96 protein-coding genes, 2 pseudogenes and 1 riboswitch (1 of these 99 running past the window's edge) are annotated in these 115343 nt (G+C 56.2%); of the genes and pseudogenes, 47 read left to right on the top strand and 51 right to left on the bottom strand.

All coding sequences use genetic code 11. The features are described 5' to 3' along the window. The 3 genes in view from ACR0MP_RS12610 to ACR0MP_RS12600 are tightly spaced (at most 43 nt apart) and all read left to right on the top strand, a layout consistent with a single transcriptional unit that may run on beyond the window. Positions 1 to 71, top strand: the 3' end of a protein-coding gene (locus ACR0MP_RS12610; RefSeq protein WP_480886582.1) for a PP2C family protein-serine/threonine phosphatase. The gene continues 709 nt to the left of window position 1, outside the view; 71 of the gene's 780 nt are visible here — the last part of the coding sequence; its start codon lies off the left edge, out of view; its stop codon occupies positions 69 to 71. Between the two features lie 22 nt (positions 72 to 93). Then, complete coding sequence (locus tag ACR0MP_RS12605) at positions 94 to 1356, top strand: transporter substrate-binding domain-containing protein (protein ID WP_170736052.1); 1263 nt, start codon at positions 94 to 96, stop codon at positions 1354 to 1356. A 43-nt stretch (positions 1357 to 1399) separates the two neighbouring features. Further along, positions 1400 to 2506 carry a transporter substrate-binding domain-containing protein gene (locus ACR0MP_RS12600; RefSeq protein WP_170393909.1) on the top strand — a complete coding sequence of 369 codons (1107 nt, stop codon included), beginning with the start codon at positions 1400 to 1402 and terminating at the stop codon, positions 2504 to 2506. Positions 2507 to 2890: 384 nt separating this feature from the next. Here ACR0MP_RS12600 and ACR0MP_RS12595 read toward each other — a convergent pair whose 3' ends face one another. The 4 genes from ACR0MP_RS12595 to ACR0MP_RS12580 form a co-directional block, all read right to left on the bottom strand. After that, a complete protein-coding gene (locus ACR0MP_RS12595) occupies positions 2891 to 5104 on the bottom strand; it encodes an NADP-dependent isocitrate dehydrogenase (protein WP_170407323.1) in 2214 nt (737 codons plus the stop codon). A 210-nt stretch (positions 5105 to 5314) separates the two neighbouring features. Continuing rightward, positions 5315 to 6280, bottom strand: coding sequence for a sensor histidine kinase (locus ACR0MP_RS12590; protein ID WP_170422740.1), 966 nt, complete (start codon positions 6278 to 6280; stop codon positions 5315 to 5317). Further along, entirely contained in the window at positions 6268 to 6945 is a 678-nt protein-coding gene (locus tag ACR0MP_RS12585) for a response regulator transcription factor (RefSeq protein ID WP_170393903.1), read from the bottom strand. The genes ACR0MP_RS12590 and ACR0MP_RS12585 overlap by 13 nt, the downstream gene beginning before the upstream one ends. After that, a complete protein-coding gene (locus ACR0MP_RS12580; protein ID WP_480886580.1) occupies positions 6923 to 8389 on the bottom strand; it encodes a DUF4153 domain-containing protein in 1467 nt (488 codons plus the stop codon). Before ACR0MP_RS12580 ends, ACR0MP_RS12585 begins: the two co-directional genes overlap by 23 nt. Positions 8390 to 8555: 166 nt before the next feature. Between ACR0MP_RS12580 and ACR0MP_RS12575 the strand changes: the two genes are divergently transcribed. The 6 genes from ACR0MP_RS12575 (at position 8556) to ACR0MP_RS12550 (ending at position 18097) form a co-directional block, all read left to right on the top strand. After that, positions 8556 to 10862: a Tex family protein gene (locus ACR0MP_RS12575; protein WP_480886578.1), complete on the top strand. Its 2307-nt coding sequence runs from the start codon at positions 8556 to 8558 to the stop codon at positions 10860 to 10862. A gap of 209 nt (positions 10863 to 11071) precedes the next feature. Beyond that, the gene (locus tag ACR0MP_RS12570) at positions 11072 to 12652 is read left to right on the top strand and encodes an ABC transporter substrate-binding protein (protein ID WP_170393897.1); all 1581 of its coding nucleotides are present in this window, start codon (positions 11072 to 11074) and stop codon (positions 12650 to 12652) included. A gap of 149 nt (positions 12653 to 12801) precedes the next feature. Beyond that, on the top strand, positions 12802 to 14367 hold the full coding sequence (locus tag ACR0MP_RS12565) for an ABC transporter substrate-binding protein (RefSeq protein WP_170407338.1): 1566 nt from the start codon (positions 12802 to 12804) through the stop codon (positions 14365 to 14367). Between the two features lie 88 nt (positions 14368 to 14455). Further along, positions 14456 to 15433, top strand: a complete 978-nt coding sequence (locus ACR0MP_RS12560; protein ID WP_170407340.1) for an ABC transporter permease — start codon at positions 14456 to 14458, stop codon at positions 15431 to 15433. After that, a complete protein-coding gene (locus ACR0MP_RS12555) occupies positions 15430 to 16380 on the top strand; it encodes an ABC transporter permease (RefSeq protein ID WP_170407343.1) in 951 nt (316 codons plus the stop codon). Before ACR0MP_RS12560 ends, ACR0MP_RS12555 begins: the two co-directional genes overlap by 4 nt. 4 nt (positions 16381 to 16384) lie before the next feature. Then, complete coding sequence (locus ACR0MP_RS12550) at positions 16385 to 18097, top strand: ABC transporter ATP-binding protein (RefSeq protein ID WP_170736041.1); 1713 nt, start codon at positions 16385 to 16387, stop codon at positions 18095 to 18097. A gap of 31 nt (positions 18098 to 18128) precedes the next feature. On the opposite strand, the gene ACR0MP_RS12545 is transcribed toward ACR0MP_RS12550, so the two are convergent. Together ACR0MP_RS12545 and ACR0MP_RS12540 are read right to left on the bottom strand one after the other, a co-directional pair. Further along, positions 18129 to 18866, bottom strand: coding sequence for a creatininase family protein (locus tag ACR0MP_RS12545; protein WP_170407349.1), 738 nt, complete (start codon positions 18864 to 18866; stop codon positions 18129 to 18131). 45 nt (positions 18867 to 18911) lie between these two features. Then, on the bottom strand, positions 18912 to 19682 hold the full coding sequence (locus tag ACR0MP_RS12540) for a transporter substrate-binding domain-containing protein (RefSeq protein ID WP_170393886.1): 771 nt from the start codon (positions 19680 to 19682) through the stop codon (positions 18912 to 18914). Positions 19683 to 19803: 121 nt separating this feature from the next. On the opposite strand from ACR0MP_RS12540, the gene ACR0MP_RS12535 reads away from it, so the two are divergent. From ACR0MP_RS12535 to ACR0MP_RS12515, 5 genes are all read left to right on the top strand, one after another. Continuing rightward, on the top strand, positions 19804 to 20544 hold the full coding sequence (locus tag ACR0MP_RS12535) for an amino acid ABC transporter ATP-binding protein (protein WP_170407352.1): 741 nt from the start codon (positions 19804 to 19806) through the stop codon (positions 20542 to 20544). A gap of 10 nt (positions 20545 to 20554) precedes the next feature. Next, complete coding sequence (locus tag ACR0MP_RS12530; RefSeq protein WP_170407354.1) at positions 20555 to 21316, top strand: amino acid ABC transporter permease; 762 nt, start codon at positions 20555 to 20557, stop codon at positions 21314 to 21316. Positions 21317 to 21326: 10 nt separating this feature from the next. Continuing rightward, positions 21327 to 21662: a carboxymuconolactone decarboxylase family protein gene (locus tag ACR0MP_RS12525; RefSeq protein ID WP_170407357.1), complete on the top strand. Its 336-nt coding sequence runs from the start codon at positions 21327 to 21329 to the stop codon at positions 21660 to 21662. 41 nt (positions 21663 to 21703) lie between these two features. Next, complete coding sequence (gene phnY, locus ACR0MP_RS12520) at positions 21704 to 23152, top strand: phosphonoacetaldehyde dehydrogenase (protein ID WP_170736034.1); 1449 nt, start codon at positions 21704 to 21706, stop codon at positions 23150 to 23152. A gap of 140 nt (positions 23153 to 23292) precedes the next feature. Continuing rightward, on the top strand, positions 23293 to 24306 hold the full coding sequence (locus tag ACR0MP_RS12515; RefSeq protein WP_170407363.1) for an NAD-dependent epimerase/dehydratase family protein: 1014 nt from the start codon (positions 23293 to 23295) through the stop codon (positions 24304 to 24306). 63 nt (positions 24307 to 24369) lie between these two features. Here ACR0MP_RS12515 and ACR0MP_RS12510 read toward each other — a convergent pair whose 3' ends face one another. Then, positions 24370 to 25452, bottom strand: a complete 1083-nt coding sequence (locus ACR0MP_RS12510; protein ID WP_170407366.1) for a DegT/DnrJ/EryC1/StrS aminotransferase family protein — start codon at positions 25450 to 25452, stop codon at positions 24370 to 24372. A gap of 232 nt (positions 25453 to 25684) precedes the next feature. After that, a complete protein-coding gene (locus ACR0MP_RS12505) occupies positions 25685 to 26638 on the bottom strand; it encodes a Gfo/Idh/MocA family protein (protein WP_170407369.1) in 954 nt (317 codons plus the stop codon). A 163-nt stretch (positions 26639 to 26801) separates the two neighbouring features. Here ACR0MP_RS12505 and ACR0MP_RS12500 point away from each other — a divergent pair, with 163 nt between their 5' ends. Next, a complete protein-coding gene (locus ACR0MP_RS12500) occupies positions 26802 to 28304 on the top strand; it encodes a glycosyltransferase (protein WP_170407372.1) in 1503 nt (500 codons plus the stop codon). On the opposite strand, the gene wecB is transcribed toward ACR0MP_RS12500, so the two are convergent. Continuing rightward, the gene (wecB, locus tag ACR0MP_RS12495; RefSeq protein WP_170407375.1) at positions 28301 to 29374 is read right to left on the bottom strand and encodes a non-hydrolyzing UDP-N-acetylglucosamine 2-epimerase; all 1074 of its coding nucleotides are present in this window, start codon (positions 29372 to 29374) and stop codon (positions 28301 to 28303) included. The genes ACR0MP_RS12500 and wecB overlap by 4 nt on opposite strands. A gap of 226 nt (positions 29375 to 29600) precedes the next feature. Between wecB and ACR0MP_RS12490 the strand changes: the two are divergent. From ACR0MP_RS12490 to ACR0MP_RS12470, 5 genes and pseudogenes are all read left to right on the top strand, one after another. Further along, positions 29601 to 29952, top strand: a pseudogene (locus tag ACR0MP_RS12490) (transposase); the annotation flags it as partial. 248 nt (positions 29953 to 30200) lie between these two features. Continuing rightward, complete coding sequence (locus tag ACR0MP_RS12485) at positions 30201 to 32297, top strand: hydantoinase/oxoprolinase family protein (protein WP_480886575.1); 2097 nt, start codon at positions 30201 to 30203, stop codon at positions 32295 to 32297. Next, the gene (locus ACR0MP_RS12480) at positions 32297 to 33949 is read left to right on the top strand and encodes a hydantoinase B/oxoprolinase family protein (RefSeq protein ID WP_170407381.1); all 1653 of its coding nucleotides are present in this window, start codon (positions 32297 to 32299) and stop codon (positions 33947 to 33949) included. The genes ACR0MP_RS12485 and ACR0MP_RS12480 overlap by 1 nt, the downstream gene beginning before the upstream one ends. Continuing rightward, positions 33946 to 35013, top strand: coding sequence for an aminotransferase class I/II-fold pyridoxal phosphate-dependent enzyme (locus ACR0MP_RS12475; RefSeq protein ID WP_170407384.1), 1068 nt, complete (start codon positions 33946 to 33948; stop codon positions 35011 to 35013). The genes ACR0MP_RS12480 and ACR0MP_RS12475 overlap by 4 nt, the downstream gene beginning before the upstream one ends. After that, complete coding sequence (locus ACR0MP_RS12470) at positions 35010 to 35750, top strand: aspartate racemase/maleate isomerase family protein (protein WP_170407387.1); 741 nt, start codon at positions 35010 to 35012, stop codon at positions 35748 to 35750. The genes ACR0MP_RS12475 and ACR0MP_RS12470 overlap by 4 nt, the downstream gene beginning before the upstream one ends. Before the next feature lie 42 nt (positions 35751 to 35792). Here the strand turns inward: ACR0MP_RS12470 and ACR0MP_RS12465 are convergent, their stop codons facing one another. From ACR0MP_RS12465 to ACR0MP_RS12435, 7 genes are read right to left on the bottom strand one after another with little or no spacing between them, the layout of a single operon-like run. Next, positions 35793 to 37331, bottom strand: coding sequence for a trimethylamine methyltransferase family protein (locus tag ACR0MP_RS12465; RefSeq protein ID WP_170736027.1), 1539 nt, complete (start codon positions 37329 to 37331; stop codon positions 35793 to 35795). Between the two features lie 4 nt (positions 37332 to 37335). After that, the gene (locus ACR0MP_RS12460) at positions 37336 to 38301 is read right to left on the bottom strand and encodes a D-2-hydroxyacid dehydrogenase (protein WP_480886572.1); all 966 of its coding nucleotides are present in this window, start codon (positions 38299 to 38301) and stop codon (positions 37336 to 37338) included. Beyond that, complete coding sequence (locus tag ACR0MP_RS12455; protein ID WP_223118562.1) at positions 38298 to 38849, bottom strand: aminomethyltransferase family protein; 552 nt, start codon at positions 38847 to 38849, stop codon at positions 38298 to 38300. The genes ACR0MP_RS12460 and ACR0MP_RS12455 overlap by 4 nt, the downstream gene beginning before the upstream one ends. Then, positions 38849 to 41686, bottom strand: a complete 2838-nt coding sequence (locus ACR0MP_RS12450; RefSeq protein WP_480886570.1) for a 2Fe-2S iron-sulfur cluster-binding protein — start codon at positions 41684 to 41686, stop codon at positions 38849 to 38851. The genes ACR0MP_RS12455 and ACR0MP_RS12450 overlap by 1 nt, the downstream gene beginning before the upstream one ends. After that, positions 41686 to 41949 (bottom strand): sarcosine oxidase subunit delta, encoded by a 264-nt coding sequence (locus ACR0MP_RS12445; protein WP_170407402.1) that lies wholly within the window; start codon positions 41947 to 41949, stop codon positions 41686 to 41688. The genes ACR0MP_RS12450 and ACR0MP_RS12445 overlap by 1 nt, the downstream gene beginning before the upstream one ends. Before the next feature lies 1 nt (position 41950). Then, the gene (locus ACR0MP_RS12440) at positions 41951 to 43192 is read right to left on the bottom strand and encodes an FAD-dependent oxidoreductase (RefSeq protein WP_480886568.1); all 1242 of its coding nucleotides are present in this window, start codon (positions 43190 to 43192) and stop codon (positions 41951 to 41953) included. 16 nt (positions 43193 to 43208) lie between these two features. Further along, positions 43209 to 44564, bottom strand: a complete 1356-nt coding sequence (locus tag ACR0MP_RS12435; RefSeq protein ID WP_480886566.1) for an MmgE/PrpD family protein — start codon at positions 44562 to 44564, stop codon at positions 43209 to 43211. Positions 44565 to 44767: 203 nt separating this feature from the next. Here ACR0MP_RS12435 and ACR0MP_RS12430 point away from each other — a divergent pair, with 203 nt between their 5' ends. After that, complete coding sequence (locus ACR0MP_RS12430) at positions 44768 to 45655, top strand: LysR substrate-binding domain-containing protein (protein ID WP_170394131.1); 888 nt, start codon at positions 44768 to 44770, stop codon at positions 45653 to 45655. Between the two features lie 16 nt (positions 45656 to 45671). On the opposite strand, the gene ACR0MP_RS12425 is transcribed toward ACR0MP_RS12430, so the two are convergent. From ACR0MP_RS12425 to ACR0MP_RS12400, 6 genes and pseudogenes are all read right to left on the bottom strand, one after another. Beyond that, complete coding sequence (locus ACR0MP_RS12425) at positions 45672 to 48116, bottom strand: GcvT family protein (RefSeq protein ID WP_480886564.1); 2445 nt, start codon at positions 48114 to 48116, stop codon at positions 45672 to 45674. Between the two features lie 21 nt (positions 48117 to 48137). Continuing rightward, on the bottom strand, positions 48138 to 49388 hold the full coding sequence (locus ACR0MP_RS12420) for an aminotransferase class V-fold PLP-dependent enzyme (RefSeq protein WP_170736318.1): 1251 nt from the start codon (positions 49386 to 49388) through the stop codon (positions 48138 to 48140). Positions 49389 to 50227: 839 nt separating this feature from the next. Further along, complete coding sequence (locus ACR0MP_RS12415) at positions 50228 to 51172, bottom strand: ABC transporter substrate-binding protein (RefSeq protein ID WP_170407420.1); 945 nt, start codon at positions 51170 to 51172, stop codon at positions 50228 to 50230. A gap of 47 nt (positions 51173 to 51219) precedes the next feature. Beyond that, positions 51220 to 52227 (bottom strand): ABC transporter permease, encoded by a 1008-nt coding sequence (locus tag ACR0MP_RS12410; RefSeq protein ID WP_170394139.1) that lies wholly within the window; start codon positions 52225 to 52227, stop codon positions 51220 to 51222. Next, positions 52224 to 53732 (bottom strand): annotated as a pseudogene (locus tag ACR0MP_RS12405) (sugar ABC transporter ATP-binding protein). The gene ACR0MP_RS12410 and the pseudogene ACR0MP_RS12405 overlap by 4 nt, the downstream one beginning before the upstream one ends. Before the next feature lie 59 nt (positions 53733 to 53791). Further along, complete coding sequence (locus ACR0MP_RS12400; RefSeq protein ID WP_170407422.1) at positions 53792 to 55345, bottom strand: altronate dehydratase family protein; 1554 nt, start codon at positions 55343 to 55345, stop codon at positions 53792 to 53794. Positions 55346 to 55429: 84 nt separating this feature from the next. Between ACR0MP_RS12400 and ACR0MP_RS12395 the strand changes: the two genes are divergently transcribed. Genes ACR0MP_RS12395 through ACR0MP_RS12360 form a run of 8 tightly spaced genes read left to right on the top strand, consistent with a single transcriptional unit; the run spans position 55430 to position 62714 of the window. Further along, positions 55430 to 56167 carry a GntR family transcriptional regulator gene (locus tag ACR0MP_RS12395; protein ID WP_170407425.1) on the top strand — a complete coding sequence of 246 codons (738 nt, stop codon included), beginning with the start codon at positions 55430 to 55432 and terminating at the stop codon, positions 56165 to 56167. Beyond that, on the top strand, positions 56164 to 57216 hold the full coding sequence (locus ACR0MP_RS12390; protein ID WP_480886561.1) for an aldo/keto reductase: 1053 nt from the start codon (positions 56164 to 56166) through the stop codon (positions 57214 to 57216). Before ACR0MP_RS12395 ends, ACR0MP_RS12390 begins: the two co-directional genes overlap by 4 nt. Beyond that, on the top strand, positions 57206 to 57634 hold the full coding sequence (locus ACR0MP_RS12385; RefSeq protein WP_170407431.1) for an RbsD/FucU domain-containing protein: 429 nt from the start codon (positions 57206 to 57208) through the stop codon (positions 57632 to 57634). The genes ACR0MP_RS12390 and ACR0MP_RS12385 overlap by 11 nt, the downstream gene beginning before the upstream one ends. Continuing rightward, positions 57631 to 58461 carry an amidohydrolase family protein gene (locus ACR0MP_RS12380; protein WP_170407434.1) on the top strand — a complete coding sequence of 277 codons (831 nt, stop codon included), beginning with the start codon at positions 57631 to 57633 and terminating at the stop codon, positions 58459 to 58461. The genes ACR0MP_RS12385 and ACR0MP_RS12380 overlap by 4 nt, the downstream gene beginning before the upstream one ends. 1 nt (position 58462) lies before the next feature. After that, positions 58463 to 59575: a fumarylacetoacetate hydrolase family protein gene (locus ACR0MP_RS12375; protein ID WP_170407437.1), complete on the top strand. Its 1113-nt coding sequence runs from the start codon at positions 58463 to 58465 to the stop codon at positions 59573 to 59575. 12 nt (positions 59576 to 59587) lie between these two features. Continuing rightward, the gene (locus ACR0MP_RS12370) at positions 59588 to 61090 is read left to right on the top strand and encodes an aldehyde dehydrogenase (NADP(+)) (RefSeq protein ID WP_170407440.1); all 1503 of its coding nucleotides are present in this window, start codon (positions 59588 to 59590) and stop codon (positions 61088 to 61090) included. Between the two features lie 8 nt (positions 61091 to 61098). Next, the gene (locus tag ACR0MP_RS12365) at positions 61099 to 61854 is read left to right on the top strand and encodes an SDR family oxidoreductase (protein ID WP_170407443.1); all 756 of its coding nucleotides are present in this window, start codon (positions 61099 to 61101) and stop codon (positions 61852 to 61854) included. 17 nt (positions 61855 to 61871) lie between these two features. Next, on the top strand, positions 61872 to 62714 hold the full coding sequence (locus ACR0MP_RS12360; protein WP_170407446.1) for a fumarylacetoacetate hydrolase family protein: 843 nt from the start codon (positions 61872 to 61874) through the stop codon (positions 62712 to 62714). An 880-nt stretch (positions 62715 to 63594) separates the two neighbouring features. Here the strand turns inward: ACR0MP_RS12360 and ACR0MP_RS12355 are convergent. Both ACR0MP_RS12355 and ACR0MP_RS12350 read right to left on the bottom strand, forming a co-directional pair. After that, positions 63595 to 64701, bottom strand: a complete 1107-nt coding sequence (locus ACR0MP_RS12355; protein ID WP_170407449.1) for a ParB N-terminal domain-containing protein — start codon at positions 64699 to 64701, stop codon at positions 63595 to 63597. Further along, a complete protein-coding gene (locus ACR0MP_RS12350) occupies positions 64698 to 66005 on the bottom strand; it encodes an AAA family ATPase (protein ID WP_480886559.1) in 1308 nt (435 codons plus the stop codon). The genes ACR0MP_RS12355 and ACR0MP_RS12350 overlap by 4 nt, the downstream gene beginning before the upstream one ends. A gap of 470 nt (positions 66006 to 66475) precedes the next feature. On the opposite strand from ACR0MP_RS12350, the gene ACR0MP_RS12345 reads away from it, so the two are divergent. The 3 genes from ACR0MP_RS12345 to ACR0MP_RS12335 all read left to right on the top strand — a co-directional run bounded on the left by ACR0MP_RS12345 (position 66476) and on the right by ACR0MP_RS12335 (position 69964). Continuing rightward, positions 66476 to 67159: a DnaA N-terminal domain-containing protein gene (locus tag ACR0MP_RS12345; protein ID WP_170407454.1), complete on the top strand. Its 684-nt coding sequence runs from the start codon at positions 66476 to 66478 to the stop codon at positions 67157 to 67159. Positions 67160 to 67296: 137 nt separating this feature from the next. Beyond that, a complete protein-coding gene (locus ACR0MP_RS12340) occupies positions 67297 to 69045 on the top strand; it encodes an ABC transporter ATP-binding protein (RefSeq protein ID WP_480886556.1) in 1749 nt (582 codons plus the stop codon). After that, positions 69035 to 69964 (top strand): glycosyltransferase, encoded by a 930-nt coding sequence (locus ACR0MP_RS12335; protein ID WP_170407459.1) that lies wholly within the window; start codon positions 69035 to 69037, stop codon positions 69962 to 69964. Before ACR0MP_RS12340 ends, ACR0MP_RS12335 begins: the two co-directional genes overlap by 11 nt. Before the next feature lie 258 nt (positions 69965 to 70222). On the opposite strand, the gene ACR0MP_RS12330 is transcribed toward ACR0MP_RS12335, so the two are convergent. The 13 genes from ACR0MP_RS12330 to ACR0MP_RS12270 all read right to left on the bottom strand — a co-directional run bounded on the left by ACR0MP_RS12330 (position 70223) and on the right by ACR0MP_RS12270 (position 80631). Then, positions 70223 to 70966 carry an ABC transporter permease gene (locus ACR0MP_RS12330; protein WP_170407462.1) on the bottom strand — a complete coding sequence of 248 codons (744 nt, stop codon included), beginning with the start codon at positions 70964 to 70966 and terminating at the stop codon, positions 70223 to 70225. Then, positions 70963 to 71616 carry a TenA family protein gene (locus tag ACR0MP_RS12325; protein WP_170407465.1) on the bottom strand — a complete coding sequence of 218 codons (654 nt, stop codon included), beginning with the start codon at positions 71614 to 71616 and terminating at the stop codon, positions 70963 to 70965. The genes ACR0MP_RS12330 and ACR0MP_RS12325 overlap by 4 nt, the downstream gene beginning before the upstream one ends. After that, positions 71613 to 72338 (bottom strand): ABC transporter ATP-binding protein, encoded by a 726-nt coding sequence (locus ACR0MP_RS12320; RefSeq protein ID WP_480886552.1) that lies wholly within the window; start codon positions 72336 to 72338, stop codon positions 71613 to 71615. The genes ACR0MP_RS12325 and ACR0MP_RS12320 overlap by 4 nt, the downstream gene beginning before the upstream one ends. Further along, the gene (tenA, locus tag ACR0MP_RS12315) at positions 72335 to 73006 is read right to left on the bottom strand and encodes a thiaminase II (RefSeq protein ID WP_170407472.1); all 672 of its coding nucleotides are present in this window, start codon (positions 73004 to 73006) and stop codon (positions 72335 to 72337) included. Before tenA ends, ACR0MP_RS12320 begins: the two co-directional genes overlap by 4 nt. Beyond that, positions 73003 to 73911 (bottom strand): ABC transporter substrate-binding protein, encoded by a 909-nt coding sequence (locus ACR0MP_RS12310; RefSeq protein ID WP_480886679.1) that lies wholly within the window; start codon positions 73909 to 73911, stop codon positions 73003 to 73005. Before ACR0MP_RS12310 ends, tenA begins: the two co-directional genes overlap by 4 nt. A 42-nt stretch (positions 73912 to 73953) precedes the next feature. Continuing rightward, entirely contained in the window at positions 73954 to 74922 is a 969-nt protein-coding gene (locus ACR0MP_RS12305) for a HesA/MoeB/ThiF family protein (protein ID WP_170407477.1), read from the bottom strand. Next, the gene (locus ACR0MP_RS12300; RefSeq protein WP_480886551.1) at positions 74919 to 75515 is read right to left on the bottom strand and encodes a thiamine phosphate synthase; all 597 of its coding nucleotides are present in this window, start codon (positions 75513 to 75515) and stop codon (positions 74919 to 74921) included. Before ACR0MP_RS12300 ends, ACR0MP_RS12305 begins: the two co-directional genes overlap by 4 nt. After that, positions 75512 to 76282 (bottom strand): thiazole synthase, encoded by a 771-nt coding sequence (locus tag ACR0MP_RS12295; protein ID WP_170407484.1) that lies wholly within the window; start codon positions 76280 to 76282, stop codon positions 75512 to 75514. The genes ACR0MP_RS12300 and ACR0MP_RS12295 overlap by 4 nt, the downstream gene beginning before the upstream one ends. Before the next feature lies 1 nt (position 76283). Beyond that, positions 76284 to 76481: a sulfur carrier protein ThiS gene (gene thiS, locus ACR0MP_RS12290; protein ID WP_170407488.1), complete on the bottom strand. Its 198-nt coding sequence runs from the start codon at positions 76479 to 76481 to the stop codon at positions 76284 to 76286. Next, on the bottom strand, positions 76478 to 77506 hold the full coding sequence (locus tag ACR0MP_RS12285; protein ID WP_170407491.1) for an FAD-dependent oxidoreductase: 1029 nt from the start codon (positions 77504 to 77506) through the stop codon (positions 76478 to 76480). The genes thiS and ACR0MP_RS12285 overlap by 4 nt, the downstream gene beginning before the upstream one ends. Next, a complete protein-coding gene (gene thiD / locus ACR0MP_RS12280; protein WP_480886549.1) occupies positions 77503 to 78291 on the bottom strand; it encodes a bifunctional hydroxymethylpyrimidine kinase/phosphomethylpyrimidine kinase in 789 nt (262 codons plus the stop codon). The genes ACR0MP_RS12285 and thiD overlap by 4 nt, the downstream gene beginning before the upstream one ends. A 79-nt stretch (positions 78292 to 78370) precedes the next feature. Continuing rightward, positions 78371 to 78471: riboswitch (TPP riboswitch) on the bottom strand. Positions 78472 to 78867: 396 nt separating this feature from the next. After that, positions 78868 to 79563, bottom strand: a complete 696-nt coding sequence (locus ACR0MP_RS12275; protein WP_170509380.1) for an FkbM family methyltransferase — start codon at positions 79561 to 79563, stop codon at positions 78868 to 78870. A 72-nt stretch (positions 79564 to 79635) separates the two neighbouring features. Then, positions 79636 to 80631: a glycosyltransferase family 2 protein gene (locus tag ACR0MP_RS12270; RefSeq protein ID WP_480886548.1), complete on the bottom strand. Its 996-nt coding sequence runs from the start codon at positions 80629 to 80631 to the stop codon at positions 79636 to 79638. Positions 80632 to 81105: 474 nt separating this feature from the next. Between ACR0MP_RS12270 and ACR0MP_RS12265 the strand changes: the two genes are divergently transcribed. From ACR0MP_RS12265 to ACR0MP_RS12255, 3 genes are all read left to right on the top strand, one after another. Then, complete coding sequence (locus ACR0MP_RS12265; RefSeq protein WP_170407505.1) at positions 81106 to 81978, top strand: hypothetical protein; 873 nt, start codon at positions 81106 to 81108, stop codon at positions 81976 to 81978. Between the two features lie 522 nt (positions 81979 to 82500). Then, positions 82501 to 83631 carry a glycosyltransferase family 61 protein gene (locus tag ACR0MP_RS12260; protein ID WP_170407509.1) on the top strand — a complete coding sequence of 377 codons (1131 nt, stop codon included), beginning with the start codon at positions 82501 to 82503 and terminating at the stop codon, positions 83629 to 83631. Between the two features lie 92 nt (positions 83632 to 83723). Continuing rightward, positions 83724 to 85241, top strand: coding sequence for a glycosyltransferase family 2 protein (locus ACR0MP_RS12255; RefSeq protein ID WP_480886546.1), 1518 nt, complete (start codon positions 83724 to 83726; stop codon positions 85239 to 85241). A 119-nt stretch (positions 85242 to 85360) separates the two neighbouring features. On the opposite strand, the gene ACR0MP_RS12250 is transcribed toward ACR0MP_RS12255, so the two are convergent. The 4 genes from ACR0MP_RS12250 to ACR0MP_RS12235 are packed head-to-tail and all read right to left on the bottom strand — an operon-like array spanning position 85361 to position 89585. Beyond that, positions 85361 to 86143, bottom strand: coding sequence for an arginine deiminase family protein (locus ACR0MP_RS12250; protein WP_170407515.1), 783 nt, complete (start codon positions 86141 to 86143; stop codon positions 85361 to 85363). 3 nt (positions 86144 to 86146) lie between these two features. Then, a complete protein-coding gene (locus ACR0MP_RS12245) occupies positions 86147 to 87751 on the bottom strand; it encodes a 5-guanidino-2-oxopentanoate decarboxylase (protein WP_170735996.1) in 1605 nt (534 codons plus the stop codon). Beyond that, positions 87748 to 88932, bottom strand: coding sequence for a pyridoxal phosphate-dependent aminotransferase (locus ACR0MP_RS12240; protein ID WP_480886544.1), 1185 nt, complete (start codon positions 88930 to 88932; stop codon positions 87748 to 87750). Before ACR0MP_RS12240 ends, ACR0MP_RS12245 begins: the two co-directional genes overlap by 4 nt. Beyond that, positions 88929 to 89585, bottom strand: coding sequence for a TetR/AcrR family transcriptional regulator (locus ACR0MP_RS12235; protein WP_480886542.1), 657 nt, complete (start codon positions 89583 to 89585; stop codon positions 88929 to 88931). Before ACR0MP_RS12235 ends, ACR0MP_RS12240 begins: the two co-directional genes overlap by 4 nt. 77 nt (positions 89586 to 89662) lie before the next feature. On the opposite strand from ACR0MP_RS12235, the gene ACR0MP_RS12230 reads away from it, so the two are divergent. The 4 genes from ACR0MP_RS12230 to ACR0MP_RS12215 are packed head-to-tail and all read left to right on the top strand — an operon-like array spanning position 89663 to position 92822. After that, on the top strand, positions 89663 to 90460 hold the full coding sequence (locus ACR0MP_RS12230; RefSeq protein WP_170407522.1) for an ATP-binding cassette domain-containing protein: 798 nt from the start codon (positions 89663 to 89665) through the stop codon (positions 90458 to 90460). A 41-nt stretch (positions 90461 to 90501) separates the two neighbouring features. After that, complete coding sequence (locus ACR0MP_RS12225; protein ID WP_170394204.1) at positions 90502 to 91266, top strand: transporter substrate-binding domain-containing protein; 765 nt, start codon at positions 90502 to 90504, stop codon at positions 91264 to 91266. A gap of 9 nt (positions 91267 to 91275) precedes the next feature. After that, positions 91276 to 92028: an ABC transporter permease gene (locus ACR0MP_RS12220; protein WP_170407525.1), complete on the top strand. Its 753-nt coding sequence runs from the start codon at positions 91276 to 91278 to the stop codon at positions 92026 to 92028. Beyond that, positions 92025 to 92822: an ABC transporter permease gene (locus ACR0MP_RS12215; protein WP_170407528.1), complete on the top strand. Its 798-nt coding sequence runs from the start codon at positions 92025 to 92027 to the stop codon at positions 92820 to 92822. Before ACR0MP_RS12220 ends, ACR0MP_RS12215 begins: the two co-directional genes overlap by 4 nt. 182 nt (positions 92823 to 93004) lie before the next feature. Here ACR0MP_RS12215 and ACR0MP_RS12210 read toward each other — a convergent pair whose 3' ends face one another. The 5 genes from ACR0MP_RS12210 to ACR0MP_RS12190 form a co-directional block, all read right to left on the bottom strand. Continuing rightward, positions 93005 to 93991, bottom strand: coding sequence for a zinc-dependent alcohol dehydrogenase family protein (locus tag ACR0MP_RS12210; RefSeq protein WP_170596291.1), 987 nt, complete (start codon positions 93989 to 93991; stop codon positions 93005 to 93007). An 82-nt stretch (positions 93992 to 94073) separates the two neighbouring features. After that, the gene (locus ACR0MP_RS12205; RefSeq protein WP_170394211.1) at positions 94074 to 94919 is read right to left on the bottom strand and encodes an enoyl-CoA hydratase/isomerase family protein; all 846 of its coding nucleotides are present in this window, start codon (positions 94917 to 94919) and stop codon (positions 94074 to 94076) included. Between the two features lie 91 nt (positions 94920 to 95010). Continuing rightward, positions 95011 to 95799 carry an SDR family NAD(P)-dependent oxidoreductase gene (locus ACR0MP_RS12200; RefSeq protein WP_480886539.1) on the bottom strand — a complete coding sequence of 263 codons (789 nt, stop codon included), beginning with the start codon at positions 95797 to 95799 and terminating at the stop codon, positions 95011 to 95013. 12 nt (positions 95800 to 95811) lie between these two features. Further along, entirely contained in the window at positions 95812 to 96777 is a 966-nt protein-coding gene (locus tag ACR0MP_RS12195; protein WP_170407535.1) for a TIGR03571 family LLM class oxidoreductase, read from the bottom strand. A gap of 13 nt (positions 96778 to 96790) precedes the next feature. Continuing rightward, a complete protein-coding gene (locus tag ACR0MP_RS12190) occupies positions 96791 to 97567 on the bottom strand; it encodes a CmcJ/NvfI family oxidoreductase (RefSeq protein ID WP_170407536.1) in 777 nt (258 codons plus the stop codon). Positions 97568 to 97674: 107 nt separating this feature from the next. Here ACR0MP_RS12190 and ACR0MP_RS12185 point away from each other — a divergent pair, with 107 nt between their 5' ends. Then, entirely contained in the window at positions 97675 to 98586 is a 912-nt protein-coding gene (locus ACR0MP_RS12185) for a LysR family transcriptional regulator (RefSeq protein ID WP_480886536.1), read from the top strand. Between the two features lie 287 nt (positions 98587 to 98873). Here ACR0MP_RS12185 and ACR0MP_RS12180 read toward each other — a convergent pair whose 3' ends face one another. Beyond that, on the bottom strand, positions 98874 to 99758 hold the full coding sequence (locus tag ACR0MP_RS12180; protein ID WP_170407541.1) for a LysR family transcriptional regulator: 885 nt from the start codon (positions 99756 to 99758) through the stop codon (positions 98874 to 98876). Between the two features lie 95 nt (positions 99759 to 99853). Here ACR0MP_RS12180 and acdA point away from each other — a divergent pair, with 95 nt between their 5' ends. Both acdA and ACR0MP_RS12170 read left to right on the top strand, forming a co-directional pair. Next, a complete protein-coding gene (acdA, locus tag ACR0MP_RS12175) occupies positions 99854 to 101071 on the top strand; it encodes a 3-sulfinopropanoyl-CoA desulfinase (RefSeq protein WP_170407544.1) in 1218 nt (405 codons plus the stop codon). Between the two features lie 341 nt (positions 101072 to 101412). Further along, positions 101413 to 101766, top strand: a complete 354-nt coding sequence (locus ACR0MP_RS12170) for a hypothetical protein (RefSeq protein ID WP_170394225.1) — start codon at positions 101413 to 101415, stop codon at positions 101764 to 101766. 565 nt (positions 101767 to 102331) lie between these two features. Here the strand turns inward: ACR0MP_RS12170 and ACR0MP_RS12165 are convergent. Next, entirely contained in the window at positions 102332 to 104029 is a 1698-nt protein-coding gene (locus ACR0MP_RS12165) for a tetratricopeptide repeat protein (protein WP_480886534.1), read from the bottom strand. Positions 104030 to 104322: 293 nt separating this feature from the next. On the opposite strand from ACR0MP_RS12165, the gene ACR0MP_RS12160 reads away from it, so the two are divergent. The 5 genes from ACR0MP_RS12160 to nadC all read left to right on the top strand — a co-directional run bounded on the left by ACR0MP_RS12160 (position 104323) and on the right by nadC (position 111581). Then, the gene (locus ACR0MP_RS12160) at positions 104323 to 106386 is read left to right on the top strand and encodes an alkyl/aryl-sulfatase (RefSeq protein WP_480893767.1); all 2064 of its coding nucleotides are present in this window, start codon (positions 104323 to 104325) and stop codon (positions 106384 to 106386) included. Positions 106387 to 107251: 865 nt separating this feature from the next. Then, positions 107252 to 108133 (top strand): NrtR DNA-binding winged helix domain-containing protein, encoded by an 882-nt coding sequence (locus tag ACR0MP_RS12155; protein WP_170423009.1) that lies wholly within the window; start codon positions 107252 to 107254, stop codon positions 108131 to 108133. A 77-nt stretch (positions 108134 to 108210) separates the two neighbouring features. Continuing rightward, a complete protein-coding gene (nadA, locus tag ACR0MP_RS12150) occupies positions 108211 to 109182 on the top strand; it encodes a quinolinate synthase NadA (RefSeq protein WP_480614259.1) in 972 nt (323 codons plus the stop codon). Next, positions 109179 to 110717 (top strand): L-aspartate oxidase, encoded by a 1539-nt coding sequence (locus ACR0MP_RS12145; RefSeq protein ID WP_480886530.1) that lies wholly within the window; start codon positions 109179 to 109181, stop codon positions 110715 to 110717. Before nadA ends, ACR0MP_RS12145 begins: the two co-directional genes overlap by 4 nt. A gap of 3 nt (positions 110718 to 110720) precedes the next feature. Then, a complete protein-coding gene (nadC, locus tag ACR0MP_RS12140) occupies positions 110721 to 111581 on the top strand; it encodes a carboxylating nicotinate-nucleotide diphosphorylase (RefSeq protein WP_480893765.1) in 861 nt (286 codons plus the stop codon). Positions 111582 to 111870: 289 nt separating this feature from the next. Here the strand turns inward: nadC and ACR0MP_RS12135 are convergent, their stop codons facing one another. From ACR0MP_RS12135 to ACR0MP_RS12125, 3 genes are all read right to left on the bottom strand, one after another. After that, positions 111871 to 112530: a sulfotransferase gene (locus ACR0MP_RS12135; RefSeq protein ID WP_170407560.1), complete on the bottom strand. Its 660-nt coding sequence runs from the start codon at positions 112528 to 112530 to the stop codon at positions 111871 to 111873. 12 nt (positions 112531 to 112542) lie between these two features. Further along, positions 112543 to 113601, bottom strand: a complete 1059-nt coding sequence (locus ACR0MP_RS12130; RefSeq protein ID WP_170647057.1) for a glycosyltransferase family 2 protein — start codon at positions 113599 to 113601, stop codon at positions 112543 to 112545. A 214-nt stretch (positions 113602 to 113815) separates the two neighbouring features. Next, positions 113816 to 114901, bottom strand: a complete 1086-nt coding sequence (locus tag ACR0MP_RS12125; protein WP_170407566.1) for a hypothetical protein — start codon at positions 114899 to 114901, stop codon at positions 113816 to 113818. Between the last annotated feature and the right edge of the window lie 442 nt (positions 114902 to 115343).

Raw genomic sequence — 115343 nt, 5'->3', positions numbered from 1 at the left:
CACTGCATGCAAAGGCAGACCCGGATCAGGACAACATTTCAATCGCCGTGGTCAAACCGGCACAGACTTAGACAGGCAGTGAAACAGGACAAAATGCGAAACCATCTTATCATATCCACCCTCGCTCTTGCTGCTGCAACAGGTGCAGCATCGGCGCAAGAGGCGTGTTCAACTTATGAAATCCAGCCCGGTGACAGCTTGCGGGAACTGGCAATTGCCGTCTACGCGACGGAAGATTACCGGGTCATCTATGATGCGAACCGGGATACGATCGGGTCGAACCCCAATATCATTCGCGTCGGTGATCTCCTGACTTTCCCTTGTCTTGAAGATATCGGGCGCGCGGCGCAACTGCCGGATACCGAAGCTGGCCGCATGGCTGCCGAAATGGCCTCGGAACTGGTCAAAGCTGCCGAGGAACGGGCTGAAAAAGCCATTGCCGAGGCCGAAGCCCGCGTGGCCGCTGCAGAGGCCGAAGCTAAAAAGACCAGCGAAGAAGCCGTAATCGCGGCCAAGGCTGCGGCCAAGAAAGAGATCGAAGCAGCGCGTGCGGAAGGTGCCGCATTGATCCGCAACGCGGATGGTGGCGAAAGCCCTGAAATTCGTGACCGTCAGATTTTGTTGATCACGGGTGGTAACTACGCCCCGTTTACGGATGAAGCGCTGCCAAATCGTGGGCTTTACACCAACCTGGTTGAAACCGCGATGCTGCGGGCCGCGCCCGAGCAGTCCTACAAGATTCAGTTCGTTAATGACTGGTCGTCGCATCTGGACCTATTGATGCCGACTCTCGCCTTTGACGCCACATTCCCTTGGTCGCGGCCGAACTGTGAACAAGCCGCTACGTTGTCGGAAAATGATCGTTCACGGTGCGAAACCTATAATTTCTCAAACCCATTCTACGAGGTCGTTGATACGTTCTTCGCAAAAAGCGGTTCGGGTTACGAAGAGACTCTGACTTATGCAGATTTCGCGGGCACAACGATTTGTAGGCCGGAAGGTTGGTCACTGTCGCATATGGATGCAGTTGGTCTTTACGAGCCTGCAATCACTTTGATGCGCCCCGTTTCACCCGATGATTGTTTTCGCGCAGTTATGGATGGCACAGCCGATATTGTCGCGATCGAAGCGCATCTGGCGGTCGAAGCAATCGGGCGTCTGGGCTACGAACATCAGATCATCGAAAACCCCAACCTAGCGGCAATCAAGTCGCTTAACGTCATGACCCACAAAGATAATCCGGATGGGGAAGCGATCCTTGAGACGCTCAACCAGGGTCTGGCGATCATGCAGCAATCAGGCGAGTGGCGCGACATCGTATCTACCGCACTGCGCTATCAAATGGAAAATGGCTAAGGCCTTGATTGGCCCAACGAAACAAAGTCTGGAGGAAGTGGACATGTTTAACAAGAAATTGAAGAAAGCAGTACTGTCGGCATCAGCCTTCACCGCCCTGAGCGCAGGTGCAGCCGCCGCTCAAGAAGCCTGCTCCAACTATACGGTTCAGGATGGTGATACATTGGCGACCATCGCCATTGCCGCCTACGGCACCTCAAACTATCAGCCGATCTTTAACGCTAACCGCAACGCAATCACCAATCCCGGTTCGCTAACCCCCGGTCTGGTACTGGCGCTGCCCTGTGAGGATGGCAGCCTGCCCAACGGTCAGAGCGCGCAAGAACTGATCGCGGCAGAAGAACAACGTGCTGCAAGCGTCAAGCGCTCGAATGTCTACGCGCCTCCGATCAAGATGGTCGCTGGCAACGGTTGGGAACCGTTCACTACTGAAGATCTGAGCGGCGGTGGCATCATGACCCGTCTGGCGACGACAAGCCTTCAGCGTGCTGGTAACAGCCGCGATTTCTCGGTCAGCTTTGTAGATGACTGGAGTTCGCATCTGGACACACTGTTGCCACTGGGTGCGTTTGATATTTCGATCGCGTGGACTGTACCGGATTGTACCAACCGCTCATATGAGTGGTCTGCAGAGACCGAAGCCCGGTGTACCCAATTTGTCGCTTCTGTTCCGGTATATGACATTGTCGGAGGTTTCTTCACTTTGCCTGAAAGCGAATACGCAAAGGCGACAGATTTCTCCGACCTTGAGGGCTCGACCGTTTGCCGCATGGCAGGCTGGAGCATGGTGGTGCTGGAAGAACAAGGGCTGAACCGCGAGAACACAACCGTGGTCCAACCCAATTCGGCTCGCGAATGTCTCGATGCCGTATTGACCGGTACGGCAGACGTGGCTGCATTCGAAGTCGATCTGTTTGCCTCGACAATGAAAGACATGGGTTTGACCTCGGCGGATATTGTTGAGAACCCGTATGTCTCGACACTGTCTTCGATGAGCTTCCTTGCACACCGCACCAATCCATTCGCGCGCGAGTACATCGCGATGATGAACAAGGGTTTGATCGAGATGCGCGAATCCGGCGAATGGTACGCGATTATTTCCGACACGCTGCGCGAACAAAATGAAAAGCTGAACGCAGCATCAAACTAATCCCTCGGTCGTTATGACCTTTCTTAGGGGCCGGTCTTCGGACTGGCCCTTTTTTTGTCGGTGGGTCAGAATCTTCAATGATAACGGCAAAGCCAACTGACTAGGCCTCAGACGTGGCGCAGTCAGCATTTGGTCTTATTTGCACATACATAATGATTATTTTTATCCTTAATCGCTCATAAAAGGCGGCCGTCTACGGGAATCCCCGAATATTCAGCGTGAACGATAAGCGTAGGATGAATTCAACTGCACCGGTGAGGCGTAAGCCCCGCCACTCACTCAGAAAGAGGCTGGCTATGGGGGCTGGCCTTTTTCTTTTTCAGGGCACGAAAAAACCGGCCCTCTTCGGACCGGTTTCTCTTTAGGCGTTTATACAACCCTGGCTTATCCGATGATCGCATTCAGGGTTGCACTTGGCCGCATCACCGCAGCCGCTTTGGCCGGATCAGTGTGGTAGTATCCACCCAGATCGGCGGGTGCGCCCTGCGCTGCCGCCAACTCGGACAAAATCTGTTCTTCTTTGTCCGCCAACTCTTTCGCGAGCGGTGCAAACTCGGCGGCAAGTCCAGCATCATCGGATTGCCCCGCCAAAGCTTCGGCCCAGTAACGAGCGAACCAGTAGTGGCTATCGCGGTTATCCGGCTGGCCGACTTTGCGGCTGGGTGACTTGTTGTTATCCAAAATTCCCTGCGTGGCAGCCTCGGCAGCGGCGCCCAGGACGCCCGCTTTGGCGTTGCCCTTGCTGTCAGCGAGGAAGTTCAGGGATTCTCCGAGCGCACAGAATTCACCCATGGAGTCCCAGCGCAAGTGGTTTTCTTCAACCAGTTGCTGAACATGTTTCGGCGCCGAACCACCTGCACCGGTTTCGAACAGACCGCCACCATTCATCAGTTTAACGATTGATAGCATCTTGGCCGACGTCCCCAGTTCGAGTATCGGGAACAAGTCGGTCAGATAATCCCGCAATACGTTACCGGTGATGGCGATGCTGTCCTTGCCCGCCGTGATAGTTTCCAGCGACTGGCGGGTTGCTTCACGCGGGGCCATAGTCAAGAACTTGTCGGCCACGCCTGCAGCTTCAAGCGCTGGTTTGACATACTTGATCAGCTCGGCGTCATGTGCGCGGTTGGCATCCAGCCAAAAGATCGCCTCGGACCCGGTCAGGCGCTGACGGTCCATCGCCAGCTGGATCCAGTTCTCGATCGGGGCCTTCTTGACGGTGCAGGCGCGCCAGATGTCGCCCTTTTCGACGTCATGGGAATGCAGCGTTTCGCCATTGGCCAGAACGATACGGATTGTACCATCTGCGGGCGCTTCAAACGTCGTCGGGTGCGAGCCGTACTCCTCGGCCTTCTGCGCCATCAATCCAACGTTGGCGACGGCTCCTGCGGTAGCTGGGTTCAGTGCACCATTGGCTTTGAAGAAGTTGATGGCCTCATCATACACCGGTGCATAGCAACGGTCAGGGATCACACAGTTGGTATCGCCCTTGGCGCCGGTTTCGTCCCAACCCTTGCCGCCAGCACGGATCACTGCGGGCATCGAGGCGTCGATGATAACATCAGACGGGACATGCAGGTTGGTGATGCCACGGTCCGAGTCCACCATATACATCGACGGACGATCCCCTTTGATCGCATTGATTGCGGCGACGATGTCTGCGTTGCCCTGAACCCGCTCAAGCAGGTCCCCCAGACCCGAGTTCGGGTTTACACCCAGTGCGTCCAGCTCTGCACCGAATTTTTCGAACACGGGGGCAAGCCACGCCTTGACTGCATAGCCGAAGATAATCGGGTCACTGACCTTCATCATCGTCGCCTTCATGTGCAGCGAGAACATGGTGCCGTCTTTCTTGGTGTCCTCAATGGCTTCGGTCAGGAACGACGACAGCGCCTTGACCGACATGAATGTTGCGTCGGCCACAGTTCCTTCGGCCAGTGGCCAAGCGTCTTTCAGAACCGTAACGCTGCCATCTTTGCCCACAAACTCAATCTTGGCATCGCCGGCTTGCGCCGCAGTGATCGTTGCCGATTTCTCATTGGCGTAAAAATCATTGCCCGGCATCGAAGACACTTTGGTCTTGCTGTCCGCGCTCCACTCTCCCATCGAATGAGGGTTCTTCTGGGCATAGTTCTTCACAGCGCGCGCTGCGCGGCGATCGCTGTTGCCTTCGCGCAGGACCGGGTTCACGGCCGAACCCTTGATGGCGTCATAACGCGCACGGATCGCTTTTTCGTCGTCCGTCGAAGGCTCTTCGGGGTAGTTCGGAATGTCATAACCCTGTGATTGCAGCTCTTCGATGGCAGCCACCAGCTGGGGCACCGACGCCGAGATGTTGGGCAGTTTAATGACATTTGCGTCCGGTGTTTTCACCAGCTCACCTAAAGCAGCCAGATCATCAGTAATACGCTGTTCGTCTGTCAGCTTTTCGGGGAAGGTCGCGATAATACGCCCGGCCAGCGAAATGTCTTTGGTTCCGACGCTGACACCGGCTGCTGACGCAAATTTGCGGATAATGGGCAGGAACGAGGCGCTCGCCAGCTCGGGCGCTTCGTCTACAATGGTATACAATACGTCGAAGTTCGATTTTTCTGCCATATTCCCTTACCTTTTTTAAGCCTTTCAGGGGCGTGCGATCCAAGAGCATGTGCCGCCGTGACATAGGCACCAATCCCAAAGGGGACATGACGGCCCCACGGGTGACTCTGATTTGACAGGGCCTCCCTTAAATGAGGATTGGCTTGGGATCAATCGTATTGAGCGGCGCAAATTGACACGGGTCGAATTAGTTTGGGCTATTGAGTGATATCACACACCCGGAAACACCAACTCAAATCGCGCACCGGTCTTGGAAGGCACCAGCAAAATCCGCCCGCCATGTGCCCCCAACAGGTTTGTAACGATGGTCAGGCCCATCCCGGTCCCTCCCTTCTCGCGCGCGGTTGTAAAGAATGGGTTGAAGATGCGGTCCCGATTACCGTCGGATATGCCGGAACCATCGTCTTGGACAACCAATCGACCGAGTTCTGCGTGCAGGACCACCTGCCTTGCCCCGTGACGGCGTGCATTGTCCAAAAGATGTTGCAGGGCAATTTTCAGGCCAGAGGCTGCAAGGTTCAATGCCTGATCGCCGCCTTCTATGCTGATGTCCAATTCGGGAAACGAAGCGCGTAACTGATCGGCAAGATCGTTCAGGCTTGCCTCCCCATGATGTTCCGGCACTCGTGCCTGTGCAACCGTGTTAAGAGCGCTGAGCTGCGTTTGCATCTGATCGCTTGCGCCCAATATCTGTTGCAGCAATGCGTGATCCTGGTCCGAGAGCGTTTCGGCCTCGGCCAACAACTCTCCTGCCGCACGGATCGCGGTGACAGGGGTTTTCAACTCATGCGTGACATGATCTGCAAAGACGCGGATCGAAGCTTCGCGCCGTTGCAGTGTATCCGCCATGCTCAGAACCGAACCGGCGAGGCGCGACAGTTCTTGTGTGCCGTAGTGATCGGGCGGCTCGGCGCGTTGCCCTTGTTCAATGGCCCCTGAATAGGTCGCCAGCGACGTTATGGGGCGGAGCAGAAGCCGAACCATAAGGTATCCGACCACTCCGGTCGCACATCCGATCACGATCGCCAGCAAGCCCGCAGCGTTTCGAAACCCGATCTCAGGTCCAAGATACCGCAGCGCGATCAGACCCAGCAGAGACAGGGCGAGCGTACCCGCGAGACCTCCGCCAAGAACAAAACCCAGCGAAGGGCGCCATTTGCGTCTCAGCCCGGCCATGCACCCATCCGCAATCCGATCCCATGCACGGTTTCGATGGCACCGGCCCAGCCCTGATCCCCCAACTTGCGTCGTAAGTTCCGCAAATGACTATCCAGTGTCCTATCCGAGACCGGACTGCCTGCGCCATAAATCGCATCAACCAATTGTGGTCGCGAGACGATGGCGGCGGGCGTTTGCATCAGGCGACGCAAAATCGACAGCTCGGTTGCGGTTAAGGCAAGCGCATTGCCGTCGACCCGAACCAAATGCGCCGACACATCCATTTCAACCGGGCCATGCCGCAGGAGAAGCTCTGCAGCACCCGGTTTGCTGCGTTTCAGGATGGCTTTGATCCGTGCAACCAACTCACGGGGGCTGAAAGGTTTGGTCACGTAATCATCCGCTCCCAACTCGAGGCCCAATATGCGATCAATCTCGTCATCACGCGCGGTCAGGAACAAGATTGGTACGTCCGAGCGTGCCCGCAAGCGGCGACAAACCTCAAGCCCATCGATCTCAGGCAGGCCGACATCCAGCACGACAAGATCAGGCGCTTCCCGCATCGCGTGGGTTAGAGCCATTTGGCCATCGCGGGCGGTAACCGTTTGGTAGCCCGCGCGCTCAAGCGTGATCGAGACCAGCTCTCGCAGGCGTGGATCATCATCCACGACGAGGATTTTCATCTACCTTCTCCGGCATGGGTTCGACGGCCAGATTACGGATCACCCGATCTGCGCGAAAGCCCCAATTCCTCCAATTGTCGACGACCGGAGGGGTTACGCAATTGCGTACCCGTTTGTCCTTCAGCAACTCTGCCGCCGCCATCTCATTGAGCTGACATGCGTAGTAGGCATCAAACCGTATCGGATTTTCCAGATTCCAACGGGCGATTAAGGCTGAAAAATTCACGAAGCAGCATGCATAGAGCACGCCAATCCCCAGGATCGCAGATCGCAGCAATAACCAACGGTTCGATTTACCCAGCAAAATTTGCCAACCGGTCAGACACAAGCCCACAGCAACCAGCGCCATCCATATTGCCGCATGAACACGCAAATAGGTCAGCCCGTAGAAATCAACGTAAAGCGACAGGCGCATCAGCGATGAGATCACCAGCAGTACATTCTGCGCCAGCCACAGCATCATCCATCTTGTCAGCCCCTGCCGCTCGTTCAGATAGGGTCGCGCGGCCAAGGCAAATGCGCCCGCCAGCAAAGCTGTGACCAAGAGTGGGTATGCCCCGCGATGAGCATATTCAGCATAGGTCATCCCCTCGGGCAACTTGGCATTGCCCCAGAGAAAGACCATGTCCATCCCAGTTTGCACCGCCAGCAGCAAGTTGAACACCATTAGCGCATTGGCAACGGATTGGGCATTCAAGCCAAAGGCAGGCAATGGGCGCTTGCGTCCGGGGCCAAATCGGGGGGCAAGCAAGTCAGGCCGCAGGGTGACCGCAAGAAAGGGCCAGATCGTGATTGCCGCCCCGATCCAGAATAGCAGTCGGTCGAACCGCAGATCAAATCGCCAAATCCGATCGATCCAATCAGACAAGACCGGATTGGCCGCAACCATCAGCGAAGCAAAGATCAGTGCGCCTCCGATCGGGAAACTCCAGTTGCGCAGTGTACGAAGGGCAACCCCGTCAACGCGGGAAACCGAATGACCTTTCTGAACCGCCACTATCCCGTGTCTGAGCGCCAATATTGGAAACAGAGACAGAAACCGGCGAACCGAAGCGACCTCATGATTGCCCAGCACGGCCCAACACAGCGCAATGGTCGATCCACCCAGCAAGAAAGCTACGGACAGGGCTTGAACATATTCCACCACCGGAAGAATGCTAAGCAGCAAAAGAAGGGCTGGCCCGACAAGTCCACCACGGCGGCGCAGTAAGGCAAACACGACAGCGGAAAACGCCAACGTAAAGAGTGCGATTGAAAGGCCAGGAGAATGGTCGAAAAACAGAAAATCGGCGAGCGCAACCAGAAACACCAAACCCAAAAAAGCGTGGAGATTGCCGGGTTCCGCTAAGCCATCGGCTCGGTTTGTGCCTCGATCAGGGGTGTCCAGCCACCAACTATCTTGTAAAACTGATGCCGGTACACCGCGCACGATGAACTGTCCCATTTAACTGCTCCTTGTTTGTGTTGGTTCTGTCTGGCCTAGCCAGGTGCAGATCACCGCGTAAGGGTCGTGCATTTTTTGTGCAGAGGTGCTTTTCGCAGCGCAGCCTCTTCCCCTTGTGCGTGCCGGTGGCTAAGACGATCTTCCAACCGCAAGTCAGGAGGCCCCTTTGGACCGTATCGCCCGCACCATCGCCACCGAGATTAACGCCCGCGCGGAACAGGTTGGGGCCGCGGTCAGGTTGTTGGATGAAGGTGCGACCGTGCCCTTTGTCGCCCGTTATCGGAAGGAAGTGACCGGCGGGCTGGATGATACCCAATTGCGCACCCTTTCTGAGCGACTGAATTATCTGCGTGAGCTTGAGGCCCGGCGCGAGGCGATTCTGTCCTCGATCAAGGATCAGGGGAAACTGACGGACGATCTGGTGAAATCGATCGCCCAAGCCGAAATCAAGGCGCAGTTGGAAGACATTTATCTGCCGTACAAGCCCAAACGCCGGACCAAGGCGATGATTGCCCGCGAGAATGGTCTGCAGCCGCTGGCCGATGCGATTCTGTCGGACCGGTTGGCTGAACCAGAAGGGCTGGCTGAAGGGTATCTGATTGAGGCTGTCCCCACGACCAAAGACGCGCTGAATGGTGCACGGGACATCATCACAGAGCGGCTTACCGAAAACGCTGCTTTGCTGGGAGAGCTCCGAAACTTCATGCAACGTGAGGCGTTGCTGAGCGCAAAGGTCGTCGAGGGCAAGGAACAGGAAGGTGCCAAGTTCAGCGATTACTTTGATCATTCCGAGCTTTGGTCGAAAACCCCGTCACATCGAGCGCTGGCAATGTTGCGCGCCTCGAAGGAAGGGATCGTAACGCTAGACATTGCTCCCGAACCCGAAGCGGGCGCCGCGCGGGCCGAGGCCATGGTTGCGGCTCATCTGAACACGCGCGGTGATACTCCTGGTGACAAGTGGCTACGCCAGGTCGCGGGCTGGACATGGCGGGTCAAGCTGTCGCTGTCGATGATGGTCGAGCTGATGGCCGACCTGCGCAGCCGCGCACAAGACGAGGCAATTCAAGTGTTTTCGCGCAACCTAAAGGATCTGCTATTCGCTGCTCCGGCGGGGGCACGTCCGACGCTTGGGTTGGATCCCGGTATTCGCACCGGGGTTAAAGCCGCCGTGGTGGATGCAACCGGCAAGGTGGTTGCAACGGATACGCTATATCCGTTTCAGCCCAAGAATGATCTGCGTGGTGCACAAGCGGCAATCCTGAACCTTATCGCTACACATAAAATCGAGCTTATAGCCATCGGCAACGGCACAGCCAGCCGCGAGACTGAGCGTTTGGTGGCCGATACGCTGTCGCTTCTGCCCAAGACCGTCAAAGCGCCCACCAAGGTCGTCGTTTCCGAGGCTGGAGCCTCGGTCTACTCGGCATCCGAGCTTGCCGCGCGCGAATTTCCCGACCTCGACGTCTCGCTACGTGGAGCGGTCTCGATTGCCCGCCGGCTACAAGATCCCTTGGCTGAACTGGTCAAGATTGAACCCAAGAGCATCGGCGTCGGTCAGTATCAGCACGATGTTGATCAGCACCGCTTGTCACAGTCACTGGAGTCGGTGATCGAAGATGTGGTGAACGCTGTGGGCGTGGATCTGAATACAGCTTCAGCCCCCTTGCTTTCGCACGTCTCGGGTCTGGGACCGGGATTGGCCGAGGCGATCGTCACGCACCGAGATATTCATGGTGCCTTTGCGTCTCGCAAGGATTTGCTAAAGGTGGCGCGTCTTGGTCCACGCGCCTTCGAGCAGTGTGCAGGTTTCCTGCGAATTCGCGACGGTTCAGAGCCTCTGGACGCCTCCTCGGTTCACCCCGAGGCTTACGATGTCGCCCGTCGGGTAGTGGCAGCATGTGGGCGCGACATTCGCCAAATCATGGGGCATGAAGGCGCGCTGAAAGACCTGCGCGCCGAGCAGTTTTTGAGTGACACCTTCGGCTTGCCAACGGTTCGCGACATTTTCACCGAATTGGAGAAGCCCGGCCGAGACCCGCGACCCAGTTTCAAAACGGCGTCGTTTACGGACGGGGTTGAGGAAATCACGGACCTGAAGCCCGGCATGGTGCTGGAGGGTACCGTCACCAACGTCGCCGCCTTCGGCGCGTTTGTCGACATTGGCGTGCATCAGGACGGGTTGGTTCATGTCAGCCAACTGGCCGATCGGTTCGTGAAGGACCCGCATGAGGTGGTCAAAACCGGGCAAGTTGTCAAAGTGACGGTGGTCGAAGTCGACGTTCCACGTAAGCGCATTGGGCTGTCCATGCGCAAGGACGGTGGTGCTTCGGCACGCGAGGGCAATGCACTCCGTGGCAAGGGCAAACCGGCACGAACACCCAAGCCAGGGGAACAGCGGCGCAGCCATGGGGGTCAGAGCACCCAGAACGGGGCCTTTGGTGACGCTCTTAGAGACGCCTTCAATAAACGTTAGGCGGCAACCCTGTCATAGGGCTAAATACGAGGCGTGTTTCTGCATGACCTACATTCACCTAAGCCCCGGCAGACAGAAAGAAAAGCAGGGCGCTAACATTCGGGTGTTGCAACTCGGACCATGATCTGGATGATGCTGGCCCATGATGGCCGAAAAATTCGGCCAACCGTATGAAAATGCGGCCACAACAAAAAATGGGGAGACGACTTATGTCATTCAAAACTCTGATGCTTGCCGCCAGTGCAACGGCGATGATCGCGGCGGGCGCTTCGGCGGAGACGCTGCGATGGGCCCGTGCAGGTGATGCGCTGACGCTGGACCCGCATGCGCAAAACGAAGGCCCGACCTCGGCCATGGCGCACCAGATCATGGAAACGCTGGTGATGCGTGATCACTCAGGCGCACTGGTTCCATCGCTGGCGACCGAATGGGCACCATCGGAAGAAAATCCGAATGTCTGGGTGTTCAAACTGCGCGAGGGCGTTACCTTCCACGACGGTGCCGAGTTCGACAGCGAGGATGTCGTGTTTTCGCTGAACCGCGCGATGACGCCGGATTCGGATTACAAAGAACTGCTGGCGTCTGTGAAAGAGGTGCGTGCGCCCGACAAGTTCACGATCGAGATCGAAACTGACGGCCCGAACCCGATCATGCCCAACAATCTGACCAACATGTTCATGATGGACAAAGGTTGGGCCGAGGCAAACAACGCCGTCAAGGTTCAGGACTATGAGGGCGGCGAAGACACGTTTGCGGCCAAGAACGCCAATGGCACCGGCCCCTACAAGCTGGTCAGCCGCGAGCCCGACGTGAAAACCGTCCTGGCCGCCTATGACGGCTATTGGGGCAAGGATGAGTTCCCGCTGCAGGTGACCGAGATCATCTATACGCCGATCCAGAACGCCGCGACCCGTGTTGCCGCGCTGCTGTCGGGTGAGGTTGATTTTATTCAGGACGTGCCCGTACAGGACCTCGAGCGTGTAGCCGGAACCGATGGTCTGGACGTACGCACCGCGCCGCAGAACCGGGTAATTTTCTTTGGCATGAACATGGGCGACGCTGATCTGACCTCGGACAATGTGGATGGTAAGAACCCGCTGGCTGATGTCCGCGTTCGACAGGCGATGTCAAAAGCGATCAATCGTGATGCGATCAAACAGGTCGTGATGCGTGGTCAGTCTGCTCCTGCTGGTATGATCTCACCTCCGTTTGTGAATGGTTGGGATGCAGATATGGATGCGTCCTCGTCAACCGATATCGAAGGGGCCAAGGCGTTGATGGCCGAAGCAGGCTATCCTGATGGATTCTCGCTGACCCTGAACTGCCCGAATGACCGCTACATCAATGATGAGGCGATCTGTCAGGCAGCGGTTGGAATGCTGGCCCAGATCGGCGTCACAGTTAACTTGGACGCCAAACCGAAAGCCCAGCACTTCCCGTTGATCAACAACCTAGAAACAGATTTCTACATGCTGGGCTGGGGTGTTCCGACTTATGACTCGGAGTACATCTTCAACTTCCTCGTCCATTCGAAGGGCGAAAAGTACGGCTCGTGGAATGGCACACGCTACTCCAACCCGGATCTGGATGCCAAAATCGTGGCCCTTGCCTCTGAAACTGATCTACCCGCACGTGATCAGCAGATCGGTGATATCTGGCAGGTTGTTCAGGATGAACAGCTCTATATCCCGATCCACCATCAGGTGCTGAACTGGGGCATGAAATCGGGCGTGGGCACCATCGTCGAGCCGGAAGATTCACCGAAGATCAAATACTTTGAGATGAACTAAACTATCCTCTGTGATGGTATGCAGGGCGCGGAAACGCGCCCTGTTCTTGTTTGCGCCGTCGGTAACGGACCTGTGATCTCGGCGCAGGAACGGCTTTACGTGGCAGCGAAAAAGCTGGATTGTTTCAGCGCTAACAGGGAGATTTCGCCATGATCCTCAGAAACAGTGCAATCGGCCTGACCATGTTGCTTGCAAGCACCGCGCAGGCGGCCGAATTCAAGTGGGCCTCGACCACCGATCCGCAGACGATGGACCCTCACGCGGTCAACTCGGCCCCAGTTCTCGGGTTCCTGAACAACGTCTACGAAGGGCTGGTCCGCCGCGGTAAGGATATGAGCGTTGAGCCCGCGTTGGCTGTCAGTTGGGAGCCAATCGGCGACGGCGAAGGATGGCGGTTCAATCTGCGTCAGGGCGTGACCTTTCACGACGGAAGCAGCTTTGACGCGCAAGATGTGCTGTTCAGCTACCAACGCGCCTCGGGTGAGGCGGCGGACACGCGCAGTTGGTTCGCTCCTGTCAGTGACGTCATTGTAGTTGATGACTACACCGTTGATATCATGACCACAGCACCTAACCCGCTGTTTCCGTCATCGATTGCCAACTGGATGATCATGGATCAAGACTGGACTGAGGCCAACGACGCCGTGGTCCCCGACAAAGAAACCGGAAACTACGCCACCATCAACGCCAACGGCACCGGCGCGTTCAAGGTGACCGAGCGCGAGCCGGGTCTTAAGACCGTGTTGGAACCTTATGAAGGCTGGTGGGGGGATGTTGAACACAACATCACCCGTGCAGAATTTAATCCGATCCAAAATCCTGCCACGGCCGTAGCGGCGCTGCTATCGGGCGATGTGGACATGATCAACCCGGTCCCCATTCAGGACGTCGCACGGCTGCAGCAGAACGCAGAGGTCGATGTCATCCAGGGCATTGAGGCGCGCGTAATCATGCTGGGCTTCGACCACGAGGCTGACACGCTGAAATACACAGACGATGCGGGCAAACCCAACCCGTTCCGTGACGCGCGCGTGCGGCAGGCAGTTGCGCAAGCGGTGAATGTCGACGCCATTCTGGCCACGATCATGCGCGGAAATGCCGAGCCCGCATCGCAGCTCGTCAGCCCAGCCATGAGCGGGTTCTCCGAAGCCAACGCCGGACGCCCCGCGTTTGATGTGGAATCGGCAAAGGCGCTGCTGGCCGAGGCCGGATATGCAGATGGTTTCTCATTTGGCCTGAAATGCCCCAATGACCGCTACCTTAATGACGAGGCCGTCTGTCAGGCCGTCGTTGGTATGCTGGCTCAGATCGGGATCACCGCCGAGCTGGACGCGATGCCAGTGCGGAACTATTGGCCGGAACTGCGCGAAGATAATTACGACATGTACCTGCTGGGCTGGAGCCCCGGTACGTTCGACGCCGAGCATCCGGTCCGGTTCCTTGTCGCAACCCCCAACGAAGAGAAAAAGCTGGGTAGCTGGAACTTCGGCGGCTTCTCGAATGCACGTGTCGATGAGCTGTTGCCGATGATCCAGTCAGAACTGGATGAGGCCAAGCGTCAGGCGATGCTGGACGAGGTTACCCAAATCTATCAGGACGAACACGTTTATGTGCCGATGTATGTCCAGCCGTTGGTTTGGGGCACGCGCAGCAATGTCGAGGTCACGCAGCGTCCGGACAACTTCTTCCTGCTGCGTTGGGTGAATGTGAATTGATCGGCGGCAACGTCGCGTTGGGTTGACAGCACTCTCTTGACCATCTGGTCAAGGTCGGCCTAGAGAGACCGATCTACGAGGGAAACATATGCTCGCATATATCGTCAGACGGATGTTCCAGTCCGTCATAGTGCTGTTGGTCGTGGGGTTGGTCGCCTTTTCGATGTTCCGATTTGTTGGCGACCCGATCGACAACATGCTGGGGCAAGAGCGCACGCAGGCCGACATTGACCGCCTACGGACCGAACTTGGGTTGGACCAACCCTTTGTTGTGCAATACGCCAAGTTCCTGCAAGGCGCTGTTCAGGGCAATTTCGGTGTGTCTTATCGCCAGGGGCGACCGGTCTCGACCATCCTGGTGGAACGCGCCCCGGCGACGTTGGAATTGGCCTTTGTGTCCGGCTTTCTTGCGATCACGATGGGCATTGCCCTCGGTGTCTTTACTGCAATCCGACGACAAGGGATCGCTGCCAATGTGATCATGACTGTTTCCTTGATCGGGGTTTCGCTGCCGACGTTCCTTATAGGTATCCTGCTGATCTATGTTTTCTCGGTTGAACTTGACCTACTGCCCAGTTTCGGGAGGGGCGAGACCGTTATGATTGGCAGTTGGTCCACCGGGTTTCTGACGACCTCGGGGCTCAAGGCGTTGATATTGCCTGCAATCACGCTGGGCCTCTATCAAATGACACTGATCATGCGGCTTGTCCGGTCCGAGATGCTGGAGGTTCTGCGCGCTGACTATGTCCGCTTTGCCCGCGCCCGAGGGCTGTCGGACCGGGTGATCAATTTCCGCCACGCGCTGAAGAACACTCTTGTGCCGGTGATCACCATCACGGGCCTTCAGCTGGGGTCGATCATCGCTTTTGCCATCATCACCGAAACGGTGTTCCAATGGCCGGGCGTCGGCTTGCTGTTCATCAACGCGATCCAGTTCGTGGATATCCCCGTTATGGCTGCCTATCTGATGCTGATCTCAGTGATGTTCGTGACAATCAACCTGATTGTCGACCTTCTGTACTATGCCATTGACCCGCGCCTGCGTGTCGACGCGAGGGCCACATGACCGAAACGATGGAAACCCCGAAAGTCGCGCCTAAATCGCGTATGGCTAAATTCTGGGACAGCGATTTCGCCTGGTCTTTCCGGCACTCTCCGGTAGCCATGATCGCATCTTTGGTCGTGGTCATTCTGGTGCTGGCGGCGATCTTTGCCCCGCTGATCGCGCCATATAACCCGTTCGATCCAGCAACACTGAACCTGATGAACGGGTTCACACCGCCAGGTACGCCCAATGCGTTCACGCAAGAGACCTTTTTGCTAGGCACGGATGACCAAGGGCGCGATGTGTTCTCGACCATCCTCTACGGGTTGCGCATTTCATTGTTCGTAGGTGCCTCTGCTGTGCTTCTTGCCTTGATCATCGGCGTGATCCTCGGTCTGATCGCTGCGTATTTCGGAGGTTGGATCGAGACGCTGATCATGCGTATCGCAGACGTGCAACTGACGTTCCCGGCCATTTTGGTCGCAATGCTGATCTTTGGGATTGCCAAAGGAATCACTCCGCCGGAATACCGCGATGAGATGGCAATCTATGTTCTGATCATCGCGATTGCGTTGTCGGACTGGGTGCAGTTCGCACGCGTCGTCCGTGGTGCTGCTCTGGTCGAGAAAAACAAAGAATATGTACAAGCCGCGCGCCTGATCGGGCGTGGATCGTTCCCGATCATGTTCCGTCACATCCTACCCAATGTCCTCAGCCCTGTTCTTGTTATTGCGACCATCTCGCTGGCGCTTGCGATCATTGCTGAGGCCACATTGAGTTTTCTGGGTGTGGGCGCTCCCCCGACCCAGCCGTCGCTGGGGACACTAATCCGGATCGGGCAGGGTTTCCTGTTCTCGGGCGAATGGTGGATTTTGTTCTTCCCGGCCTGCACGCTTCTGGCCCTTGCCCTGTCGGTCAACCTGTTGGGCGACTGGTTGCGCGACGCGCTGAACCCAAAACTGCGGTGATTTCATGAGCCTTCTGACCATCCAAGACCTCACCGTCGAATTCCCGACCCGCCGCCAGCTGTTTACCGCAGTGGACCACGCCAGCCTTTCTGTAGAACCCGGCGAAATCCACGGACTTGTGGGCGAATCCGGGGCAGGTAAATCCACCATCGGCGCTGCCGTGATGGGCCTTCTGGAACGCCCAGGTCGCATTGCCAGCGGCCAGATTAAGCTGGGCGGCGATAAGATCAGCGGCATCGATGCCGAGGCGATGCGCGGGCTACGCGGCAAGAAGATCTCGATGATCTTTCAAGACCCGCTTACGTCGCTGAACCCGCTATTTACAGTGCGCGAACAACTGGTCGAGACGATCCAGGCCCATCTGGGTGGATCCGAGGCCGAAGCAAGCAAGCGCGCCCGTGATTTGATTGATCGCGTTGGCATCCCAGACCCGGATACTCGGCTGGATCAGTACCCGCACCAGTTCTCGGGCGGCATGCGGCAACGCGTGGTGATTGCTCTGGCACTTTGCACCGAACCGGATGTGATCATCGCCGATGAACCCACGACGGCTTTGGATGTTTCCGTTCAGGCCCAGATTCTGGACCTGATCAAGGAACTGGCACAAGAGCGTCAGGTGGGTGTCATCCTGATCACCCATGATATGGGCGTGATCGCCGATACAACTGACCGCGTGACCGTGATGTATGCGGGCAAGGTGGTTGAAAGCGGCACCACGGCACAGGTGATGGGCCAGCCGCAACACGAATACACCAAGTCCCTGATCGCCGCGGTACCACGCCCGACGCTGAAACTGCATCGTTTCCCTCAGATCAGCTATGGCGGGCGTGAAACGCGTTTCGCGATCGAGGATATGGCACGCCACTGGCCCAAGGTGGATAACGACGCCAGCAAACCGATCTTTGAAATCCGCAACCTGACGAAGAAATTCCTGCAAAAGCGTGGATTACTGCCTTGGGATCGTACCTACTTCACCGCTGTCGACAACGTCAGCTTTGACATTCGTTCAGGTGAGGTCTTTGGGGTTGTCGGTGAGTCCGGATCGGGCAAGTCCACCGTCGCGCGGATGATTGCAGGGCTCTATCCTGTGGATGGTGGTACCATCACCTTTGACGGACAACTGGTAAGCGATCTGAGTAATCGTACGGTGCAGGAAGAGTACCGCAAGAACATCCAGATGATCTTTCAGGACCCCTACTCGTCTCTCAATCCGCGTATGCGGGTGGATGAAATTGTGGCGGAGCCGATCCGCCATCACCGCCTGATGGAAGGTGCCGACGTCAAGCGCCGCGTGGACGAATTGCTGGATCAAGTGGGGCTGGGGTCAGAGGCCGGGCTGAAATATCCACATGAGTTCTCGGGCGGTCAGCGCCAGCGTATTTCGATTGCCCGCGCATTGGCGACACAACCCCGGTTCCTGATCTGCGATGAGCCCACAAGCGCGCTCGACGTTTCGATCCAGGCGCAGATTTTGAACATCCTGAAAGACCTGCAAGAGCATCTGGGCCTGACCATGCTGTTCATTAGCCACGACCTACCTGTGGTGCGCCAGATGTGTGACCGAGTCGCGGTCATGAAACAAGGACAAATCGTCGAGGTTCAGGACACCAGCGATCTGTTTGCCAGTCCGAAAACCGAATACGCGCAAGAACTGTTGCGGTTGATGCCGAAACTCGATGACCTGTCGACTGACGGGCTTGGGGTCGAAGCAGAATAGGGCCGCGACACCCGTCGCAGGCGCTCCGTGACTAGAGGCCTTGTTCGAATGCCCGGAACTCGGCAGCGATAGCCGCAGCTGCTATCGCCAGCAGACGCTCGCCATCCTGAGGATTGGCCAAAGCTGAATGCGATCCAACGCGGCCATCCGGAAAGTCCGCGCGATGCTCGTCGGGTGGACCATGGCGATCCCCTGCGTGATCCCGGATGTATTCGGCGCTGAGTTTCTGGGGCGGCTCAGCGGCCTGATTGGCAGGCAATGGTCCAAGCAAAGACTGGGTTATGGCAATCTCCGAGGGGGTGGCGTGCATCCCTTCCCAATCACCATAGAGCTGCTGCCGCAATACGTTCACAGCGTTCGGCTCCCACCAGCTACGGATCAGCAATTGACCACCAGCAATTTCGCTTTCGATCTGCCGAAGAGGCGCCAGATTGGCCCCGTGTCCGTTCACTATGAACACTCCAACGAAACCTTGCTGCAAGAGCCCCCGGATCACCTCATCTGCGATGATGCGAAAGGTTTCGGCTGAAATAGACACCGTTCCGGGAAATCCCGTGTTGAAAGGCGCTGGCGTGTAGGCCAGCGCCGGAGCGACGATACCCTCGCATTGCCTGGCGGCAGCGAGTGCGACAGCCTCGGCGCAAATCGTGTCGGTGCCAATGCGACCCATCGGGCCGTGCTGCTCGGTCGATCCAACCGGCAGCAACACGGCCGCTCCGGCATTGATACGAGTGTCAACCTCGTACCATGTCATGTGCTCAAGTTTCATGACTTTGAAAACTCTCGCAGGCGCTCCAGTTACTAGGGCCTCTGATCAGAGACCCCAGCGTTCCCGGTTTTCGTCAAAGAAGCCTTGGGCTTTTTTCACTTCAATCCAGTTGTTCACATAGTTGATCCAGACCTGATCGCTTTGCGGCAACAGCATCGCGATAGGAGAAGGAGAACGTGGACCGGCATTCTTGACGCGGACGACCGGGAACTTTGCTTCAAGGGTCGATCCCTCGATATTCGAGGTTATGAACACATCTGCACGACCGGCCAAGACCTCCTGAAAACCACGTGCAGGAGCTTCGACCACTTTGATATCCGCATCGGGGAACCATTCGCGCACGCGCTTTTCAAAGGTGGTGCCCAGGGTAGTAGCAACCTTCACGTCTGGCTTGTTGATCGAGTCGTAGCCATCAAATTTGTCGGCCTTTTCCTTGGTTGTGTAGGGAAACAACTCAACCGCGATGTAACTGTCGGAAAACCCTGCAACTTTCATGCGCGGAGGTGAGATCGAAGCCGAACCGGTGATGTGGTACTTCCCAGCTACCACACCATTGACCAATGTTTTCCAGTCGGTGGGCACATATTCGACCTCAACACCCAGATCAGCTGCCAGCGCGTTCATGATGTCGATATCATAGCCTTTATAGCTGTTAGTCGCCGGATCGCGCAGTGACATCGGGTTCCAGTCACCGGTTGTCCCCACTTTCAGCACGCCGTCATCCAAAATCTCATTCAGAGCCGACTGAGCTTGCGCAGCGCCGCTGATCACAAGACCGAGCGCAGCCGCAGCCGCGACTTTAACAAAACGTTTCATGTGGTTCTCCCGTTGGTGGCGTTAGTCTTTTTATCACGACATTGCTTCTTGATTTAAGCGTAAAGAAAAAGATAACCTCAAGCAACTAATTAACTCATAGTAATCACAAGTGGGCCAGCAGATGCCAAACGCAGCGATCGAGCTTGTCGACGTAGACAAGTGGTTTGGCACATTTCACGTGCTCAAGAACATCAACCTGACAGTAAACAGTGGTGAAAAGGTTGTGATCTGCGGCCCATCCGGATCGGGTAAATCAACGGTCGTAAGATGCATCAATCAGCTTGAGAAACATCAAAAGGGCACCATCCGCATCGATGGGGTCGAACTGAACGATGATGCCAAATCTGCAGCCACCATCCGGTCAGAAGTTGGCATGGTGTTCCAGCAATTCAATCTGTTCCCGCATCTAACAGTGCTGGAAAACCTGACCCTTGGCCCCATCAAGGCCCGCGGGTTGAGCCGAAAAGAAGCCGAGGACAAAGCGCGCCACTACCTTGAGCGTGTTCATATACCCGATCAGGCCGACAAGCGCCCGATACAGCTTTCAGGTGGACAGCAGCAGCGAGTGGCAATTGCCCGTTCGCTTTGCATGGAGCCCCGGGTCCTTTTGTTCGACGAACCCACCTCGGCGCTCGACCCTGAGATGATCTCCGAGGTGCTCGACGTGATGGTCGAACTTGCCGAGGAAGGCATGACCATGGTTGTGGTGACCCATGAGATGGGATTTGCCCGAAAAGTGGCCGACAACATGGTGTTCATGGATGCAGGCGAGATTGTCGAACAAGGTAAGCCCGAGCATTTCTTCACCAATCCAAAGTCTGAGCGGTGTCAGAAATTCCTGAGCCAAATTCTACAGCATTGAGTTGGGTCCGATGAAAAAATCACTTCTCTTCCTTCCCCTTTTCTTGCTGATCACGGGCTGTTCGTCCTCACAGACCTGGGGTTGGTACGTCATTGACCCAACCACGGCTTCAGGCTGGACCAATGTAAAATTCCTGATTTCGGGCATGGGTGCGACCATTCAGATTTCGCTGATTGCGGCGATTTTGTCGATTGTCATTGGATTGCTGGTTGCCCTGCCGGGTCTGTCGGAAAAGCGCGGCTGGCGGCTGGTAAACCGGGTATATGTCGAATTTGTCCGCTCGATCCCTCTGTTGCCTATGCTGTTTTGGGTGTTCTACGGGTTGCCGATTGTCTTTCAGTCGATGGGTATGGACATCCCAATCGATCCCTTCTGGGGCGCAATTATCACCCTTGCGATATCGGACAGCGCCTTTACCGCCGAGATCTACCGTGCCGGTATACAATCTATCGCAAAAGGGCAAAGCGAGGCGGCGCAAACGATTGGCCTGAACTATTTTCAGACCATGCGCTATGTGATCCTGCCGCAAGCAATCCGGCGTATACTGCCACCGCTTGCCAACCAATTTATCTACATTGTGAAGATGAGCGCATTCGCCAGCGTCATCGGCATGCAAGAACTGACACGCCGTGCGAATGAGCTGGTAGTGACGGAATACCGCCCGCTTGAGATCTATACCTTGTTGATCTTCGAGTATCTGGTGCTGGTACTGATCATCAGCGCCGGTGTGCGTTGGCTCGAACGCCGGATGGGTGCAGATGAGCGCGGATAAGGAGCATAAGATGGACTGGAAAGACTTCATGGTCGAGACCGAGGCCAATATTGGTGCATTCTCGAAAGAAGTGCCCGAAACCGTGCATGGTTTCGGCATCATGGGTAAGGCGGCCAAAACAGATGGTGCGCTGAGTGAAAAGACAAAGGAATTCATGGCGTTGGGAATTGCCATCGCGACGCGCTGCGACAGCTGCATCGGCTTCCATGTCCGCTCATTGGTGCGGCTGGGTGCGACCCGCGAAGAGCTGTGCGAAGCGCTGGCTATGGCCACCTATATGGGCGGCGGCCCGTCTTACGCCTACAGCGCCAAGGCGTTGAAGGCGTTTGATGTGTTTTCAGAGTAATAGACCGGTACGCGGTCCGATTTCATTGGATGGTTCTTGCCATGGCAGTCACCGAAATCCGTGATGAAGGGATGCGAATTGGTGGCGAGATCATCTTTACCGCTGAGACCATCCCGGTTCACTACCCCTATACCAATGAGGTCGTGGGCCATGTGCCCGCAGGGCAGGCTGAACACGCGCGCCGCGCCTTCGAAATTGCGGCCCACTACAAGCCCGAACTGACCCGCTATGAACGCAGCCAAATCCTGCAACGGGCTGGAGAGCTGATTGGTGAACGTCGCGATTACCTCGCCAAATGGCTGGTGCTTGAGCTTGGCATCTGCCATCAACACGCGATCTACGAGACCAAGCGCGCGCAGGATGTCTTTCAATTTGCGGCGGCCGAGGCACTGAAAGATGACGGCGAAATCTTTGCGTGCGATCTGACCCAAAACGGTAAAGCCCGCAAGATTTTCACGATGCGCGAGCCTGTGACCGCAATCAGCGCGATCACTCCATTCAACCATCCACTCAACATGGTCAGCCACAAGGTTGCTCCGTCGATCGCCACCAATAACTGCATGGTCTGCAAACCGACCGAGTTGACGCCTCTGACCTGCCTGACGCTGGCCGATATCCTTTATGAGGCAGGCCTGCCGCCTGAGATGTTTCAGGTGGTCACTGGCTGGCCACAGGACATTGGGAATGAGATGATCACCAATGAAAACATCGACATCATAACCTTCACCGGTAGTGTTCGCGTGGGCAAGATGATCGCAGAGAAGGCGGTTTACAAACGTCAGGCGCTGGAGTTGGGAGGTAATGATCCACTGATTGTTCTGAATGACCTCAACGATGCCGATCTAAACAGGGCAGCAACGATCGCCGTAGCCGGGGCCACCGGCAATTCGGGACAACGCTGCACTGCGATCAAGCGAATACTGGTGCAAGAGAGTGTCGCGGACACCTTTGTGCCTTTGGTGCTGGAGAAGGCCAAAAAGATCAGATTCGGAGATCCGCAGGATCCTGAGACCGAGCTGGGTTGTGTGATCCACGAGGATGCGGCCAAGCTTTTCGAAGATCGTGTTCACTTGGCCCAGAAAGAGGGAGCAGAAGTCCTTTACCACCCCGGACGTCAGGGCGCGCTGCTGCCGCCGATCGTGGTCGACGACGTTCCCCACGACTCTGCGTTGGTGATGGAGGAAACTTTCGGCCCCATTATTCCCATCATTCGCGTGCCCGACGACGATGACGAGGTCATGCGCATCTCGAACTCTACTGTGTACGGCCTGTCGTCGGGGGTATGTACCAATGACCTGAACCGCGCAATTGCCTATATCAATGGGCTGAACGTGGGCACCTGCAATATCTGGGAACAACCCGGATACCGTATCGAAATGTCCCCCTTTGGGGGCATCAAGGATTCGGGCAATGGTGTCAAAGAAGGGGTCATCGAGGCCATCAGGTTCTTTACGAATGTCAAAACCTACTCGCTTCCTTGGCCCGGTTGAAGGCTTGTTGAAGATTGCAATGCACACCACTAGAGATTCATGCTCACTCAGCCATGAAATGACCGCTTGAGCCCTTCGGCTCTTGGCGTCATATGTGCCTTCGAACGCACGCGCGATGCCCCGAAACAAGGAAATACCTCATGCAAAAGGTTCTGATCACAGGTACTGCCGGATTTATAGGTTTTCATCTTGCCAAGCTTTTGCTTGAAAACGGTTGCCGGGTTCACGGCTTTGACGGGATGACTGATTACTACGATGTCCGCCTCAAACAGAGCCGACATGCGCTGTTGCTGGAGAACCCAAATTTTTCATGCGAGGAAGGGATGCTGGAAGATACCGCCAAGTTCGACCAGATCGCTGATGCTTTTGAACCGGACGTGATCATCCATCTCGCAGCGCAAGCTGGCGTCCGATATAGCCTGGAAAACCCGCGCGCCTATGTCGAAAGCAATGTTGTCGGGACGTTCAACGTGATGGAAGCTGCGCGGCGGCACAAAGTGCGGCATCTGCTGATGGCTTCGACTTCGTCGATCTACGGGGCAAATCCTGACATGCCCTTCGACGAGTGCGAAAAAGCAGATCATCAACTCACTATGTACGCAGCCACCAAAAAGGCAAATGAAGCGATGGGGCATTCCTATGCCCATCTTTGGGATATACCGACAACCATGTTCCGGTTTTTTACGGTTTATGGCCCGTGGGGACGCCCTGATCTTGCATTCTTCAAATTTACCGATGCAATCCTCAACGACCGCCCGATAGACATCTACAACCACGGCGACATGTATCGTGATTTCACCTATGTGGATGACCTGGTGCGCGCAATCTCTCTGCTGATCGACGTTGTGCCTGTTCGCCCCAAAGCCCCCGAAGACATCGCCGAAGGTGACAGCCTGAGCCCGGTCGCTCCCTATCGCATAGTGAACATTGGAAATTCAGACAAAGTGCGTTTGTTGGATTTCATCGACGCCATCGAAGAAAGCCTCGGCAAACCCGCGATCCGAAACTATATGGAGATGCAGTTGGGCGATGTGCCTGCAACTTGGGCCAATGCCGATCTGCTGCACCGCCTGACCGGTTATCGCCCAAAAACCGAAATCAGGGACGGCATTCAGGCCTTCGTGGACTGGTATCGCGCATATTACGGTAAATAGAACCTGCGAACCTGCCTAAACCTGAATTCGCCGGCCACAGCACCGATTAAACCGTCAGCGCGATCAGATCGCTTTTCTCAGTGCCTCGATTATCTGCTCTTGCGAATTCTCCTGCAGATACGGGTGCATCGGCAGGCTAATCACTGTTGCGGCGGCCTGATCGCCAATAGGCAAGTCGGCATTTGGGTCAGAAACAGCTGGTTGCTTGTTCAACGGCAGTGGATAATGCACGGCGGTCGGAACCCCGGCGTCTTTGAGCTTCGCTTGCACATCCTCACGATTGTCCACGCGTATCGTATACTGCGCCCAGGCGCTGGTCGCCCCCTCCATCAGCGTTGGAGCGGCGATATTGGTTTCCTTCAGTAGCACTTTGTAACGGTCCGCGACGGTGTCTCGCAGGACCAGTTCATCCTCGAAAATATCCAGCTTGCACAGCAGGATCGCAGCCTGCAACGTGTCCAGACGGCTGTTAACGCCAACCCTGATATGGTGATAACGCCGATCCTGCCCGTGCCGGGCAATCTGGCGAAGAATGACGCTCAGATCATCGTCCGAGGTGAAGATCGCACCACCATCGCCGTAGCAGCCAAGGGGTTTCGATGGGAAAAAGCTGGTGCAGGAAATCGTTGACAGGTTTCCTGACCGTTTGCCACGCAACGATCCGCCAAAGCTCTGAGCAGCATCCTCGATGACAGGTAAGCCGTTTGCCACAGCTACCTCGTTAATTCGTTCGAAATCAGCAGGTTGGCCATACAGCGACACCGGTATAATTGCCTTTGTCCGGGGTGTGATCGCAGCGTCAAGCTTGTTGGGATCAATGTTATAACTAGTCTGGTCAATATCGACATAAACCGGCTTTGCGCCCAGCAATCTGACGGCTTCAGCCGTGGCGATATATGAAAATCCGGGCGTGATGACCTCATCCCCCGACCCGACCTCAAGCGCCATCAAGGCAATTTGCAATGCATCCGTTCCATTGGCGCAAGTGATGCAATGTTTGGCACCCGTAAAGGCAGTCAGCCGTGCCTCTAGTTCAGCCACTTCTGGGCCAAGAATGTACTTCCCATGCGCCAACACATTGGCAATGCCGGCATCAAGCTGATCCTTGATACGTTTCTGTTGTTCCGCCAGGTCAATAAATTGCATCGCTAAAACGCCCTATTGGTTCTTAAGGAATTTCTACAAGCTGCACCGCTACATTTTCCCATACATAATCCGGTACTGCTCGACCATGTTTATTCGTCGACAAAGACTTAATACACCGGGCCTGTTTGGCACGGATTACCGCAGTACTAATAACTGGGCGGACCGTTCCCCTGCATTGCCTAATACCCAAAAAGTCATGGGTGATGGGTCGACACGCAGTCGATCCGTTTGATCAAAGTACCGTGCTGCTCATCAGCTTCGGATGCTGCTCACCTTTGCGTGCTTCGATTGAGGCATTGCGGATATGGCTGACCATCGCAATAGCAGGCCGGTTTTCATTCAATCCAAACCCGTTCCCGTTCAGAATCTCTTCGTAGCTTCGCGTGTGCAAGTCGGCAAATCCGCCCGAGAATTCGATCTCTTCCCCATCAATAGTGATGGAGCGATAGGTTCTGGCTCCGGTTTCTCGCGCCTCTGCCGGAACGTCATTTACGTCCAGCGACAAGAACCAACGGCACCGGGCGTGTTCAAACTCAAGATAGCCCGCGGCCTTGGTCGGGGCGTTGAGATGCACATGGTTCGCCTGAAGATCTCCGAAGAGGAAGTGCAGCATGTCAAAGAAATGCACGCCGATGTTGGTGGCAATACCGCCAGATTTGCGGACATCCCCTTTCCAGCTCTCCAGATACCAACGTCCACGGGACGTGATGTAAGTCAGATCGACCTCGTACTTGGTATCCTTGGGGCTGTTTCGAATCTTGTCCCTCAGAGCAATGATCGAGGGATGTACGCGCAACTGCAGGATCGTGTTTACGGTCTGTCCAGTCGCTTGCTCAATCGCTTCCAGGCCATCGATATCCTCTGGGTTCAACACCAGCGGCTTCTCACAGATCGCATCGGCGCCAGAACGCAATGCAAACCGCATGTGGCTGTCATGGAGGTAATTCGGCGAGCAGATCGAGACATAATCAATTTTGCCCGCTTCGCTGCGACGTAACATGTCAACATAGCGATCAAAACGCTCGAACTCTGTGAAAAAATGTGCATCGGGGAAGTGGCTATCGATAATCCCAACGGAGTCGCTTGTGTCCAGAGCAGCCAACAACGTGTTTCCGGTATCCGTTATCGCCTTCATGTGGCGCGGTGCGATGTATCCTGCGGTTCCTATTAGTGCGAAGTTGCTCATTCGGTGCGTCCCAAGTGCTCAAATTGTGCTACAGCGCTTCCAAGAATTTCTTTGGGAAGTCAATAGACGCAGGCATTTCAAGCATCGCCAATCACGCTGGAAACCCCCATCAACCTCTGTTAGAGCGGTTCGGAATTGTCAGAGCTAGATTGATCTTCGACCGATGTCAGACACCCGCCCCAAATCTCAAAAAACCGTTTTCTGTCTTACCTACCACGAGATAACGGCGGATGCGCGCGTTCTTAAAGAAGCGCGCGCGCTTCAAGCAGCGGGCCATAACGTACATATCTTCTGCGACTGGCCAGGGGGCATGCCGCAAGAAGACAGCATCGATGGCATTCGGATCACGCGATTCAATTGGCAATCTTCCGAACATATTACCAGCGACATGCTAAAGCGTTTCTTTTTTGTGGATCGTGTTTCGGATGAAGTAGATAAGCGCGTTCTGCCCTATATTAAGTCTGCAGCGAGATTGAATAGACTCAAATCCAAGTTTCGAGAGTTTCTGTCAGATGAAGAAGTTCTGAAGCTCGACCCGATGTACTACAAAAACTACAGTGGCCGAGAACGACGGAAACGTAAGTTTGCTCACAAACGGCTTCTCTGGAAGATTAAGCTGACATCCGGAATTGGTGACGCTCGGAGAGATCTGAAGCTGTTTAGTTCTGACGCCAGAGAGGTCAGGGAAGGGTTCTTCAAACTCTATCAACTAAACTCTCTCTTATTCGCTGAAAACCTCTGCAACCTCAGATTTGATGATACCCCGGACGTCATTCATGCTCATGACATCTATTGTCTCCCGGCAGGCGTTGTGCTTGCAAAACAGTTTGGGGCGAAGCTTGTATACGACGCACATGAATACGAACCAGCGCGGGCGACGAAGAATCCAACTGATGGATCGAACTTTGCAGAAAACCTAGAAGACGATTGTCTCCCCTTCGTCGATTATATGATCACCGTATCGTCGTCCATCGCAGATTTGTATGCCAAACGCTTCAAAGATAGTCCGACACTTATCCTCAATGCTCCAGAGATAGATGTTGATTACATGGATAGTCGTAAAGAAAAGGCGTTGGATCAGCTTTCTATCCGTGCTCAGGCAAACGTTGCTGACGGGGCGCCCTTGATTATTTTTACTGGTGGCATTCAAATGTCACATCGTGGGTTAGATAAAGTTCTTGAGGCTTTGGTTCATCTTCCCGAAGTCAAGTTAGCTTCGATGGGCCCACGGCACCTCCGAAACGACAAGTGGTTCATGAGTGTCGCTCATGACCTAGGTGTGGATGATCGCGTTACCTTGCTTCCACCTGTGGCAGCTCCAGATGTACCAGTCGCAATTAGTACAGCAGACCTCGCTATATGCCCGTTTCAGGACGTATCGCTCAATCACCGCTACGCAATGCCCAACAAGCTTTTTGAGGCAGCATTTGCTGGCGTACCAATTTGTGTTTCAGATCTTCCAGAGATGCGTCGGTTTGCAGAGTCTCTCGGTTTCGGACGAGCAATGGACGAAACAGATCCTCTGAGCATTGCTGAAGCTATTCGGGATGTCTTGGATCATCCCGAACGCTTTACGTTAAGCGCCGCCAACAGAAGGAAGCTTTGGGAGACTTACAGCTGGCCTGCGCAAGCCAAGAAGTTGGCGGCGCTCTATGAAGGTATTTAAACTCGCGCGGCTAGTATCTGTGCGATTTGTTGCGAAGCGGTTCCATCACCATAGATTTCTATCTGATTTCCGCTAGTCCCTATCGCACTGAGGATACCATCCTCGATATCCCCTTCTATGGGCGAAACGATACGATTCCAGCCGCTTTCAACAAGCTCAACCCATTCTGTTTCCGTTCTAAGAGTTACGCAAGGGACGCCGTAGAAATACGCTTCTTTCTGCACTCCGCCAGAGTCCGTAGCAACCAGCACCGCATTGCTTTCTAGAGCGACCATATCCAAGTAACCGACTGGGTCTATCGTTTGGACATGTTCGAATTTAAGACCGATTCCTTTTATCCTTGCGGCAGTACGTGGATGCAATGGCAAGACAACCGGATGTTGTTTCGCAACCGCCTCCAGACCATCAACAATGTTTATTAACGTTTCTGGCGAATCCGTATTTTCAGCTCTATGGATCGTCGCAAGTATGAATCCGTTTGCGTCTACCCCAATGTCAGCCAAAATTGTTGATTTCTGCTTGGCCTTTTCACCAAAGTGTAGTGCTGCGTCGAACATCACGTCACCGACTTCAAAAATTTTGCTCTCCGAAATGCTTTCTCTTCGCAGATTTTCCACAGCGTCGCTGGAAGTCGTGAACAGAAGGTCGGAAATGTGATCCGTTAGAACTCGGTTCGTTTCTTCGGGCATCTTTCGATTAAATGAGCGCAGCCCGGCCTCTACGTGCGCCACCGGGATATGAAGTTTTGAGGCGACCAATGCACCCGCCAATGTTGAATTCGTATCTCCAAAAACAAGGAGCGCATCTGGTTCATGTTCTTGAATGACGGGTTCAAGTTTCTGCATCATCAGTCCTGTCATGGCACCATGACTGCCTGAGTTCACCGATAGGTTGATGTCGGGTTTTGCAATTTCTAGTTCGTCGAAAAAAATCTTAGACATCGAATCGTCATAGTGCTGTCCTGTGTGAATCAGCAGCTCTGTTACACCCGGCATGGAACGAAGTGCTCTGCTCACCGGAGCCAATTTAATAAACTGAGGGCGCGCGCCAACTACAACTGCGATTTTCACGGTAGCTCCAAATAAATAATTGCCTAAAACCGCGCTAACACACGGCCAGTATAAATTCCACGTGATATCTCGTGACTTTCTCGCTCAAGCAGATTCAGATTAGCTTGGCTTTAGCTGCTATCACGCTCGCACCCGGACCTATTGATCTAGATCACACCGCATGCCTCACGTCTCGGAAAACGGAGTTTTGACATGAGTGATCTTTTAAGGGCTTGCTGACGCGCAGATGGCCCGTCCAAACCCTTCTTGCCAAAGTCGCCTGGAAAACCCGGGGTCGACGACAGGCGTGTGTTGAGCGAAATAATCTTATTCAATCGAATGATTTGCGCTGGCGTGATGCTCCTGTCACCTATGATCCGCAAAGGAGTCTCTACAGCAGATGGAAGTGCTGGAGCAAGAAAGGTTTTTCGCGCGGATGATGGCTGGGCACGCTGCGGAATACGACGCGTAAAAGGTCGTAATGATCGACGCGAACTATCTGAAATCACACTGTAGCGCGACCATAGTGGTTGCCAAAAAGGGGGCGTGATCGTCTGATTGGTCGAACCAAGGGCGGCATGAACACCAAATCACACGCTGGCCGCCTGACGGCCCGTTTCGGCAGATTTCGGGCCTGCTACGCCGATAGATGTCGCTTGCAGGCCTTTCTGTCGCAATCCAGCTTGCTGCGGCTATCTTGAAACTGCACATTTCGCCCATGACACAGACTGATATTCCGAATCCCACGGACCGCCGCGCAACCGGCTGTGATCTTGTGATCCTTGCATAAAGCAGGGCCTCGGGCCTTTTGCTTCACGCTGCGATTACAGAAATTTCGGAAGACCTCATGACAACTCAAACGCTGCGCCTGGCCATCGATATTGGCGGCACCTTTACCGATACGGTCCTTGTCTCTGGCGAAGAGACAATCCTGGCCTCCACCAAGACCCTGACCACCCATCAGAACCCTGCCGACGGCGCCATGGAAGGGGCCGCGCGAGTAATGCAGCAATCGGGCCGGACGCTGGATCAGGTGACCGGCTTTATCCACGGCACCACCCTGGCGACCAATGCGCTGATCGAACGTCGCGGCGCGGTGGTGGCAACGGTGACCACCGAAGGCTTTCGCGACATCCTGGAAATCGCGTATGAGCGGCGTTATTCGCAATACGATATCAACCTCGAGAAGCCTGACCTGCTGGTGCCGCGCGAGCGTGCTCTGACCGTGCGCGAACGCATGTCGGCGGGTGGTCAGGTATTGATCGAGCTCGAAGACTCGGCCATCGACGCACTGCTGGCCGATATCGACGCGAGCGGCGCAGAGGCCATAGCGATCTGCCTGATGCACGCTTATGCCAATCCCGCCCATGAACGCCGCCTACGCGATGTGCTGGCTGAGAAGCGGCCCGATCTGACCGTCTCGATCTCGTCCGAGGTCAGCCCCGAGGCGCGCGAGTTCGACCGGCTGTGCACCACCGTCGCCAATGCTTATATCCAGCCGCTGATGCAGACCTATCTGGCCCGTTTCGTCGACCGGTTCGAGGCCGAGGGCGTGACCTGTCCGATCCTGATGATGACGGCGGGCGGCGGCATGTGCACCGTGCGCACCGCCGCGCGTTTTCCGATCCGGCTGGTGGAATCCGGCCCCGCCGGAGGGGCCATTCTGGCCGCCCGCATCGCCGCCCGCACCGGGCTGGATAAGGTGCTGTCCTTTGACGTTGGCGGCACCACCGCTAAGCTGTGCCTGATCGATAAGGCCCGCCCGCAGACCTCGCGCCAGTTCGAGATCGCCCGCGCCGCGCGGTTCATAAAGGGCTCGGGCATGCCAGTGCGCATCCCGGTGATAGAGATGATCGAGATCGGCGCGGGCGGTGGGTCCATCGCCGGGGTTGACCGGCTGGGACGCCTGACCGTGGGTCCGAAATCGGCGGGGTCTGAACCCGGACCCGTGGCCTTCATGCGCGGCGGCACCGAGCCCACGGTGACAGACAGCGACATTACGCTGGGCTACATCGTGCCCGACACATTTGCCGAGGGGCATATCAAGCTGGACCCCGAAGGCTCCAAACAATCGCTGAGCCGGGTGATCGGGTCGAAACTAGATCTCGATGCCGTTGGCTCAGCCGACGGCGTCAGCCGCATCGTCGATGAAAGCATGGCCAGCGCAGGCCGGATGCACGCGGTGGAATCGGGCAAGGATCTTGGACTGCGCACGATGATTGCCTTTGGCGGCAACGGGCCGTTGCATGCCAGCCGGGTGGCACGATCCGCCGGGGTCAGCCGCATTGTAATCCCGCCCAATCCGGGCGTGGGGTCTGCCGTGGGCTTCCTGTTCGCACCCGTGTCGTTCGAAATCGTCCGCTCGCGCTATTCGCTGTTGGACAGCATGGACATGGATGAGATCAACGCGCTGTTCGAGACCATGATCGTCGAGGCCAAAGGCGTGGTTGCCCAAGGCGCGGGCGATGCCCCGACCGAAACACAGCGCACCGCCTTCATGCGCTACAACGGTCAGGGTCACGAGATCGAGATCACTCTGCCCGACCGGCATCTGACAGCAGACGATATTGCACCGCTGACCACCGCCTTTGAGGAAGAATATCGCAAGCAGTTCTCACGCCCGGTGCCGGGGATGCAGATTGAGATTCTCAACTGGGCGGTGCGCGTCGCGACCCTTGACAGCGCCGTGCCACCAGTGCCCGCTACACCTGCATTGACGACCTTCACCGCACCCGACACTCGCCCGATCACCTGCGATGTGGACGGCGCGCTGAAACAGGCCGCCTTCGTGGCGCGGGCCGATCTGAAGTCCGGCGACCATGTGCGCGGCCCGGCGCTGATCCACGAGCCGCAGACCACCACGCTGGTCTCGACTGATTTCTCGGCCCATGTGGACGCCATAGGAAACCTCGTCCTGGTTCAGGACCAGAAAGGAGGCGCATGATGGCGACCGATCTTTCCCCCGCCCGCCTGCAAGTGATGTGGAACCGTTTGCTGGCAGTGGTCGAAGAACAAGGCCAAACCCTGATCCGCGCCGCCTTTTCGCCCATCGTGCGCGAATGCGGCGATATCTCCGCCGGGATCTTCGACGTCAACGGCCGGATGCTGGCACAGGCGGTAACCGGCACGCCGGGCCATATCAACACCATGGCCGAAGCGGTGCAGCATCTGCGCGCCGCCTTCCCGGTTCAGACCATGAAACCGGGCGATATCTACATGACCAACGATCCGTGGCTGGCCTCGGGGCATCTGAACGACTTCCTGTTGATGATGCCCGCGTTCAAGGATGGCAAGGTGGTGGGCTTTACCTCGTGCACCTCGCATCTAGTTGATCTGGGTGGTCTGGGCATGGGCCCCGAAGGCTCCGACATCTATGACGAGGGGCTGCTGATTCCGCCCTGCAAACTGGTCGAGGAAGGCACCCCAAACGCGCTGCTGCTGGACATCATCCGCGCCAACAGCCGCGAGCCCATCGCCAACGAGGGCGACATCTATGCCCTGATCGCCTGTTGCGAGGCCGGGGTGAACCGGCTGGTTTCGATGATGGAAGAGTTCGGCCTGACCGATCTGGATGCGCTAGGGTCCTATATCATCGACACTTCGCGCCGTGGCACGCTTGAGGCCATCGCCGAGGTGCCCGTAGGTATCTACAAAAACGTCCTGAAAATGGATGGCTATGAGAATGAGCTGGAGTTGCACGCAGCCCTGACCGTCAGTAAATCGGGGATGCTTGTGGATTTCACCGGCACCTCGGGTTGTTCGCGCAAGGGCATCAACGTGCCGCTGAACTATGCCACCGCCTATACCGTGTTTGCGCTGCGCTGCATCGTCGGCTCGGACATCCCCAACAATGCCGGATCGCTGGAGCCGTTCACCGTCGACGGCCCCAAGGGCTGCATCCTTAACGCACATCGCCCGGTGCCGGTGGCGATGCGGCACACGCTGGGTCAGGTGACACCCGATCTGGTGCTGGGCTGTCTGCATCAGGCACTGCCTGATGCAGTGCCCGCCGAGGGTGCAAGCTGCATGTTCGACCTGCCCATGCGCCACGCCCCCGAGGTGGCCCGCGATGGTGGGCGCGAATTCGCAGTGGAACCGGTACATAATGGCGGCACCGGTGCACGGCCGCATGCGGATGGTCTGTCAGCCACCGCCTACCCCTCGGGCGTGTTCGGTTCGCAGGTGGAGATCACCGAAAGCGTCGCGCCCGTCACCATCTGGCGGCGCGAACTGCGCACGGATTCCGGCGGCGCGGGCAAGTATCGAGGCGGGCTGGGGCAGCGGATCGAGATGACCTCGTCCAACGGTGCGCCCTTCATCGTGTTCCTGTCGGTCGAGCGACTAAAGTTCCCCGCCCTTGGGCGCATGGGCGGCAAACCCGGCGCGCCCGGGCGCATCCGCTTTCGCGAAGGCGACAGCGACATTCCCGGCAAGGGAGAGCTGCGAGTTGAAGGCGGCGATTATCTGATCTTCGACACTCCCGGTGGTGGCGGTTTCGGCGATCCGGGCGACCGCAACTCGGATGCGCTGGCGCTGGACCTCAAACGCGGTTTGATCAGTGCCGAGGGGGCCAAAGCCTACGGAGGTGACACATGATCCGCCCGGTTTCTCATGTCGGCGCCATGGGCGCCTATGCGCTGGCCGATCTAGGTGGTGAAGGCACCATCTCGCTGGCGCAGAACGAAAGCGCCTTTCCGGCCAGTCCGTCCGCCGTGGCGGCCGGGCAGGCAGCGCTGGCTGATCTGACGCTCTACCCCGATCCCGAATGGCCCGACATGCGCGCGGCCATTGCCGGGGTACACGGGGTCGACCCGGCGCGGGTGCTGTGTGGCGCGGGCTCGATGGAGCTGATCGGCTGCCTGATCCGCGCCTTTGCCGGGCCCGGCGATCACGTGCTGGGCACGCAATATGGTTATGCCTTCGTCGCTTCGGCGACAGCACAGGCGCAGGCCGAATACGTGGCCGCGCCCGAGGTCGATCTGACCGTCTCGGTCGATGCGCTTCTGGCCGCCGTCACCCCGGCGACCCGTATCGTGTTTGTCTGTAACCCGGGCAATCCCACCGGCACCCTGATCCCGAACACCGAAATCACCCGCCTGCGCAACGCGCTACCCGGCGACGTGCTGCTGGTGGTCGATCAGGCCTATGCCGAGTTCGCCGATGCCGCCAACGATCCGACTGAGGTTTTCGGGCTGGCGGACCGGGGAGATACCGTTATCACGCGCACCTTCTCCAAGGCTTACGGGCTGGCCGGGGCACGCGCCGGGTGGGGCTATTTCCCCACCGACATCGCCCGAGAGCTGCGCAAGCTGTTGAACCCCAACAACATCTCGATTGCCTCGCAGGCTGCGGCAGCGGCGGCGATGCGCGATCAGGCGCATATGCGGGACGTGGTCGCGAAAACGGCAACCATTCGCGATCGGTTCGCGGAGGACTGCCGCGATCTGGGGCTGATCGTGCCGGACAGCCACACCAATTTCGTGCTGATCCACTTTGCCTCGACCGAGCAGGCGCAACAGGCCGACGCTGCGCTACGGGCCGAGAAACTGCTGATGCGCGGTATGGGCGGCTATGGTCTGTCCGACTGCCTGCGCGCCACGATCTGCAACACACCGGTGATGGATCGCTGTCTGGCCGTTCTGAGAAAGGTAACGTCATGAGCCACGAAACGCGTACCCGGGCCAAGATCGGCGTTCTGGTGCCCTTCACTAACACCAACCTCGAGGCCGATATGGCCTTGATGCGCTGCCAGGACACCACCGTTCATTTCCAGCGCATGGGTGGTTATGATGTCGATGAAATCCCAGGTTCTGACCAGATGGCGGGGCTTGGGGCCTCGGACATCAGCCACGATTTGCGGATGATTTCGGGCGTGCGGCCAGATGTGGTGCTGTACGGCTGCACCTCGGCCACGCTGACCCATGGGCCGTCATTCGACGCCGATCTGGCGCAGCAGATCAAGGCCGGATCGGGAGCGCAATCGCTGACAGCCGCCGGATCGCTGATCGCCGCCATTCAGGCGCTTGGGGTGACGAAAGTGGGCTTTTCCTCGCCCTATCTGGGCGAAATCAACACGCAGGCGATGGATTTCATGGCCGCAAACGACATCGAAACCGTGCGTTGCGCCGATGTTGGCCGCGAGCTGGGCAATTACGGACAGGGAGAGCTGACCCCGGACGAGGTTTACGACCTCGCCTGTGAGGCAGACCACCCGGACGCGCAAGCCGTCGTGCTCAGCTGCACCGACATGCGCGCAGTCGAGGCCATCGAGCAGATCGAGGACACGCTGGACAAGCCGGTAGTGACCTCAAATCAGGCGATGATGTTCTGCATGATGCGGGCGCTGCGTCTGCCACGCCACGAGGCGCTGCCGGGCCGGTTGTTCGATCTGCTGTAACCGAACCGGGGCAACGGTCGCCCCCCCCGCCCCGATATTCCATCAGGGTTCGCCGCTGCCGATCTCTTCCTTGCGTTTGGCGATATAGGCATCCAGCTCCTCACGCACAGAGGGGTCCATCTCGGGCATCTGATACTCGCGTAGCGCCTGCTGCCAAACCTCGGTGGCGCGTTGCAGGGCGTCCTTGGCTCCGGCCGCCTCCCAGTTTTCATAGTTCTGCCAGTCGGACAGCATCGGTTTGTAGAACGCGGTCTCATAGCGTTCCATCGTGTGATCGACGCCAAAGAAATGGCCGCCAGTGGGCACCGATTTGATGGTGTCCAGGCCCAGTTCATCCGTGTCAAATTTCATCGGCTTTAGGAATTCCATCATGTTCTGGATGATCTCGATATCCATGACGAATTTCTCATAAGATGCGGTCAGCCCGCCTTCAAGCCAGCCGGCGGCATGATAGACGATATTGGCCCCTCCCAGAACCGCGCCCCATGTGGCCATCATCGTTTCGTATGCCGCCTGCAAATCCACCACGTTGGATGCATTTGCGTTCGATGTCCGGTACGGAATGCCATAGCGCCGCGCCAGCTGCCCGCCGACAATATTCGCCTTGGCATTTTCCGGTGTGCCAAAGGCCGGAGCCCCGGATTTCATGTCCACATTCGAGGTGAACGAGCCATACATGACAGGCGCTCCCGGGCTGACCAACTGCGTCAGCACCACACCGAACAGCGCCTCGGCGTTCTGTTGCGCCAGCGCGGCAGGTAGCGTGACCGGTGTCATGGCCCCCATCAGAGTGAACGGCGTGACCGTCACCGGTTGACCATACTCGGCCATCGCGATCAGGCCGTCACCCATGGCATCGTCGAACAGGCGTGGAGAGTTCACCGAAATGATTGTGATCACCCCCGGATCGCCGCGCATGTCCTCAGGTTTCTGACCGCGCGAAATCGCCATCATGTTGATGCCATCCATCGCCCGCCCGCGCCCGATAGCGGTGCAGTGAAAGCTCAGGTCGCTATAGCTTAGGTTGGCGTTGTAGGTGTCCAGATGACGGTTGTTGGCGGGCATTTCGATCGGGGCCATCACCTGATTGCCGATCAGATGGATAGCGTTGAAATGATGCGCCAACCGGATGAAGTTGCAATAGTCATCGTAATTACCCTGACGGCGGCCATTGATACAGTCATGTACGTTCGGCGGCCCGGCAACCAAACTAAAATTCACATGATCGCCGCCCAGCGTAATCTGTTTCGCGCGGTTGCGAGAGGTCAGCGTGAATTCCGAGGGCACCGTTTTCAACGCTTCGGCGACAATGGTTTCGTCCATACGGATGGTCTTGGTGTCGCGGTCTACGATGGCCCCCGCGCGTTCGAAAATGTCCATAACATTGTCGCCCATCACCCGGATACCGGCCTCGGACAGAATGCGCATTGAGGTTGTATGCAGCTGATCCATCTGTTCAGGGTTCAACAGCTCGAATGGCGGATAGCTGTTGCGCACCTGTTGCCAGGGCAGCTGTTCGATCCCCACCGCCGCGCGCCCGGATTTGCCGCGTCGCCCGCCGCTGCGTCTGTCTCGTGACATTGACCTAGTATCCCCGTTGTGGATTTACGATGTTGTTCAGCACCTCGCCCTTGCGATAGCGCATCAGGTTCTCGGAAAACATGCGGACCGATTTCAGATCCCAGCCGTCATAGACCGAGCTGCAGTGCGGTGTGACGATCACGTTGTCCAGTTCCCAGAACCTGTGCCCCTGAGGCAGCGGTTCGGTAACGAACACGTCCAGCGCCGCGCCTCTGATCCGGTTCTGTTCCAGCGCGGCCAGTAGAGGTGCTTCGTCAATTACCCCACCTCGCGAGACGTCGATTATCACCGTCGTCGGTTTCATGACGGCAAAAGCCTCCGCCCCGACCAGACCGCGCGTGCTGTCCAGCAGTGGTACGCAAACGACGATAAAATCAGCGCGTGGCCAGAGATCAGGCAAAGCCTCCATCCCGTGTACCTCGTCCACGTTGGGGGTCGGTTTCGGGCGGGCCCGTACACCGACAGTGTTCAGCCCCATAGCTTTGGATCGTGCCGCAACAGCCTCTCCGGTTTTGCCAAGGCCGATGATCAGCACCGTCTTGCTGTCGATGGGCTCGACTTTGCCGCCGATCCAGTCCCGCCGCACCTGCGCGGCACGAAAGCCCGGGAAATCCAGCGTGAAATGCAGCATCGCCCCCAGCACATATTGTGCCATCATATCGGCGGCGACCCCGGCGGCATTTGTCACCGTTACCTCATCAGGGTTCCAAGGGTTCAGGTGATCGGTGCCCGAGCCGCCGACCGAAGCCCATTTGATTTGCGGGTTCTCGACCAGTGCTGCGCGTGGAAAGCCGGGGGTGCCCGCAAAGCGAACGGAATAGACAACCTCAGCCCCTGTATCCTCGATCAAACCCGTGAGCGCCTCGTAGCTGTCGCAGGTGTGGATCGGCAGATCGGGATGACCTTCAGCAAGAACGGCACGGGCAGCGTCGAGGTTATCGGTGTGCAAGATCACGGTGGGGGATTTCATGCGGGTACCTCCGGTTGGAACTCAGCGCTGGCAATGGCTACCGCGTTGGCGAAAAAAGCAGTGGCGGCGATGTCGAAAAGGACATCGAACCCCACACCTTTGCGTTCGTTGCGCCATGTGATTGCCTCGACATAGCCCACGCGGGTCTGGGCGATCTTTCCCACTGGAAAGGCACCGGGCGACAGGTCGACCGGGCAAATCTTGGCCAGCAGATCGAACAGGCGCGGGCCGGTCAGGTGCATCATGGCCCAGGTTTCCTCGCGCCAGGAATAATAGCCCTTTGGCGTGGCGGCGACCTGCCACCGGGCATACAGGTCGGCAGGTGCATCCAGTACCACCACCTCTTCCTGACCCAGACGCAGAAGGCCATCGGCGGTTTCGTTGACGTCTGGCACCTTCAGGCCCCGCGATTGCAAAAACGCCACGGTGCCTCGGCCCTTGAGGCCAAAACGCGGCGTATGGGTCAGGTCCTGCACGATAATCTGCCCGGAAACCAGTAGTGTGCCTTCAGCAGCGCCCTTTGGGTCAAGCGGATAGGTTCGCATCATCACACCTCCTGCCGTTTGTTTTCAGGATCAAAAAAGGTGTGGCCGCGCACAGTTGTAACGACGCGCTTGCCATTGCGGCACTTCACCGTGACCTGCGATCCTTGCGTAGCGTCATCGCCATGCACATATGCCAGCGCGATATGGGTGTTCAGCGTCGGCGACCACAGGACCGAGGTCACATGCCCCACCGGTACATCATTCCTCAGTACCAGACAGCTTTCCCCCGGTACATCTGGCCCGTCGAATGTCAGCCCGACCAGCTTGCGCGGCAGGCCTTTGTTTCGGCGCATCTCGGTTGAGCGCTTGCCCACGAAAAACGGCTTGGTCTTCGAGATCGCCCATTCGAACCCCAGCTCATCCGGCGAGGTCAGCGCGTCGGTGTCCTGACCAATCAGGATATGGCCTTTCTCCAACCGCAGAATCCGGCTGGCTTCCAGCCCGTAAGGGCGCAACTCGTGCGCGTGACCCGCCGCCATCACCGCATCCCACAGGGTGTGGGCATAGCTGGTGGGGCAGTGCAGCTCGTAGCTCAACTCGCCGGTGAACCCAATCCGCATGGCGCGCACCGGCACCCCGGCCACCATGCCGCTACGCCCGTCGAGATAGGCAAATCCATCGCGCGAGAAATCGATGTCGCTGTCCAGCGCTTCGACCACGGAGCGCGCCTTGGGACCGGTAATGTTGAAGCCCGAGAAGGCCGAGGTGACGTTCAGCACATCCACATCCAACCGCCACTGCGCATTCCAGAACAACATATCCGAATAAACCCGCGCCACGGCCCCGGTGGTGGCGGTGACATAGAACAGATCCTCGGCCAGCCGATACGCCACGCCATCGTCGATCACCGTGCCCATTTCGTTTGTCATCAGGCAGTACCGGCAGCGGCCCACAGGCTGCTTTTTGTAGGCCATGGTGTAAATGCGGTTGAGGAATTCGCCCGCATCCGGGCCACGCACCTCGAGCCCGCCCAGAGTTGAAACATCCAGCACGCCGACCCCATTGCGCACCGCATGCACCTCTTCTTCGATGAGGCGCTTGGCGTCTTGTTTCGGGCCGTAGAAATAAGGCCGCCACCACGCTCCGACCGGGCGCATGTCCGCCCCCAACCGGATATGTTCGTGATGCAGCGCTGTGCGCCAGTCTGCCGGGTGATGATGACCGGACAGCACGCCCAGCGTTTCGGGGCCAAAGGGCGGACGGGCCGTAGTCACGCCGATCTCCCCGATGGTGCGGTCGGTCGCCTTGGCCACCACCCGGGCGGTGGCCAGCGCCGAGTGCCGCCCTTGTGACGGCCCCATACCAACTGTGGTAAAGCGCTTGATCAGCTCCAACTCGCGATAGCCTTCCTTAACCGCGTTTTGCAGGTCCTTGATTTGAATATCCTCGTCCCGGTCGACAAAATCCTTGCCCTTGGGATGCCCGGCGATTGCCGGTTCGAAATTCGTCAACGAAGCCTCTACATCTTCGACCTGCGCGATGTCGCGGGTTGGCAGCCCCAGACGAGTCAACGCCGTCTGTGCCGCGCGTTGCGCATCGGCCACCACCGCATCAGGCGCAAAGACCCCGGCAACACCCCCGACAATGCCCAGCGGAGCATCTGGCAGAGACAGGGAAAACCGCGTCGCCGTTTCATTGTACCCAAGTTTCGCGCCAGCATGACAGGGCAGTTGCCACATTGGCGCATAGCCGACCGAAATCACCAACAGATCGCAATCCAGCCAGTCGCCTCCGACCTTTACGCCGGTAACATGGGTCTTGCCACGCGCCTCACCCACGGTGCCGTGAATGACACGCGTTCCCCTTGTTGCCAGTTGCTGGCCAAGCTCACCGCCGCTGCCGCTGGGGCGCGGATCAACCACCGCCGCCAGTTCTACGCCTGCGTCCAACAGATCCTGCGCCACCCGATAACCGTCGAGATTGGCGGCCAGTACCACCGCGCGCTTGCCCGGTTTCACACCATAGTGCCGCATAAGCCGTTGCGCACCAGTGCCCAGCAAGATGCCCGGCAGGTCATTGTTTCGGAAGATCGTGGGCTGTTCGATGCAGCCGGTGGCCAGCAGAACCTCGCGCGCGCGCGTCTTGAACAGCTTGTTGCCCCGGATCAGCGGCAGCCAGTTGTCCTCGAACCAGCCGTTCACCACTGTACCGGTCATGATGCGGAAGTTCGGCAGACTTTGCACTTTCGCCAGTAGGTCGGACAGCCTGTTGGCATCGCGGCCATAGGTCAGCGCACCGCCCAAGACCGGCTCCTGCTCGGCCAGAATGACGTCAGCTCCGGCTTCGGCGGCTTCGATGGCGGCGGTCAACCCGGCCAGCCCCGCGCCGACGACCAGCAGGTCACAAAACAGGTTGGCCTTTTCGTAGTCTTCATGCGGGGCGTTGATATCCAGAACGCCCAGCCCAGCCTTCTTGCGGATCAGCGGCTCCCACAGTTTCAACCAGCTATTGCGCGTCGGACCCATGAAGGTGCGATAATAGAACCCCACCGGCATAAATCGCCCCAGCTTGTCCATGAATGCGTCGCGGTCTCGCGCCAGTGATCCGTTGACGTTCTGCGCCGTAACTTGCAGCCCTGCCGAAATCGGATGCCGGTCGGCCTGCACGTTCGGGTCCGAGGGCAGTTGCACCAGCGTATCGGCCTCGGTGCCCGCCATCGACATCGCACCGCGCGGTCGGTGGTATTTGAACGAGCGCGACAGCATCCACTTCCCCTGCCCGGCCAAAGCCGAGGCGATCACATCACCTTCGTATCCCTGAAACGCCTGCCCTTCAAAGCTGAACGATACCGGCGCATCTCGGTTGATCCTGTTGCCCCAGGGTGCGGGAAGTCGGGCCATCACCTTTGCTCCAGCTCTGAGGGGTCAAAAGTGCGGATCACCTCGTTCGTGGTGGCGTTGCGCTCCGCCAGAAAGAAATAGTTCGAGGGCACGTGCCGCCACCATTCCACCAGCGTTCCGCGTGAATTGTCGGCGCGGAACAGGTGACGCGCCCAGTCCTGATCGCTGGTTGCATCCGGGTCGGGGTTGGCGCGCAGGGGGCCGAAGCTCTGGAATTCATTGATGTTGCGGGGCCCGTTCATCGGGCAGATCAGGATCTTCATGTCAGTGGCTCGCGGCAGTTGCGCCCATTTCATTGAGCAGATCAAAAGTGGCGAAACGCTCCATTGTGAAGGGTTCGAGTATCGGCGCGACCTTCTGGTTGGCGATGGACTGCGCCATGTATTTGCCCGCCACCGGAGTGGCTTTGAACCCCCAAGTGCCCCAACCGCAATCTAGCCATAGGTTGGACAATGGGCTGGCACCCATGATGGGTGAGTAATCGGGCGTCATGTCGGTAATCCCGGCCCATTGTCGCAGCAGACGCACCCCGTGCAGGAACGGGAACAAATGTACCGCGCCTTCGGCCAGATGTTCTTTCATGTCCAGTGTCGAGCGGGTGGAATACATCTGATAAGGGTCCGAGCCACCGCCGATCACGATCTCGCCTCGCGAAGACTGCACCAGATAGGTGTGCAGGCTGACCGAGCTGACCAGCGTGTGCAGCCACGGTTTCAGCGGCTGCGTAACCATCGCCTGCAACGGATAGCAACGGATCGGCAATTCTACCCCGGCTTTCATCGCCATGTCGTAGTTCATGCCCCCGACAGCAATCATCACCTGCCCGGCACTGATATCACCGCGATTGGTGCGCACTTTTGTGATCTTGCCACCGGCAGTGTCGAACCCTTCAACCTCGGTACGTTGATGAATTTCCACCCCGCGCCTACTGGCTTGCGCTGCATAACCCCAGGCCACCGCATCATGCCGCGCAGTGCCTCCATCGGCGTGCCACAAACCGCCGATGATTTCCAGCGGCCCGCCCTCATCCATATTCAGATGCGGGGACAGGTCCTTGACCGTCTGCGCATCAACTACCTCGATCCGGGTGCCCGCGTGTTTACCCATCTCGGCCCGCAGATGGAACGAGCGTAGCGTCGCCTCGGTATGGGCCAGCGTCAGTTGACCGCGCTGGCTGAACATGACGTTGAAATCCAGCTCTTCGCTCATCTTCCCGTAAAGCTGCACACCTTCCTTGTAGAACGCGATGCCCTCTTTGGTGATGTAGTTCGAGCGGATGGTAGTGGTGTTCCGCGCGGTGTTGCCGCCCGCCAGATAACCCTTTTCCAGCACAGCCACATTGGTGATGCCGTGATACTTTGATAGGTAGTGGGCACAGGCCAGTCCGTGGCCGCCACCACCTACGATGACCACATCGTAACTGGATTTAAGCTCTGGCGTGGCCGGAATGTCTCCGGTGACAGGGTAATCGGCGGATAGCCCGTATTTCAGCAGCCTTAGCGGCATTTTTGTTGTCCTGATTTCAGCGGTTGTCAGCGGCGTCATAAATCAGCGCGCCGAGATCCGAGAATTTGGCGTCCGGCGACTGCAACCCCAGAACCGCGTCGCGTATGGCGGCGGCACGGCTGACCCCCAGCGGTGGTGTGGCGAACTCCATGAACTTGGCAATCACTTCGTCACGGTCCATGGGTGCCTCGGGCCCGCCGCGCGCGTGGACGTCGCCCGACGCCAGTTCCCGCCCATCCGTCAGGGTCATGACGACATCAGCAACGCGGCTTTGAGGAAAGCGGTCGGAATGGCGCGCGGTCTCGGCCACCGAGATACGGTCGACAATCGCCGCGACCAGCGGATCGGAGAGGCCCGCGCCGGTGATATGCTCGACCCCGATACGGCCGTGCGCCACCATCGTCGCCACCGCGAAGGGCAGCGAATACTGCGCCTTCGAAGTGTGATCCGGCATACCCTGAAACAGGCAGGCACTTTCGTGGAAAGTGTTCACCTGAATCGCGGCAATGTCCTGATGAGACAGGCCATATTCACGCATCAGCGCCCTGGTGGCGTCGATCGCTGCATGGGCCCAACGACAGATCGGATAGGGCTTCACATATTGATGTTCCATCTGCCAGAAGCTGCCCAGATCCCGCCAGTGATGCGCGACCTCATCCGCCTCTATTGTGATCGCCGGCGCGCCGGTAAATCCCTTCTCGGCCAGCACTGCCGAGGATACACCCACCAGCGCGCCCCAGCCCGAGCCGTCATGCAGCATGGTGGGGTTGGCAATCTCGCGCATCATTTGACTGCGCGGCCCGTGATATTCGGCGATGCCCATGGCCTGCCGCATCTGTTCCGCGCTCAGCCCGCGCAGACGGGCGGCAACGGCCACAACTCCCAACGCGTTCCATGCGCCGGAAGTGTGGTAGTCGCTGACTGTGTCATGCAACGAAATCCCGGCGCGCCCGGCGATTTCGTATCCAATAGTTACGGTCGCCAACGCCTCGGGGCCGGAAAAATCCGCGACCGTTTCCGCCAAAGCCGCAAGAGCCGGCACAACGGCAACACCGATATGGCCCTTGGTGGGGTTATAGCCGTCATGGCCATCCAGATTATCGGTCTGAGTCGCAGCGGCATAAGCCGCGCCGGCAACGCTAACCTTGCGGCCATCGAACAGCATCCGTGCGCTGAGGCCCGGATCGCCCGCACCGTAAAGCGCCATAGCGCTGTCACGCGCGATCTGACCGGCCTGCATCGGTCCGGACCCGATGGTGATCCCCAGCGTGTCCAGCAGCATCGGTGCTGCCGCTTCGAGCGCGCTGTCGGGGAAATCCTGCACCCTTCGATTTAGCGCAAACTTTGCGATAGTTTGAAATGTGTTGGTCACGATGCCCTACAGATGAGGTTTCGGGTTCGGCCAAAACCTAAGTGTGTTTGCCCATCGCAGCACGAAAACAATACGAGGGCAATGGCCCCGGAAAATTTGTAGCTTTGGCTCCGCTCCATTGTAGCATATGAACCAGATCAATTCCCGCCGCGAAACAGGATTCCCGGCGCACCACCCATCCGCCCGCCCAGGAATATGTCGCCATGATGAACCTGCCCCACCTGATCTTCCTGCGCTCCTTCGAGGCCGCCGCCCGGTACCTCAGCTTTACCAGCGCGGCAGATGAGCTGAACTGCACCCAATCGGCCGTCAGCAACCATGTGCGTTCGCTCGAAGAGTTTTTGCAGCGGCCTCTGTTCGTGCGCCATGCCCGGTCATTGTCGCTGACCGACGTGGGCGAGGCGTATCTGCCTTCAGTGCGGCATGCTCTGCATGAGATTGACGTGGCCACACAATCGGTCATCCAGCGGTCACACACCCGCAAAGTCGTCGTGTCTTGCCCGGTCAGCCTGGCCGAGAATTGGCTACCGGACGTAATCCGGGGCTTTAGCGACCAGCACCCGGATATCGACCTGACGGTACACGGCACCGTCTGGATTGATGTCGAGCCGAACGTCTCGGACATTTCGATAACGGTCAATCATATTGACGATGTGACGGTGGGCGCACGGCAGCTGTGGGCCGAAAAGCTTGCGGTCGTGTGTGCGCCCGAATTCACAGTCAATGGCGCGCAGCTGACCGATCCGGCACAACTGCAAGAGGCACCTCTGATCCATATTCTGGGTCGTCCAGCTTATTGGGAACGGGTCGCACGTCATTTTGATCTGGCAGACCTGAACCAGAAGGAAGGGCTGCGGACCAACGCTTCAAATCTGGCAATGGAAATGGCGGCGCAGTCGTTGGGCTGCGTCGCTCTGCCCCGCTCTTTGGCCGGGTCTTATGTGGACCGGGGGCTGCTGATCGAACCGTTCGAATTCGATTTGGACAGCCCCTGGGCCTATTTCGTGCGTCTCAAGGAAAAACCCGTTTCACCGTCGGTCAGGCTGTTTCAGGACTGGCTGCTAAACGCCGCCGCCAGCATGAACCGCTGACCTGCAACGGGGCTGCTCAGGCAGCCCCTTCCAGAGCCGGTTTAACATCACGCAGGCGGTTTCCATCCGGGTCAAAAGGAGGCTCGGACAGGATTTTCGCTTTATGGGGCTTGCCAAGGATGAACACTTCGACCGTATCACCAGGTTGTGCGACCTCAGGGTTTATATAGCCAAGCGCTAGCGATTTGCCGACCGAATAGCCGTATGCACCGGATGTCACGCGGCCAACCGGGGTACCATCCGGGGTAAAAATCGGCTCACCGCCGGTAGCGTCGGCATCCTCGGAGACTTCGACCTCGAAGATTGACAGCATTTCGCGTGCGGCGTTGTCCTTGACCGACAGATACACATCCTTGTGCAGGAAATCCTTGTCTAGCTTGATGAGGCCCGCCAGCCCGACCTCTTGCGGCCAGTATTCCTGCGAATACTCACGGCCCCAAGAGCCATAACCTTTTTCGATCCGCAACGCCCCCAGCGCGCGGCCGCCAACGGGGCCGCCATCCAGCAGCTTGGCCGCATCCAGCAGCGCAGCGTAAAGGCGGGTCTGATCTTCTTCGGCGCAGTGCAACTCCCACCCTAGATCGCCGGTAAAGCTGACGCGGATGGCCAGACAGGTGACACCCGCAACCTCGATTGTGGCCGAGCGCATAAAGCGGAACGCCTCGTTCGACAGGTCTGCATTGGTCAGCCGCTGCAGCAGGTCACGCGCTTTCGGACCGGCGACGTTGAACCCGGCTATGCGGTCGGTGGCGACTTCGAAGGTTGTGTCCTTTGGCAGGTCGATCATGTTGAAAAAGCGTTGATGATAGCGCTCGGCCATGCCCGATCCGATCATCATGTATTCGTCATCGGCCACCTTGGTTATGGTGAAATCGCCAGCCACGCCGCCACGGACAGAGATCAGCGGCGTCAGGCAAGACCGCCCGATCACGGTCGGTACGCGGTTGGCAACCAAGCGGTCCAGCCAATCTTGCGCGCCGGGTCCTTTGATGATGTAATTCGCAAAATTCGATATGTCGATGACGCCCACATTCTCCCGCAGCATCTGTACCTCACGTCCCACCGGCTCCCACCAGTTCTGGCGTGTGAAGCCGTTGGTTTCCTGCACGCCGGGCTGATCGGCGAACCATAGGGGATGCTCCCAGCCGCAGTTCAGACCAAAGACACAGCCCATGTCTTTCTGCATTTCATAGGCAGGGCGGACTCGGGCGGGGCGGCCTGCACTACGCTCCTCGTTCGGGAAGTGGATGGCAAAACGGTGGGTATACTGGTCCTCAACCCGTGCCTTGGTGAATTTTTTGTCGGCCCAGTCGCCGAAGCGGGCCAGATCCCATGCAAACATGTCGTATTGCGGCTCGCCCTCGATCATCCACTGCGCCGCCAGCAGGCCCAGACCACCCGATTGCGAGAAACCCGGGATCAGTCCGCCGCAGAGGAAATAGTTCTTCAGTTCGGGCACCGGACCCCACAAGGCGCTGGAGTCCGGAGACCAGATCATCGGCCCGTTGATCACCCGTTTGACCCCTGCGGTGGCGGCAACTGGCACACGTTCGGTAGCGCGGATCACGTTTTCCATGATCCGATCCAAATCGTCGGGGAACAGGTCATGGGCAAAGTCCAGCGGCGTACCGTCCTCGGCCCAGAACTTCATGTCCTTCTCATAGGCCCCGATCAGCAATCCGTTGCCTTCCTGACGGAAATAGTACTCGCCATCCCGGTCTGCAATTGACGGAAGGCGACGGCCCAGATTGGTAACTTCTTCGATGGATTCAGTCACGAAGTACTGGTGCTCGGTCGGTTGCAACGGCAGAGTCAGCCCCGCCAGCGCCGCAACTTCGCGGCCCCAAAGACCAGCGGCATTCACCACCCATTGCGTGTGAATATCGCCCTTTGCGGTACGCACGATCCAAGACCCGTCGGGTTGCTGATCCGTACCTAGCACCGGACAGAACCGTTCTATGGTTGCTCCCATGGCGCGGGCACCGGCAGCATAGGCGTGGGGCACTCCCGAAGGGTCCACATTGCCGCCATCAGGTTCATACATGATGCAGCGGATATCGTCGAACTGCGCCAGCGGGTGCAGTTCCTTGGCCTGCTCGCGACTGACCTCGTGGAAGTTCAAACCATAGAATTTAGCCTTGGCTTCCTGCAGGCGCAGCTGATGCTCGCGTTCTTCGGTTTGCGCCAAATAGAGCGAACCGGGCTGGAACACGCCGCAGCTTTGACCGGTTTCCTGTTCCAGTTCTTTATACAGATTCATCGTATAGTGCTGGATGCGGGTGATATTGTTGTTGTCATGCAGCCCATGAATGTTGGCCGCCGCGTGCCAGGTCGAGCCGCTGGTCAGTTCGTCCCGCTCTAGCAGGACCACATCGGTCCAACCCAACTTGGCGAGATGATACAGAATTGAACAGCCGGCTAGGCCGCCGCCGATTACAACCGCTTGCGCATGCGTTTTCATGAGCTTCCCCTCTCAAATGCCTCAGGCGGCGACGGTTTTCATTGCACCCAGAAACTGGGCCACTTCGGCGACGCTGTTGTAGTGGCACATCGAAACACGCACGCAGCTGTCCATGCCAAGCGGTGTCAAGATGTTGCCCGAATAGTGATCGGCCTTGCGCAAATGCGTACGGATGCCTTGTTCGTTCAGTTGCTTGACCACATCGACCGACGGCACGCCCTCGACCTGCAGTGACACCAGTCCCTCGCGTGCTGGGTTATCGACACCGCCCAGAATGGTCACCTTCTCCATCTCGGCCAGCCCGGGCAGGTTGCCGGTTCCGCGGATCATCGCATCAGTCAACGCTTTTTCCTGCTCATGGATCGCCTCTCCGGCAGCGACGAATTTTGCGCGCCGGTCGGTGGCGTCGCTGACCTGTGCGCCCAGCCATTCGAAATAGCTGATTACGTCAGACATTGTAGCGTAAGAGCCGGTATCACGCGTCCCCATTTCCCAATTGTCGGCGGGGCCCTCGATCAAGCTGTTATGTGGCAGCTTGGTCAGCCGGTCAGAAATCCAGGCCACCCCGTAACCATGGCGCGAGAACACCTTGTAAGGCGAGATCACATAGCCATCGACATCATAGGCGGTCAGGTCGATCCGGCCATGCGCGGCGTGCTGGATACCGTCGACTATGATGTAGCAATTGGGTGCAACGGCGCGGATCTCGGCAGCCACAGCCGCGACATCCACGCCCATACCGGTCACCGGCGAGGTGTGCACGATAGTCGCAACCTTTGTGTCCGGCGTTACCTGCGCCGCATAAGCATCTGCGGTGACGGTGCCTGTGGCGTCGTCATGGACCACCAGAACATGATCTTGCCCGGCCACCCCGGCCCAACGCGCGCAAGCGCTTCGGGTCGCGGGATGTTCCAATGTTGTGCCCAGGACCCGACCGGTGGCGGCGCCCAGACAGGCGTTCATGATCAAACGAAACAGCAGCTCGGTCCCGCTTTCGCCGACAAAGAACTGGCCACCGGGGGCGTTCATGAACACGGCCATATCTTCTTTGGCCTTGTTGATTACCCGCACCAGTTCGTGACTTCCCGGGTTGTCGCGGCCCTGATTGTCAGGGATCGCAGCATAAGCCTGCGAGGTGCTCACAACCGAATTCAGCGTCAGCGCCCCACCCGCGTTTTCAAAGAAAATACGCGGTCCCTGCTGCGGGCAGTGGTCAACCTGCGCAAATCGGGCACGGATTTGTTCAAGCAATTCTGGAGTGATCTTGGTCATCGGGAACCATTCCTGCGAAAATGTCATTCTGGCAAGATATATGCGCCCTTTTGCAAAACTACTCACAAAAAAACTTGGGGCATTGTGGGTGGAAATTGAGACCATCGAGCCAAGAGAGCTCAGCCACAAGAACAATATGGTTCGCGAATTTCAATTTCGTCGGCCCGATCACACCCTCACGCATGCCTTCGCTCGGTTGAGAAACCGCTGGTCAGGCCAACGGTTTGTAACCTGAGCGTTGTTCTAGAGACATCGCTTTGCAGGACGGTGTTGAGAGAGTGACGATCCAACCTCATTGGCGCAGCCTGTACCGCCATCACAAACCAGACATCGTAGGAGCGGGCATGCATCCTGCATCCCAGATATTCCCATATCGGCTGGGGTATTTAGATAGATAGCGATTCATGCATTTGTTTACAGCAGTTTGGGATTTCGTCACGCCTTTCAGACCTGATTAATCACCATTGTAAGAGATCACGAACTTGCCTTCGACGCGGCGATACCGCGAACCACTCACGCGCTGGTGGCGCATTCGTCGATGGTCAATAGCTTGTAACATATTGGTGTATAGAGCTTGCTGATTGAAAGCTGGAAAGTTAATCGTCTGCAACAGGTTAGCTTATGTCCAGACTTCGAGTATTAAATCAATTTGCCAAAATTTCTGCTAATTAGGCTTAAACCCATCATCGACGCACCAAGGACATACGCAGAGCAGCGACAGACCGGTGTTGCGACCCAAACGCCGTTACCCCGCAAAAACTGACATAATTCACCTGAACGATGAACATTGGTTGTCCGGCCCACCAAAAAGGCAGGCCGAACAGTGTTAATAAGTACTTTTAGTCGTACAGAACGGCCGAGATCTTCGGGTCGTCAATATTCGAGGCATCGTAGTAGTAGAAGCCTGTGTCGATCAGACCTGGAACCTCTTCCCCATTGAGAGCCGCAACCGCTGCTTTCACAGTCTCATAGCCGATGCCCACAGGGTTTTGCGTGATCGCACCCGCCATCAGACCGCTCTTGATTGCGTCTTTCTGGGCCTTGCCACTGTCATAACCGATGATCACCAAACCCTCGGTGCCCAGCTCCTGAACACCGTTTACAACACCAATAGCTGAGCCTTCGTTGGTGCCAAAGATACCATTTAGATCAGGGTTAGCAGTCAGGATCGCCTTGGTGACTTCGGTCGATTTCAGGTGGTCACCCTGGCCGTACTGAACCGTAACAACTTCGATATCCGGATACTTCTCAGCCATGCGATTGACGAAACCGTCGCGACGATCAATACCTGTGCGGCTTGTCTGGTCATGGGCGACAACAGCAACCTTCCCCTTGCCCCCGATTTTTTCAGCCATCTTGTCTGCTGCCAACCCTGCTGCCGCCAGGTTGTCCGTTGTCGCAGTTGAAAGCGGAATATCGCTATCAACACCACTGTCGAAGGCGATGATCGGAATGCCCTTTTCGTTGGCCTGTTTCAAAAGCGGGATAGCAGCCTGGCTGTCCAGCGCAGCAAAACCGATTGCCTTTGGATTATTGGCCAGCGCCGCAGCCAGCATGTCAATCTGACGGTCCACCATTGTTTCGTTATCCGGACCTTCGAACGTGATGGTGACATCAAACTCGTCTGCTGCCTGTTCGGCGCCGGACTTCACCGCTTGCCAGAACTGATGTTGGAACCCTTTGGATACCAGTGGAATGTAAATCTCTTCGGCTACCGCCATCGAGGCGGGACCTGCCAGGGTGGCTGCGCTGAGCGCACCCAGAATGAAACGACGTGTTAACATGTTTTCTCCTCCAGTTGGTCGTTTTGGTCTTTGATTTAGTTGCTTGGTCATCCCGATTTCTTGCGCCGCGCCATGTCGGCATAGACGGCCAGAATGATGATCGCGCCGGTGACAACGGTCTGCCATTCCTGCGCGACTGACAGCACGCGCAATCCGTTGGTCAGTACAGCCATGATCAGGGCGCCGATCAACGTGCCCAGGATCGTGCCGCGCCCACCGGACAAAGACGTGCCACCGATCACTACGGCTGCGATCGCCTCCAATTCGTATCCCAAACCCAATGCCGGTTGCGCCGAGTTCAGGCGCGAGGCGATAAGGATACCGGCGATGCCGCAGATCGCTCCGGCCAGCGCATAAATACGCATCTTCCACATGTCGGTGTTCACGCCTGACAGGCGCACCGCTTCCTCGTTAGAGCCAAGCGCAAAGGTGTAACGACCCAGAACTGTGCGCCCCAGAATGTACGAAGCCGCGATGGCAACCAGGAACAGGATCAGCACACCGTTGGGGATGGGCAGTGACGGGAAAACCTCACCAATCAGCGACCCGCGCGAGATCTGGTCAAAGCCCGGCGTGTCATTGAAGTAGATTGGCCGTGTCCCAGAGATCACCAGCGACAGGCCTTTGAGAATCAGCATCATCCCAAGTGTGGCGATGAAGGGCGGGATTTTCATCTTGGCGACGAAAGTACCGGAGCAAAGCCCGCAGAATGCTCCAGCTGCAATGGCTGCGGCCACGCCTAACAGCAACGGCATTCCCAAATATGTCAGCACCACGCCGGCGATCACCGCGCAAAAGGTCATCAGTGTGCCGACAGACAGGTCGATCCCACCGGTGATGATAACCAGTGTCGCGGCGACGGCCAGAACGCCATTGACCGATGTTGCCTGTAGGATGGCAATCATGTTCGACGTCTGCATGAAGTTGGGTGAAGCAATGGAAAAACCGATTAGCAGAACGATCAAACTGGCAAAGGCCAACAGCTTTTGATACGCGCCGCTGTCCGCAAGACCCGAGAGTGGCTTTTTCTTTTCGATGTCGGTTGCTGTGGTCATTGGACTGTCCCTGTTACCTGCATCGCCGCTGCACGTTGCGTGGCCAGATGCATGATGTCTTCCTGAGTGGTGTCTTTTCCGCCGGGCAAAATGCCGGTCAGCCGCCCTTCGCACATCACCGCGATGCGATGGCTGAGGCGCATGATTTCGGGCAGTTCAGACGAGATCACGATGATCGTCTTGCCCTGCCCTGCCAGTTCTTCCAGCAACTTGTAAATCTCGGATTTCGCGCCGACGTCGATACCGCGGGTCGGTTCGTCAAAGATCAGAATATCGCAGTCGCGCAGCAGCCATTTGGCGATGACAACCTTCTGCTGATTGCCGCCTGACAGCAGACGAACCTCCTGCACATCCGATGGTGTTCGAATGCCCAATTGCTGGATGTAGCTTTTGGCGGTGTCGCTGATTTAACCATCGTGCAGAACCCCGCCTGCGCCGGTGAACAGGTCCATCGAGGCAAGCGCGATGTTGTCGCGTACATTCATACCAGTAGCGAGGCCGAAATGCTTTCGGTCCTCGGACAGGTACCCAATCCCCGCTTTGACGGCGTCAGTGGGTGATTTGATCGACACCACCTGACCATGTACCCGGATTTCTCCGCTATCCTTGGGGTCGGCCCCAAATATGGCGCGCGCGACCTCGGTGCGACCTGCGCCCATAAGACCGGCGAAGCCCAGAATTTCACCCTTTTGGACCGAGAAACTGACGTCCTGAATTTCGTTGCTCCGGCTCAGCCCGGTGATCTGCAGAGACATCTCCGCATCACCCAGATCGGGCACGTCCAGCGGTTCTTCCTTGACCTCTCGGCCCACCATCATGGCGATGATCTGGCTGATCGGGGTTTCAGCAGCCCCAACTGTTCCGACATATTCCCCATCGCGCATAACCGTCACGCGATCCGAGATCTGCTTCAGCTCGTCCATCTTGTGGCTAATGTAAACGATGCCTACACCTTCAGCCTTGAGGCGGCGGATGATCACGAACAGCTCAGCAATCTCGGCGTCATTCAGAGCCGCTGTTGGCTCGTCCATGATGAGCACCTTGGACCGAAAGGACAGTGCCTTGGCGATCTCGACCATTTGCTGTTTTGCGATGGTCAGGCTGCCAACCAACGCCTTGGGATCAAGGCTGAGGTTCATCGAAGCAAAGATTTCGGCAGTCTGCGCATTCAGCGCCGCCTCGTCCAAACGGCCAAAGCTCTTACGCGGTTCGCGTCCGATAAAAATGTTCTGGGCTACAGTCAGGTCGTTCATCAGGCTCAGTTCCTGATGGATGATCCCAATACCTAGATCCTGCGCCTCGCGCGGGGTTGCCGGACTGACTTCGCGCCCTTCTATCTTCAAGGTCCCACCGTCACGTTGATAAATACCCGACAGGATTTTCATCAACGTACTTTTACCGGCACCGTTCTCGCCCATCAGCGCGTGAACTTCACCCGGTTCAAGATCTAATTGCACGGATTTCAGCGCGTGCACGCCGGGGAAAAACTTATCAATCCCCGTCATTTCGACCAGTCTATTTTTATTGCCTCCCATTTGCCCCTCTCCCCTTGGGCCAACGCGGTTTACATCACCGCACCAATTTGCCAGGGGACGAATTCAACGCCCCCAAATCCAAGTTCCTCGCTTTTGGTTTTCTTGCCTGAGGCGACACGGATCAGTATTTCGAACAGTTCTTCGCCCTTGCTCTCGATGCTGATCCCGTCTGTCACGATGTCACCGCAGTTCAGATCCATATCCTCGGCCATGCGCGCATACATTTCGGAATTTGTGGCCAGCTTGATGCAGGGCGTTGGCTGATATCCAGACACCGAACCGCGCCCGGTGGTAAACACGATCAGGTTCGCACCCGAAGCGACTTGCCCGGTGACCGAACACGGATCAAAACCGGGACTGTCCATGAAGACAAACCCGCTCTTGTCGATCATCTCACCGAATTTGTAGACGTCTCGCAGTGGCGCGGTGCCTCCCTTAGCTACGGCACCAAGCGATTTCTCAAGAATGGTTGTGAGCCCCCCGCGCTTGTTGCCTGGGCTTGGGTTGTTGTCCATCTCACCGCCGTTTCGGGCCGTGTAGTCCTCCCACCAGTGGATGCGTTCGATCAGTTTTTCAGCCACCTCAACAGTCTCGGCCCGCCGGGTCAGCAGGTGTTCGGCACCGTAGATTTCCGAGGTTTCCGACAGGATCGTTGTTCCTCCATGGCGCACAAGTAAATCCGACGCATACCCCAGCGCCGGGTTCGCGGTTATCCCAGAATACCCGTCCGAGCCGCCGCATTGCATACCGACCGTGATGGCACTGATCGGAGCCGGGGCGCGTTCGGCTTGATTGGCCAGATGGGCGATGCCGCGCAACTCCGCCAGCCCCCGTTCGATAGTGCGGCGTGTTCCGCCCTCGTTCTGAATGGTCATGTAACGCAGCGCACCGTCAGCGCGGATTGGTCGACCGCCGACAAGATCTGCCACCTGCATGACTTCGCAGCCCAGACCGATCAGCAGAATACCCCCGAAATTCGGATGCTGTGCATAGCCGGCCAACGTCCGAAACAGGGTAGCATAGCCCTCATCCTTGCTGGACATTCCACATCCGGTCCCGTGCACAATCGGGACCACACCGTCAACATTGGGATAGCTTTCCAACAACCCGGTCTTTTCCGCTGCGTCGGCGATAAAACGCGCTACCGAACCCGAGCAGTTCACGGTGGTTAGAATCCCGATGTAGTTTCGGGTTCCCACTTTACCGTCAGATCGATGGTATCCGTCGAATGTACGCTTTTCAGTCAGAACAGGCAGCGGGGTGTTGGCGCTGGCATGCGCATAATCCTGCTGATGCGCCCCCATGCCAAGGTTGTGCACATGGATATGTTCGCCAGGCGCTATATCGCATTTGGCCTGCCCGATGATCTGACCGTAGCGGACAATATTCTCGCCAGTTTGGATTGATGACACGGCAAGCTTGTGACCGCGGGTAACGGGCGCAGCCAATTGCACGGGAACATGTGCCAGCTGCTCACCAGCTTGCAAGTCACGCAAAGCAATAACGATGTTGTCCTTCGGATTAAGCTTCACGACATCGCGAGTTGCCTCTTCCAAAACGTTTATGCCGCCGTTCGCTCGCATCTCTTCTCCACTTGCTTGGTCAATGTTGCTAAATCCTATATCTCTACTTGTCAACTAACATGTTAGAATGCTAACTTATGCAGTATGAACAAACACCAAGATATTGATGCCGAACTGTTGCCCGAGATCACAACGATCGAAGGACCGCTCGCTCAGCGGGTTCACCACTCATTGAAGCAGGCGATTCTCTCGCTGGATTTCCCACCCGGAGCGAACCTCAGGAAGGCACCTGTGTGTGAGAGATTGGGAGTGTCGCGCGCACCTGTGGCAGATGCGATTGCGCGTTTGGCCTCGGAAGGGCTGGTGGATGTAGTGCCGCAATCAGGCACTCGCGTATCCTACTTTTCGATGGACGAGATCCGCGAAGGCGTATTCCTGCGTGAAGCGCTTGAACTTGCAACTGTCGCCAAAGTCGCGCGCGACATAACCGACGTTCAGCGTAAAAGGTTAAGCCGCAACATGCGTCTGCAGGAACTGTTGATCATGGATGATGATATCCCAGGCTTTTATCAGGCCGATGAAGAGTTCCACAGTCTTCTGATGGAATTTACAGGCTTCCGCCGTCTCGCCGACGTTGCCCAAACCGTTTCCTTACAGGTCAGCCGCGCACGCATGCTATTGCTGCCCACCCCCGGCAGAATTGCCGAGACACTAGAGGAACATAGGGCCATTTTCGAAGCAATCAGTAATCGCGACGAACAGTCCGCGCAGGTCGCTATGCGCGCCCACCTCGGGCAGTTGATGCCGCGCATTGAGCAGTTGGAGCAACTGAAGCCGCATCTGTTCAACCTCACCCCACAGCTGAATAGCGAGGCAGGATGACCGTTTCCCAGACAGAATTACTGAACAACCGAACCACGCGGCCCGTTCCCCTGACCCACATGGGGTTCGGCGGAGCGCCGTTGGGGAACCTGTACCGCAAAGTCTCGGACGAGGACGCGCAGGCGGCATTGCAGACCGCTTATGACGCAGGCATCCGGTTTTTCGACACAGCGCCGCAATACGGGCTTGGCCGATCAGAGCATCGGTTTGGGCAGGCAATTGGTCGGTTCGGGCGCGAAAACATCCAGCTTTCAACCAAGATCGGTCGCCTGTTACTAGATTGCGAACCGCATGAAGTAACGCCCGAAGCTTTCGTCGATGTACCGCAGAAACGGATCGTATTTGACTATACCTATGACGGCGTCATGCGGTCTTACGAGGCAAGCCGCAACAGGATCGGTGTCGCCAATTCTGACATTCTTCTGGTCCATGATGTCTGTGTCTTCAGCCAGGGCAGCCAAGAGGTTTCGGACGCCAAGGTGCGTGAACTGTTTGATGGCGGAGGCTACAAGGCTTTGACCGAGCTGCGCGATGCGGGTGAAATCGCAGCAATCGGCGCAGGTGTAAACGAATGGCAAGTTTGCGAAAGGCTTCTTGGGCTGGGGGATTTCGACGGGTTCCTGCTGGCCGGACGCTATACGTTGCTGGAGCAGGAAGCACTCGACAGTTTCCTGCCGCTTTGTGAGCAGCGCGATGTCGGGATCATCCTCGGGGGACCGTACAATTCGGGCATCCTCGCCACCGGAGCTGTGCCTGGCGCCAAGTATAACTATGCAGACGCACCCGAAGATATTCTGGACCGGGTCCGCAAGATCGAAGCGGTCTGCGCCGCGCATGATACCCCGCTGATCGCCGCCGCGCTGCAGTTCGTTTTGGGCCACCCCTGCGTCAAAACCGTGATCCCCGGTGCCGTCAACGCGTCCGAAGTACAGTCCAATGTGGCACTGATGGAGCGTGACATTCCCCCCGGCCTGTGGTCGGATCTGCGATCCGAAGGCCTGATCCGACCCGACGCGCCACTGCCAAGCGAGACAGCTGATGCTGCGTAACATCGACCCGATCCTTTCGCCGGAGTTGCTTTTCACCCTCAGGGCCATGGGCCACGGTGATGAGATTGTTATCGCAGATGCAAATTTTCCGGGCGCCAGCATGGGACCAGACTGCATCCGGGCCGATGGGTCTACGGCCAGTGAAATGTTGAAGGCCGTACTTTCTGTGATGCCTTTGGATACGTTCGTTCCTGATCCGGCGTTGACCATGCAGGTTGTTGGCGACCCGGAGGCGGTGCCTGACTCAGTCGCGGACTTTCAGCGCATCATCGACACGTCCGCCGACAACTCTGCCAAGGTGCAGGGCTTGGAACGGTTTGCATTCTACGACCGTGCGGCCAACGCATTTGCCATCATCCAGACAGGTGAACGAAAGCTCTATGGCAACATCATCCTGAAAAAAGGTGTGATCGAATGAGGATCGACGCGCATCAGCATTTCTGGGCTTTGGCGCGGGGCGACTATGGCTGGCTGACGCCCGATCTGAGCGAGATCTACCGGGATTTTGCACCGCACGACCTGATGCCTCTACTCAGCGCCGCCGGGATTGATGGCACGGTCCTTGTGCAGGCAGCACCCACAATGGCCGAGACCGAATACATGCTCGCTCTGGCCGATCAGAATGCGTTTATCAAAGGTGTTGTGGGCTGGGTTGACTTTGAAGCCGCTGATGCACCTGCAAAGATTTCCGCGTTGGCTACCCACAAGGCATTTGTCGGTCTACGTCCGATGATACAGGACATCGCCGACCCGCTTTGGATGCTAGGCGACGCGCTAACGCCCGCTTTCGAGGCAGCTCAACGGCATGGCCTGACATTTGATGCCTTGACCTTGCCTCAACACCTGGGCCCGCTCAGGCAACTTCTTCAGCATCATTCCGATATGAGTGTTGTCATTGACCATGGGTCGAAACCATTGATCAAAGACGCAATCTTGGGTGACTGGTCCGACAACATGACCGCCTTGGCCCGAGATACAAATGCATGGTGCAAGCTTTCAGGCCTTGTGACCGAGGCTGCAGCAGACTGGACGATCGACGATCTGCGCCCGTACGTGGATCACCTGCTGAACACCTTCGGTCCATCGCGTCTGATCTGGGGTAGCGATTGGCCAGTTTGCACCTTGGCCAGTAGCTATGAGCGCTGGTGTGAAACCACCGACATGTTGCTGAAACATCTGAGCAGCGCAGAACGACAGGCAATAATGGGTGGCAACGCCGCCCGCGCCTACAACCTCAGGAATTAAAATGACCATAGGTACATTGGATTCGAACGGGCTGTGGCTCGGCCGTATTGAGCGCGGCGGAATCGGCCCCAGCGTGGTGACCCTGCGCAATGGGCGGATTATCGATATCACGTCAAAAACGGCACCAACTGTCAGGGACATTCTGGAACGCGACGATGAAGCAGATCATGTGCGCAACGCTCAAGGTGAAGATATCGGCCATTTGGACGCCGACCACCAATGGCTGGCCCCGTGTGACCTGCAGGCGGTCAAGGCCTGTGGTGTCACATTTGCCGGGTCCATGGTCGAACGCGTAATCGAGGAACAAGCCGCCGGTGATCCTGCCAAAGCCGACGCGATCCGGGCGCGCATCGGAGACCGGATCGGAGACAGCCTCTCGAACATCGTACCTGGATCGGACGCGGCCGCAGAGGTCAAAGAAGCACTGATCGCTGAAGGCCTCTGGAGCCAGTATCTGGAAGTCGGGATCGGCCCCGATGCCGAGGTGTTCTCCAAAGCACAAGTTTTGTCTTCGGTCGGGTTTGGTTCAGAAATCGGTCTTCACCCGATTTCGACCTGGAACAACCCCGAGCCCGAAGTCGTTCTGGCCGTTACTTCTAAGGGCGAGATTAAGGGCGCTACGCTGGGGAACGACGTCAACCTGCGTGACGTTGAAGGTCGTTCGGCTTTATTGCTGAGCAAAGCAAAGGACAACAATGCCTCTTGCGCGATCGGACCGATGATCCGGTTGTTCGATGATGGGTTCACACTGGACGATGTACGCCAGGCTGAACTTGCGCTGACCGTGACCGGATCGGATGGATTTGTGCTGAACGGAAGCTCATCTATGTCCCAGATCAGTCGCGATCCTGCAGACCTTGTGAAGCAGACTATCGGGCGCCATCACCAATATCCTGATGGGCTGATGCTTTTCCTTGGCACCCTGTTCGCCCCGACCCAAGACCGTGACACACCTGGCGGTGGGTTCACTCACAAAATTGGCGATGTCGTCACTATCTCCAATACGCGCCTTGGAGCGCTGACAAACACCGTGCGCCTGTCGACGGAATGCCCCGAATGGACCTTTGGGGCATCACACCTGATGCGAAACCTCGCCCATCGCGGCCTGCTGTAAGAGAGAACGAATATGTTGACCGGAAAACACCTAATTGCTGGCGAATGGCTCGGCGCAGACACTACTTTTGCGTCGGAACCAGCGCATGGACCAAGCCATGACTTTTCTGTGGGGACAGCGGCGATGATTGATAACGCAGTGGAGGCAGCAGAGTCGGCATTTGCCACTTTCGGGTGGTCCTCTCGTACCGAACGCGCCGCGCTATTGCGCAAGATCGCAGATGAGATTGATGCCCGCGGGGATGCCATCACCGAAATCGGCACTCAGGAAACCGGCTTGCCCGAGGCACGCCTGCAGGGGGAACGTGGCCGTACCGTCGGCCAGCTGCGTCTCTTCGCCGATCAAATTGAAGCGGGCGATTATCTGGACATGCGCCATGACCCGGCCATGCCGGATCGTACACCCCTGCCCCGCCCCGACCTGCGCATGATACAGCGCCCGCTGGGTCCCGTTGCGGTGTTCGGCGCTTCGAACTTCCCATTGGCCTTCTCAGTCGCAGGGGGCGATACAGCGGCGGCACTGGCCGCGGGATGTCCCGTCGTCGTCAAAGGCCATTCGGCCCATCCCGGCACGGGCGAGATCGTGGCGCAGGCCATCGACACCGCCATCAAAGCGACGGGAATTCATCCCGGAGTGTTTTCATTGGTACAGGGTGGCAAACGGGATGTGGGCACGCGATTGGTGCAACATCCCTTGATCCGGGCGGTTGGCTTTACGGGCAGCCTCGGAGGTGGACGGGCGCTGTTCGATTTATGCGCGCAACGCGATGAACCCATTCCGTTTTTTGGCGAACTGGGTTCAGTCAATCCGATGTTCATACTGCCGCAAGCGGCGGCCGCGCGCGGTGCTGAAATCGGCAATGGCTGGGCCGCGTCCCTAACCATGGGCGCTGGACAGTTCTGCACCAATCCCGGTATCGCCGTGATCATCGAAGGTCCGGATGCTGACGCGTTTCAAGTAGCGGCAGAGGCTGGCCTGTCTTCGGTGGCCGAGCAGACAATGCTGACCGATGGAATTGCGGAGGCATACCGAAACGGAGTTTCGCGTGTAGCTGCTGGTACCGGTGTATCGAAGATTATGGGCAAAAGCTGCAAGTCACGCGATGCGGCCCCTTACCTGTTCACTGTTTCTGGTGATGACTGGCTGGCCAATCGGAAGCTGCAAGAAGAGGTTTTCGGCCCATTAGGCATCATCGTGCGTGTGAAAGACCGCGCTCAGATGCAACGGATTGCCCGGACCATCGAAGGGCAACTGACCTGCACACTGCATCTGGACGCAGGTGACAAAGCGGACGCTCAGGCACTGCTACCGCTGCTTGAACGAAAGGCTGGGCGATTGTTGGCCAACAGCTTTCCGACCGGGGTCGAAGTTTGCGACAGCATGGTTCACGGAGGCCCCTACCCCGCCTCAACCAACTTTGGCGCTACATCCGTGGGAACACTGTCGATCCGCCGTTTCCTGCGGCCGGTTTGTTATCAGGACATCCCATCCGAGCTTCTACCCGAGAAATTGTGAGGTTGTTTATGTCGACAATCAACCCATCCAACCGGCTTGCAGATAAGACCGCTCTCATCACAGCAGCTGGCCAAGGCATTGGCCGTGCAACCGCCGAATTGTTCGCTGCCGAAGGCGCACGGGTGATAGCCAGCGACATCAACGATGCTGCGCTTGCCGAATTGGGCGGTATTCCGGGTATCGAACCGCTGCAACTGGACGTAATGGACGATAAGGCCGTTACAGATGCAGCGGTCAATCTGCCGCAACTGGACATTCTGTTTAACTGCGCAGGTTATGTAGCGGGGGGATCAATTCTTGAATGCACTGAAAAGGATTGGGATTTCAGCTTTGACCTCAACGTAAAGGCCATGTTCAGACTGATCCAACTGACTCTACCCGGAATGCTGAAAGCAGGCGGAGGATCAATCATCAATATGTCGTCGGTCGCATCGTCCATGAAAGGCGTGCCCAACCGATTTGCGTATTGCGCGTCAAAAGCAGCGGTGATTGGCCTGACCAAGTCTGTGGCAGTCGATTTTGTGACCCAGGGCATTCGGTGCAACGCGATTTGTCCAGGTACGGTGGACAGCCCCAGCCTGCATGACCGGCTTCGCACCACCGGGGATTATGAGCAGGCAATGACTGATTTCATCGCCCGTCAACCGATGGGCCGTATTGGCACAGCGGAAGAGATCGCTGAACTGGCTCTGTATTTGGCCAGTGATGCCAGCAAATACACTTCGGGCCAGCCCTTTGCCATAGATGGCGGCTGGACGATCTGAGCAGGAAGGACCTGACAATGAAACTACTACGCTATGGCCCGAAGGGCGCTGAGAAACCCGGCATTTTGGCCTCAGACGGCTCGGTTCGCGACCTTTCCGGTGTGGTGGATGATATCTCGGGCGATACTCTTGGCGATGTCGTTCTTGAAAAGCTCCGCGCACTAGATTTGGCCAGCCTGCCATTGGTAGACGGCAACCCGCGCATCGGTCCTTGCGTTGGCAATGTTGGAAAGTTCATATGCATTGGCCTGAATTATGCCGATCACGCAGCAGAAAGCGGCATGGAATTGCCTGCTGAGCCCGTGATCTTCTTCAAAGCCACCTCGGCCATCGCCGGCCCCGACGATACCGTAGAAATCCCGCGCGGATCGGTCAAAACCGATTGGGAAGTTGAGCTGGGCGTCGTTATCGGCAAAGAGGCCAAATATGTCTCTGAGGCGGAAGCCATAGACCACGTCGCCGGCTACTGCGTAGTGAACGATTTGTCAGAACGTGACTTTCAGCTTCATCGCTCTGGCCAATGGGTCAAAGGAAAGTCTGCGGACACGTTCGGCCCAATTGGCCCCTGGCTGGTAACACGAGACGAAGTCCCCGACCCGCAAAACCTTCCGATGTATCTTGAGGTAAACGGGCACCGATATCAGGACGGATCAACCAAAACGATGCATTTTGGCGTAGCGACGGTCATCTCGCATCTGTCGCAATTTATGTCTTTGCAACCCGGTGACGTGATTTCTACAGGCACACCCCCGGGTGTTGGTATGGGACAGAACCCGCAGACCTACTTGAATCCCGGCGACAAAATGGAGCTTGGTATTCAGGGGCTGGGCACGCAACGTCAGAACGTCATCCAGGGATGAGAGCGCGCTGTAGGCGAACACCATATGTAGCCTTGAAGCAACAAAAGTAAGCGAGAAGGTTTTGTTTCAGATAACGCTGCCCGTATACTGATTATCTATCAGGCCAGTAAATAGTCTTATAGGCGCTTCTCGCGCGATTAATCCGGTATTTGTAGTATCGGATCAGGTTACCGAACATCTTCCTAGTTGCTTCGGGCGTTTCAATGCTGAGAAGAGTCGTTATTTTTTTGCAAGCTTTGACAAAGCCTGTCCTTAAGTCACGATTCAGCAGGCCCCCAAGCCGGCAAGATGGGTGCCCTTCGCATTAAAGTAGACAGACCGATACAGCTCTTAATAATACTTATTAAAGTATTTTGCACACTACGCCCAAATGACCTTCTACTCGGTCAATCATTCAACCCATCGCCGCCTTTTCTTTGGCAAGCCACAGCACGATCATATCCATCATTGATAGGTGCTCACGGCCAATCCGTTATATGCTCACGCGCCTCGAATATGTTTCGGTACGCTATGTTGGTCTTCCCGATGAAATGTAGTGCCGGGGCGCTCGAAGATAGAAGCGATCGCGTCGTCCCTGCCCTGCCGCGAAAACTGTGTATCTGTTCAGCCGCGACTAACTACATAAATTGTAGATTATCTGCCCTAGTTCCATATCAATACGTTAAGAAACCTTCTACTGATGGCCCGAACTTGTATTCGTCAACTCTGCTCGGAACGTACCTGCCCGAACTACAAAACAAGAATTTGAGGCCGGGCGGTAAAAGCTAAGCGTTTAGATGGTCTCCCAAGGTACCGTATTATACGAATGGACTGTTTGTGCAAAAAAACGTCGCTGAGATTAACCAGCGCCGCGCTTCGGATCTATCTCGCTAAGCCCGTCTTACCCGTGGGTAAGATCGTCTTCTTCTCGCAGATCCTCGATCAAAGTGGCCACAGCACGTTCTAATTTCGCCCTATCGACACGGGTAAAATCGAGATCATAGCGAAGTTCGATCCTTCCGCTGGATGCAGAACATTTTGCAATCCCTGCCCTGCCCCTTACCTGAAACGTTGTCTTCGCGCGGCGTGGTTTACCAACGGCTTCAGCCTTTGGCTTGGCGGCGGTCGCATTTTCGATTGTGAGAAAATCGCGAAGAATGGCCACTTCGCGCACGCTGTCGCGATTTGGTTCACTCACCAAAGCCGTACTTACTTGTCGGATCAATCCGGGATCAGAGTCGAGCTTTCGTTTGAGCTCAACACCCACATTCCGTGGAATATCGTTTGGGTGCATAAGAGCCTTTTCCAACATGGCCAGCAAACTCGCAAACGCCCGAATATAGCTGCGCTTGGTATAGCTTGCAGATTTGAACAAGGTTGAAACCGCTTTGTCGACATCCGGACAATCATTGGCGGGGTCTTCCGCATAGGCACGCGCAAGCGCGCCCATTTCCGCAAACGAGATATCCTTTCGGATCAGGTTTTCATCGACCATGCGACGATAGCTATCATCCAGCTCTGCAACGTCAGAAACACCGGCCGGAATCGTCGCAAATCGCGCGTCGCCAGTTTCCTCAAGTAATGCGCGAAATGCCGATAATCTGCGCATTCCTTGAATTAACTCAAAGCGTCCATCGTTGCGACGCTCGACCCGGATCGGGTTCGAAAGACCCACATCCTGAATAGAAGCCTTCAACTCATCCAACTCAGGATCAGGGCCAGGCTTGCGGTCGCGCGTCAGGCGCTCGGTAACAACATCCGCCAATGCGATCTGTTCAGTAACATACCCTTCTGAACGTAGTCGTACAAGCTCGTGCGCTAACCTGTCATTTTCGACTCTGATTGCATCTTCGGTAGTTTGCTGGTCGCGTAGCGCATTAGCGTTCTCGGAGATTGCAGTGGCCATCGGTCCGCGCCTTTTCTCAAGCGCTTTATCCGGAACCTTGCCAACCGGGATTTCTTCCATCGCTGGCATATCGATATCGAACATTCTGCGTTTTCGGCTCATACGTCATCCTCCAGCTTGTCCCAGGCCGATAGCATGACGCCCCGGAATTCATCATAAACATTATCAAATGTCGAACGCGCGCGACGCCAGGTTTCCCTCGTCATCTCACGGTAATCCATCTCATAAACTGAACTCAGGAACCGACCAGATTGCTCGACCGCACGCGTCATCTCGACCGGGTGCTCGGCGAGGTGCTGACCAAAGACTTTGCGGAATGCGTCATACATCGCTGTGTGCAGTGCATTCCCCGGTTCATAGCGTGTAAGCAAAAACCGAATTTCGCAGAATGTCTTGGGTAAACCAATCTTACCCGTGGGTAAGGTCTTGTCGAAACCATAGGCCAGATCTTCGAGGGCCTCGGCCAACTGGCCAATGAATGAGGTGGTTGAATCGTATTCCCAGTATCCAGGCCCCGACGGGATATACAACATGTCTGCGGCGAACACCGCATTCATCGATTGGTATCCTATCGCAGGCGGGCAATCGAACAGGATCAGGTCATAAGCATCATTCGGTACCTGATCCAGATAGCGGGACACAGCTGCGAAAAATGACCACTCAGGATTCAGGTGCCGATATTGTGCTGATGCGAATTCGACGAAAGCAGCGTTGGCGCAAGAAGGGATCGCATCAATCGTTGACCATGAGGTCTGCTTGATAAAATCAGAAATGCGCAGTTCGCCGAGGCCCATATCCGCTATAGAAGGTGGTAATTCTCGGCGGGGCAGGGCGGTTCCTGACTCCGCAGCCGCAGGGCGGTTATTCATGCGCTCGGTTTCACGGATCAGATCCCGCGCCATGATACCCCAGACGGTGAAATCTTCAGCGACATCGGTCAGACCCATCGAATGGCTGAGCGTCGCCTGAGGGTCAAAATCCACCACTAATACTCGGTAGCCGTCCAGAGCAGCGGCATGCGCAAGATGCAACGCCACGGTCGACTTGCCAGCCCCCCCTTTGAAATTGGCAACAGCGGCCCGAACCGCCCGCTTGCCCGCAGGGCGTGGGGGAGTGAGCGCTTTGCGATTAACCTTAAGCCGCCGCCTGAGCTCATTTACCTCTTCCAGACTAAACCAACGCTGCCGCCCATCAGGCTCGACCTCGCCTCCCGGCAATGAAGGATCGGCAGCCAGCTTTCCTCGGAAAGTCGATTGGTTCACCTTAAAGATCAGCTCGGACACCTCCCAGCTTGAGAACCGCCTTAGCGTCTTCTCCATCTCAGGGCTGAAAGTCTGCTGGCGAATCCAGCCCTGCAATTTCAGGGACTGGGTGCGCAATGCATTCAGGTCTTCGTGCGTGTACATGCCTCAGTTCTCATTCTTCTGGACGTTATTTTTCTCTCTTTTGTTATTTACGCCTGATTTGCATATTTGGCAAAAGAAATTATTGTAAGGTTGTGATGTTACCCACGGGTAAGAAAATATGGCCGTATCTAGTGCTGACCGATTCGGGACGCTGCTGCTCTCTGCAATCGTCCTGACTTCGGATATCCTACCGGATTTAGGGGGACACAACTCAAGCAAATACGGTATATAGGGGGACATTATTGCTCCATAAGGGGACACCCAGTATGTCCCCCATCACCATAGATTCACCTATTTCTTTTATTTTTTGATAGCGAATAGCACCTATCAAATAGCGTGATCTCAACGAACTCTTGACAGAATCGAAGTATTGGACGCTAATCAGTGAACAATCACGAAAAGCGTTGGGAAACGGCGCGATTACGGCGGGATCAACCCGCATGAGGCAAAAAAGAGCGGTGAGGAAACGGATGCAGGTTGCGAAACCGGTCGGGCGAAATGCGCCTGCACTGAAGTACGATATCTTGTCGGCGCTCGCCGTTCACGCCTTATCAGGTGACAAGCATCGTCATCGCAGTGTTCTACGCATCATGACATTAATTACCACGCGCTATAACTGGCGCTCCAATGAACTGTCGATTGGCCGGGAAGAGATCGCTCGGTTGTGGTCCGTGAACGAACGCACGGTTAAACGTGAGATGGCTAAGCTGCGCAGCGCAGGCTGGATTGCGGTCAAACGACCCGCCGCTCGGGGTCGGGTTGCGGTTTATGAACTCGACCTCAAGCAGATCATGCTGGACACAATGGAAGCCTGGCCCGTGATCGGAACGGATTTCCAGGAACGAATGCAGCAGAAGCCAGAGCGCGATACCAATGTTGTACCATTTCAGTCAAAGCCATCGATCCCGCCGCCACAGGGTGAAGACGTTTGGGCACAGGTTCAATCGATCCTACATGAGCGTGACCCAGAACTTTGGTCCAGTTGGTTCAAGCATCTGAACGAAGCCGAAAGGGCAGGGGGCCTGGCGACTCTGATTGCGCCAACGCGTTTTATGGCGGATTACATTGCACAGAAATGGTCGGGCAGGGTTTTGGCCGCTTATTCGCGTGCAGACCCTTCGGTTCGAACAATTCGCATTGAAGCGGCAGAATAGGACGCGGGCTTGCTCAACTGGCAACAGGCGACTATCTAGCGGAAACTGTTTATGAGCGCGTCAGATGTGACATAGCTCGATCCTGATCACAGTGGACATGTGCATTGCAAAAGATCAAATCAAAATTTGCGGCCATATTGAGTGATTCTGTCCTGTGGCGACTGCTCTCCGAGAATATGCGCGAGCAAGTGGTCCCTTATACCATCGCGATCATCGCGATGGTATTTGTTGCGGCAACCACAGCAGGTATCGCCTTTATCATGCGTGATGTGGTGGATTCGCTGTTTGACAGTGAAAACTCAGCTAAGATTTTTGGCGTTTCGATGACCGTGTTCACGATTTTCCTGGTCAAAGGCATTGCAACCTACGTCCAGATTGTGGCCCTTACGCGTGCCGGGAACCGGATTGTCTCGAAACAACAGATCAAGCTTTACGATAAGCTTTTGCGGCAGGGTGTTTCATTCTTCAACCTGACAGAAAGCTCGGATTTGTTGTTGAAGGTGACACAAACGGCCCAGGCAGCGCGCACGGTGATCGAGATAATGGTGACCACGGCAGTTCGCGATATGCTGACCCTGATCGGTCTGCTGGCTGTTATGTTCTATCAGCAACCCATATTATCCCTTTTTACCCTGATCGTCGGCCCGTTGGCGGTTTTAGGGATCAGGTTACTGCTCAGAAAGATTCGCGAGATTGCAGATATGGAACTGCAATCGATGGGCGCGATCATGAAAGTCATTCAGGAAACCTCGTCTGGCATTCGCGTGGTTAAGACTTTCGGGTTGGAAGAGCGCATGGCCAATAAGATGAACTCGGCCGTGAAAAGCGTCGAGAAGCGGCGCAATAAGCTTGCGCGTTTGCAGGCAGCGACAAGCCCGCTGACCGATATTCTGGCCGGGTTTGCAATTGCCTCGGTCATCGGGTTGAGCGCTGGTAAGCTGTTTGGCGCTGCAGCGTCTACTCCGGGTGAACTGATGTCGTTCGTGACCGCTGTGATGATGGCCTATGAGCCCGCGAAGCGTCTGACGAAGGTGCGGGTGAAGATGGAACTGGGTCTGCGCCGGGTGCAGATGTTGTTCAATATGTTGGACGAGCCTGAAACTCTGCCGGAAGAGGCCAATCCCAAAAGCCTGCCTGATGGTCCGCGAGAGGTGGTGTTCGACGCCGTCACTTTCGGCTACCGTCGTCGCGATCCGATCCTGAAAGGGCTTTCGTTGACGTTCGAAGCTGGCAAGACCACCGCTCTGGTTGGTCTGTCCGGCGGCGGCAAGTCGACCATTTTGAATTTGGCCCTGCGCCTTTATGACCCGAGCAGTGGTTCGGTATCGATCGATGGTCAGGATATCAAGTACGCCTCGTTCAAATCACTGCGCCAGAACATGTCGTTCGTCGGGCAAGAGACGTTTCTGTTTTCGGCCTCAATCGCCGACAACATCCGTTTTGGCCGTGAGGGTGCCTCGCAAGACGACGTGATCGAAGCTGCCAAGGCCGCGAATGCCTATGACTTCATCATGTCGCTTGAGAAAGGCTTTGACACTCTGGTTGGTGAAAATGGTGCCTTCCTGTCCGGTGGTCAAAAACAGCGCCTTGCGATTGCGCGCGCGCTTCTGCGCGACAGCCCGATCCTGCTGCTGGACGAACCAACTAGTGCGCTGGACTCGCGGTCGGAACATCTGGTTCAGGAAGCCTTGGGCCGCCTGACCGAAGGGCGTACGACAATCATCGTGGCTCACAGGCTTTCAACCATCATGCATGCGGACAAGATCGTGGTGATTGAGGCTGGTGAAGTTCTTGAGCAGGGCAGCGCCCAACAGTTGCTGAAGAAACCGGGGCCATTCAAAACCCTATATGACCATCAGTACTCGAACGCCGTCAATGCCGAATGATCCCGACGTGATCCAACGGCCTGACATTACACCGGCGCGTTCGTCCCTGAGCGCGTCAGTGATCATCCCGACCTATCAAAGCTGGGACCAATTGCAGCTTTGTCTGGATGGGCTAGCCTCTCAGACACTGAACACAAACCAGTTCGAGATACTTGCAGTCAACAATGACCCGACCGACCCCATGCCCGACGGGTTTCGCCTGCCCGCAAACGCCCGCATTCTAAGTGAGACAAAACCCGGCTCATACGCAGCGCGCAACCGGGGAATCGAAGAAGCCGCCTCGGAGCTGCTGTTTTTCACCGACTCCGATTGTCAGCCTGACCCGCTCTATCTAGAGGCCGGGTTGAAAATAGCCGAAGACCACCCCGAGGTTAATCGCTTTGGCGGCAATGTTGTGCTGATCCCGAACGGGCAGGATTGGAAGACGACCGAACTCTATGATGTTCATTTGGGATTAGAGCAAAAAAAATGGGTGGAACGTGGGCGCGCGGTTACGGCCAATCTGATCGTTCGGCGGGAGCTTATGGATCGCATCGGTCGGTTCAACGACACGGTGTTGTCCGGCGGGGACATGGAATGGAATGATCGTGCACAATCTGCGGGCGAAGCGATTGTGTTTGCCGAAGACGCCATCGTCCGTCACCCGGCGCGCGACAGTCTTGGGGATCACATCACCAAAGCCCGTCGTATTGAGGGGGCTAGGCTGCGCCGCAATGCCAAGCGCGGCATCGTTAATTACATCCCGCCTTTGCAGAAATTGATCCCTTCCTTCAAGACGTTAAAAAATCTCCTGAGGAATCAGGATCTGTCAACCAAACAGGCTTTTGGTGTGTGGGGCGTTCACTATGTGATCCGCGTTGCAAAAATTACGGAAACCATTCGACTTCTCTGGATGCAGAGGCCTGACCAGCGGAAGTAGTGGCCACTGGCAAAAATAAACCACCTTCAGACCATGACGCTACGCGTTCTGGTTCGGCTTAATTCAAGTTGATCCTTACGGTAGGACTCTTGGACAAGTGACTGCGGCACACTCTGCGTTCGCCGCTCGACCAATTAGCTTTGTTTAACATGGCGCTCTGGAAATCAATGTACTCTAGCTTTGAGCTCTTTCATCACAGCTGGTGGCACGATTAAAGTCGATCTCCGCGTTCGTGTATATTGATGTTCAGTACTTTGTTCATATCTGATCACGCTGATCCAGGTACCGATTGCACAGGGCATTGACTGTTGCGTGCAGGATGATGGTAAGTAGCGCCAACACGATTAGCGCGGCGAACATCAGGTCGGTTTTGGCACGGCCATTGGCCAGCAACATCAGATATCCCAGCCCACGCGACGCTCCGACCCATTCACCGATGACGGCACCGATCGGGGCATAGACGGCAGCCAGACGCAGGCCGCTGGCAAATCCGGGCAGAGCAGATGGAATACGGATGTGCCACATTACTCGGGCAGGTGACGCCCCCATGACCCGAGCCAGATCCAGCCAGTCGCGATTACTGCGCATCAGTGCATCAAAGAAAGACGAAGTAACCGGGAAATAAATGATCAGCAGCGCCATGGCGATTTTGGCCTCGAGCCCGAAGCCAAGCCACAGGGTCAGAATCGGTGCGAGGGCAAAGACGGGGATGGTCTGGGAAAACACCAAAATTGGTCGCACCAGCGCGCGTGCTAGCGGTGAGGCGGCAAGGCCGATGGCCGACAGCCCGCCCAGCACTGCGCCAAGGGCCAGCCCGATCAGCACTTCGGTCGCGGTGACCAGTCCATGTTCCAGCAGAAGGTTGCGGCTGTTCCAAATGGTTTCGGAAACCAACGCTGGCGGGGGCAAGATAAAACGCGGCAAGCCGGTGGCCCAGACCACCAGTTGCCAAAGCGACACTGCCACTGCGGCTGCAGCGATTCCTGCAGGCCAACCTGTCATCGGGCAACCGGGAATCCTGCCCATGCGGCATCGAAAAAGGCGCGCTCTAGGGCCACGGCTTTTTCGAAGGTGGCGGCAACCTCGGCCTGCGCCTGGTCCGAAAGGGTCGGCCAGATCGCATCCAATTGCTCACGTAGATAGGCCACCACACTTTCGAACCCGTCGCCGGAGTGCAGGGTGATCCATTCACCCAGCCAGAACGGCAGATTATCGGCGCGGTTTTCGACCGGGCTAGCCCAATCCAGATAGACCCATTCCGCGACGACCAAGACCGCCAGCATCCGCTCATAACGCCCTGATGCACGAGCCTCGTCCATCAGGGCTTGAAACGCCAGTGTTTCGGGTGCGGCTTCGCTTGCCTGCGGCACATCCAGCGCGTTGAATGCACGCAAAAAATAGGTGTTCTCCGGCCCGCAGATCTGACCTAGAAACTGTGCGCCCGGCACAGCATCGGCGAGGTTGGGTGCATGCGCCACTGCTGAGGCCAGCAGCCGCACAAAGCCTTCCACGAAAAGGTAATCCTGCTGTAAATAGCCAGCCATTTTGTCGTGATCGAGCATTCCGGTTGCCAGCGCATTGGTAAAGTCATGTGTCGTGGCCGCTGTCCAGTCGTCCTGGTTCAGCGCCCTGAGAGTTTCGCTTGCGCTCATCTGTTCGTCCTGAGTTGTTGAAGCAGCGCGGCCTGGATGCCCAGCACGCCCGGATCATCAACAGGGCGCGGGATGCTGCCCATAGGAGTTTCGACCGGGTGCAGCCCGTCGCGCGTCATGATCATGATGTTCTGCCCCAGCCGCGCCACTTCGGCCGGGTCATGGGTGATAAGCAGCACCGTACGTCCCTTCAGCAGCTGTGCGGTGAGGTCCTGCATATGCACCCGAGTCAGGGCATCAAGGGCGGAAAAAGGTTCGTCCAGCAGCACAATGGGGCGGTCTTCCATCAGGGTTCGGGCCAAGGCCACGCGCTGTCTCTGCCCACCGGAGAGCTCTCCCGGTTTCTTGTCTAGATGCGCGCCTAGCCCAACTTGCTCCAGCACGTGCTCGGCTCGATCCCGGTCAAGCGTCTCGCCGCGCAATCGTGCCCCTATTGCCACATTGTCGAGCGCTGATAGCCAAGGCAGCAACAAATCACTCTGCGCCATTAGGGCCACCCGCCCGGCCAGCGCGCCACAGTCCGAGGCCCAGATTTCACCGTCCAAAGAAACATGGTCTCCCAGTCCGGCCAGCAGCTTGAGCACTGTAGATTTGCCCACACCACTGGCCCCCAGAAGACAGGTCCAACGCCCTGCATCAAGTCGCAGATCAATGCCGTGCGCGATGGATGTGTCGCCAATCGACAGTGATCCGCGCAGATACAGGGCGGGGGCCGGGCTCATGGCTGCGATGCCATGCCCCAAAAGCCGACCTCAAGCTCGGTCGCCTTGTGGAAGCGGTCGCAAAGATTTGCCCAACGTGGGCAGTTTTGCGGGTCATCCCCGATGCGCCGCGCTACCACGCCATCGATCAGCGCGCCAACATCGCAGCAGACCTGTTGGTAATCTTCCCCGCCATAAGTGTTGATCCAATCGGCATAGGTTTCTGAGGTCTTTGCCACCGAAAGCTCCGCCCCGATCACACCATAGCCCATGACGCAGGGGGCCAGTGTGGCCAGCAGATCAAGCATATCCCCTGAATGCCCGGCATCCAGCACATAGCGTGTATAGGCAAGATTAGCCTGACGCTCTTGCGTTGCAATAAGTTCTTCCTCGGAAATCCCAGCCTTGGCACAGATGCCGATATGCAGGGCAAGCTCGTCATTGATCAGTGCATTCACGGTCCCCGCGGCGAGGCGCATATCCGCGACGGTCTCAGCCTTGGTCACCACCAGCGCCCAAGCGCGGGCGAAATGGATCAGAAAGACATAATCCTGCTTGAGATAGTGCAGAAACGCTGCGCGCGGGAGGGTTCCATCACCCATGCCCCGCACGAATGCGTGGCGGGTATAGGCAGGCCAGGTTTCCCCGGCCGCCGCTCGCCACGCCTCAAATGAGGTACCGTAGTTCATTGTGCCCCCAGATCGACCGCGATTTTCGATACCGGGCGGGTGCCCTCGACCAAGCCGCTTTTGGCCAGAAATTCCTCGAAGCGGATGTAGCGGCCTTCGTCCAGCGCCTCAGGACGCAAGGCAAAGCGGGGTAGGGTGTCGACCCAAGCCTTTGCATTCAGCTCGTCGTCCAGCTCTTCCGCGTAGCTTTTGAAAATCTCCCAGCTTTCATCCGGGTTGTTGACGATGTATTGCGTGGCCAGCTCGGTGGCGCGCAGGAAGCGGCGCACCTTGTCCTTGTCCATCAGCTCGGGGTTGGCGACGTAAATCAACTCGTCATATGTCGGCACGCCTTCTTCTTCGACATAGAAGCATCGGCCTTCGACACCTTCGATTTCCATCTGGTTCAGCTCAAAATTGCGATAGGCACCGATCACCGCGTCGACCTGCCCGGACATGACCGAGGGGCTGAGCGAGAAGTTGACGTTGATCATCTCGATCTCGTCCAGCGCGACCCCATGCTTGCCCAGCATGGCACCCAGCACCGCTTCTTCGACGCCGGCAACCGAGAACCCGATCTTACCACCTTTGAGCTGGCTGATTTCCTGGATTGGGCCGTCCTTCAGCGTCAAAAGGCAGCTGAGAGGTGTCGCCACTAACGTGCCGACGCGCATCAGCGGCAGACCTTCGGCTACCTGGAGGTGCTGGTTTGGTTGATAGCTCACGGCGATGTCACCCTGCCCAGCGGCCACCAGTTTCGGTGGGGCCGAGGGATCAGCAGGCGGCACAATCTCGACCTCAAGATTCTGGTCTGCGAAATAACCTTTTTGCTGCGCTACGATGATCGGACCGTGATCAGGGTTTACGAACCAATCCAGCAGCAGAGTCATCTTGTCTTGTGCCAACGCCGGTGTAGCCATCAGCATCGCCGCTATGGTCAGAAAATGTTTCAATTCGGTTTCCTCGTTTCAGTTGTTGTCACCTAGGGCCAGAAGCTTGATTTCGGGCCCGTTTTTCGTGGAAATCCGCATCGCCGCCTGCCAGGCCCGAAGACCGGAACGGCAGGCAAGGATGAGGCGTCTGTTGTTTTGCAAAAGGGGGTCACGCGGATCGATTTCATCGACACTGAGGCGCTGAGCACCAGCCAGCTCCGGGCCGGGTTCATCTGCAGCGCGCAGGTCGATTACCAGATCGTCGGCCCGAAGCATTTCGCGCGCTATGAAATCCGGCTCAGGTATAGGATCCGGTGCGCCGTCAAAGCGAAAACCGCCAAAGCGCATGCTGGTGGCGTCATAGGTCACCAGACGCCCCATTGGCGTAAGGTCCCCGCTCAGCACCGCAACCGCGATTTGCGCTTGCAGACTACCGATCACACCCACCGTCGGGCCAAGCACGCCATCGGCGTCGCAGGAACCCAGCCTTGCAGGCAGATCCGGGAACAGCGCGCGCAGACCCGGAGCCTTGTGGCAGAAGCCCCCGACATAGCCCTCCGAGCCCACAACGCTGGCGCTGATCAGCGGCAGATCGGCAGCAAGGCAAACATCCGAGGCCACATAGCTGGCGGCAAAACTGTCGGCGCAATCTAGCACCAGATCAACACCCTGACAAAGTTGCGGGGCATTGGCCGGATCAAAGCGGGTTTCGACCGGTTCGATCCGCACCTCATCATTTAGCGCCATCATTTCACGTGCTGCCACCTGCACTTTGGATTGCCCTATGTCGCGTTCACGGAACAGCGTTTGGCGGTGCAGGTTCGACAGGCTGATCATATCATTATCAACCAAACGTATACGTCCCACACCGGCCCCGACCAGATATTGCAGCACTGGTGCGGCAAGCCCTCCTGCGCCAATCACCAGTACATGCCCGGTGCGCAGGTTTTCCTGCCCCGATGCGCCAAAGCCAGGTACAGCAATCTGGCGTGCATAGCGGCTCATGGGCAGATCCTTAGCCACTCGCGTACACGGGCTTCTGGGTCGTCCTTCAAGGTGATGTCGGTCACGGCGGACACGATGTCGGCCCTGGCGGCGAACGCACCCGGCGCGCGCTCGACCGACATGCCACCTATCGCCACAAGCGGAATAGGTCCGATCCGCGCCTTCCAGTCGGTCAGCTTTTCAACACCCTGCTGGTGCCACTTCATCTTCTTGAGGATGGTCGGATACACCGGCCCAAGCGCCACATAGTCAGGCCGCAAAGCCAGCGCACGCTTAAGCTCTGCTTCGTCATGGGTTGAGACGCCAAGTTTCAATCCAGCAGCCTGGATTGCATCAACATCAGCGGTATCCAGATCTTCCTGCCCCAGATGCACCCAGTCGCAGCCAAGCTCAATCGCCAGTTGCCAATAGTCATTGACCACCAACAGCGCGCTGTGGTCGCGGCACAAATCCCGCGCCTCCGCCAACTGCGCGCGCACCGCATCCAGGGGATGTTCCTTGATGCGCAGCTGCACCAACCGCACTCCGAGCGGCAGCATTCGGCGCAGCCATGAGATGTCATCGAATATCGGGTAGAACGACGGCAGCGTCACAGCATGGCCTTTCCGAAAACAGGTGTTGAGGGCGCGGCCATGTCGCGCGGTTCCATAGCATCGGCACCGAAGGCCAAGGCACCGGCTTCAACCGCGCGGGCAAACGCTTGGGCCATCGCCGCCGGATCACCTGCCTTAGCGACCGCCGTGTTCAGCAGCACCGCATCATAGCCGATTTCGATGGCCTGTGCCGCCTGTGATGGCAGGCCCAGCCCTGCATCAACCACAAGAGGCACCTCGGGAAAATGAGCCCGTACCGAGCGAAGGCCGTAAAGGTTGTTCAGCCCCAGTCCGGTGCCGATCGGCGCCCCCCAAGGCATCAACACACGACAGCCAGCCTCGATCAGTTTCTCACACAGCACCAAGTCTTCAGTGCAATAGGGGAAGACGTCGAACCCTTCGTCGGCGAGAATGCGCGCCGCCTCTGCAAGGCCGAACGGGTCGGGTTGCAGCGTGTCGGCATGGCCGATCACTTCAAGCTTGATCCAGTTGGTCTCAAACAGTTCGCGCGCCATCTGCGCCGTGGTGACCGCTTCGCGTACCGAGTGGCACCCGGCGGTATTGGGCAACACCGCGACACCCAAATCACGGATCAGAGACCAGAAATCCTGCCCGGCCCTTTCACCACCCGCCTCGCGACGCAGCGACACCGTGGCAATGCCTGCGCCCGAACGTCGAAACGCATCGGCGAGCACTGCGGGCGACGGATACTGCGCGGTGCCCAACATCAGGCGCGACGCTATTTCCTTGCCGTAGAATTCCGGCATGTCAGCCCCCCTGCCGCGGCGAAACCAGCTCGATCCGGTCCCCATCGGAAAGCACTTGCGCCGCACGTGTTGATGCCGGAACGAACACCTCGTTCACCGCCGTGGCCAGTTTGTCATTGCCTTTGCCTAGTTCGACCAGAAGATCGGCAAGGCTGGGGCCTTTGGCCTCGACGGCCTCACCATTCACCATCAGTTTCATGTGGTTCTCCCCGGTGTTTTGTGTGCGATTTTCGTGTTTTGGCAGTTCTCGTACCAAAGCGCGGGCTGCGTGCCGCAGGTCACCAGATCTGCCACCATCCCTGCCAACGCCGGAGCAAGCAGATAGCCATGGCGGTACAGCCCGTTCACCATGATGCGATCGTCGAAATGGCGGATGCGTGGCTGATTGTCCGCAAAGGCCGGGCGGGCATCGACTCCGATTTCCAGCAGCTCGGCTTCACCAAAGGCTGGATGCAACGCGTAGGCCGCATTCATTAGTTCCATCACGGATCGCAGGCTTGCGCGGCTGCGCTGCCCACTTTCGATCTGGGTTGCGCCCAACATGAATACGCCATCGCCGCGCGGTACGATGTAGAGCGGGAAACGAGGATGCAGCAGCCGCACGGGACGCGATAGCGACACGTCCGGGCAGCGCACGATGAGCATCTCACCCTTTACCCCGCGCAAATCGCTCAGCCGATCCTGCGCGGCGAGACCACGGCAGTCGATGACCTGACCCAGCGTTTCGCCTGCAGTCAGAAACTCAACGCCCGAAGCCACCAGGTGTGCATGCAACCCGGTCAACATCGGGCGGGGATTGAGATGCGCTTCATTCGCGATGAACAACACCTTGCCGAATTGCTCGGCCAGATGCGGCTCGTGGAGCGCGATGCCCTCGCGGTCCAGCCATTCCACGCCTTCGGCGCGCCGTGCAAACGTCGTCAGCTCGCTCTGATCCCGGCCCAGAGCGACAACCAAGGTACCGTTCCGGGTCACATCCAGACCGAACTGCGCCCCCTGCTTTTGCCACCAATCCGCTGCTTTGCGCCCGTGTTCCACAACGGGCTGTTCGGTGACTGCGCCCTCGCATTCCGGTGCCAACATGCCCCCGGCCCACCAGCTGCAGGAATGCGTATTCACGGGACCTGCCGGGTCGATCATCCGTACGGAAACACCGCGTGACACCAGCTCGGCTGCAACGCAAAGCCCGGCAACCCCGGCACCCAGAATGGTGACAGCGCTCATGCCCACATCTCGTGAAAATGATGTACCGGGCCATGGCCTTGTCCAATCTCCAACCCGTCGGCACGTTTTATTGCAGCGTGCAGCCAGCCATGCGCCCGCCGCACCGCAGTCTCAAGATCCATGCCGCGCGCAAGGCAGCCCGCAATTGCTGCGGAATAACTGCAGCCAGTACCATGCGTGTTGCGGGTCGCGATCCGCGGTGCCCCCAGCGTGACAACGAACCCTGACTTTGCCAGCACATCAAGGCAATCAATGCCATCGGCATGGCCGCCCTTGATCAGAACTGCCTTAGGACCTAGCGCCAGCAACGGCGCAACCAGTCCGGCACTGTCGCCCTTATGGGTTTGTCCCAGCAGCTTGTCCGCCTCGGGCAGGTTTGGTGTCAGCAGGTCAGCGAGCGGCAGAAGATACTGCTTCAGCGCGGCAATCGCTTGATCTTCAAGCAGGGCGACCCCGGATTTCGCCACCATGACGGGGTCGAGGACGACAGGTCCGGAAAAACCTTCCAATGCACGGGCCACTGTTTCGACCAATAATGGCGTACCCAGCATTCCGATCTTGATGGCGTCTATGCGGATGTCGTCTAGGACCGCCTTGATCTGAGCCGCGACCACATTGTCGGGTACCGGATGTACTGCGGTCACGTCACAGGTATTCTGCGCGGTTATCGCGGTCACCACGCTGCAACCGAACACGCCCATTGCGCCGAAGGATTTAAGATCTGCCTGAATTCCCGCGCCGCCCCCGCTGTCGGAACCGGCAATCGTCAATGCTGTCGCAACCATGGCACATCCCTCATTGTCATGGTCAGGATGTGCGTGGAAAGACCCGTAGCCTGCGTTGTGACACGAGTTGTGACACGGGGCGCCCGGTATGCCTGTTTCCTCCGCCGGTCCTAACCGGGTCAGGTTCAATGGGTTTGCATGTCTGCATCTCAGCCCCGAGGGGCACCCCAACAGATGGTTACCGATTATTGATGAGATCAGGTCTCGTCAACAGTTTTGTTGCACACCGTATGATGGGTGCGGCTTCGCTTTGAGCTTTGCAGTTAACTCGGGGTGTCGCCGGTGTCGCAAAATGGTGGTGTTTCCAGATGCTATGACCGGAAAACGGCACAATAAGACAGGGACACCCAGCGCCGACATCGTGGTCGTTGACCCAGCCCCGCGATCCGAGATTGAAGGCAGAAACAGTTCTTTGAGGTCTTGTCACAAGTTCCCGTCCGCAGATGCACATAGTTGCAACGAATAAATTGCTATGGGCAAATTCAGGTCACAAGTCGGCTAAACGTTTCATTTCAGGGCGCTCAACTGCCTTGGCCAATTCGCATAGTTCGAAAATGCTCGTCTCAATGACGCGGTTCAGCCAAGATCTCGTGTGCAGGTCCAAACAACCCTCCAGGACAAATCGTCCAGCCGTAGAAAACCCGCGTTCGAAAGAATCCTTTTACAGGCCCGGACACCTTTGTGCCCATAAATGAGGCGATGGAATTCAATAACAATGGCTCGAATGCCCGACAGGTCCGCATTCCTCAAGAAATCCAGTTCCGCCCCCTCAATATCCATCACAAGAACCGTCGGAGCGAACTCTCGTTTCACCGCTTCGAAGTCCGCTTTAGCTACGCGCACTGATGTTGTTGATTCACCTTCATTATCAAAAACTGAAGACCCTAGATATGAAGCGTCAATATGAAACGGAATAGAGTCGGGATCCTTTGGATTGGCGCTTAGTATCGCATTCCGGACTTCGATCCGGTCTGAAAGCCCATTTAGGGCATGTAAACGACGGATGTGTGGAATTAGATTTGGATTGGCTTCAAAACTGAGAATAGCCTCTGGTTTGTTCTCGAGCGCGACAACACCACTCACGATACCCAGACCGGCGCCCATTTCCAGAATACGATCCTCAGGTTGAACGACGCTCAAAGCGCCATCCATTTCCCAGCTTTCATAGTTGTCCTGCTCGATCAGATTCATGATCGTTTCGTCCAGAAATGGCGATGAAGGTATCTTCAATCCACGGTACTGGATCGCAACATCAGGGTTCGTTTCGGTCATACTTGCTCCATTCCAAGGATGAGCGGTCGGTAGAGCATGTTTTGCATAAGGTCAGACTATTTGCATCAAACATCATGTCGGTAATCTCGCATAGAAGTCCGACATATTCATCTTCAGAACATCGTTGAACCACTCAACCGACAAGTCAAACTCGTGGTCAGGATAATAGGTATCCAAACCCCGGAAAGGCCGGACCTGCACATCATCGAGAAGACCATGACCCCTTAGTCTTTCTTCAGTGTCCTTGTCGTATTTTCGGATAATGTCATGAAGCTCTTGAACAGCATTCATAGAAGATGAATTTTTCAGGAATTGGACTTGTTCATAGCGGAAATCATTGCTGCCCTTAGGTGATTCATATGTTCCCATATCATGATATCTCAGCAATTTGAGCATCCAGTGAATTTCGGTCAGTCCGTCAAAGTGACAAATGACCGATTGCTGAGAAACATGTCGCTTGATGTTGCCTCTCCACCGCTGTGGCGCATGAACACCTAACTTGATGTTCTTCCCCGTTCGGGTGGCGCTTTTTCCGAAACGATGCGCACAAAATCCTCTGTCGCTGTACTTGAGTCTTTCTTCTCCGAATAAGCTTCGGGCGACATAGCCGCGGGTGTGCTTAGGCTTCAGCATAAGACCACCAAAAAGTCCGGGTGTGTTGTTCTCGGTTGAAAACACACGCTCGCCATTAGGAATTGAAATCGTATCAACATCCGAGGGCAGGTCAGCTAGCTCTTGTGCAAAATCATCGGCTTGCAGATACTCATCCGCATCGAGGAAAAGCATCCAATCGACTTTTGCTTCTCGATAGGCTTTTGTCGCTATCAGCCTTTGGCGTCTGAAACTGTTTTCTGGATAAGCACAGTCCCAGTTTCTTCGAAAAAACGTGTCATCCATCACTTCAACGCGACAGTTCGGTATCTGAGCCAGAAGTTGCCGCGCTTTCGGATCATCACCATCCAGAAAGATAAAGATCTCTTGCGCGCCGAGTGACGCATAATAGGAAGCAAATATAGCCACCAGCTCTGGCGGCTCTTTGACCATGGTAACGACACCCCAGGTGGCCATCTTCAAAGGAGTCCCGTGTTTGGGAAGGGCCAAATTCGTTGATCGCACGTCTTTAGAGTCACCGGCTTCCTCTATTGCCCAGTAAGTCTGGATTTGTGGCAACCTTGATCGGTGAATTTTCCGCCTTAAGCAAGAGCATCCTGAGGTCTTATTGGACGATCCGATTTAAGACAGTTTGGGTGATCTTGCGACCTTTGTCGGGGAGGACTGAGAAAATTGGACCAAAGTTGAGGTAACCAAACAATTTCTGCTTATTGCGAGCCCCTAAAGTTTGATCGTTACCGCTCGTTCTTTTTCGCGAAACACAAAGGTGCGAGAATTCTGACTAACGGACCTGCGCTACAGACAGTTCATATTGGACGGTTGGGTCACCATCACAATTGCGGTTGAATCGGGATCATTAAACCAGTGGATCGAATACCGGAGCCATGCTAATGCGGAGCAAGTGAAGAACATAACGGGCATCGATCCAGCATGGATATTTCTCCAGTAATTTCATCGTTTTGGCATGGATCCAGTCTGACTTTTTTCGAGCAACTCTGCCTCAAAAGCTTTGTGGATCACGGCCATAAGGTCAAGTTGTACTCTTTGAAAGAAATCACGAACACACCACCGGGCGTTGAAAATGCGGATGCACGTATTTTCTTGCCTGACCACCTGAAAATATGGCGAAACGAAAAGCGAAACAGCGCTTATGCCCCGTTGTCGGATTTTTTCAGGATCAACATGCTTCGGGAATCCGACGAAATCTGGATGGATTGCGATATGCTGTGTATGCAGCCGATCCCCGACATTCCGTATATTTTCGCAAAAGAGAAACGCTATTTTAACAATGCGGCTCTCCGGCTGCCGCACAGTTCTCCAACATTGCAGGGTATGCATGACTTTATGAACGGGTCTGAGATCGTGATCCCCAATGACTGGCCGTGGAAAAAAAATATTGATGTTTCCATCGGCAAGTCCAATGAAGACGGCTCTTTCTCGGTACCATTGGAAAACCTGTCGCAGCTGCCATTTTATACGTTCGGGCCTCAGGCTATCTCGTATTTTCTGGGCAAAAACGGTGAAGTTAAACACGCCCTGCCACCCGAGTCATTCTATTCCCAAGAACCTACGGCCATGCGCTTGAATTATTTCCGGCCGCGGTTTTCCCGCATATCGCTCGATGAAAACGCGTTGGGGGTTCATCACATTGGCGGCTCAAGCATGCGCAAGAAATACAATATGGATGGTGGGTTTCCTTTGCCGCATCCGAACAGCCAAGTCGCCAAGCTATGCAAGAAACATGACATCGATCCCTCTAAGGCGATGCCACAGGATGTGCTGAAGTCTGTTGACCAAGATTAAAGTGTCCGGCCAAGTCAGAAGCGCCAGTCTGTGTCCAAGTTTCGGACGATCGCAATCAATAACACTAGGTGTCATCTGCAAATACCGTAGTGCCAAGTTGTTTGGCGGACGGTTGCCCAACCGGCCATTGCATTGAGTACAACGGACAATAACTTGGCAATCAAAGTAGTGGCGGTCGCTTCAGGCAAGGATGATAAACTGCGACACTGTCAACATATTCGATTGTCCTTCTGCGGATAGAGCCTTTACTTTTTCTAGCGTAGAAATTTCACTACGATTGCTTGCAGCGATGCAGGTCCGGCCATATTAGGATGCTAAGGAGTATAGGGCCGAATGATAAGAAGCCCGAACGCGGGTCTCGGACTAATCTGGGGCCCAGTTTATCGGATAGTCGAATGTCAAAGACGCTGGTTGCAGATCACAAGGATATTCACCGATCATCTATCCCGGCTTCTAACAGCAGAAGACCGACTAGAAGCATGTCTTTGTCGACCCGGTCGCTCTGACCGGGTGTGAACAAAGATGTCTACGCTTAACGATAATGATCTGAACCAACCTCCTCAGCCTGATCAAGGATGGTCACGCGAACTTGTTGCGCTTGAGCGGGCCATTGTGGTTCCGCCCGCAGTCTCCGATACGGTGCAGGAAGCCGGTGTTCTGACTGAAGACCGGGAATACTGCGCGCATGGGGCGCTTTGGCGGGGAAAGCGTGCCATGACCACCCAGCCGATATCGCCAACAGACCCTTTGCCGCAATTGTCGGGTCGCTGGCTTTATGCCGGGCTGTTATGGGTACACTTTGGTCATTTCCTAGCTGAAAGCACCGCACGTCTTTGGCCGCTGCCGGCAATCGCGAAGGATATTGATGGGGTCCTCTTTACCCCCAAGCGACCCGCCAATGGGGATGAAACACGCCCCATGCAGCATAATTTTTTTAAGCTTCTGGGTATTGATCTTCCAATCAAAGTGGTGACCGAGCCAACTCAGATAGAACATCTGCATGTGCCCGGTCAGGGGTTTGGGCTGGGCCCGATTGTGGCGGGAACGCCTGAATATCGTGCCTTGATCCATCAAAATTTTGGCGCCGACGTTCCCCCTGATGGGCCGGAGCGGCTTTATATCTCGCGCGCAGGTCTTGGAATACGGCGGGGTGGCGTTATCGGAGAAGAGTTTCTCGAAGAGAATTTGCGCCAGAACGGGTACGAGATTTTCTATCCGGAACAACACCCGATGGAAAAGCAGATCGCACGTTACAAAGCCGCCCGTCAGATCGTTGCACTAGACGGGTCGGCACTGCATCTTTTTGCTCTGGTAGGCCGTCCAGATCAGCAGGTTGCAATGATCCCGCGCCGCACTTCTTCGGTGCATCACAATATCTCAGCTCAGCTAGCGGCCTTTTGCGGGCAAGAGCCTTTGGTCGCCAATGCCATTCGCACCGATTGGGTATTGGCATCGCGCGGTCGCCCCAACCGCCATTCACTTGGAGAGCTTGACATGTCCAGATTGCATAAAGTGCTTGCCGATGCAGGATTTGTCTCACCTGATCTGGCCTGGGAAGAAATGTTCTGGCGGCAGCGGCGGCGAACCATCCGAAAACTGGAAAAAGCCCTTGGCGACCAGCTGGTTCCCATCCATCAAGAGCCCGCTGACTAATGCAGCTAATCCTGGATATACGCGACACAGCTCGGGATCAGGCGCGCCAAGCCAATGGGGTTGCGTCTGTTTTGAGTATCGATATTGCGGATTTGCAGCAGCAACTGGTTGCGTTTGCGCAGATTACGCGGCGAAGACGTGCAAAGGCCGAGCCGCCCGAATTTTTGCCCGCACTCGCCAGTGCAATTGCTAATGAGCGACCGCGGTTCATGCTTTTGGCCATGCCAGCGCTATCAGAAAACCTCACCACGGAAGTCTCTGTTGGTCGAGTCCACGAAGTTTTGGGGCAATTGGCGGCCGACATCCTGATTTTGACTGATCTTGATTCAGGATCTGATCGCGCCAGAATTTGGGCCGCACAATTTGGTGCCGATGCGATAGTTAACCGGATTGAATGGCCAGATGATCTGACTGCGCAGCCTCCTGCATTCTCTACCCTGGCCTCCTGTGTAAAAGAAGAATCCACTCCAAAAGAAGTGCTGCCATTTGCCCGTCGCTTCTTGCCGCGCAATGACCTGACAAGTTTTGACGAAAGTCGACCCATGGGTGACACGGTGCCGGTGGACCTCAGGCCGCCAGAGGGTACCAGCGGCACGGTGCTGATCGGTTGCATGAAAAACGAAGGCCCTTTCCTATTGGAATGGATTGCATACCACCAATCGATCGGTGTGCATCACTTTGTTATCTATACCAATGGCTGCGAGGATGGCACGGATCTGATGCTGGATGCGCTGGCCAAAACCGGTCTGGTCACGCATGTCGACAACAACAAATGGAAGGGCAATTCCCCGCAACAGTGGGCTCTGAACCAGTCTGCAAAGCTCAAGGTGGTCAAACGTGCCGACTGGGTTATCCATATTGATGTGGATGAGTTTATCAACATCCGCTTTGGTAACGGGACACTGCCGGAACTTTATAAGCGCCTGCCTGAGGGGGTCAGCAATATTGCAATGACCTGGCGGCAATTTGGGTCGGCCGGGATAAAGACCTACGAGGACAGGCCGGTCCTGGCGCAATTTGACCGATGCGCTGCGTCATATCTGCCCAAACCGCATACCGCTTGGGGCTTCAAGACCGCCACCAGGAATATTCGTGCCTATCGTAAACTAAGCTGTCACCGGCCCAATAAGCTGAAAGAAGCAAAAGCCGGACAGGTGCTATGGGTCAATGGATCGGGTCAGGATATCACGCACAAAGTGGCAAAGAATGGCTGGAGATCCGATATCAAGACCATCGGTTATGAACTGGTCCAGCTAAACCACTACGCACTAAGATCTGCGCAGTCTTTCTTGGTCAAGCGTCAACGCGGACGGGCCCTGCATGTGGATCGCACTGTCGGGCGCAACTACTGGATACGGATGGATTGGAACCAGTATCGGGACGTCACTATCCAACGCAACTTGGCCAGATTGTCAGTGGCGATGGAAGCGTTGATAGCCATTCCCCAGATTGCGCGGCTACACGAAAAAGCTGTTGCCTGGCACCAGGCTAAGATTGAGTTTTTGATGGATGAGCCCGAGTTTCGCGACCTTTATGACGAGATCACCGGCATCGAACTTGAGGATTTGCAACGGATCCGCGCCATCATAGATGCGGATATGCATAGCTGACTTGTCGTGCCGCGATGAACCGATTCTTAGAACGGCCCGGCTGTCGCAGATAGCGTGCGGCTTGATATTCATTCGCCAACTAAAAGACCTCCGATGACCAAAAGTTGGCGAATAACCCTTCAAAGTCTTAGCGAGAGACATGACATGCCGCCATCCAGCTTGGCGCAATCGGTGTTGTCAATTTCTACGATCTCATACCCTTCACGATCCAACATGTCTGCTGTGCGCGAGAAGCCTGCGGCCATCAGCACCAGATTGTTGAAGCGGATCGCGTTGGCAGCAGCTTCTTCCCCATCAGCAACATGAAGCACTCGGTAGCCCTCAAAGCAGCCTGATGCATCAAGTCTTTGAGTTGACAGGATTGTTTCGGCATCCATCAGTGAACAATCTGTCTTGAAGTGCAAAACGCCTTCCGGTGTAAACACTTCGCGCAATTTGTGGCCCCACGCGGAGGTGATTTTAGACAGCTCGGCGACACCTTCAGCGTCAGTGCGGTCTGATCTGCCCACCAAAATTTCGCGACCGGTTACAAGAATATCTCCGCCCTCGATATGGCCGGGGCCGTTGATTTCCAGAACCGTCTCGTAGCAAGCGCGAAGATTTGGCGCCATTTCTGCCACCTCACCCATCCGCGATGGTGCGCCTGGCCGCATCAGCACAGCGCCTTGCGGCAGGCAAAGGGCCGTATCTTCGACAAACTGTGCGTCGGGGAACGCGTCAAGGGGATCAAGTTCGATCACTTCAGCCCCGGTGCTTTTCAGTGCAGCCACGTAAGCCTTATGTGCCGCCATCATCCCTTCGAAATCGGGGTTTCCAATATCCTTTGCACGCAAACCGCCAGCAATGGTCGCAGCCGGGCGGCGGGTGATGGCGCGGGAGAACTCAAAGGTCGGGTCTGACATGTTTCAATCTTTCTGAGGTTCACATTTCGGAGCGATGACTTCGATCATTGCAGGCCCATCTAAAGCGACAGTTTCGCGCAACGCCTGCGCGACAGCCTGTGGTTCGGCCGGAACCTTGGTGAATGGAATGCCAAAAGACTTGGCTGATGCAGAAAAATTCGGGGGCGAAGGATCACAACCTATGACGGTCACACCCACATCCCGCATCGACGCGGCAATTTCCTGGTATCCATGATTGTTCCAGATCACGAAGGTGACCGGCAGGTTTTCATCTGCTGCGGCCATGATTTCAGGCAATGAAAACTGTGCACCTCCATCGCCGACAATGCAGATCGCCCTTGTAGTCGGATCGGCGATCGACGCGCCGATGGCAGCGGGTATCCCGTAGCCGAGCGCGCCATATCCCGTTGCTGCGTTGAACCAACCTCCGGCCCGGTCGTGGTCGTAGAAAAGATTGCCGGCATAAATTGGTTGGGTTGAGTCTCCGACCATCAATGCATTCGGAACTTCTGAGCGAATGGCATTCAGGATTTCGACCTGATGGCGATAGTCCGGACCAATTTCCTCCCAGGCGGCGCGGCGTGTTTTGCTGGCGCGTTCGGCACCGTCGTCTTGCTTTGCCTCATTGGACAATGCCCCAAACAGCGCCGGTACAACCAAATTAACGTCACCTTGAATGGTTAGCGCTGCCTCATGTCGCGCCAGTTGATGGCTGCAGCGATCCACCCGGATCAGGCCTGACCTTCCTGCTATTTGCTCGGTGGCGTACATGTCATAGTCGGTTGGCCCCAATTCGGTTCCCAAAGCCAGAACGCAATCAGCGCTTTCTATCAGCTCGCGTACTGCTTTGAGGCTCGGGCTGGCAGGAACGGTCAGTGGATGTCCGTGCATCAGGCCCCGTGCGTTGACGGTTTGCACGACGGGGGCATCGAGGGTTTCAGCCAATGTCTGTAAATCGGTTTCCGCTTTTTTCGCGCCACCGCCCGCCAGAATGACAACTCGATTTGCTTGAGCCAGTTGCCTTGCCGCTTGTGAGATTAAATCTGGATTGGCCGGGGGTGCTGGATCGAGCGTCTCGACTGGTGTTTTTTGATATTTTTCTGCTGCTACATCCAACGGGACCTCTATATGCACCGGCCCTGGGCGACCGTTGGTAAGGTCGTGAAAAACACGGTCCAAGACCGGGTCCAGAGCGTTGGAGTCGGGAACTTGTTCTGACACCAACGCAACTGTTCTGGCTAGCCCCAGTTGGTCTGGCAATTCATGCAGATGTCCCAAGCCCTTGCCAAGTGAAGCGGTTTTATTGACACCAGAGACCACCAACATCGGAATTGAATCAGCGCGCGCCTGCGCCATCGGTGTCAAGGTGTTGGTCAATCCGGGGCCGGTGATCACAAAGGTCACACCCGGTTTCCCCGAAACACGCGCGTAGCCATCAGCCATGAAACCAGCACCCTGTTCATGCCTGGGCGTGATATGACGAATGCCCGAAGCCGCAAGACCGCGGTAAAGTTCGACCGTGTGAACGCCCGGAATTCCAAAGACGCAGGTCACATCTCTTTGGCGAAGCTTGGCAACCAAAGCTTCACCGATTGTCATTCCGCTCATGCAACCTCGCGTGATTTGCTGTTGGCGTGATCAATGATGCGAGAAACCGCTGTGGCAAAATCGGCGTCACTAATCGTCAGCGCGACCCGGACCCAGTCTTTCAGGCCGTCGCCAAAGGCGGACCCTGGCATGACAGCCACCCCGGCCTGTAACAGATCCCACGCATAAGCTTCACCATCAAACCCGGTGGCAGAAACGTTGATGAGGGCGAACATTCCCGCCTCTGGGCGATGAACCGTCAGATCCGTTTCTGCTTCAAGACGATCAGCCAGCAGGGTGGCGCGGCCAGAGAAGCGAGCGGCCATGCCGGGGGCAACCTCGGACCCGTCGCGGATTGCCTTTTCGGTCATGTCCGCGATGAAGGGCTGATTGCCAAAGAGCATTGTTTCGGAATACGGCAGCAGCGCTTCACAAAACGCTGCTGGTCCGACACACCAACCGCTACGAAACCCTGGGGCAGCATGTGATTTCGAGATGGATGATACACCTATGACACGATCCGCCAGTTTCGGGTCTGCCAATGGTGAAGCAAATTCGGCCTCGTCAAAGATCAGTTCTTCATAGACCTCGTCCGAGATGATCCATAAATCGTGCGCCATGGCGAGCTGCCCGATTTCGGCAATTTCCGTGGTAGTCAGAATTGCACCTGTCGGGTTGTGTGGCGTTGTCAGAAGAATGGCGCGGCTGCGTGGAGTGATGCGTGCAGCAATATCTTCGGCTTGCATGCGAAACCCGTGCTCTGGCCGAAGCGGCACAGGCACCATATCCGCCCCGGATGCACGCACGACTCCTTCGTATGTCGCGTACATCGGATCACCAACCAAAACTTCCTCTCCGGCCTCTGCAATCCCGGACATCACTGCGAAAAGGGCGGTTTGCGTCCCGGGAAAGCACAAAAAGTTCTCGGGTCCGAAGGGCCGCCCACGAGAGGCTGAATAGCGAGCAGCAAGCGCGTCAAGCAGTCCGGCTTCACCGCGCCCGTTGGAATACCCTGTCCGTTGTGCCCGCAAGGAGGTTACGGTGGCTTCTACCAATGCGGCTGGCACGGGCACATCCGGTTCTCCAATCGTCATTTCGACGATATCCGCTCCGGCTTTGATAAGGTCACGTGCTTTCAGGTGTACACCCCATTTGGCACCACCCAACCCCGCTAAACGCTCAGTCACAGATGTTGTCTTCATGGCTGCTCCGCCTCTTTGTTTAATGGTATCCTCAGGATGGCGCTCACGGAGTCCAAGCCGATCCGCGCCAGTTGCCCTTCGGAAAACGCGTCCGGAAGCGCACCTCCTTCCAGCCAAAGGCCGTCGATTACCGCGTTGCAAGCAATGGCCAGTTGCGTTGCCTCCGTTGCAGCAACTGAACGTCCGGTTTCCAGCAATGCAGCGACGATCAGCTCCTCGAGGTGACCCCGGAAATAGTTATAGGTCTGCTGGTGAATGCGCTGCATTTTTGAATCATGTTGCACCTTGTTCAGAAAGCTGGCCCACAACGCCACAGCGCTTGGATCAACGATTGGTGGTCGCAGCGACGCGTCAACGAAGTTGGTCAACTGAGATACCGCGCTTCCCATTCCTGACGAAGCTGCTGTCTGATCTGTTAGCGTATTCATGTGGTGCTCATACGCCGCTTGAACCAACTCTTCTTTTGAAGAGAAATAATGACGGATCAACCCTTGGGTCACGTTCGCGCGGGCTGCAATCTCACGCACCGTGGCACCGCGGACGCCCATCTCGGCGATCAGGTCCAAAGTCGCCAATATCAGCGCCTCGCGCCGAAACTCAGCAGACTCACGTTTAAATTTGCGGCTGTCGTCCTGCACGTCAGTGTCATCCATGGCATGGAGTTATTATACACTTGCATAATTGCGAGATTCGAGGCTTACTGCAAGCTGAAATCAGAAGATTGTTAGATATGGACACAGCCGAAGCAGCATCACCCACACCCGAAGCCACTGCGTCCATTGAGGCGATAAAGATTGAGGACCTGCACAAATCCTTTGGTGCGCTAGAGGTCCTGAAGGGTGTCTCCCTGACTGCCAACAAGGGGGACGTTGTCGCAATCATCGGGGGGTCAGGCTCGGGCAAATCCACCATGCTGCGCTGTATCAACTTCTTGGAAACGCCGAGCTCGGGAAAAATCACCATAGGCGGTGAATTGGTTGAAATGCACGCCGATGGTAGCCCCGCGAACCGCCGCCAGATCGAGCGTATCCGAACGCGGCTGGCAATGGTTTTTCAGCAGTTCAATCTGTGGACGCATCGCACGCTTCTGGAGAACGTGATCGAAGTGCCGATACATGTCCTTAAGGTGCCAAAGGCAGAGGCTATCTCGCGGGCGCACGACCTGTTGAAAAGGGTAGGGCTTGGTGACAAGGCCGACACCTTTCCGGCCTATCTATCTGGCGGTCAGCAACAGCGCGCCGCCATTGCCCGTGCGCTTGCCGTAGATCCTTCGGTGATGCTTTTCGATGAGCCCACATCGGCGCTGGACCCCGAGTTGGTCGGCGAAGTTTTGAACGTGATCCGTGATCTCGCTGGTGAAGGACGCACCATGCTGCTCGTCACCCATGAAATGAAATTTGCGCGCGAAGTTGCCAGCCACGTTGTCTATCTTTTCGAAGGCCGCATTGAAGAGCAGGGTCCACCTGCCGAGGTCTTCGGTAATCCAAAATCAGAGCGGTTGAGGCAATTCCTCAGCTCGGTCGCCTGATTCAGTCAAAACAAACTAATGAACCAAAAGGGAGTAACAAAATGAACCTTAAGAAACTGCTTGCGTCCGGAGTTGCCGCCGCCATCCTTTCAGTTGGTGTCGCCAGTGCCGAAGAGGTCAAGATCGGTATCGCGGCTGAACCTTATCCACCATTCGCTTCGCTTGACAGCTCAGGCAACTGGGTTGGATGGGAGATCGATGTTATCAATGCTGTCTGTGCCGCTGCCGAACTGGACTGTGTTATAACGCCTGTAGCCTGGGATGGTATCATCCCATCGCTGACCGGGCAGCAAATCGACGCCATCATGGCCTCTATGTCGATCACCGAGGAGCGGCTGAAAACCATTGATTTCAGCGATCCTTACTACAACACACCCGCTGTAATCGTTGCGGACAAATCGATGGATATCGAAGCGACACCAGAGTCGCTGGCGGGTAAAGTTGTCGGCATTCAGGCTTCGACCATCCACCAGGCCTATGCGCAGGAATATTTCAAGGATGCTGAACTGCGGGTTTATCAGACACAGGATGAGGCCAATCAGGACCTGTTCGCAGGCCGTATTGATGCAACTCAAGCAGACAGCATCGCCATGGCAGACTTTGTAAACTCGGATGCGGGCGCTTGCTGTGAAATTAAAGGCGCCGTTGCAGATGATCCCGCTATTCTGGGACGCGGCGTTGGGGCTGGAGTGCGCAAAGGGCAAGATGACCTGCGTGAGGCGCTGAACAAAGGCATCGCCGCAATTCTTGCCGATGGCACGCACGAGAAGATCACATCGAACTATTTCTCGGCCAGCATTTACTAAGCCGCTGCTGTGAACGGACTGTTGGATTCACTTGGATTGGCGCAGAGCGCAGAGCTTTTGTCGCTCTCGCCGCCGGGATGGGGGCCCAATCTGCTGCGCGGATTGTCCCACTCATTGCAGATCGCTTTCGGCGCTTATGCCCTCGGTCTCGTGATCGGATTGTTCGGAGCTTATGGCAAACTCTATGGCGGGAAGGTCACGCGCGATCTTCTCGCCATCTACACGACGGTGATCCGGGCTGTGCCCGAGCTGGTCCTGATCCTGATCCTGTATTACGTGGGATCTGACATCATAAACAAAATCTCCGCCGCAATGGGCGGGGGTCGGGTTGAGGTCAGTGGTGTTGGCGCAGGCATATGGGTGCTGGGTGTGGTCCAGGGCGCTTACGCGACCGAGATTTTGCGCGGCGCTATTCAGGCGGTTCCGCCCGGTCAGATCGAAGCGGCCAAGTCCTACGGTATGCCCGCCTTCATGACCATGCGCCGCGTGACAATCCCGGCCATGATGAGCTTCGCCGTGCCAGGTCTTGCCAACCTGTGGCTGATTGCAACCAAAGATACCGCGTTGCTCGCTGTTGTGGGTTTCAACGAGCTGACACTGGAAACCCGCCAGGCTGCAAGCAGTACACGCGCCTATTTTACTTTCTTTCTGGCAGCGGGATTTCTTTATCTCATGGTAACGCTGTGTTCGGGCGGCATCTTCGCTCGGATTGAGAAATGGGCGCGTCGCGGCCAACCCTCCCTTAAAGGAGGGGGCAGATGATTGATTTCAGATCGTTGATGCAACCACATCGCATTGTGATGATGCTGATATTCGCTGGGATCGTTGTCTGGTGCGCCGTCTCTCTTCAGTGGGACTGGATCCCGAAATATGCGCCGCTCGCCCTTCAGGGCATTTGGACGACAATCTGGCTGTTGGTGGTCACCGTAGTTTTGGGTTTCCTACTCGCCGTTCCTCTTGGATTGGCACAGGCGGTAGGGCCTTGGTATCTTGCCGCCCCGGCCAAGGCATTTTGCACTATCATCCGCGGCACACCGCTGCTGCTGCAACTCTGGTTATTGTATTATGGGCTTGGGTCTTTGTTTCCGCAGTTCCCTTGGATACGCTCTTCCGAGTTGTGGCCCTATTTGCGGCAGGCCTGGCCTTATGCAGTACTGGCGCTGACGTTGTCCTATGCCGGCTACGAAGGAGAGGTGATGCGCGGTGCCTTCAAAGGGGTCGCCAAGGGTCAGCTTGAGGCAGCCAAGGCATTTGGCATGCCACGTTTCACCATGTTTCGCCGTATCTGGTTGCCGCAGGCTATCCGCAACGTCCTGCCGACATTGGGCGGTGAAACCATATTGCAACTCAAAGCAACTCCATTGGTTGCGACGATCACTGTCGTCGACATTTACGCCGTGTCTTCACGTGTGCGCTCCGACACTTTCATTATTTACGAGCCGCTCATCCTGTTGGCCGTATTCTATATTCTCGTCGCGGGCGTGATCGCATTTGGTTTCCACTGGCTGGAAGTAAAGGTTCTTGGGACTGGAAACCGCAATGGCGGTACCAGTTAGTATCGCCAGCAGCGGAGGGGATCCATGTGCTGCGTCAGCTCCGACCAGTGCTTTGAGTTCATAGCAATCTGAGCTGCAACTTGCATTCAGCTTGGCTGAGTACTGATGGTCGATATCAATATCAGGCCCTACTGGAATGGTGCACAATTATATCTCTGCGCACCAATCCCGGCCGGTTCCGTTCACAGCTCTACAACAACTTTCCCGACCGCCGCTCCGTTTGTCAGGTGCTCATAGGCTGCATCGACATTGGTCCACCCAAACCTCTGTTCGTCAACAATTGGTTTGAGTTGGCCCGCGTCCGCCATTTCCGCCAGAGTTTTCAAGATGTCACCATGGGATTGACGCCCGACATCATGCATCATCGGGATCAGCATGAAGACGACGTGCAGAGACAGACCTTTGAAATGCACAGGTGTCAGATCAATCTCGACCATCGCGACGGTTGAGGCGACTTGGCCATTGAGCTTGGCCGCTTTGAACGAGTTCGTCATGTTAGGCCCAGCCACGCTATCAAACACCACATCGAAGCCCACGCCATCAGTGTGTTCGGCCACGTAGTCCTCGACCTTTTGGGTTGTGAAATCCAACGGGCGCGCACCGAGACCCTCGATCAGGGCTAACTGATCTGCTCCGCGACCTGTTGCCGAAACGGTTGCGCCAAAGTGGCGAGCAACTTGAACGGCAACATGACCAACGCCACCGGCACCGCCTTGAACCAGAACGGTCTGCCCTTCGCCGACACCGGCGCGGGTCAATCCTTCGTAGGCGGTGATGCCTACGAGAGGCAGCGCCGCGGCCTCTCGCATGCTCAGCGTCTTGGGTTTGTGTGCAATCAGGCGGGCATCCGCATTGATGTACTCGGCTAGCGAACCAGGGAGGTCCATCAAACCACCGGCGCAGCCATACACCTCATCGCCTATGGAAAAACCTATAACACCTTCGCCAACGGCTGTGATTGTGCCAGCAAAATCCATGCCAAGGACCGCGGGCAAATTGGGGGACAGAGGTAGATCCGCGCCCATGCTTCGGATCATTGTATCGACGGTATTGACGCTGGCCGCGGCCACTTTGACGACTACATGCCCAGACGTTGCGACCGGGTCAGGCATTTCTACAAGCTCGAACGGTGCATCGGGTCCGTAGGCGTTCAGAACCATTGCTTTCATTGGGATATTCCTTTTTTAGCGAAGTGTCAGGCGCGGCTTTGAACAGCGCACGCCTGACGTGATCATTGTGTTGGAGGACGGATCAGTTGATATCCTGAACCTGCATAACCAGATCGCCCCACTTGCGCTGGTTTTCGATGTCGTGTTCCAGACCCTGTTCATCCGCGATGGTGAACCGTTTGACCGCCGGGGTTTTGCTTGTGGCCTGATACAGCCAATAGGCTTCGGCCTTCAGCGCTTCATCAATTGGTTTGTCAATGGATTCATAGACCATCTGCTTGCAGGCATTGATCGACTCTGCCGGGAATTTTGCGATCCGCTCGGCGAGCGCTGTCACATACGGGCCAATCTCATCTGGCTCCAAAGCCTTGTTTATGGTGCCCAGACGTTCTGCATCATCCGCATCGTAGTCTTGTGCGCTCAGGATGATCTCAAGCGCTTTTCCAAGGCCGGTTTGACGTGCCATGCGCGAAGCACCGCCGCCGCAAGGCAGGATGCCCATTCCAACTTCCATCTGCATGAACTTGTACTTACCCCGCGCCGCAAATCGCATGTCGAGCGCCAACGCCAACTCGTGTCCGCCACCACGTGCGAACCCTTCCAGCTTTGCGATGGTGGCTTGTGGCACCTTGCTGATCCGCTCGCAGACCGATTGAAGGTCCAAAAGCTGTGCGTCCTCCCGGGATACGGCCTCAGTCGACATATCCTTGAGCAGCTCGGTATCGTAGTGGCAGACCCAGATTTCCGGGTTGGCGGATTGAAAGATCACGACCTTGGTTTCGCGGTCTCGCTCTAGCCGCATGGCCAGACTGTTGAGGTCGGCCAGCATTTCCTGGCCTTGCACGTTTACGGTGCCAAAGTTGAATGTGACTGTTGCGATGCCGTTTTCAACAGCAACGTCAAAGGTTTGAAAGTTCTCATATTTCATCAGACAGTCCTTTCTTGGGCCTCGACGCGGCACGCGCGAGGGGTAAGGGAGGTTAAAGTTGGAAGCGCGTCTGGCTTTAGCGCAGCGCGGGTCAGTTGGTCTGGTTAATCAAACCTTTGATCGCGTTCATGACGTCGGCGACGTGAGTTTTGTCCAGTGCTGCGGCATGTGGATTCGCGAAGGCACCGCTGTCATTGTCAAAATAGGCACCTGACGCATCAGCGAACCGATCACCCAATGCCGCATCAATCAGGATATCAGCGCCGATGTTCATATCGTTCCCGGCTAGGCCGAATCCTTCTTTCACCATCTTTGAGGCCAACAGCGATCCCGGATTTACCGCGACCATAACGGGTGCATCGGACAGAGATTTGGCCCATTCCCGGGTCCAGATGGTGATCGCCAGCTTGCTTTGCGCATAAGCCTCCATATCAGCCAGCGGGACACTACCCTCCAGTGCATTAATATTCACCGGGGCCTGCGCTGCCGATGACAGGTTCACGACGCGCCCGTCGGCGGGAATGATCGGCATCAGCAATTCTGTGAGCAGATAGGGTGCGAGTGTGTTGACGACAAAGCGGATGTCCTGCCCATTCGCAAGCACGGTTTGCGGAGCTTTCAGCACACCCGCATTGTTGATCAACACGTCCAGTTTGTCATGTTTGGCCTTTACGCTTTCAGCCAGTTCTCGCACTACGGACAGATTGCTCAGATCAGCGGTATAAGTTTCGACATCGCCGCCGACGTCGGTGGCAGCGCTGTCCAATTTGGAGGTACTGCGTCCATGCAGAAGTACTTTGTGTCCATCGGCGGCCAGCTTCTTTGCCGTGAGCAAACCAATGCCGTCGGTTGAACCTGTAATGAGTATAGTCTTGGTCATTGATCTGATCCTTTAGGAAAAGTCGGGCAGTAAGGTATCCGCCAAGTGTTCGAGGGTCGTATCGATGGGCGCTTGATTGAACCGTAGGTTCAGTGCAACGTGATTGACCCCAAGCGTTTCTATTTCACGTAGATAGCTACGCAGGAAATCGGTGCCAGACTGAAACCCAAGATGGATCGGGCGCGGTGGTGCGGCGTGATCGGCAACGACATCGATATACAGGGATTGCATGACAGGCTTGTCTGGCTGGCCCGCTTCCTTCCCGCGCCTCCGATAGTCCGCAATAACCTGCCTTTGGGCAGTCGCATTGCGCGGATAGGTCATCCAACCATCGCCGTTCTGCGCCACCCAATCGGGGGATTGCTGGCTACCACCCGTAATAATCATCGGCAGGCGGGTCCCATGCGGCTTTGGCAGCAGGTCAATCCCGCCAGACAGCGTACCCTGTGCACTTTCACGCTCGGGATAGTCCGATCCAACGGCGCGGATGTAGTCAAAGCTGTCGCGGAAACGTACCCCGCGGTCATCATAGCTCTGCTTCATAGCCGGATACTCCTCAGGCCGGTCCCCGGAGGCTACACCCAAGAGCAACCGTCCGCCCGAGAGCACATCCGCGCTCGCCGCCGCCTTGGCTACATGAGCGGGGTGGCGCAATGGCAGGATCACGCTCGCCGTTCCAAGGGCAATTCGGTCCGTTACCGCAGCAAGCGCACCCAGATAGACAAATGGATCGAAAATCTGTCCTGCATCACCAAAGTTTGGAACGTTGAATGGCACGTCGCGCAGCCAAAGTGATACAAACCCGAGGTTCTCCGCTTTCCGAGCCGCTTCCAGATGATCCCGAAGCGTCGGCTCTGCACCGACTGCATATGCTTCGAGTGGCAACACAAGGCCAACGCTCAGCTGTCCCGGTCGAAATACCCGGTTATAGGCCACGTTGATTTGGGCAAAATCAGCAGGCTGCATTTTATCCAACATGTCCGGCTCTCCTTTAATAGCGCACCAAGGTGCGGCTCTCGATGCTTTTGCGAATGGTGTTGATGTTTGAATCTTCGACCATATCAAGCGCACTATGCGCGATCGACGGAGCACCTTGATTGTCATAGATGTTGAAGATCGCGACCTCATCCGGCGTCATCTTCGATTGATAAATCCATTCATGCCTGGGGTTTCCTACCAGCCCCATTATTTGCCCATTGCGGTCGGGATAGATCAGGTCCAGCAAAATCCAATCAGACGGTTCAACTGATGACGGGCGAACAAAGCCCAGGGGTGCTGAGTTGATAGGATGATCCACAGGGCGCCACACATTAACAAAAGCATAGTGACCGCGCGCCCACTCGGCTGCGGCCTCGGCACCCAAAAGATCGACAAGCCGCTGTTCGGCTCCGTCCTTGCTATAGTCACTGTGGACGTTGCGCGCGGGTTTGCGCGTCGCTCCTGGGTCATCTATCCGAACCGTGTGATCAAAAACCACAACCTCGCGCGCACCTAACTTGTTCGAGAGCATTGCCGTTAGTTCCGCATCGTATGTCGGTTTCCAGACCTCGCCGGTAAAATCTTGTACCTGCGTTTCCAGCAGCGCGAACTCAACAGCATCAGACGCAAATGTAACTGTGTTGCTCGTGGTGCGGGCATCTGTCAATGCAACAGCCGTGCTGGCCAGTTCGGGCGAAATCAAATTACCAGCAATCCCGCCTGCATCTAGTTCAAAGGCTTGCCGCCAGGGCTTGTGAACGTGGTAGTTGACTGTGGCTGTCCGCGTCATCTGCGTCTCCTTCCCATGCCGAGTTGCATCCATGAAGGGGATTTAACGCTAATCTATTTGCGTATAAACTGCCCATTCATGGATTGATAATTCGGGTTTGCGATATAATGGGGCTTGATACAGACGCGCTGAGATTGTTTGTAGCGGCGGCAGAAAGGCTGAACATCAGTGCGGCGGGGCGCGCTTTGGGCATGGCTCCAGCTGTCTCGAGCGCAAAGCTTGCCAAGTTGGAGCAAAGCCTGGGTTCCGAACTGTTACATCGCACAACGCGCAAGGTGTCGCTGTCTGTTGAAGGTGCCGATTTCCTGCCCTTCGCCCGAGAGATTATTGCGCAGGAAGAGGCGGCACTTACGGCGTTGGGCAAACAAACAGCGACCATCCGCGGTACATTGCGCTTCGCTGCGCCCAGCACCTTTGCTCAGCTCTACATTGCTCCAATCCTGCCGAAATTTCTTCAACAGCACCCCGATCTGACGCTCGATTTGCGCCTATCGGATATGCAGTTCGATCTTATCGAGGGGAGTTACGATCTTGCACTAAGAAATGCGCCGCTTGTCGACACCAGTCTGAAAGGTCGAAAATTGGCTGATGACCGACGCATACTGTGCGCCGCGCCGCACTATCTTGACACATACGGCACACCCAAAACACCTGCCGATCTGAAAAGCCACCACCTGATCGCTTTCCAAAATCGCCACTTGCGCACGCTAACGGGAAAGGCAGGTGAGAAAGCCGGATTTGACCCAACGATGGCTAAGGGTCAATTGATCATAGACGACGGCCAAAGCCAGGTCTGCGCCACTCTGGCCGGCGCCGGAATATCCCTGAACGCACTGTGGAGCGTGTATGATCACCTGAAATCGGGCCGGTTGATGCAAATTCTGCCAGATTTTGAGGCTACGGAAGACAATGTACTATGGCTTATCTATCCCAAGTCCAACGTATTATCCCCCAAAGTTCGGGTATTCATGGATTTTCTGATCGCAGAGATTGGCTCAAATCCACCTTGGGAAACATGATCCCAATATTGGTCAAGAGCGCCTTAAGACATCACGGCGCCAGTTTGGAGAAATGCACGAGGCGGACACGCCTTTTGCAATTGCAATAGCCTGATCTGTTCCGCGATTTATGAGTTCCCGTGAACGCGGCCATCGCTCCCGTAGCGAGTGGCTAGTTCGACAGGCTGCATCGCAGCATCTAAACGGTTTATCCAAGGCCGGTTCCGGTCGTTCTTGCGTGAACCCAAAAGAGGGTTTCAAGACCTTAGTCGATCAAGCCGAAGCCGCGAGTGCAGGAAAGGTGTTTCTTATTCGCCCGCAGCGACGGCCTCGCCTGTCGAGAATAGCGCGGCAAGCATCGCCTCACTTCCAGCCAGCGCGCCCTTGCGCACGGTCGCAAGAACAAGTTTCCGAGCCGACGATTGTGGGAGACAAATACTTTTGACGTCGTCAGACCGGTACCGCAAAACATCGGGGACAGGCAGAAGCGTAAATCCCAGGCCTGCCGAAACACATTCCATAATCGCTTCAAGGTTATCAAGGACAATGGTTTCGGAACCCTTCGGTCTTTTGTGCTTAAGCATCTCTCCAGCAATGAGTTTTCCGATCCCGGTGTCGGGCATAAAATGAAAGAAGGGCTGCGCATTCAATAAACCCGCGAGGCCATCTTTCAGCAATTTCTTATGGGCTGCAAAGGCAAAGGGTTCCTCTCGAAGCACCTCTTCCGCAAGCGTGTCAGGAACACCTTCTGCATCTGTAAGAAGGGCGGCATCAAGCTGACCGCTTACAACCTTTTCTTGTAGAACCTTGGACAGGCCGGTTTCGAATGAGAAGGTCGCTTGCGGTGCTTGACGTTTTGCGTTGTTCAGGAAGTTCGGCAGCAAGCGAACGGCAGCAGTTGTGACAAATCCTATTCGGAAATGCCCGACAAGCGTGTCCGTCGGGCGACAGATTTTGAGAAGGCTGTCTTCGTGCTGCAGGAGCGGGATCGATGCCTCGACGACGCTCCGGCCGATTGGCGTAAGTCGCGGTGGTCGTACGGTGCGGTCAAAGAGGTCGACGCCAAGCTCCACCTCAAGCGCCTTCATCTGCATTGAAAGTGCAGACAATGTCATGTTTTGCTGCTCGGCCGCTTTCGCAAAGGAGCCGACATTCGAGACCCGTATGAGGGTTCTGAGAGAACGTGTCTGCATAAGTTAAGGTATATTGGATTAGATATCCATTTTTATTCGATTGTGTTGTATTACTGCAAGCGTATTCTGTTAAGAAACAGAGACGAGGGACACGCATGCCGCATCCGCTTGTGAACGTTGCGAAAGAACTGGCCCCAGAATTTGAGAAACGTGCCGCAGATTGGGACAGATCGCGCAGGTATTGCTGGCAGAATGTTGGCGAATTGGCCGATGCTGGCATCATGGGTATGACCATTGCAAAGAAATATGGTGGGCAGGGCGCGAGTTTTCTGGACGTCACCATGGTGGTCGAAGAGATCGCGAAAGCCTGCACCCTGACCGCCCGCATCGTTGTCGAGGGCAACATGGGCGGCATCAGTGCGGTCATGGGGTACGGCAATGATGAGCAGAAGGCTTTTTGTGCTCAGCATGTTCTGGCAGGAGATAAGCCCGCGATCTGCATAACCGAACCAGACTCGGGAAGTGCCGCGACCGAAATGCAGACTACCGCGCGGAAACAGGGTCGCACATACATCCTCAACGGGTCCAAGCATTGGATCACTGGTGGAGGGGTCTCGAAGCTGTACCTGATCTTTGCCCGCGTGCTCGATGAGGCAGGCGTCGATCAGGGGATTGGCGGTTTCATTCTGTTTGCCGACCCGATGTCAGGAGATACGCCCAAGGGGTTCACCGTGGGGGGTCGCGAATACACGATGGGCCTTTGCGGTATGCCCGAAGCAGAATTGCGGTTCGAAAATGTCGAGATCAACGAGAAATGGCTGGTCAAACCGCCTTCAGGATTGAAGCGTGGCTTTGCCGACCTGATGAACGCTTACAATTCGCAACGCGTCGGTGCGGGAGCAGTTGCTATGGGTGTTGCGGCAGGGGCACTTGAACGTGCAAAACGCTACCTCGTTCAACGTGAACAGTTCGGGCGCCCGCTTGCAGAATTCCAGGGGCTTCAATGGATGCTGGCCGATATGGACACGAAAGTTCATGCAGCCAGGCTGCTGCTCCATGAAGCGGCACGATCGCGTGGCCCAAACGGCAGTCAGTATCCCGATATGACCATGGCCGCCCGCGCCAAGCTTTTTGCGTCCGAGATGGCTATTAAGGTGGTCAGCGATGCGCTGCAGATGTTCGGCGCACGCGGCTACAGCGATCGTGAACCTCTGGAGCGGATGTATCGCGATGTGCGCATGTTCACTATCGGCGGCGGGACCGCACAGATTCTCCGGACCCAAATCGCCGGAAATATTCTAGGCATTAAAACACCACAGACGCGGGACGGATACACGCGCCTTGCCGACATGGAGCGTTACGCTGCTGAATAGAAGACCCTATGAAAATTGAAAAAGGACTTTCGGGCCGCCGACTTTCTTGTGCCGCAGCCCTACGCGGCTGCGTGCCGTCACGCCGTCGGCATGCTCGGCCGACGGTTTTTTCGCGTTAATCTAGTTGCCTATTTAGCCAACTTAGCTGCGCAAGAAAGGCGCTGCATTCATGCGCCAGAGAAGTTTGCGACCGAGCCAGCGAAACAAATGCAATTTTACGCTGCGTAAAATGGCGGGGCTATTTTTCGACAATCGTAAACTTCCTAAATGAGATTTGCCTAGGCAGGCAAGTTTAGCGTGTACGCCAAGCAATTACTTCGATTCCCGAAAGGAAAGCTGCGATGAAAAAGTTCATTTTTGTTGCTCTCATCAGTCTTACCGCATGCACTCAGTACCCGATGCAGAAGCCACTGATGGTTGACGGAACCAGGAATGCGACCTTCTACACAGATGAGGCTGAATGCCGATTGATGGCCGCGAGTTTCAATCCCGGGCAGCGTAAAATGGATGCTACGTTCGGCGCTATTGATGGCGCGGTCACTGGTTGGGTCGTTGGCGAGAAGGAAGATGTCATCGGGGGTGCGATCGCAGGTGGCATAGTCGGATCTGTGCGCGGCCAGTACAATGACGAAATGGCGCGGCGTCATGTGCTTGTGAACTGCATGCAGGTGCGTGGTCACGGTGTGGTGGGCTAGTAATGGCTGCAGATTACTCAGTGGTTTATCGAAAGGGGCCTTGGCCTTGACTCAAAAAAGGGCCCGAACAGAGTTCGTAATTTGGGGTAAATTCTGACCAGAGAAGGAGTGCTCTGATGCCGAATAAACGTTTCAGTTGTAACAGTTAAAGAAACCTGCCTGATTGGGTGGGTGAACAGTGTCGCGCAGATCTTCCAAAGATGCGTCTCGATTGCCTTGCATGTTGGCGCATCGAATTGACATATCCCACCCAGAAGCGCGCTTCTTTCAGGCTACAGGTGATCAACTTCCGCATGTTGAGCACCGATGAGCAAAGTGTTTTGCAATGCCGAAACTATGTAAAAGGCCGTCCCAAAAAAACGCCAACTCTGACAAACCATCCCAGATATGGACCGGCAGCGACCGTTGGCCCGCTTGCGTGAAAGCTAGAAAATCGAACGACGATCTGATGATATAAAGTCAGCCATCTGACGTGGTTTACTTATTGCTGCGTACAAGGGTGATGCGATTCCAGATAACTGTGAAACCCACCGATGAATAGGTGTGCGGAAACTGGATAAGCCGGTCAAGAATCTGACAAACCAGCCTTCTGGAGGCTGGCCAACAGGTTCTCCTTAAAAGTGGCGTCAAGTTGCCAAATGGCAAGTATATCCGATGCAACAGATGAAAAATCTGGGCGTAGAACCAACAAGCTGCGTAGAGCCGCCTGGGCCTGTTCCCCATTTCCCAGTTTGCTGTGTAGCGCGGCCTGCCATAGATGGGTCCAGAAGAAACCTGGCATATCGATTTGTTCCAATTGTGCCAGCGCCGCTTCATAGTCGCCCCGGTCGAACTCGTAAAAAACCCGCGGAAACAGATACCACTGAGGATGCACAGGGTTCAGAGCGATTGCCCGGTCTACAATAGCAAGTCCTTTGTCCCATTCGCCACTGAACGCCAGACGCATCCCGTAATGGGCCAGAATGTCGGTGTCATTCGGATTCAGGTCAATCGCCCGTTGCCCGGCCTCGCGGAACCCAGCAAAATCACCGAGCACGAACCGAATATTGGCCATCATCAGATGTCCCGCCGCCAGATTTGGGTCGATCTCGACCGCCCGGCGTGCTGCGGCATCGGCTGCGGCCAGAATCTGTTCGCGATTTCCGCCCAGCCCAAAACGTATCTGTTGCAGATACAGGTTCGACAGCACCGCCCAAGCCTCGGCATAATCCGGAGCCTTCTCAAGCGCGTTCAGGATGCAGGATTTGATTTCGGCATGGCGATCCAGATTGATGGTTACCTGATAGCTGTAATAACCAAGCACACATTCATAAGCATCGCGATTGTTGGGTGGAATTCTATCGGCATCTCGCATCGCGCCAAGCGTCAGTAGCCCGTATTTCCCGGCCAGTTTACCCATTACATCTCGGATAATGCTGTCCTGTACCGCATAGATCTCCTTGGAGGTATTGCTGACCTCGTAGCTTTGCGACCAGATATATCTTCGGTCTTTCAGATCAATGAGGCGTGCGGAAAGGCGCAAGGTGTCGCTCCTGTCCATCACATTGCCTTCCAGCGCGAAATCGGCGTTGAATTCTGTACGCAAGCTCGCCGTATCAATCTCGGTTTCACCAGAATGCAGTGTGCTGCCAAGGGGCAAGACCCAGATGTCCCGGAACCGGATCAACTCGGTCGTCAACTGCCGGGTAAGACCATCGGCGAGGTACTCGGGGCCATCTCCCAGAGTTTCAAAGGGCAGTACAGCCACGACGGGCCCTTTGGGCAAGCTGTGATTTGCATGTTCCTCTGGCGTCCCTGAACGGGTCAATCCCCAGATTAGCCCAAACAATGCCAGGCCAAAGGCGACAGCCAGTCCAATCCCAGCGCGTCGTCGTCCGCTGAACCCGGCATTTGGCCGGGCGTCAGCAGGTGCCTGATCAGGGCTCGGCAGTGAAGATTTTGCGAACCGCGGCGCGTATCCTCCTTTGGGTATGGTGAGACGTATCGGATCGCCCCGACCGGGCCCGGCATAGTAGGTGTCAATCTCCTGCCGTAGTCGCCGCGCCTCAAATCGGACAATCGGATCGACCTGCTGGTCGAAGCTTTCGTCGCGGTCAAAGACGGACATGGCAATCGACACGCCTTTGATCTGATCTGAACGACCGGCCAGATATTCCTCGATGATATAGTTCAGAAATGCGCGGCGTTTGGGGCTGGCGGTGAAATCCGGATGATCCAGGATACGTTGCATCTGTACCCGAATTTCGCGCTCGGTAGTATCCACTACAATATCCCTCTGCCTCGGGAAAACCAAGGAAAACCATTATGTTGGCCTCGTTGATACATGTGTTTTTCGACATGTGGCAACATGTTTGCACTTCTCGGGAAAAATTCTGCGGATAAGAGGGCCGCACTGCTGGTCGTACAGGCAGGCACCCGGCTTCCAAAAGATCGCGCATCTCGGCACTTCTGGAGGTCAATGCACCGGCGGGACGAATTTCAACCTCGTGGTTCGTCCCGTCAGACCTCCTGCGCTGCGATCTCTTTTGAAGCGTTCATGATAGGAACCGATTATATATGCCACGCCGAACCACCTTACTCTTGACCGTCACCCTTTTGACGCTGACCTCAGGTCTTGCCGTCGCGCAGGATGATAGTCCTCAGCACTTTGACCCGAAGGGCAAGTTGCCCTCGGATTACACGATCGAATTCCAGCAAACCCAACGCAATAACCTGCCGTTCGATGACGAGCGTGACTTTGAAGAAAGCCGCAAGGGGCTAATTGCGGTTCCAGAATACCGCCAGATCAAAACCGAGGATGGCACCGTCGCCTGGGACATCGGCAGCTATGACTATCTGCTCGAGGGCAAAGAGTTCGACTCGATCCACCCGTCGTTGCAGCGTCAGGCGATCCTGAACATGAATTTCGGCCTGTACGAGCTTCTCGACGACAGCATCTATCAGGTGCGTGGCTTCGATCTGTCCAACATCACTTTTATTCGTGGCGATACCGGCTGGATCATCTTTGACCCGCTGGCCTCCAAGGAAACTGCCGCCGCAGCGCTGAAGCTGCTGAACGACACCGTGGGCGAACTGCCGGTCAAGGCGGTTGTCTATTCGCATTCCCACGCCGACCATTATGGCGGTGTGCGCGGAGTGATCACCGATGAGGACGTGGCAAACGGCGTGGAGGTGATCGCGCCCGAAGGTTTCATGGAACATGCGGTTTCCGAAAACATCTATGCGGGCAACGTGATGAACCGCCGTCTGTTTTTCCAATACGGCGTATTGCTGCCACGCAGCCCGTTCGGTCATGTGGATCAGTCCATCGGCAAGAACATCTCGGCTGGCACCACGGGCCTGATCGAACCGACCCGCCATGTCTCGGACGCGTATGAAGAGATCATCGTAGACGGCGTGCGTATGATCTTCCAGAATACACCGGGTACTGAAGCACCTGCTGAGATGAATACCTATTTCCCCGACCTCAAGGCATTCTGGGCGGCGGAAAACATCACTGGCACAATTCACAACATCTATACCTTGCGTGGCGCACTGGTGCGCGATGCGCTGAGCTGGTCCAAGCATGTCAATGACGCGCTGTACAAGTTTGGGCAGGATGTCGAGTTGATGTTCGCCTCTCACTCTTGGCCCCGTTACGGAAATGAGCGCATTCAAGAAGTGATGCGTGCGCAGCGTGACACTTACGCAAATCTTAACAACGGGGTACTGAATCTGGCCAACAAAGGCGTGACCATTAATCAGATTCACAACGTCTATGACGTGCCGGAAAGCCTGCAGCAGCAATGGGCCGCGCGCAGCTATCATGGCTCGGTCGAGCATAACAGCCGGGCGGTGATAAACCGTTATCTGGGCTACTGGGATGCCAATCCCACCACGCTGACACCTCTGTCGCCAGAAGACAGCGCTCCGCTGTTTGTCGAGATGATGGGCGGCGCCCAACCGATCCTGTCGAAAGGGCAGGAATTAGTCGACACCGGCAAATACCTTGAAGCAACCGAGATTCTGAACAAACTGGTCTACGCCGAACCACAGAACCAGGCCTCCAAGGACCTGTTGGCCGACGCGTTCGAGCAGATCGGGTATCAGAAGGAAAGCCCTTCGGTCCGCAACTCGTTCCTTGGCGCGGCGTTCGAACTGCGCAACGGTATTCCGCAGGGCGCTACCATCGAGACTACCGGTCCCGATACGATAAAGGCTATGCAGACCACGATGTGGCTCGACTTTCTGGCCATTCGCGTCAATAGCGCCAAAGCCGCCGATATGGAGTTCACCATCAACCTGTCGATCCCCGACCGGGACGAGAACATCGTTGTCGAGATGAGCAATGCCACCCTGACTCATATCGTCGATCAGGTGGCGGAAGACGCCGATCTTTCGATCAGTCTGAGCCGCACGGACCTAGAAATGGTCATGACCGGTGAGCGCAGATTGACCGAGATGCTCGCTGATGGCACCGCGCAGTCTGAGGGCAACGCCGAGATCGTAGCGCAACTGGCTTCGACCCTGGATCAATTTGATTTGGGTTTCGAGTTGATGCCCGGCACCGGTGCGCAGGATTTGACGCCACCCGCCAATGATTTTGCCCAGCCCGGGTTAGCAAACTCGAGTGGCGGCTGAGACGGGACCGTCCGATTGAAAGCTGGCTCAGGGTTTTGCTGCCCTGGGCCTCTCTCTTTCTGACTATTGGACCGGGAGAAGTTTTCGACCAGTAGTGCTGGTATCGGAGCAGCAGAATGCCCCGCCCGAACGACTGCTGGATTGTTACCGCCGTGCGCGGACTCTTTCATCCGTGGTGTCAATGCGGGATCAGAATCTTCAGCCTAAGAAAGCCAAAGCGCATGACGCAAAAATCAAACTGAGATGTGCTGAAACTTGCAATTTGTGAACATCAGCCAAGATATCAAACTACCTAGAGGTCCTGATCCGTGGATTTCAATTCACTCCTGGACCCTGTCCCGTACAACAATTCAAAAAACTGGCCGCTTAGCGCCGCGGGTCGGATGGGTATCTTCGAACTGGAGGAAGCTTCACAACCCAACTGTCGAATGTGACGTGGTCAGACTTTAGCTGCGATATGCTATGATCGCTTCCAAATTTCGATAAGACACTGTGTGTCGCAAATCGAAGTATTTAGTGTAATCAATAATGTCTTTGCGGAAACGGCAGCCTTTAAAAAGATCATATATACGACCGGTCTGAGAACTACTTTAGCGAAACGAATACCTCAACGGGCTGTTTGGTCAGCCCGAACCCATAGCGTGCGACACTGCTCAAGTTGTGGGACGAAACTGTATTTCGAGCTCGTTGGACCGAAAGTAGTAACCTGATGGTTGATCAGTGGGGCGATTAACTGGGCCAGAAACGCTTGTTCTCTGAAGAAGCACCCGTCACACGGTATTTTTCTTCAAGCCAAGGTACTAAATTTGGTTTAGAACGCACATTCTAACCAACGCTTCGCGACATTCTACAAACAGGAAATTTCTTGCCAAGTGGACTAGCCCCTGCCGAACTGATCGCAATCCTAATCGCCGTGACTGATGATCAGCCGCGTGTCATGACCTTGCGTGGCGGTAACGCGCTACCTTCGGGACCGTTCGAATCTTCACACCGCAGCTTGCAAAGCGGCTTGCGGGCCTGGATTGAGGCGCAGACTGGCCATCCGGTGGGATATCTTGAACAGCTTTATACCTTTGCAGACAAGGATCGCGATCCACGCTCGGGTTATGCCGACAACTCTCAGCGTATCTCGATCAGCTATCTCGGTCTGGTGCGGGAGCAGGATACTACCGGTGCTGGACGTCCGGCATGGCGTAGCTGGTATCAGTACTTCCCATGGGAGGATCATCGTGATCGCAGCCCAGAAGATCTACCGCAAATTATCAAACGTATCTCAGCTTGGGCAGGAAGTGATCCGCTAAAACTGCAGCGTGTGGACTATCTGTTTGGTTTGAATGGGAAGACTTGGAACGAAGAACTGGTTTTGCAACGTTATGAGCTGATGTACGAAGCAGGGCTTGTTGATACTCCTGAATTCGGTCGTCACATGGAAGCGGACAACCGTCGCATTCTCGCCACCGGCATATCTCGCTTGCGGGCCAAGATAAAATACTCTCCGGTGGTGTTCGAGCTCATGCCCGAAAGCTTCACCTTGCTGCAGTTACAGCGCACAGTCGAAGCGCTGTCTGGTCTACACCTGCACAAACCCAATTTTCGCCGCCAGATTGATCAGCAGGAATTGATTGAAGATACCGGCGAAATGTCCAGCGGCACCGGTGGTCGCCCGGCGCGCCTGTTCCGATATAGGCCGGCCATTCTAGAGGCTCGCATGCTGTCGGGCGTCAGATTACCTCTCTCCCGGTCCTGAACCTCGCTTGACATAATCTCGAATCGAGAATAAGCATGGCCTCAATATACTCGATTCGAGTATAAATGGAGAAGCCAATGAAAGATTTTCGCCTTCCAGACCTCTACGACCGGGTAAAGCAGATCATCCCGCAACCCGAATGGATGCTGTTTGAAGATGATCTGGAAGCCATCCTTGATCTCAAGCGTGAGAGGAATGCGGTCATCCTCGCCCACAATTACCAAACGCCGGAGATCTTCCACGGAGTTGCCGATATCGTGGGCGACAGCCTTGCGCTTGCGCGCGAAGCTGTGAAGGTTGATGCCGATGTCATTGTGTTGGCTGGTGTGCATTTTATGGCGGAAACTGCCAAGCTGCTGAACCCGGAAAAGACGGTACTGATCCCAGATTTGGGGGCGGGGTGTTCACTGGCAGATTCCATCACACCCGAGGATATTGCGCTTCTGCGCGAAGCCCATCCTGGCGTTCCGGTGATCACATATGTAAACACTTCGGCAGCGGTGAAGGCGGCATCGGATATCTGCTGCACGTCGGGCAACGCAGTAAAGGTGGTGGAATCCCTCGGAGTGCCGCGCGTGTTGATGATCCCGGACGAGTATCTCGCCAAGAACGTCGCCAAAGAGACCGATGTCGAATTGATCGCATGGCATGGACACTGCGAGGTGCACGAACTGTTTACTCCAGCCGATATACGTGAAATGCGCGAAGCGTGGCCGGATGTTACGGTCCTGGCCCATCCTGAGTGCCCGCCCGAAGTGGTTGCCGAAGCAGATTTTTCTGGCTCTACCGCAGTCATGTCGGATTTCGTCGGCGACAAAAAACCGACGAGGGTTTGCCTGTTGACCGAATGCTCGATGAGCGACAACGTGGCGCTGAACCATCCTGAAGTGGAGTTCGTGCGCCCCTGTAACCTGTGTCCACATATGAAGCGCATTAGTCTGCGCAACATTCGCAACGCATTGGAACTGGGTCATCACGAAGTCACCGTCGATCCGGCCATCGCCGAAGATGCGCGCCGCGCGGTAGAACGGATGCTGGCAGTGAAATGATCGGGCTCGAAGGGCTTCATGGTCGAACTGCCATCATCGGTGGCGGTATCGCCGGGCTGACGGCTGCGCTGGAACTGGCTCCACAACCCGTAGTACTAATCACCCGTGCAGGGCTGGGCCAGGAATGTTCCAGCGCTTGGGCTCAAGGAGGGATTGCCGCCGAACTAGGCACGGATGGTGATCCTGCGCAACACTTGGCCGATACTTTGCGGGCGGGCGCCGGGCTGTGCGACGAAACCGTGGCGTCGGCCATTCTCTGCGAAGCGCAAAAGGCGATCACTGGTTTAGAGAAACATGGCGTTCGTTTCGATAGAACCGCCGACGGCACATATGCCTTGGGGCGCGAGGCCGCGCATTCCCGCCGCCGCATACTGCATGCAGGCGGCGACCGCACCGGAGCCGAAATCACATCGGCCCTTGCGCGTGCTGTGTTGCAATGCCAGTCGATCACTTGCTTGACCGGAGTCGAAGCCCGACGGGTGTTGACGCTAGACGGACACGTCACAGGCGTTCATCTGCAAAAAGATGCCCAAGCAGAGGTACTGCGCACATCTCAGGTCGTTATGGCGACAGGCGGTTGCGGCGGTCTGTTTGGTGTCAGCACCAACCCTTCAGGTAATTTCGGCCAGGGTGTCATGATGGCCGCCCGTGCCGGGGCAGCCTTGCGCGATATGGAATTTGTCCAGTTTCATCCCACAGCGCTGGATGCCAATCAGACACCTCTGGCACTGGTCAGTGAAGCCGTCCGGGGCGAGGGCGCAATTCTGATCGACCAAACCGGCAAGCGCTTCATGTCGCATATTCCGGAGGCTGAACTGGCCCCGCGCGACGTGGTGGCTCGTGCCGTGCATCAGGTCATATTGGAAGGTGGGCGAGTGTTTCTTGATGCTCGTGCCGCGCGTGGTGCCGAATTTGTCCAGCGGTTCCGTGGCATCCATGCATTGTGCGCAGCAAGCGGAATTGATCCGGCGCGCGATCCCATACCGATACTTCCGGCTGCGCATTACCACATGGGCGGTATCGCCGTTGATGAGTATGGAAGAAGCACTCTGTCAGGCCTTTGGGCCATAGGTGAATGCGCGGCGACTGGCCTGCATGGTGCCAATCGCCTTGCTAGCAATTCACTGCTGGAGGCAGTGGTGATGGGACGCCGTGCCGCAAATGATGTTGCCACGAGTGAATTGCGAAATCTCTCACTTGCTCCTGCGGTGGACGTGCTGCCTAATTCTGATCCAAGCTTTGTCCGGCCTTTGGTTTCAAAATATCTGGGTGTGATCCGTGACCAGACGGGCCTACGTTTTGCCATTTCAAAGTTGTTGCCGTTGGTCGAAACCGCTGCCTGCGCTTCTGACCCGGCACTAGTCGCGCTTTCGATCGCGGTCTTTGCCGATCTGCGCCGAGAATCGCGGGGCGGACATTACCGAAGTGACTTCCCTAATCCTGAGGCGAACGCGCAATCTCTTTTGATGACTCTGACCGAAGTACTTGCTCATGCGAGTTTGACCAGTCAGGAACCCTTTTTGAGGACTGCTTGAGAAATGACTATCATGCCCCTAGCCCCGTTGCCCCGAACGATGCTGGAGCCGGTGATCCGCCGCGCACTTGATGAAGATTTGGGCCTCGCCGGAGATGTCACCTCTTCGGCTGTTATTCCTTCGGATCATGTTTCCGAAGTTGTGGCTTGCGCGCGTCAATCCGGATGTATTTCCGGTCTGGATTGTGCTGAATTGGCTTGTGAGCTGATAGATCCGGCGATCAAAGTAATCCGCCATGTCGAGGATGGTGGGACAGTCGCGCCCGGCGCAGTGATCGCCACTTTCAAAGGGCCGTCGCGCAGTCTGCTGATTGCTGAACGTACGGCGCTCAACTTCTTGGGTCATCTATCGGGTATTGCAAGTGTGACTGCCGATATGGTTCGCCGCGTCGAAGGCACGCGTGCTGCCATCGTCTGTACCCGAAAAACAACGCCCGGTTTGCGGGCGTTAGAGAAATACGCTGTGCGATCAGGCGGCGGCATGAACCATCGCTACTCCCTAAGTGACGCGGTGCTGATCAAGGACAACCACATCGCCATAGCCGGGGGTGTCCGCCCGGCCTTGACGCGGGCCAAAGAGACAGTCGGTCATATGGTCAAGATCGAGATCGAGGTCGACACGCTGGAGCAGTTGGCCGAAGTACTGAAAATCGGTGTTGATGCGGTGCTTCTGGATAACATGGATCCAAGAACCTTAAGCGAAGCTATAGGCATGATTGATGGTCAAGCCATTGCCGAAGCTTCAGGCGGGATAACCCCAGATAATGTGCGGGCTGTGGCGAACACCGGTGTTGATTTGATTTCTATGGGCTGGATCACCCACAGTGCACACTGCCTCGATATTGGTCTGGATTTTGTGCTCTAACAGCACCAAGAGTAAACCAACAGTTACGACGCTCATTGCCCAAATTGTCGAAATCAACGGCCTTTCCAAAAGATTGCCAAAGGCAAGAGCATCGCCGACACAATAGGAAACAAGGCAATCAAAAGGTGCGCGGCGGCGCAGCCTGCCTGTTCAGTCTTGTCACTCCGTTAGCCAGCTAAGCTGGGCAAGTTTTAAGTCGCATTCATTCGTCAGAGAGTTGGCGACCGAACCTTTCGTTCTCGCCCACACTCGATTTCTTATGCTGCTTAAATAAGCAGGCCATGACATCTCAATTCGGAGAAACCGCATCGTCGGCGTCATTGCCTCCGGACGTTTTACCCTCATGGCCGAAGAAAGTCGGATCAGTCTCAAAATCAGGCGCAAGGAACTCGGACATCTGGTCAGGGCTGTCTGTTTCTATATTATATATCAATAATTTATCCGGTTGGTCCTTAAAAAATTCGGGCACCTCCTGATGATGCCGGTCCCATTCTTCTGACCAATGATCAATTACCTGATCAACCGACTCGAAATTCATACCCTTACGATAACGCTCGGCATAAAACCCATTGCCATGGTTTCGGCGACTTGCGATCCACCTGTCTTTGTCTCGAGTGTTCAATATGAAATAGGAATTGGGATAATATGCCGCGAGTTGACGAAAATAACGGCAACCTTCAATCACGCGCGAGCCGCTTACCATCTGCATGTCGGTGTAGCCGACCCAACGGTCAATGCCATTGAGCGGCGCATAGCCATACTTAAGATTGTTAGCGAGCGCGCGGGCCAGATTGCCACGCTTGAAGTGAACCGTCGGAATGCCGTTGTTATCTAGAAAGGCGGAAATCGACCTTGTGCCGCACTTGTTGAAACCGACCTGAAATATCCGCCGCGTACGGCCTGCACGAGTAGACAGATATTCAGGATGAGTTTTTGATGATTGCGGCACGAAGGAAGGCTCCTACTCGGACTCTGCGGCGGCTTTCTGGTTCGCGCGCATGGCAACTGAAATAAGCTGACGGGCCGTATGCTCCGTCAGAGGTGTGGTTTGGCCAGCCATCATCAGGCGAGCAAAAAACGCGCGTTCAGGTTCTGACTCCAAAAGTTCCTTAAATCGCTTGTGCCGCCATTCGCAGGCCTTGTCATGTAGCTTCTTCAGTGTGGCATCTGATTTTAGCTCGGTAACCCGAGCAGCCCGTGCCGATTGGTAGCGGGAAATAGAGACGTCCTGATCGCTGTTAAAGTTGTAATCGACCCAATAATCCATGCCGATTTTCTCTTTGAAATGCACCCCACGTCCACGCGCACGTTTGAGCAGAAAGGAGTCCATCGCGCCCAAAGCATAATGGTTAAGCTGAACCCTCATGGTCGTATCTTGCGTATAGTTGGAAAATACCCGCTGGCGGCGATGATCGCCACCAAGCAAACGGCCTGATCCATCATACCAGCGCGCCTCATCCACGCGGGTCTGATCAGGCGAAATTGGCCGATGAATGCCTGGTTTACGGTAAATCCCGTTGTTGCGATAAAGCGTTTTGAACATTGAGGCGCGCCACGGCCAAAGGATGGGTTTGGGGGCGCAGGAAGTGAACTGTTCGGTCACCGGCGCATCTTCAAAATAAACGATCCCTGCATTTCCGAATAGCCGCCAGGTGAGCGTGATCGCATCCGCCTCGGGGAGGCTATGGATGAGCGCGTTTAATGAGCCGTCGCCAATATGGATATTTACAAACTCATCAATATCGAGCGCCAGTATCCAGTCTGCTTCTTTCAATAGAGGATGTTTGGCGGCTTGTTTCATAGCCTGCCACTGTACGCTCTTATCGGGCTTGGCTTCATGGCTGACATGAGTGATTTGCCCCATCTCTTCGAGTCGGTGCAACATCAGATCGGTGCCATCCGCGCAATCATTCGAGAAGATCAGAAAATCAGTGAAACCAACCATCTGATGATGGGCGAGCCATTCCAACAGGAACGCGCCTTCATCTTTGACCGTCAGGATCGCTAGCTTTCGTGTCATTCTATTCCTTTGATCCGACGCTTCAGTCTGGTGATCCGCCAGACCGCATGTCATGTGGTGCTCATTGAGAATAACGGTTTTGCAGATGTTCTGAACTGCGAATTTCGCGTAGGAACGAAAAAAGTACGGCGCGGCATCATGTTGCCAACTTGGGTGATTTCCAACTCGGTGGTAGGTGGATCTAAAAGGCTGAGAGTGAACCGGATAGAGGCACTTATTGTTCAATTAGCCGTCGTAGCCCGACAGCTCCGTTTGCAAGTGCAGATCGGCGGTAAGACTTCAGTGCTACCTGCAGATCGCCGAGTTCTGCATCACTCGCCCCTGAAATGCGGGTCAGGCTTGCCTCCAACCCATTGTCAGCAATCAGCATTGGTGGTCGGTAACAGGCCTCTGACCAGCGGTCCATGACGATCGGCACACAGAATCCACCCGAAGAGGACAGGGCAGATGTGATCTTGATCCGTTGATATTGTTCATAGTCAAATGGCATGAGCGGATGTATCACCTGAGCGCCCGCCAGTGCGTCAAAATACGCGGCATGCCCGACCTGCCCGCTGTTGTCCAAAGGCACGCACGTAAAACGCGCGTCAAGCTTTCGGTCCTGGATCTCACTTTCAACCTTGGCGCGATCTCCGCCTCCTGACGGCAGGATGAAATGCAGATTCTGAAAGGCGTCCGGTCGATTGCCAAGAAGATCCAGCAGGCCAGGGTAATCACGTGTCCGCATGTTAACGTTGCCGGGGATCACGACCTGACGCGGCTGGCCCAACTTTGGTTCCGGATCATCGATCCAATAAAACGGCTCCAACGTCGCGATCCTGTCCATATGGGCTTTGCCCACCCGGCTGATCCATTCAGCCGTGACATGTGCACTCAGGCTGATGTAGCGCGCATTTGGCATCTGAAGCGTCTCGCGCAGGGGTGCCATCTGGCTGAACTGATCCAGATTATGCAGGACCATGATCAATGGCTTCTTCACTCCATGCGCCCAGCTTGCCGCTTTTGGACGACTCAAAGAGGCCATCAGGACGAAGTCATGTTCGGCCGCTTCAATTGCAGCCATAGTAGACTTGATATGTTTTGGTGCATCCGCAGCCCGGTAATCCGGTGTGCTCAAAGGCACATACTCAACATCAAATTCCAATCCCGGCACCAAGGCCATGATATCTCCGCGCAGCTTTAAGATCCGGCGATGCAGAAAGATTCGTGGTCGGTACCCGTTGGCATTACAGGCGGCCACCAAGCTGGGGATAACTTCTTCATGGCGCGGTTCAAATTGTACAATTGCACAGCGCTTCATAGTTTCTTCCTGTTGCCTGGGTTGCCTCGGGCCCTCGTTTTCGGTTTGACCCTGTGGAAGTTGTCTATCGATAGCTACACTTGCCGTCTACATCCAACGCCGAACCGGTCGGCTCTTAGACCAGTTTGTTTGAGCGGAGGTATCCGGTGTGATGGTGTTTCCGATCGTTGCGGTTTCCTTCACTATTCTGATTAAAATCTAATGTGGGCAAATCATCACGATCTGTGTCCGCAACTCCGCAGGCCCGGAGTCGACAACATGTGCGTGTTGAGCGAAATAATCTTATTCATCCGCATGGTTTGCGCGCCGTATTCGGCACCAAGCTCAGCCATTATCCGCGCAAGAACCTTTCCTGCTCCAGCACTTCCATCGGCTGTACAAAGTCTTGGTAGGATAAAGGCTGAGCTTGGGGGCCAAAACCGCACGGAAAAGATTGCTATTA

Source organism: Ruegeria sp. K3 (assembly GCF_056531845.1).
This window is presented reverse-complemented; position numbering and strand designations above follow the sequence as displayed.

What these genes read in the sequence shown, in the direction of transcription:
- ACR0MP_RS12170 (WP_170394225.1), top strand. Translation starts at nt 101,413, where the DNA reads ATGAAAAAGTTCATTTTTGTTGCTCTCATCAGTCTTACCGCATGCACT.
- acdA (WP_170407544.1), top strand. Translation starts at nt 99,854, where the DNA reads ATGCCGCATCCGCTTGTGAACGTTGCGAAAGAACTGGCCCCAGAATTT.
- ACR0MP_RS12605 (WP_170736052.1), top strand. Translation starts at nt 94, where the DNA reads ATGCGAAACCATCTTATCATATCCACCCTCGCTCTTGCTGCTGCAACA.
- ACR0MP_RS12530 (WP_170407354.1), top strand. Translation starts at nt 20,555, where the DNA reads ATGAAAAAATCACTTCTCTTCCTTCCCCTTTTCTTGCTGATCACGGGC.
- ACR0MP_RS12600 (WP_170393909.1), top strand. Translation starts at nt 1,400, where the DNA reads ATGTTTAACAAGAAATTGAAGAAAGCAGTACTGTCGGCATCAGCCTTC.
- ACR0MP_RS12330 (WP_170407462.1), bottom strand. Translation starts at nt 70,966, where the DNA reads ATGACAGGTTGGCCTGCAGGAATCGCTGCAGCCGCAGTGGCAGTGTCG.
- ACR0MP_RS12590 (WP_170422740.1), bottom strand. Translation starts at nt 6,280, where the DNA reads ATGGCCGGGCTGAGACGCAAATGGCGCCCTTCGCTGGGTTTTGTTCTT.
- ACR0MP_RS12200 (WP_480886539.1), bottom strand. Translation starts at nt 95,799, where the DNA reads ATGACCAAGACTATACTCATTACAGGTTCAACCGACGGCATTGGTTTG.
- ACR0MP_RS12430 (WP_170394131.1), top strand. Translation starts at nt 44,768, where the DNA reads ATGATGAACCTGCCCCACCTGATCTTCCTGCGCTCCTTCGAGGCCGCC.
- ACR0MP_RS12525 (WP_170407357.1), top strand. Translation starts at nt 21,327, where the DNA reads ATGGACTGGAAAGACTTCATGGTCGAGACCGAGGCCAATATTGGTGCA.
- ACR0MP_RS12195 (WP_170407535.1), bottom strand. Translation starts at nt 96,777, where the DNA reads ATGTTGGATAAAATGCAGCCTGCTGATTTTGCCCAAATCAACGTGGCC.
- ACR0MP_RS12475 (WP_170407384.1), top strand. Translation starts at nt 33,946, where the DNA reads ATGATCCGCCCGGTTTCTCATGTCGGCGCCATGGGCGCCTATGCGCTG.
- phnY (WP_170736034.1), top strand. Translation starts at nt 21,704, where the DNA reads ATGGCAGTCACCGAAATCCGTGATGAAGGGATGCGAATTGGTGGCGAG.
- ACR0MP_RS12355 (WP_170407449.1), bottom strand. Translation starts at nt 64,701, where the DNA reads ATGAGCCGAAAACGCAGAATGTTCGATATCGATATGCCAGCGATGGAA.
- ACR0MP_RS12580 (WP_480886580.1), bottom strand. Translation starts at nt 8,389, where the DNA reads ATGGGACAGTTCATCGTGCGCGGTGTACCGGCATCAGTTTTACAAGAT.
- ACR0MP_RS12415 (WP_170407420.1), bottom strand. Translation starts at nt 51,172, where the DNA reads ATGTTAACACGTCGTTTCATTCTGGGTGCGCTCAGCGCAGCCACCCTG.
- ACR0MP_RS12510 (WP_170407366.1), bottom strand. Translation starts at nt 25,452, where the DNA reads ATGCAATTTATTGACCTGGCGGAACAACAGAAACGTATCAAGGATCAG.
- ACR0MP_RS12505 (WP_170407369.1), bottom strand. Translation starts at nt 26,638, where the DNA reads ATGAGCAACTTCGCACTAATAGGAACCGCAGGATACATCGCACCGCGC.
- ACR0MP_RS12445 (WP_170407402.1), bottom strand. Translation starts at nt 41,949, where the DNA reads ATGAAGATCCTGATCTGCCCGATGAACGGGCCCCGCAACATCAATGAA.
- ACR0MP_RS12395 (WP_170407425.1), top strand. Translation starts at nt 55,430, where the DNA reads ATGAACAAACACCAAGATATTGATGCCGAACTGTTGCCCGAGATCACA.
- ACR0MP_RS12550 (WP_170736041.1), top strand. Translation starts at nt 16,385, where the DNA reads ATGAGCCTTCTGACCATCCAAGACCTCACCGTCGAATTCCCGACCCGC.
- ACR0MP_RS12485 (WP_480886575.1), top strand. Translation starts at nt 30,201, where the DNA reads ATGACAACTCAAACGCTGCGCCTGGCCATCGATATTGGCGGCACCTTT.
- ACR0MP_RS12560 (WP_170407340.1), top strand. Translation starts at nt 14,456, where the DNA reads ATGCTCGCATATATCGTCAGACGGATGTTCCAGTCCGTCATAGTGCTG.
- ACR0MP_RS12230 (WP_170407522.1), top strand. Translation starts at nt 89,663, where the DNA reads ATGGACACAGCCGAAGCAGCATCACCCACACCCGAAGCCACTGCGTCC.
- ACR0MP_RS12425 (WP_480886564.1), bottom strand. Translation starts at nt 48,116, where the DNA reads ATGAAAACGCATGCGCAAGCGGTTGTAATCGGCGGCGGCCTAGCCGGC.
- ACR0MP_RS12295 (WP_170407484.1), bottom strand. Translation starts at nt 76,282, where the DNA reads ATGCCGGAATTCTACGGCAAGGAAATAGCGTCGCGCCTGATGTTGGGC.
- ACR0MP_RS12275 (WP_170509380.1), bottom strand. Translation starts at nt 79,563, where the DNA reads ATGACCGAAACGAACCCTGATGTTGCGATCCAGTACCGTGGATTGAAG.
- ACR0MP_RS12500 (WP_170407372.1), top strand. Translation starts at nt 26,802, where the DNA reads ATGTCAGACACCCGCCCCAAATCTCAAAAAACCGTTTTCTGTCTTACC.
- ACR0MP_RS12335 (WP_170407459.1), top strand. Translation starts at nt 69,035, where the DNA reads ATGCCGAATGATCCCGACGTGATCCAACGGCCTGACATTACACCGGCG.
- ACR0MP_RS12565 (WP_170407338.1), top strand. Translation starts at nt 12,802, where the DNA reads ATGATCCTCAGAAACAGTGCAATCGGCCTGACCATGTTGCTTGCAAGC.
- ACR0MP_RS12540 (WP_170393886.1), bottom strand. Translation starts at nt 19,682, where the DNA reads ATGAAACGTTTTGTTAAAGTCGCGGCTGCGGCTGCGCTCGGTCTTGTG.
- ACR0MP_RS12375 (WP_170407437.1), top strand. Translation starts at nt 58,463, where the DNA reads ATGACCATAGGTACATTGGATTCGAACGGGCTGTGGCTCGGCCGTATT.
- ACR0MP_RS12235 (WP_480886542.1), bottom strand. Translation starts at nt 89,585, where the DNA reads ATGGATGACACTGACGTGCAGGACGACAGCCGCAAATTTAAACGTGAG.
- ACR0MP_RS12585 (WP_170393903.1), bottom strand. Translation starts at nt 6,945, where the DNA reads ATGAAAATCCTCGTCGTGGATGATGATCCACGCCTGCGAGAGCTGGTC.
- ACR0MP_RS12305 (WP_170407477.1), bottom strand. Translation starts at nt 74,922, where the DNA reads ATGAGCCGCTATGCACGCCAGATTGCTGTACCTGGCTTTGGCGCATCG.
- tenA (WP_170407472.1), bottom strand. Translation starts at nt 73,006, where the DNA reads ATGAACTACGGTACCTCATTTGAGGCGTGGCGAGCGGCGGCCGGGGAA.
- ACR0MP_RS12325 (WP_170407465.1), bottom strand. Translation starts at nt 71,616, where the DNA reads ATGAGCGCAAGCGAAACTCTCAGGGCGCTGAACCAGGACGACTGGACA.
- nadA (WP_480614259.1), top strand. Translation starts at nt 108,211, where the DNA reads ATGAAAGATTTTCGCCTTCCAGACCTCTACGACCGGGTAAAGCAGATC.
- ACR0MP_RS12365 (WP_170407443.1), top strand. Translation starts at nt 61,099, where the DNA reads ATGTCGACAATCAACCCATCCAACCGGCTTGCAGATAAGACCGCTCTC.
- nadC (WP_480893765.1), top strand. Translation starts at nt 110,721, where the DNA reads ATGACTATCATGCCCCTAGCCCCGTTGCCCCGAACGATGCTGGAGCCG.
- ACR0MP_RS12160 (WP_480893767.1), top strand. Translation starts at nt 104,323, where the DNA reads ATGCCACGCCGAACCACCTTACTCTTGACCGTCACCCTTTTGACGCTG.
- ACR0MP_RS12440 (WP_480886568.1), bottom strand. Translation starts at nt 43,192, where the DNA reads ATGCCGCTAAGGCTGCTGAAATACGGGCTATCCGCCGATTACCCTGTC.
- ACR0MP_RS12180 (WP_170407541.1), bottom strand. Translation starts at nt 99,758, where the DNA reads ATGCAGACACGTTCTCTCAGAACCCTCATACGGGTCTCGAATGTCGGC.
- ACR0MP_RS12240 (WP_480886544.1), bottom strand. Translation starts at nt 88,932, where the DNA reads ATGAAGACAACATCTGTGACTGAGCGTTTAGCGGGGTTGGGTGGTGCC.
- ACR0MP_RS12455 (WP_223118562.1), bottom strand. Translation starts at nt 38,849, where the DNA reads ATGATGCGAACCTATCCGCTTGACCCAAAGGGCGCTGCTGAAGGCACA.
- ACR0MP_RS12380 (WP_170407434.1), top strand. Translation starts at nt 57,631, where the DNA reads ATGAGGATCGACGCGCATCAGCATTTCTGGGCTTTGGCGCGGGGCGAC.
- ACR0MP_RS12210 (WP_170596291.1), bottom strand. Translation starts at nt 93,991, where the DNA reads ATGAAAGCAATGGTTCTGAACGCCTACGGACCCGATGCACCGTTCGAG.
- ACR0MP_RS12480 (WP_170407381.1), top strand. Translation starts at nt 32,297, where the DNA reads ATGGCGACCGATCTTTCCCCCGCCCGCCTGCAAGTGATGTGGAACCGT.
- ACR0MP_RS12190 (WP_170407536.1), bottom strand. Translation starts at nt 97,567, where the DNA reads ATGACGCGGACAGCCACAGTCAACTACCACGTTCACAAGCCCTGGCGG.
- ACR0MP_RS12465 (WP_170736027.1), bottom strand. Translation starts at nt 37,331, where the DNA reads ATGTCACGAGACAGACGCAGCGGCGGGCGACGCGGCAAATCCGGGCGC.
- ACR0MP_RS12450 (WP_480886570.1), bottom strand. Translation starts at nt 41,686, where the DNA reads ATGGCCCGACTTCCCGCACCCTGGGGCAACAGGATCAACCGAGATGCG.
- ACR0MP_RS12595 (WP_170407323.1), bottom strand. Translation starts at nt 5,104, where the DNA reads ATGGCAGAAAAATCGAACTTCGACGTATTGTATACCATTGTAGACGAA.
- ACR0MP_RS12270 (WP_480886548.1), bottom strand. Translation starts at nt 80,631, where the DNA reads ATGGCCACCTGGGGTGTCGTTACCATGGTCAAAGAGCCGCCAGAGCTG.
- ACR0MP_RS12285 (WP_170407491.1), bottom strand. Translation starts at nt 77,506, where the DNA reads ATGAGCGCTGTCACCATTCTGGGTGCCGGGGTTGCCGGGCTTTGCGTT.
- ACR0MP_RS12215 (WP_170407528.1), top strand. Translation starts at nt 92,025, where the DNA reads ATGATTGATTTCAGATCGTTGATGCAACCACATCGCATTGTGATGATG.
- ACR0MP_RS12225 (WP_170394204.1), top strand. Translation starts at nt 90,502, where the DNA reads ATGAACCTTAAGAAACTGCTTGCGTCCGGAGTTGCCGCCGCCATCCTT.
- ACR0MP_RS12515 (WP_170407363.1), top strand. Translation starts at nt 23,293, where the DNA reads ATGCAAAAGGTTCTGATCACAGGTACTGCCGGATTTATAGGTTTTCAT.
- ACR0MP_RS12130 (WP_170647057.1), bottom strand. Translation starts at nt 113,601, where the DNA reads ATGACACGAAAGCTAGCGATCCTGACGGTCAAAGATGAAGGCGCGTTC.
- ACR0MP_RS12265 (WP_170407505.1), top strand. Translation starts at nt 81,106, where the DNA reads ATGGATATTTCTCCAGTAATTTCATCGTTTTGGCATGGATCCAGTCTG.
- ACR0MP_RS12460 (WP_480886572.1), bottom strand. Translation starts at nt 38,301, where the DNA reads ATGAAATCCCCCACCGTGATCTTGCACACCGATAACCTCGACGCTGCC.
- ACR0MP_RS12570 (WP_170393897.1), top strand. Translation starts at nt 11,072, where the DNA reads ATGTCATTCAAAACTCTGATGCTTGCCGCCAGTGCAACGGCGATGATC.
- ACR0MP_RS12360 (WP_170407446.1), top strand. Translation starts at nt 61,872, where the DNA reads ATGAAACTACTACGCTATGGCCCGAAGGGCGCTGAGAAACCCGGCATT.
- ACR0MP_RS12185 (WP_480886536.1), top strand. Translation starts at nt 97,675, where the DNA reads ATGGGGCTTGATACAGACGCGCTGAGATTGTTTGTAGCGGCGGCAGAA.
- ACR0MP_RS12555 (WP_170407343.1), top strand. Translation starts at nt 15,430, where the DNA reads ATGACCGAAACGATGGAAACCCCGAAAGTCGCGCCTAAATCGCGTATG.
- ACR0MP_RS12470 (WP_170407387.1), top strand. Translation starts at nt 35,010, where the DNA reads ATGAGCCACGAAACGCGTACCCGGGCCAAGATCGGCGTTCTGGTGCCC.
- ACR0MP_RS12420 (WP_170736318.1), bottom strand. Translation starts at nt 49,388, where the DNA reads ATGACCAAGATCACTCCAGAATTGCTTGAACAAATCCGTGCCCGATTT.
- ACR0MP_RS12125 (WP_170407566.1), bottom strand. Translation starts at nt 114,901, where the DNA reads ATGAAGCGCTGTGCAATTGTACAATTTGAACCGCGCCATGAAGAAGTT.
- ACR0MP_RS12205 (WP_170394211.1), bottom strand. Translation starts at nt 94,919, where the DNA reads ATGAAATATGAGAACTTTCAAACCTTTGACGTTGCTGTTGAAAACGGC.
- ACR0MP_RS12400 (WP_170407422.1), bottom strand. Translation starts at nt 55,345, where the DNA reads ATGCGAGCGAACGGCGGCATAAACGTTTTGGAAGAGGCAACTCGCGAT.
- ACR0MP_RS12370 (WP_170407440.1), top strand. Translation starts at nt 59,588, where the DNA reads ATGTTGACCGGAAAACACCTAATTGCTGGCGAATGGCTCGGCGCAGAC.
- ACR0MP_RS12410 (WP_170394139.1), bottom strand. Translation starts at nt 52,227, where the DNA reads ATGACCACAGCAACCGACATCGAAAAGAAAAAGCCACTCTCGGGTCTT.
- ACR0MP_RS12250 (WP_170407515.1), bottom strand. Translation starts at nt 86,143, where the DNA reads ATGTCAGACCCGACCTTTGAGTTCTCCCGCGCCATCACCCGCCGCCCG.
- ACR0MP_RS12260 (WP_170407509.1), top strand. Translation starts at nt 82,501, where the DNA reads ATGTCTACGCTTAACGATAATGATCTGAACCAACCTCCTCAGCCTGAT.
- ACR0MP_RS12390 (WP_480886561.1), top strand. Translation starts at nt 56,164, where the DNA reads ATGACCGTTTCCCAGACAGAATTACTGAACAACCGAACCACGCGGCCC.
- ACR0MP_RS12320 (WP_480886552.1), bottom strand. Translation starts at nt 72,338, where the DNA reads ATGAGCCCGGCCCCCGCCCTGTATCTGCGCGGATCACTGTCGATTGGC.
- ACR0MP_RS12310 (WP_480886679.1), bottom strand. Translation starts at nt 73,911, where the DNA reads ATGCTGATGGCTACACCGGCGTTGGCACAAGACAAGATGACTCTGCTG.
- ACR0MP_RS12345 (WP_170407454.1), top strand. Translation starts at nt 66,476, where the DNA reads ATGCAGGTTGCGAAACCGGTCGGGCGAAATGCGCCTGCACTGAAGTAC.
- ACR0MP_RS12245 (WP_170735996.1), bottom strand. Translation starts at nt 87,751, where the DNA reads ATGAGCGGAATGACAATCGGTGAAGCTTTGGTTGCCAAGCTTCGCCAA.
- ACR0MP_RS12145 (WP_480886530.1), top strand. Translation starts at nt 109,179, where the DNA reads ATGATCGGGCTCGAAGGGCTTCATGGTCGAACTGCCATCATCGGTGGC.
- ACR0MP_RS12350 (WP_480886559.1), bottom strand. Translation starts at nt 66,005, where the DNA reads ATGTACACGCACGAAGACCTGAATGCATTGCGCACCCAGTCCCTGAAA.
- ACR0MP_RS12535 (WP_170407352.1), top strand. Translation starts at nt 19,804, where the DNA reads ATGCCAAACGCAGCGATCGAGCTTGTCGACGTAGACAAGTGGTTTGGC.
- ACR0MP_RS12385 (WP_170407431.1), top strand. Translation starts at nt 57,206, where the DNA reads ATGCTGCGTAACATCGACCCGATCCTTTCGCCGGAGTTGCTTTTCACC.
- ACR0MP_RS12545 (WP_170407349.1), bottom strand. Translation starts at nt 18,866, where the DNA reads ATGAAACTTGAGCACATGACATGGTACGAGGTTGACACTCGTATCAAT.
- thiS (WP_170407488.1), bottom strand. Translation starts at nt 76,481, where the DNA reads ATGAAACTGATGGTGAATGGTGAGGCCGTCGAGGCCAAAGGCCCCAGC.
- thiD (WP_480886549.1), bottom strand. Translation starts at nt 78,291, where the DNA reads ATGGTTGCGACAGCATTGACGATTGCCGGTTCCGACAGCGGGGGCGGC.